67 protein-coding genes and 1 tRNA gene are annotated in these 91,583 nt (G+C 62.1%); 29 read left to right on the forward strand and 39 right to left on the reverse strand.

Annotated elements, in window-relative coordinates:
- The 3 genes from BGC09_RS22540 to BGC09_RS10150 form a co-directional block, all read right to left on the reverse strand.
- A partial coding sequence (locus tag BGC09_RS22540; protein ID WP_069803892.1) for a CHAT domain-containing protein occupies positions 1-2,544 on the reverse strand: 2,544 nt, incomplete at its 3' end.
- A gap of 292 nt (positions 2,545-2,836) precedes the next feature.
- Entirely contained in the window at positions 2,837-3,775 is a 939-nt protein-coding gene (locus BGC09_RS10145; RefSeq protein ID WP_069803893.1) for an anti-sigma factor family protein, read from the reverse strand.
- A 471-nt stretch (positions 3,776-4,246) separates the two neighbouring features.
- Positions 4,247-5,038, reverse strand: coding sequence for an RNA polymerase sigma factor (locus BGC09_RS10150; RefSeq protein ID WP_069803894.1), 792 nt, complete (start codon positions 5,036-5,038; stop codon positions 4,247-4,249).
- A 372-nt stretch (positions 5,039-5,410) separates the two neighbouring features.
- On the opposite strand from BGC09_RS10150, the gene BGC09_RS10155 reads away from it, so the two are divergent.
- The 3 genes from BGC09_RS10155 (at position 5,411) to BGC09_RS10165 (ending at position 8,873) form a co-directional block, all read left to right on the forward strand.
- A complete protein-coding gene (locus tag BGC09_RS10155) occupies positions 5,411-6,235 on the forward strand; it encodes a DUF4388 domain-containing protein (protein WP_084658358.1) in 825 nt (274 codons plus the stop codon).
- A 318-nt stretch (positions 6,236-6,553) separates the two neighbouring features.
- Positions 6,554-8,071 (forward strand): cache domain-containing protein, encoded by a 1,518-nt coding sequence (locus tag BGC09_RS10160; RefSeq protein WP_069803896.1) that lies wholly within the window; start codon positions 6,554-6,556, stop codon positions 8,069-8,071.
- A 130-nt stretch (positions 8,072-8,201) separates the two neighbouring features.
- On the forward strand, positions 8,202-8,873 hold the full coding sequence (locus BGC09_RS10165; protein ID WP_069803897.1) for a hypothetical protein: 672 nt from the start codon (positions 8,202-8,204) through the stop codon (positions 8,871-8,873).
- An 18-nt stretch (positions 8,874-8,891) separates the two neighbouring features.
- On the opposite strand, the gene BGC09_RS10170 is transcribed toward BGC09_RS10165, so the two are convergent.
- From BGC09_RS10170 to BGC09_RS10190, 5 genes are all read right to left on the reverse strand, one after another.
- Positions 8,892-9,653 carry an ABC transporter permease gene (locus BGC09_RS10170; protein WP_069803898.1) on the reverse strand — a complete coding sequence of 254 codons (762 nt, stop codon included), beginning with the start codon at positions 9,651-9,653 and terminating at the stop codon, positions 8,892-8,894.
- 5 nt (positions 9,654-9,658) lie between these two features.
- Positions 9,659-10,678 (reverse strand): ABC transporter ATP-binding protein, encoded by a 1,020-nt coding sequence (locus tag BGC09_RS10175; protein ID WP_069803899.1) that lies wholly within the window; start codon positions 10,676-10,678, stop codon positions 9,659-9,661.
- 68 nt (positions 10,679-10,746) lie between these two features.
- Positions 10,747-11,358 (reverse strand): TetR family transcriptional regulator, encoded by a 612-nt coding sequence (locus BGC09_RS10180; RefSeq protein ID WP_069803900.1) that lies wholly within the window; start codon positions 11,356-11,358, stop codon positions 10,747-10,749.
- Between the two features lie 136 nt (positions 11,359-11,494).
- A complete protein-coding gene (locus BGC09_RS10185; RefSeq protein WP_069803901.1) occupies positions 11,495-13,966 on the reverse strand; it encodes an aldehyde dehydrogenase family protein in 2,472 nt (823 codons plus the stop codon).
- Positions 13,967-14,233: 267 nt separating this feature from the next.
- Complete coding sequence (locus BGC09_RS10190) at positions 14,234-15,760, reverse strand: serine/threonine protein kinase (RefSeq protein WP_069803902.1); 1,527 nt, start codon at positions 15,758-15,760, stop codon at positions 14,234-14,236.
- A gap of 276 nt (positions 15,761-16,036) precedes the next feature.
- Between BGC09_RS10190 and BGC09_RS10195 the strand changes: the two genes are divergently transcribed.
- The 3 genes from BGC09_RS10195 to BGC09_RS10205 all read left to right on the forward strand — a co-directional run bounded on the left by BGC09_RS10195 (position 16,037) and on the right by BGC09_RS10205 (position 19,084).
- On the forward strand, positions 16,037-17,326 hold the full coding sequence (locus tag BGC09_RS10195; protein ID WP_069803903.1) for a pentapeptide repeat-containing protein: 1,290 nt from the start codon (positions 16,037-16,039) through the stop codon (positions 17,324-17,326).
- 185 nt (positions 17,327-17,511) lie between these two features.
- A complete protein-coding gene (locus BGC09_RS10200; protein WP_069803904.1) occupies positions 17,512-18,366 on the forward strand; it encodes a DUF4397 domain-containing protein in 855 nt (284 codons plus the stop codon).
- Between the two features lie 94 nt (positions 18,367-18,460).
- Positions 18,461-19,084 carry a class F sortase gene (locus tag BGC09_RS10205; protein ID WP_069803905.1) on the forward strand — a complete coding sequence of 208 codons (624 nt, stop codon included), beginning with the start codon at positions 18,461-18,463 and terminating at the stop codon, positions 19,082-19,084.
- A 76-nt stretch (positions 19,085-19,160) separates the two neighbouring features.
- Here the strand turns inward: BGC09_RS10205 and deoC are convergent, their stop codons facing one another.
- The 8 genes from deoC to ptsP form a co-directional block, all read right to left on the reverse strand.
- Entirely contained in the window at positions 19,161-20,225 is a 1,065-nt protein-coding gene (deoC, locus tag BGC09_RS10210; protein ID WP_084658363.1) for a deoxyribose-phosphate aldolase, read from the reverse strand.
- A gap of 169 nt (positions 20,226-20,394) precedes the next feature.
- Entirely contained in the window at positions 20,395-22,116 is a 1,722-nt protein-coding gene (locus BGC09_RS10215; protein WP_069803906.1) for a CocE/NonD family hydrolase, read from the reverse strand.
- A 162-nt stretch (positions 22,117-22,278) separates the two neighbouring features.
- Entirely contained in the window at positions 22,279-22,986 is a 708-nt protein-coding gene (locus BGC09_RS10220) for a DUF169 domain-containing protein (RefSeq protein WP_069803907.1), read from the reverse strand.
- Positions 22,987-23,074: 88 nt separating this feature from the next.
- Positions 23,075-23,929, reverse strand: a complete 855-nt coding sequence (locus BGC09_RS10225) for an RNase H family protein (RefSeq protein WP_069803908.1) — start codon at positions 23,927-23,929, stop codon at positions 23,075-23,077.
- Between the two features lie 452 nt (positions 23,930-24,381).
- Positions 24,382-26,247 (reverse strand): transketolase, encoded by a 1,866-nt coding sequence (locus BGC09_RS10230; protein WP_069803909.1) that lies wholly within the window; start codon positions 26,245-26,247, stop codon positions 24,382-24,384.
- A 206-nt stretch (positions 26,248-26,453) separates the two neighbouring features.
- A complete protein-coding gene (locus BGC09_RS10235) occupies positions 26,454-27,494 on the reverse strand; it encodes a zinc-dependent dehydrogenase (protein WP_069803910.1) in 1,041 nt (346 codons plus the stop codon).
- A gap of 23 nt (positions 27,495-27,517) precedes the next feature.
- Positions 27,518-27,898 (reverse strand): cupin domain-containing protein, encoded by a 381-nt coding sequence (locus BGC09_RS10240; RefSeq protein WP_069803911.1) that lies wholly within the window; start codon positions 27,896-27,898, stop codon positions 27,518-27,520.
- Positions 27,899-28,206: 308 nt separating this feature from the next.
- Positions 28,207-30,066: a phosphoenolpyruvate--protein phosphotransferase gene (gene ptsP, locus BGC09_RS10245; RefSeq protein ID WP_176728898.1), complete on the reverse strand. Its 1,860-nt coding sequence runs from the start codon at positions 30,064-30,066 to the stop codon at positions 28,207-28,209.
- Between the two features lie 335 nt (positions 30,067-30,401).
- On the opposite strand from ptsP, the gene BGC09_RS10250 reads away from it, so the two are divergent.
- Together BGC09_RS10250 and BGC09_RS10255 are read left to right on the forward strand one after the other, a co-directional pair.
- Entirely contained in the window at positions 30,402-31,463 is a 1,062-nt protein-coding gene (locus BGC09_RS10250; RefSeq protein ID WP_069803912.1) for a diacylglycerol/lipid kinase family protein, read from the forward strand.
- Between the two features lie 211 nt (positions 31,464-31,674).
- Entirely contained in the window at positions 31,675-32,631 is a 957-nt protein-coding gene (locus tag BGC09_RS10255) for a cobalamin-binding protein (RefSeq protein WP_069803913.1), read from the forward strand.
- 260 nt (positions 32,632-32,891) lie between these two features.
- Here BGC09_RS10255 and BGC09_RS10260 read toward each other — a convergent pair whose 3' ends face one another.
- The 8 genes from BGC09_RS10260 to BGC09_RS10295 form a co-directional block, all read right to left on the reverse strand.
- A complete protein-coding gene (locus BGC09_RS10260) occupies positions 32,892-33,152 on the reverse strand; it encodes a hypothetical protein (protein ID WP_069803914.1) in 261 nt (86 codons plus the stop codon).
- Positions 33,153-33,452: 300 nt separating this feature from the next.
- Entirely contained in the window at positions 33,453-33,656 is a 204-nt protein-coding gene (locus BGC09_RS10265) for a hypothetical protein (RefSeq protein ID WP_069803915.1), read from the reverse strand.
- Positions 33,657-34,211: 555 nt separating this feature from the next.
- Positions 34,212-35,897, reverse strand: a complete 1,686-nt coding sequence (locus BGC09_RS10270; RefSeq protein WP_069803916.1) for a sensor histidine kinase — start codon at positions 35,895-35,897, stop codon at positions 34,212-34,214.
- A complete protein-coding gene (locus BGC09_RS10275; RefSeq protein ID WP_218104012.1) occupies positions 35,894-36,622 on the reverse strand; it encodes a response regulator transcription factor in 729 nt (242 codons plus the stop codon). The genes BGC09_RS10270 and BGC09_RS10275 overlap by 4 nt, the downstream gene beginning before the upstream one ends.
- 7 nt (positions 36,623-36,629) lie before the next feature.
- Positions 36,630-37,211, reverse strand: a complete 582-nt coding sequence (locus BGC09_RS10280; RefSeq protein ID WP_069803918.1) for a DUF4870 domain-containing protein — start codon at positions 37,209-37,211, stop codon at positions 36,630-36,632.
- A 312-nt stretch (positions 37,212-37,523) separates the two neighbouring features.
- Positions 37,524-38,393, reverse strand: coding sequence for an LLM class flavin-dependent oxidoreductase (locus BGC09_RS10285; protein ID WP_069803919.1), 870 nt, complete (start codon positions 38,391-38,393; stop codon positions 37,524-37,526).
- 97 nt (positions 38,394-38,490) lie between these two features.
- Positions 38,491-38,563, reverse strand: a tRNA-His gene (locus BGC09_RS10290).
- A 206-nt stretch (positions 38,564-38,769) separates the two neighbouring features.
- On the reverse strand, positions 38,770-40,239 hold the full coding sequence (locus tag BGC09_RS10295; RefSeq protein ID WP_084658369.1) for an MFS transporter: 1,470 nt from the start codon (positions 40,237-40,239) through the stop codon (positions 38,770-38,772).
- Between the two features lie 664 nt (positions 40,240-40,903).
- Between BGC09_RS10295 and BGC09_RS10300 the strand changes: the two genes are divergently transcribed.
- The 3 genes from BGC09_RS10300 (at position 40,904) to epsC (ending at position 42,555) form a co-directional block, all read left to right on the forward strand.
- A complete protein-coding gene (locus BGC09_RS10300; protein WP_141727727.1) occupies positions 40,904-41,533 on the forward strand; it encodes a hypothetical protein in 630 nt (209 codons plus the stop codon).
- Positions 41,534-41,539: 6 nt separating this feature from the next.
- Positions 41,540-41,749, forward strand: a complete 210-nt coding sequence (locus BGC09_RS10305; protein ID WP_069803921.1) for a hypothetical protein — start codon at positions 41,540-41,542, stop codon at positions 41,747-41,749.
- A gap of 89 nt (positions 41,750-41,838) precedes the next feature.
- The gene (epsC, locus tag BGC09_RS10310) at positions 41,839-42,555 is read left to right on the forward strand and encodes a serine O-acetyltransferase EpsC (RefSeq protein WP_069803922.1); all 717 of its coding nucleotides are present in this window, start codon (positions 41,839-41,841) and stop codon (positions 42,553-42,555) included.
- A gap of 284 nt (positions 42,556-42,839) precedes the next feature.
- On the opposite strand, the gene BGC09_RS10315 is transcribed toward epsC, so the two are convergent.
- Positions 42,840-43,796 (reverse strand): nucleoside hydrolase, encoded by a 957-nt coding sequence (locus BGC09_RS10315; RefSeq protein ID WP_069803923.1) that lies wholly within the window; start codon positions 43,794-43,796, stop codon positions 42,840-42,842.
- Positions 43,797-44,130: 334 nt separating this feature from the next.
- Here BGC09_RS10315 and BGC09_RS10320 point away from each other — a divergent pair, with 334 nt between their 5' ends.
- From BGC09_RS10320 to BGC09_RS10335, 4 genes are read left to right on the forward strand one after another with little or no spacing between them, the layout of a single operon-like run.
- Positions 44,131-45,327, forward strand: a complete 1,197-nt coding sequence (locus BGC09_RS10320; protein ID WP_069803924.1) for a 6-phosphofructokinase — start codon at positions 44,131-44,133, stop codon at positions 45,325-45,327.
- 13 nt (positions 45,328-45,340) lie between these two features.
- Positions 45,341-46,522 carry a phosphopentomutase gene (locus tag BGC09_RS10325; RefSeq protein WP_069803925.1) on the forward strand — a complete coding sequence of 394 codons (1,182 nt, stop codon included), beginning with the start codon at positions 45,341-45,343 and terminating at the stop codon, positions 46,520-46,522.
- Positions 46,519-47,082 (forward strand): GNAT family N-acetyltransferase, encoded by a 564-nt coding sequence (locus tag BGC09_RS10330; protein WP_069803926.1) that lies wholly within the window; start codon positions 46,519-46,521, stop codon positions 47,080-47,082. The genes BGC09_RS10325 and BGC09_RS10330 overlap by 4 nt, the downstream gene beginning before the upstream one ends.
- Complete coding sequence (locus BGC09_RS10335; RefSeq protein WP_069803927.1) at positions 47,079-48,449, forward strand: phosphohexomutase domain-containing protein; 1,371 nt, start codon at positions 47,079-47,081, stop codon at positions 48,447-48,449. Before BGC09_RS10330 ends, BGC09_RS10335 begins: the two co-directional genes overlap by 4 nt.
- A gap of 188 nt (positions 48,450-48,637) precedes the next feature.
- On the opposite strand, the gene BGC09_RS10340 is transcribed toward BGC09_RS10335, so the two are convergent.
- Positions 48,638-49,699 carry a hypothetical protein gene (locus BGC09_RS10340; protein ID WP_069803928.1) on the reverse strand — a complete coding sequence of 354 codons (1,062 nt, stop codon included), beginning with the start codon at positions 49,697-49,699 and terminating at the stop codon, positions 48,638-48,640.
- Between the two features lie 562 nt (positions 49,700-50,261).
- Between BGC09_RS10340 and sucC the strand changes: the two genes are divergently transcribed.
- The 4 genes from sucC (at position 50,262) to BGC09_RS10360 (ending at position 54,700) form a co-directional block, all read left to right on the forward strand.
- Entirely contained in the window at positions 50,262-51,416 is a 1,155-nt protein-coding gene (gene sucC / locus BGC09_RS10345) for an ADP-forming succinate--CoA ligase subunit beta (protein WP_069803929.1), read from the forward strand.
- Entirely contained in the window at positions 51,413-52,288 is an 876-nt protein-coding gene (sucD, locus tag BGC09_RS10350; RefSeq protein ID WP_069803930.1) for a succinate--CoA ligase subunit alpha, read from the forward strand. Before sucC ends, sucD begins: the two co-directional genes overlap by 4 nt.
- A gap of 279 nt (positions 52,289-52,567) precedes the next feature.
- Positions 52,568-53,770 (forward strand): histone deacetylase family protein, encoded by a 1,203-nt coding sequence (locus tag BGC09_RS10355; protein ID WP_069803931.1) that lies wholly within the window; start codon positions 52,568-52,570, stop codon positions 53,768-53,770.
- A 45-nt stretch (positions 53,771-53,815) separates the two neighbouring features.
- A complete protein-coding gene (locus BGC09_RS10360) occupies positions 53,816-54,700 on the forward strand; it encodes a GNAT family N-acetyltransferase (protein WP_069803932.1) in 885 nt (294 codons plus the stop codon).
- A 188-nt stretch (positions 54,701-54,888) separates the two neighbouring features.
- Here BGC09_RS10360 and BGC09_RS10365 read toward each other — a convergent pair whose 3' ends face one another.
- From BGC09_RS10365 to BGC09_RS10390, 6 genes are all read right to left on the reverse strand, one after another.
- Positions 54,889-56,757 (reverse strand): adenylate/guanylate cyclase domain-containing protein, encoded by a 1,869-nt coding sequence (locus tag BGC09_RS10365; protein ID WP_069803933.1) that lies wholly within the window; start codon positions 56,755-56,757, stop codon positions 54,889-54,891.
- Between the two features lie 246 nt (positions 56,758-57,003).
- The gene (locus BGC09_RS10370; RefSeq protein WP_069803934.1) at positions 57,004-57,912 is read right to left on the reverse strand and encodes a complex I NDUFA9 subunit family protein; all 909 of its coding nucleotides are present in this window, start codon (positions 57,910-57,912) and stop codon (positions 57,004-57,006) included.
- A gap of 546 nt (positions 57,913-58,458) precedes the next feature.
- Positions 58,459-58,671: a helix-turn-helix domain-containing protein gene (locus BGC09_RS10375; protein ID WP_069803935.1), complete on the reverse strand. Its 213-nt coding sequence runs from the start codon at positions 58,669-58,671 to the stop codon at positions 58,459-58,461.
- A gap of 341 nt (positions 58,672-59,012) precedes the next feature.
- Positions 59,013-61,412: a sensor histidine kinase gene (locus BGC09_RS10380; RefSeq protein WP_084658373.1), complete on the reverse strand. Its 2,400-nt coding sequence runs from the start codon at positions 61,410-61,412 to the stop codon at positions 59,013-59,015.
- Positions 61,413-61,448: 36 nt separating this feature from the next.
- Positions 61,449-62,237, reverse strand: a complete 789-nt coding sequence (locus BGC09_RS10385) for a response regulator (RefSeq protein ID WP_069803937.1) — start codon at positions 62,235-62,237, stop codon at positions 61,449-61,451.
- A gap of 502 nt (positions 62,238-62,739) precedes the next feature.
- Positions 62,740-63,576 carry an SGNH/GDSL hydrolase family protein gene (locus tag BGC09_RS10390; protein ID WP_069803938.1) on the reverse strand — a complete coding sequence of 279 codons (837 nt, stop codon included), beginning with the start codon at positions 63,574-63,576 and terminating at the stop codon, positions 62,740-62,742.
- A 358-nt stretch (positions 63,577-63,934) separates the two neighbouring features.
- On the opposite strand from BGC09_RS10390, the gene BGC09_RS10395 reads away from it, so the two are divergent.
- The 3 genes from BGC09_RS10395 (at position 63,935) to BGC09_RS10405 (ending at position 66,990) form a co-directional block, all read left to right on the forward strand.
- Positions 63,935-64,735, forward strand: a complete 801-nt coding sequence (locus tag BGC09_RS10395; RefSeq protein ID WP_084658375.1) for a type 1 glutamine amidotransferase — start codon at positions 63,935-63,937, stop codon at positions 64,733-64,735.
- A gap of 443 nt (positions 64,736-65,178) precedes the next feature.
- On the forward strand, positions 65,179-66,108 hold the full coding sequence (locus BGC09_RS10400) for a PP2C family protein-serine/threonine phosphatase (protein WP_069803939.1): 930 nt from the start codon (positions 65,179-65,181) through the stop codon (positions 66,106-66,108).
- Positions 66,109-66,270: 162 nt separating this feature from the next.
- Positions 66,271-66,990 carry a CAP domain-containing protein gene (locus BGC09_RS10405; RefSeq protein WP_069803940.1) on the forward strand — a complete coding sequence of 240 codons (720 nt, stop codon included), beginning with the start codon at positions 66,271-66,273 and terminating at the stop codon, positions 66,988-66,990.
- Positions 66,991-67,189: 199 nt separating this feature from the next.
- On the opposite strand, the gene BGC09_RS10410 is transcribed toward BGC09_RS10405, so the two are convergent.
- Positions 67,190-67,765 (reverse strand): YceI family protein, encoded by a 576-nt coding sequence (locus BGC09_RS10410; protein WP_069803941.1) that lies wholly within the window; start codon positions 67,763-67,765, stop codon positions 67,190-67,192.
- A gap of 292 nt (positions 67,766-68,057) precedes the next feature.
- Between BGC09_RS10410 and BGC09_RS10415 the strand changes: the two genes are divergently transcribed.
- Positions 68,058-70,376: an MGH1-like glycoside hydrolase domain-containing protein gene (locus tag BGC09_RS10415; protein ID WP_069803942.1), complete on the forward strand. Its 2,319-nt coding sequence runs from the start codon at positions 68,058-68,060 to the stop codon at positions 70,374-70,376.
- Between the two features lie 58 nt (positions 70,377-70,434).
- Here the strand turns inward: BGC09_RS10415 and ftsH are convergent, their stop codons facing one another.
- On the reverse strand, positions 70,435-72,783 hold the full coding sequence (gene ftsH / locus BGC09_RS23405) for an ATP-dependent zinc metalloprotease FtsH (RefSeq protein ID WP_141727730.1): 2,349 nt from the start codon (positions 72,781-72,783) through the stop codon (positions 70,435-70,437).
- A 786-nt stretch (positions 72,784-73,569) separates the two neighbouring features.
- On the opposite strand from ftsH, the gene BGC09_RS10425 reads away from it, so the two are divergent.
- Both BGC09_RS10425 and BGC09_RS10430 read left to right on the forward strand, forming a co-directional pair.
- Positions 73,570-74,550, forward strand: a complete 981-nt coding sequence (locus BGC09_RS10425) for a quinone oxidoreductase family protein (protein ID WP_069803944.1) — start codon at positions 73,570-73,572, stop codon at positions 74,548-74,550.
- Between the two features lie 336 nt (positions 74,551-74,886).
- Positions 74,887-77,445, forward strand: coding sequence for an AAA family ATPase (locus BGC09_RS10430; RefSeq protein ID WP_069803945.1), 2,559 nt, complete (start codon positions 74,887-74,889; stop codon positions 77,443-77,445).
- 363 nt (positions 77,446-77,808) lie between these two features.
- On the opposite strand, the gene BGC09_RS10435 is transcribed toward BGC09_RS10430, so the two are convergent.
- Both BGC09_RS10435 and BGC09_RS10440 read right to left on the reverse strand, forming a co-directional pair.
- Entirely contained in the window at positions 77,809-80,118 is a 2,310-nt protein-coding gene (locus BGC09_RS10435; protein WP_069803958.1) for a Tex family protein, read from the reverse strand.
- A gap of 216 nt (positions 80,119-80,334) precedes the next feature.
- Complete coding sequence (locus BGC09_RS10440) at positions 80,335-81,903, reverse strand: serine/threonine protein kinase (protein ID WP_069803946.1); 1,569 nt, start codon at positions 81,901-81,903, stop codon at positions 80,335-80,337.
- Between the two features lie 784 nt (positions 81,904-82,687).
- Between BGC09_RS10440 and BGC09_RS10450 the strand changes: the two genes are divergently transcribed.
- From BGC09_RS10450 to BGC09_RS10465, 3 genes are all read left to right on the forward strand, one after another.
- Entirely contained in the window at positions 82,688-83,635 is a 948-nt protein-coding gene (locus BGC09_RS10450) for a sigma-70 family RNA polymerase sigma factor (RefSeq protein ID WP_218104014.1), read from the forward strand.
- Positions 83,636-84,297: 662 nt separating this feature from the next.
- On the forward strand, positions 84,298-85,581 hold the full coding sequence (locus tag BGC09_RS10460) for a serine/threonine-protein kinase (protein WP_069803950.1): 1,284 nt from the start codon (positions 84,298-84,300) through the stop codon (positions 85,579-85,581).
- A 153-nt stretch (positions 85,582-85,734) separates the two neighbouring features.
- Complete coding sequence (locus BGC09_RS10465; RefSeq protein ID WP_069803951.1) at positions 85,735-86,457, forward strand: cytochrome c biogenesis CcdA family protein; 723 nt, start codon at positions 85,735-85,737, stop codon at positions 86,455-86,457.
- 510 nt (positions 86,458-86,967) lie between these two features.
- On the opposite strand, the gene BGC09_RS10470 is transcribed toward BGC09_RS10465, so the two are convergent.
- Positions 86,968-87,270, reverse strand: coding sequence for an anti-sigma factor family protein (locus BGC09_RS10470; RefSeq protein ID WP_069803952.1), 303 nt, complete (start codon positions 87,268-87,270; stop codon positions 86,968-86,970).
- Positions 87,271-88,021: 751 nt separating this feature from the next.
- Here BGC09_RS10470 and BGC09_RS10475 point away from each other — a divergent pair.
- Positions 88,022-88,816: a sigma-70 family RNA polymerase sigma factor gene (locus tag BGC09_RS10475; RefSeq protein ID WP_084658379.1), complete on the forward strand. Its 795-nt coding sequence runs from the start codon at positions 88,022-88,024 to the stop codon at positions 88,814-88,816.
- On the opposite strand, the gene BGC09_RS10480 is transcribed toward BGC09_RS10475, so the two are convergent.
- Together BGC09_RS10480 and BGC09_RS10485 are read right to left on the reverse strand one after the other, a co-directional pair.
- On the reverse strand, positions 88,797-89,072 hold the full coding sequence (locus BGC09_RS10480; RefSeq protein WP_069803953.1) for a MarR family transcriptional regulator: 276 nt from the start codon (positions 89,070-89,072) through the stop codon (positions 88,797-88,799). The genes BGC09_RS10475 and BGC09_RS10480 overlap by 20 nt on opposite strands.
- Before the next feature lie 191 nt (positions 89,073-89,263).
- The coding region (locus BGC09_RS10485; protein ID WP_245688583.1) for a sensor histidine kinase at positions 89,264-91,583 on the reverse strand (2,320 nt) is incomplete at its 5' end.

Below are 91,583 nucleotides of genomic sequence, written 5' to 3' on the forward strand. Positions count from 1 at the left end.
CGGCGCCAGGGGACCATCCTCCAGCAGGCGCTCACAGGCGGCCTTTTCATCAAGATAGCAGGGAGCGCCCAACAAACGGGCTACGGCCTGAGCCTCGCTCACCGCCCACGGCAGGCGTCCGCGATCGGAGAGGCCCAGCACCAGTGCCTGGCGCAATGCCTGACGGCTGGTCCTCCGGCGCTGACCGCGGCGTCGGCAGACCTCCAGCAGTTCCAGCGACGGCAGATATGAGACCGCCACCCGCTCTACCAGGAACTGCACACCGTCGAAAAGGCAGTGGAACGGCAGATAGTGCAGCAGGCCATAGGGAACCACCAGCAGGCGCTCACAGGAGTAGAGGGCCGGAAGCACCGGATCTAGCAGGAGATGATAGAGCTTTTGCAATAGGCCCAGACAGTTCTCTTGTAGCTCCTCCAGCTCGGGGATCGCCTGCTCAACAGGGCCCGCCGCCGCCTGTCCTGCCAGATCGAGGTTCAGGCGCCAGAGCGCATAGAGGCGCTCTAGCTCAGCCAAGGCTCCGCGCAGGCGGCGCCAGCGCAAGTGGCCCTCCGCCAGCGAAAAGACATAGAGATCCTCCCCAGCCAGATAGTACTCCAGCACCACGGTACGCGGTTCCAGGGCACCTTGCAGCTCCGCCAGGCGCGCCAGCCAACCTTCCTCCGCCTTTTCCGCCGTCCGTGAGGGCCGTGTGCTGCCCACGGCTGGCAGCCCGAGCTGTTCCAGCAAACGCTCGATCTGTCGCTCGCGCCGGCGCATCTCCTGACGAGCGTGCGCCGGGTCCAGCGCGCGCAGGCGCATAATAGCAGTATCGCTCAGATCAATCGCCTGCTCAGTTCCATAGACAAGCGAACTGAACCAGGCCTGCTCTTCACGCAGGCGCGCCAGCTCTTCCAGCAGCGCCTCCACCTCTGGCTGCCCCGACCGCTCGACGTGGACCCGAATCTCAACTGTATTGCGCAGATAGTCGCCGAGCACCCGCGACTTGGCCCGCTCGACGTAGCCCAAAGCCTGGGCCCCCTCTCCACGGCGCAAGGCCAGGCGGACCGCTCTCTCATAAAGCGTTCGCTTATCTTCCAGAAAGCTGGCGCGCGCATCAAAGACCAGGCGCCCCTGAATCTCTTCGATCCCCCGAACCGCCCGCGCATAGGCCCGAGCAGCCTCATCCAGGGCTCCGCGTCGTTCCGCCAGCTGACCGCGTAAATCTTCACAGCGATAGACCAGCTCCAGCAGACCCTGCTCGTCTGCCATCCTCAGCGCCTGAGCGCAGAGGGAATCAGCCAATGCCTCGTCGCCGCGGCTCATGGCAATCTGGGCCTGCAACAAGAGGGCCCGCGCCAACTGGGGCAAGGCCGCCTGTCTGGAGAAGGCCGTCGCTGCCAGGCGCACCGCTGCCAGGCTCTCCTCCAGCCGTCCGCTGGCAAACAAGAGTTCCGCCTGCAAGAGTGCCAGCGAGGCCGCCGGCACCTCCAGGCCACTAGCCTCCAAGAGCGTGCGCGCCTGCGCACAGAGAGTTTCCGCACGCAGCAGCTCCTGCATTGCCAGCGCCGCCTGTGCCTGCCACATCAAAGCCAGCGCCAGGTGATGGCGCCCACGACCGCCAGGAACCGTGCGGAAAAAAACAGCCGCCTTCTCCGCCAGCTCAGCCGCCTCCTGAACCCGATTCAGGCGGAGCAGGCAATAACAGGTCTCGCAGGCCACCTCAGCGGCAGCCAGCTCCAGCCCATGCCGCAGAAAAGTCGCCCGACTGCGCTCAAAGAGGGCAAGCGCGCGACTAAAATGGCCCTGAGCCGCATAGATCTGGGCCATATTCAGCTCCTGACGCGCGACCGCCAGCTCCTGACCGCGATAGGTGGCGAAGACGGCCCGGGCCTGCTCATGCAGCGCCAGGGCCTGGCGGAGCTGCCCCAGAGCGGCCAGCGTCACCGCCTTATTGGCCCAGGCACGAGCCAGAGGCAACTCGACCCCCTCACCGTGACGGCGATAGGCCTCGATGGCCCGTTCAAAAAGACCAAGGGCCTGGTCGTAGTGACCAAGCTCATAGTGGACGATGGCCGCAGTGGCATCCATCTGACCAACTCGCAACCAATTGCCCTGCCGAAGAAAGATCGCTCGCGCCGCCGCTGCGTCCTGCAGGGCCTCCTGGAAGCGGCCCAGCTGGAGACAGACTGCAATCCGTCCACTGCGCGTGCGTGCCCAGCCGAGCTGATCGTTGCAGACCAGAAATTCGGCTCCAGCTGCATCGAAATTCCTCAGCGCCTCCTCATCACGTTCCAGGCGCCGCAGGGCCTCGGCTCGGGTCAGCAAGCCAAGCCCCCGATAGTCGCGCCTCCCCGTGCATTCACCAATCAGCAGCAGATGAGCAGCCAGGCGCAATGAAAGCTGCGGATCATCATGCCAGCGTCGGTCGGCCTCCCGCTTCAGCCACATCACCAGACGACCCAGGGCTTCCGGGTCCAGCGAGGGAAGCCCCTCCCTCAGCAAGCGCTGGCCCTCTTTCTCGTCCGCCCTCAAGAGCAGCTCAGCGAGCAGTTCCCAGTGTGCCATCACAGAACGTCCCATTCTTGGACCAGGCCGATCTCAATCATCAAGGCTCACAGTGAGCAAAACAACAGAAGGAAGAAATGAAAGAAACCCAAGATAGATGAGAGGGGGAAAGGTTAATAGCGAGCCCGAGCCAACGCCCCCCTTTCATCCTCTCCTTCATTCAGTCAGCCAGATTCCAAACGTTTGGAGGGCCAGAAAATCACGCAGCAGGAGCCAGGGGAAGCGAAAGGAGAGAGGTCGCTGAGCAAAGGCCGCCGACAGAAGCAGGTGGTGGAGAGCGAGCACGACCACGCTACTCTGGGGCTGCGAGCTGCAGCGACTCAATGACCACGATGCCTTCTGGGAACTGCAATTCGAGAGTATAGGTCTCCGGGGCCAGAGAGGAGAAGAGGAAATTGCCCAACTCATCGATTCTACCAGAGCGCACAGCTCCCGAAGCGGCGGTCAGGCGCACCGGTGTCCCCTGGAGGGCCTCCAGAGCCATGCCCTTGCGCGTCACAAAGCCGATCAGCTCCAGGCCATCCTGGCGCGAAGAGCCGTGTTCTACATGGAGAGAAATGCTAAAATCCTCAGCGCTATAGCGCCGCGGCCAGAGGGTCCCAGCCTGTTCGGCCTGGGCCAGGTCGCGCTGGTAGGCCAGGCGCGGCTGAGGAGCCAGCAAGGTAGCCACAATGCGGCGCACGCCGGCAGCCATCTGCTCGCCCAGCGATGGGCGGCCCGTGCGAGCGGAGGCCAGGGGATGGGTTTGAGGAGAAGGGCCATCATCCAGGGGCCAGGAAGAAGGCCAGGGCAGCGCCTCCTCCATCTCAGTCTCAGCTGGCGTCTCTTCTTCCTGCTCCAGAGCCAGCGAGGCAGCCAGCTCCAATTCGGCGAGGTCCAGCTCAGAGAGTGGGGAAGCCTCCGCCAGCCGAGTCTCGGAGGCCAGAAAATGGGAGAGGACCGCCAGCTCCGCCGCACAATGCTGGCAAGTGGCCAGATGGAAACGCACCGCCACAGCGACCTCCTTGTTGAGCAGGCCGAGATAATACTCGCCGAGCACCTGAGCCGGGGGACAATCCCAACGATAGAGCGACTGAAGCAAAGTTAACTCAAGGCGGCGATAGCTCTCCACCCGGGTTGCACAGGTGGGGCAAGTAGCCAGGTGCTCCAGCACAGCAGGTCGCACCTCCTCGCCGGCCAGATAGGCAAGCATCTCTTCGTCGCTGATAGCACCCCGTTGACGACATTCCATGAGCGTTTCCTCTGACTGAACTGGATAAGACTGACTGGCAGCGGCATCACCCAGCTCTCCTGACCGAGAGCTCCGCACCTCCACCCAGGCCCTCAGCTCACAGGAGCAGCGAGACCGAAGCAGCCATCCGCTTTCTTTCTTTCTTTCTTTCTTTCCTGCTTCTTCCCTCAATCTGGTTTGAGCAACCAGCACAGAACCGACCGGCGTCAGAAGTTGGGAGGTAGGCCGTCTGCCTGTCTGCTTTCCTGTCTTCACCACCAATAAACGGCTACCCTTGCGATTTTAACGCCTTTGGCAGCTGCCTGCAAGAGCAAGGCAGGGAAGTTGTTCCTCACTCCGCGAGTCCCTCGGGGCCCCGCTGCGCTCACTGTATCTCACCGCGCCTCACCAGGCACCTCGTCGACCTTCGCAGGCACTAGCGTCTGCCTGTGAACGGCAAGAGTGAAGGAAGAGGGGCCAGGCTAACCGGCGCTAACCCTGGCTGCCCTTCATGAGAGCCTGCAAGCGGCGATTGCGACGGAGGCGATCGAGCATATTGCGCTTCAGGCGATAGACATCGTTCACCGAAGGGAAGAGATGCTGAAAGCGCAGACAGATCTCTGAAGGTTTCAAGCCCTGAACATAGGCCAGATAGATCAGCATGCGCTCCTCCTCGCTATGCAACTCTTCCAGGATCACCTGCCAGAGATCCTGAGCCGAGAGCTGAGCCACCACCTCCTCGGCGGGATCGGCGACCGCCGGCTCGTGCTCCAGAGCCTCCAGCGTCTGCTCAAGCTGCTGGAGCTGTTGCGCACGCCCCTCATCGGTCACCACACTGTGCACACACATCTTAAGATACTTCAAGAGAGCGGCCAGGGTCTCGAACTGCTGGACACGGCTCGGAGTCAGTGCCTGGGCAAACTTCGCAAAGACCAGATTCACCAGCGACTGGCCCCCATCATGCACCAGCAAAGGGGAGGCTGCCGGATGCTGATGTACCCAACTCAAGACCAGGGGGGCATACTGCTGATAGAGGCAGGCCCAGGCCTCTTCATCGCGCAGCATCAAGGCCCGACGGAACAGCTCCAGACAGTAGCGATCGTCGGCGCGCTTCTGCTTCAGAAAGCGGCTCGTCTCCTCGGCACAGGCTCGCGCCAGAGCGGGAACCGACCATTGCCCCAAAGGTAACAGGCGCTCATCCGCCTCTGGCCGGGCCGCAGCGCCGCTCGTGACCTCCGGTTGCGAGCCGATCTCGCCATGAGAAGAAGAGCCGGGAGACTCCATAAGCAGACGCTCCTCCCTGAGTGCAGGCCGTAGTGAGCGCTCACCAGCCCCAACCAGCTACCAAGCCTGGCTGGCTGCGTGCAAACGCTCTTGCAGTATAGCATCAGCCGCGGCGGCTGGCAAGCCCGAGCTGCTCCCTCCTGCCCGCCAGTCTGCGGGCATCCGTACTACCCGTACGCCTCTCTACCCCCCCCCAGCGGCCCGCCTCCTGTCCTCTCTTGTCCCTCTTGTTTCTCTATACCAATTCAGTACCTTCAAGACTGACCTGGCCTTCCCCGAAATACCAACCATGCAGATTTTATCACAGCAGGCACCTGGAACAGAAACAGCCCCTGACGTGCTAAGAAAGATATCCCAGAAGATGCGCCGGGGATGGTACATTTACCTTGCCTATGCTATCATAGATTGACGGTTGCTGCCGACATTCGTCTCAACGGGGAGCGGAGAGCGGCCATCATCGGGCAGAGCGAGGCACCCATGCCACAGCAACGACAGACAGTCACTAATCGGCTCGCCGACGTGATCGAGGTCGTTCAGTTAGGACGTAAGACGGGCCTGCTGACGGTCGAGCGTGGGGAAGGCACAGCATTGGAAGAGGGTGCCATCACTTTTGTGCATGGACAGCCTGTGCAGGCACGACTCGGGCCACATAGCGGCGTCGAAGCCCTCAGACGCTTGAAGCTCTGGGGTCCTTGTCGCTTTGCTTTCGTACCTTTCAGCCCTCCTTCATCCCCACTCCCACCTTTGCTCGATGGGCACGCTACTCCCGGCTCACTGCCGGCTCTCCCGCAGCGCCAGGGGACCGATCCGCGCTTGCGCCGGATGCCCGCTTCCCCACCTTCAGGCCCGCTCGGCTCGCTGCCCTTTCCCAAAACGGGCACAGGCCCTGCTACGGGCCCACGGGCAACCCCTCCGCTGCCCCCGCGCCAGACCGAGCCTAGCCCGGACAGGTGGGTGCCCCTGCCCGGCAGCGGGATGTTCTCCCGCGCCCCAAGCCGCGTGCCGCTCTACGGCGACGCCTTGCAGCGCCTGGAACAGCTCGGCTTCTCACGTGCCCATCGCCGGCTCTACTTGCTGATCGATGGCACCCGCACACCCGCCGAGCTGGCCCGCCTGATGGGCCGCAGCGAGGATGAAGTCCTGCGCCTGCTCGCCGATCTGGAGCATGCCGGCTTCGTGGCCCCTTCTTCGTCGTAATTCATTCATTCAAGGATGAATACCTGTTAATAATAAATAATAGGCATCTTTTTCGACAAGAGAGAGGATCTGGCGCCCAACAAGCGCCAACCCTGGCCTCCCTCCCTCGGCCCAGCCTGGCAGCCAGACCTTGCTTCGCCAGTCGCAACGCCAGGGACCTTGTGTAATAGCTCGCCTCCGCCTGGACCGGCGGAGGTCGAGGCCGCGACAGGCCAGGTCTCTTCATCCAGTAGGACGCTGCCAGCATCAGTATGTCAGTGCCAGTAGACCGGGGCGCCGCTGGCCGCCCCCTGGATACCAAAGGACGGGTTTTCTCCCATGCGTGATCAAGCGATATCGTCATATCGCCGGCGGGGCCTCTCCCTGACCGCGCGCGTCTCTTTGCTCCTGGTTTTTGTCGCCATCGTTCCGCTGCTCATCACCATCGTCGTCAGCCAGTTCATCTCTCTTCCTGCGCTGACTACGCAGGCCCGCACCTCTCTGGATACCGATTCCAGCGAGCGCGTGCAGCTGATCAGTAACTACCTGAATGAACGCCTGCTTGATGCCGAGACCCTCGTCCAGGTCCCCTCGGTGATCCAGTTCTTGCTCGCTCCTCCCGCCCAGCGCGAAGATCCGAACTTCAGCGTTCATTCACTCTACGCTCTCCAGGCGGGAATCAATCGCGATAACCGCTATGTGCTTTGGTGTCTCTTTGATGCTCAAGGCCACCTGGTACAGTACTGGCCGACGAACGTCCATCCGCAGAACCGCGGCCAGTCCCTCGTGCCTCTCCCCTACCTGCGGCGCGTCGACGCCAACCAGCTCTTTATCTCCGGCGTCTACTACGACAGCGCCCACAATAAGGCTTCGGTCGATATTTACGCTCCCATCACCTATCAGAAGCATGTGATCGGTTTTCTACGCGCTTCGTTGAATATCGATTTTATCTGGGACACGGTCAACAGTGAGACCGGCGCCAATGGGCCGGGCAGCTATGCTTTCTTGCTCGACGAGCGCGGGGTGCGCATCGCTGATCCCAATCCCGCACGCCGCTTCAAGGCTGTGGCCCCTCTCGCGGCCCAAGAGATGCAGGATATCAAGACTGAGGGCCTCTATGGCCTGCAGGGCGATCAGGACAGCCTGCCGCTGCTGGCCGACAGCACGCTGGCCCAGTCGCTGCATAGTAGCCAGACCTCTTCTTCCTTCGAGGCTACTCCTGCCAGCGAGCACGAGCCGTACGAGATTCTGCGCCACAAGATGACGGTTGTTCCCTGGACCTACTATGTGCTGAGCCCGGTCAGCACGGTGACGGCAGTGGTGAATAACCAGATGGTGAGCACTATTGTGATCGCGGCGGCCATGCTCTTGCTGGCCTCCTTTGTTGGCCTCTGGCTCGGACAGCGCATCACGCAGCCGATTCTGCGCTCGGTTGACCACCTGCGCCGCAGCAGTGAGTCGCTGCAAACGCTGGCGGCCAAGCAGCAGAGTTCGTCGAGCGAACAGCAGTGGGTGATCGATTCCGCCCAGGTGGGTCTGCAATCGGTGCAGTATTATACGGATGCGAGCAATGTGGCCGCACGTCAGTTGACCTCAATGGTGACGGAGCTGCTCCAGCGCTGGCCTCAGCTTGATGCTCGCACGGCCCAGCGAGCCTTGCAGGAGATGGCTACTACGGCGCGCTATATTGAGCAGGCCATCCAGTATCAGGAGACGAGCAACCAGAAGCTGGCAACGGCGATTAAGGTGACAACGCAGGTGAGCGAGCAGCTCGCGGCAGGCGCGACGTCGGCGACGAGCGCCGCCGAGCAGCTGGAGCAGGTGGTGCGCCAGCTCCGCCGCGTGGTTGGCCGCTAGCTGCCCGCGCTTTCTTCTTGGAGTTCGCAGGGCAATAGCTCAACGAGAGAGCAGTGGCAGGACGGTGCCGCGTCCGCGCGCGCATCGTCCTGTCGTTTTGTGAGCGCATGACGATGGAGGGTGTGGAATCATGTCCATCCAGTTTAGAGGAGAGCAGGCCGGCGAGCTGGTGCCGCTTGGTCCTATTGTACGCCTCCAGGTGCAGACGGCTCCGCTGAAGGTCGCCGGGGGCGAGGAAGGGCTGCGCTACGATCCCGCTCCGCTGCGGTCAGTGGCCCAGCTCTGGCTGTCTGTGGATGGCGTTTTCGCCCTACTGCCAGATGGCAGCCGCCTGCTCGATGTCCACCATCGAGCCTATCCGCGTTCACGCAATCGCAGCGGTAAGAATGGCGTGTCACTAGGCTTTACAGCCCATTACCAGGCGATGCGCACCCGCTTCGGGGAGCATGTGACGGACGGCTGCGCCGGCGAGAATATTTTGATCGCTACTGAGCAGCCGCTGCGCCTGGAGCAGATCGAGCATGGACTCCTGATTGTGAGAGCCTCTAGAGCACAGCCAGTCGCGCTGACCCGGCTGCGCGTGGCGACGCCTTGTCTGGAGTTTACGCGCTTTGCTCTGGGTCCAGAGGCCTGGTTTGCCTCTTCGCCGGAGCTGAAGGCGGCCCTGCAGTTTCTGGACCGGGGTCAGCGCGGCTTCTATGCAACCTGCCTTTCAGAGGAGGCGGTGGCTATCTCCTGCGGCGACCAGGTCTTTGCTTTGCCAGCCCCGGGAACGGGACGGGCAGAGGCCGCCGCAGGGTGAATAGAACAGGTCCGCTGCTTAGGCGACCGCCCGCTTGAGAGAGCACAGACCCCAGAAGAGGGCCAGGAGCGCGAAGGCGCCGGCACAAAGGTAGCCCTGCCAGACGGCTACGTCACCTAGCCTACCCAGGAAGAGGGCCCGCGCCCCATCCACAACATAGGCAAAGGGATTGAAGTGGGCTATCGCCCGCAATGGAGGGGGTGCCAGCGTCAGGGGCAGTAAGACGCCCGAGAGCAGCAGAAGCGGGACACTGACCATGTTGAGCAGGGACGAGAGGGCCTCAGCACTGCGCAAGAGAAAGGCCAGGGCATAGGAGCAGGCCGCCAGGCCCAGACCTAGCAGAACAAGCAGCAGGAGCGCCAGTAAGAGGCTACCAGGAGAGACTCGCAGCCCGAGCGGTAGGGCAATGAGACAGATCAGCAGCACCTGGATGAGCAGGGTCATTATGTCGAGCAGCACGCGGCTGAGCAAGAGAGCCGCCCGCGGTATAGGCGTAACAAGCAGACGCTCAATGAAGCCGCCCTGCAGTTCGACCACAAGCCCAAAGCCAACATAGCCTGTCCCAAAGAGGGCCATCATGACCAGGAGTCCAGGAACGTAGAAGGTCATGGCTTCTCCCGCCGCTATGGCCGGGATGCCGCTGAGGTTCTGCAGCAAGGGCGCAAAGAGGAGGAGATAACACAGCGGCTGAAAGAGGCCAAAGATGACCCAGATAGGATGACGCCAGGTCTGCCGGGCCTGGCGCAGCCAGAGATACCATACACTAGAGAAGAGAGACATGCTGCTCACTTTCCTTTCCAGGCGAAGGCAGACCAGGCACCAGGGCTGGCTGCCTCAGCCTGGGCCTTCTTCAGAGAGCGACCGGTATAGCGGTAGAAGACGTCATCCAACGAGGGCCGTTCCAGAACCAGACTGCTGACGGTCAGACCAGCCTCTTCTAACAGACGTAGCACAGCAGGAAGGGCGCTTTCCCCATGCTCAACAGAGAGGCGGAGCTGCTCGCTGTCTTCCTGGTGAACAGCCCGGACAAAGGGGCAGGTGCCCAGAAGATCGCTCGCTTGCTGTCTGACGTTGGCCGATGCAGATGGCGCCAGGGTGAGGATGAGGGTCTCACCTGCGCTCTCTTGCTTGAGCCGGGTAGGACTGCCATCAGCGATGATGCTCCCCTTATCGATGATCGCCACGCGCGTGCAGAGCTGATCAGCCTCGTCAAGATAGTGGGTGGTCAGAACGATGGTGGCCCCCTGCGCTCGCAGACCGCTCAGACAGTCCCAGAGCTGCCGCCGACTGACTGGATCAAGACCAAGGCTCGGTTCATCGAGCAGGAGCAGAGGAGGACGATGCACCAGGCCCAGCGCCAGATCGAGACGCCGACGCTGGCCGCCCGAGAGGGAGCTGACTGGCCTGCCGGCCAGGTCATTCAGCTCCAGCTGCTCTAACACTTCGCTCACCCGCCGCCACGCTGCTTGGCCTCGCAGGCCATACAGATGGACTTGCAAGAGGAGGTCTTGAAAAACTGTTGCCTGGATATCCGTACCTCCTTGTTGACCGATATAGCCGAGAGCACGGCGAACGCGCTCCGGGTGACGCCGCGGATCGGCTCCGGCAATGGTCACGCTTCCCCGGTCCGGCTGGAGCAAGGTGGCCAGTATCCGCAGCAGGGTGGTCTTGCCCGCCCCGTTCGGCCCAAGAAGACCAAAACATTCCCCCTCCGAGACGCTCAGAGAGAGACCCCGCAGGGCTTCAACGCTGCGACCTCGCCAGCGATAGCTTTTCCAGAGGTTGCTGACTCTGATGAGAGACATCGCTGTGCCTTCTCCTTTCGCTTTTATATACATACCGAATGTATGTATACGAGTTAAAAAAAACTGGCTCAGGAACGACGCAGGCCGCGAATGAAGATCTCGACGGCCTCGGTAGCGTAGGCACGCAGAGAAAAGGCGCTGGGATTGAGAAGCCAGAGGCTACTCAGGCCAACAATCAGGCTGTAGGCGGCGGTGGCCGCCTGCTCGGGAACGACCTCGGCGCGAATCTCGCCGGCCTCACGGGCGCGGCGCAGTAGAGCGGCAAAGTGGGCAATGCTGGCCTGAACAGCCTGCACCTTTTCCTCGATGCCGCTCTGCAGCTCGGGTAGCATACCTGTGCGCATAGTAGTTAGCTCCAACATAGCTCGAAAGTCGGCATCCTCTTCAGGGTAGCTGAGCCAGGCCAGCAGGATTGCTCGTAGCGTCTCCAGCGGGGCGCTGTCGCGCCGATAAAGCGGCAGCAGCTTGCGCGCGGCCCGCTCGTACTGCTCGCGCACCAGGGTATTGAACAGATCGGCCTTGCTGCCAAAATGCCACTGGATGGCTCCACGTGTGGTCCCGGCCCGGCGCGCAACTTCCTCTAGAGTAGTGGCCGCATAGCCGTGTTCCAGAAAACAGCTCAGGGCTGCCCGGAGCAGCTGCTCACGTGTCTGGGCCGCCGCTTCCCGCGTTCTCCTCATCGCTCGCTCCCTCTCACCTCTCTAAATACATACATACCACATGTATGTATTCTTGTCAAGGGAAAAGCTAGAGCTGATCAGCAAGCTGCCAGGTGAGACACCGCCGCCGCCGCTCAGCGTGAGCGGCGGCACCACTTTATTCGCCATAGGGTACCCAGATATTTTTGACCTGGGTCGCCTCGCGCAGAAACTCCTCGCCCTCGCCCTGGACGGGGTCGAGCCAATCGCGCGGATGGCCATAGTTGACCCAGGTACGCTTCATATTGCTGGCCGCGGCCAGCTCAACGCGCTTGCAGCCCTCGGCGCTGCCGAAGTACCAGACCGCCTCGACATCCTCGTGTTCGGCCAGGACCTGAACGAGCGGCTCGCGTTCGCCGGTGACGATATTGATGGCCCCGGCAGGCACATCGGAGGTCTCGAAGACCTGGTAGCAGTCGGTGGCGCTCAGTGGAGCCTGTGGCGAAGGGATCACCACCAGTGTATTACCCATCGCCAGCGCGGGGGCCGCCAGCGAGAGGAAGCCCAGCAGCGGAAACTCATCGGGGCAGGCCATGCCGATGACTCCTACTGGCTCACGCACGGCCAGGACCATCCCACGCAACGGTGGGCGGTGAATGCTGCCCTCGAACTTGTCGCACCAGGCGGCATAGCTGAAGAGGCGCGCGATGGCAGCCTGCACTTCTGCTGCGGCATCTGCATAGGGGCGGCCTGTCTGCTGGACCAGACGCAGAGCAAACTCTTGCTCGCGTGCGGCCAGGTTCTCAGCAATGTAGAAGAGGACCTGGGCCCGCTGGTGGGGAGAGGCTCCGCTCCAGGCGCGCGCCTTGTGGGCTGCCTCGACGGCATTGCGGATGTCCTTGCGGTTGCCAGCACCAACCTGGCCGATGATCATGCCCTGGGGATCGCGCACCGGCAGGCTGTAGCCGCTATCGGGGCGGACCTGCCTGCCGCCGATGAAGAGCTTGGGGGTGCGATCGATCGGCGGGATGCGCCCCGCCAGATCAGCAAAGACCTCGCTGCCGGCCAGAGCCACGCCATTGCTACCATGCTCAGCATGGCCGTTACCGCTATGGGCCTTGCTCTCGCCACTCGCCGAGGTCTCGGCCAGCCCACGGCGGCGCCCCGAGCGGGCCGCGGCGCCTTCCCAGCGAGGACGGACATACTCATAGAGGCCCTCCTTGCCACCCTCGCGTCCAAAGCCGCTCTCGCGATAGCCGCCGAAGCCACAGGCTGCGTCGAAGAGGTTGGTGGCGTTGATCCAGACGGTGCCCGCCTCTAAGCGTGCAGCCACCTCGAGGGCCAGGTTGATATTCTCGCTCCAGACGCTGGCCGCCAGACCATAGCGCGTGTTGTTGGCCAGCGTCACCGCTTCCTCCGGTGTACGGAAGGTCATGGCAACAAGCACGGGACCAAAGATCTCAACCTGGGCAATGGTCATGGCCGGAGCCACATTGGTGAAGAGGGTCGGCGGGAAGAAATAGCCCTCGCGTGGGCAGGCTGTCGACGGCTGCCAGAGCTGGGCCCCTTCTTCGACCCCGCGCTCGACCAGGCGGCGGATCTCGCGCAGCTGGGCCTCCGAGACGATCGCTCCGATATCGATGGCCTTATCCAGCGGATCGCCAACGCGCAGCTTTTCCATGCGCGCTCGCACCTTGGCGAGCAGGCGATCGGCGATGCTCTCCTGGACCAACAGGCGCGAGCCAGCGCAGCAGACCTGACCCTGGTTAAACCAGATGGCATCGACGACGCCTTCGACCACGCTGTCCAGGTCAGCGTCCTCAAAGACCACGAAAGGCGATTTGCCGCCCAGCTCTAGCGAGAGGCGCTTGCCAGAGCCGGCGGTCGCCCGGCGAATGGCACGACCTACCTCGGTAGAGCCGGTGAAGGCGATCTTGTTGACGTCGGGATGACGCACCAGAGCCTCGCCAACCTGCCCAGCCTCGCCGGTCACAATGTTGACAACCCCTGGCGGCAGACCAACCTCTTCGACAATCTCGGCGAATTTCATGGCCGTCAGGGGAGTGTAGCGCGCCGGCTTGAGGACGACTGTATTGCCCATTGCCAGGGCTGGCGCTACTTTCCAGGCCAGCATGAGCAGGGGGAAGTTCCAGGGAATGATCTGCCCCACGACCCCTAGCGGCTCGTAGCCAGCCAGCTCGCTCTCCATGAGCTGGGCCCAACCAGCATGATAGTAGAAATGGCGCGCAACCAGCGGAATATCGATGTCGCGCGTCTCGCGAATTGGCTTCCCATTATCCAGCGTCTCCAGAACCGCGAGCAGACGCGCATGCTTCTGTATATGGCGGGCAATGGCATAGAGGTAGCGCGCCCGCACATGGCCGGGGGTCTTGCTCCAGCTCGGGAAAGCCCGCCGCGCCGCGGCTACCGCGGCATCGACATCGGCAGCGTTGCCCGCGGCGACTCGCGCCAGAACTTTGCCCGTGGCCGGATTGATGGTCTCCAGATACTGACCGCTGGCCGGCTTGACCCGGCGATTGTTGATGAACAGGTCAAAGGGCTGGTGCTGGGCCAGCCACTGCAGGGCAGGCTCTGCCGTCTCGGGCGCCGGCCCATACTCCATTGATTCGAACAGCTCTAAGATACTCATAGCAGTGATGCGCCCCCTCCCTCAACGTCTCGCAAGAGAGCCGACGACAGGCCATCGGCACGGGCTATTGTATCCCGCCTCGCACCCCGGCGGCAAGTCCCCAGAAGTCCCCAGCTCACCACACCAGCCCGTCCCCCCACAGCAGGCGCACGGGCAGTCAAACGCGGCTAAGATGACGACGGCAGCCTCGCGCCTCTTCTCTTCAGACCATGTTCACAGAGGGTAGAGAGAGGAGTCTAGAACAGCCCGGGTTCTTACGTGGGTTACTTACTGACTGGGAGGGAAGCCGGGCGAGAGGGACCACAGGCCGCTCTCACCTGTAAAATGGTTGTTTTCATCATGAACTTCGAAGCTCCCAGCCATCTGGCTCCCGACCTTGATCATGCCCTCGAAGACCAGGCTAGCCTTGCCGCCGTAAATAGACACCGTAAAATGGATGACACCTTGCTGATTCAGCGTTCCTGAGCAAGGCCCACTCTGTCCCAGGCCACTGAAAAAGCCCGAGAAGCGACCTTGATGCTGCTGCAGGTGTGAAAGCACCAGCAGAGTGCGTGTGCTGGTCAGCAGATCCTGGGCAGTGCCTACATAATCGGTAAAGAGAGCCGGATAGGGATAGGCATCACCTGCCAGAGGCACCTGTGACGTGGCTTTGGCCGGCGCGCTCCCTGGGGCCGTCGACGACTGGGGCGCTAAGGAGCGCGCGACGAGCGAGTGCAGCGGGCTGCTCAGGCCAATCGCTACCGCTCCTGCTACCAGTGTCAGCACCAGAGCCAGGATGAGTGCGCTCAGCACCAGGCGGCGCCGCCGACGATGTGCCTGCCGGAGATTCTCCTGGGCCTTGCGTTCCGGGAATAACTCGGTCGAGGCTGCCATCGCCTCCAGCGAGGGCGTTGCTTCCCCGGGGGCCGTGGTCGCCTCTGGATCGAGGCGGGCGTGGCTGACGACAGCGCGCCAGAAGTCGCGCACACTGGCAAAGCGCTCCTGGCTGTTCAGCGCCAGGGCGCACTGGAGATCTTCGCTGACGGCACGCGGCAGCCCGGGCACCAGCTCGTGAGCGGGTCGTAGGGGATCACGCTCCGCTCCGTTTTGGAGGAGAAGCACGCGCTCAAAGGCATCGCAGGGAAACTGGCCCGTTAACAGTGTATAGAGCGTCGCCCCCAGTCCATAGACATCGGTGCGCACATCAGTCCTCCCTCGCCCCCCATACTGCTCCGGCGCCGCGTAACCAGGGGTTCCCTGACGAATCGTGGTCGTCATACCATCGGGAATATAGAGCTTGGCCAGGCCGAAATCGACCAGCACGGCCCCACGTCCAGCGGCAGGCACAATGATATTCGATGGCTTGATATCGCGATGGATGACGGGTGGCTGCTGGCTATGCAAATAGTCAAGAGCATCGATGATCGGCTCCAGAGTCGTCAGTAGATGCGCTAACGGGATGCGACGTCCAGGAGCAAGGCGTCGCAGTTCCTCCAGGTTGGCACCACGAATATAATCCATCACTAAATAGCTACGCTGGCTGCGTACGTCTTCGAAAAAGCGGTAGACCCGCGGCAAGGCCGGATGCTGCAAACGCATCAGCAAGCTGGCCTCCAGGGCCAGACTGCGCCGCTCACGCTCGGTGGTTGTGACGACCTCTTTGAGGGCGAAGAGCCTGCCGGAGCCACGTAGTTCCATCACCAGGTAGACCGAACCGAATCCCCCAGTGCCCAGGCAAGCTTCGACACGATAGCGGGCCTGGGCAGGATCTTTAATGATAGACCCTGTTCTTAGCCTGGTCTGTGTCCTCTGCATCGCTGACTCCAGCTTATCGACACGCTTGGGTACAATATCTGTTCCATTATACGAACCGCCCGATAGATAAACAAGGGTTATGCAATGATCTTGCTCTCCAACGCTCACTTGCTATCCTGGCAAAATGTGAGCTTCGTGATCACGAACACGACATTGCAACCGCAGAGATAACAAAGTTGCACCCTCTGCTCTGGTATGCTTTTGCCAGGATGACAGGAGAGAAAACTGGGCTTTTGCAGACAGGCCGTCCACTATCACTGCACGGAGACCGGGCAGATGAGCGATCCAGAGCATTTAGCTATACTCAAGCAGGGTGTGCACGCCTGGAACCATTGGCGTCAGCAGGCGCAGCCCCTGATATTTTGGAGGCCATCCCCTCTCTATGGCCAGGGACCAGACCTTAGCGGCGCCGATCTGCGCGAAGCAGACCTGGCCGGCATTAATCTCGACCATACGAATTTGCGCGGCGCCAATCTGAGCGAGGCCAATCTGAAAGGTGCCAGCCTGCTTCTGGCCGATCTGCGTAACGCTAATCTCCAGCGGGCTAATCTCTGCCGGGCCCGTGTAACTGCCGATCTGCGCAACGCGGATCTACGTGGGGCCCTTCTGGCGGGCGCGGATCTGCGCGGCTCCTGGCTCGATGTGAGTATCAGATTGGAGGGAGTTCTTTTGCAGGACGCTGAGCACGGCAGCACACGGCTTGCTGGCCTTGACTGGTCGCAGGTCAAGCTGGCAGCCATCGATTGGGAGCAGGTCACTATCCTGGGCGATGAAGAGCTGCTCTTTGCTCCATTACAGCCCGGAGACGCGCCGATCGCTCTGAATAAGCGCCTGGAGGAATACGAGCGTCTCTGGCAGTATGAGAGCGCGATCCGCTCCTACGAGTCCCTCAGCCAGGCTTTGCAGGAGCAGGGATTGCCAGCCCTGGCTACACGCTTCCGGGAACGGGCGCGCTTGCTTCGACAGCACCCGGAATATCGAGAACTTCGGCAACACCATCGAAAAGAGCGCAGCCTGAGAGCAGCCCTGGACACGGCCATTGCACTACTGAGGTGGGGAAGCCTTCCAGGCGGCCTGGCCCTGGCTAGCTGGGGCCTGGCTCTGGTTCTCTGGCAGCACTGGCCTGGTCTGGTTCCTTTGCTGCTGGGCATGCTCGTCTTTGCCAGCAGCTTGTTTTCGGAGCTCAGAGAGAGAAAGCCTGCTGTTCCCCGGAGCCTGGTCCTGGCGCAAGTCCTCGCAACGACGGGGCTGGTCGCCAGCATAGCGCTCTTCGTGCTGGGTCCACTCCTGCTCGTTGCTCGGAAGGCGGGAGTCGCCGTGAGCCTCTTGCTCTCCCTCTTCGGAGGAAGCCTCTATCTGGTGAGCATCTTCAGCCTACGCTCTCAGCAAGGCTCCTCCATCTTCGCTCGCTTCTCTGTGATAAGTCTCCTCCCGCTCTGCATCCTCCTGCTTCCTGGCCTGCTATGTATCGTTGGACCATCTTCCTCGCGCCCTGCGATGCTCTTTGAATCGCTGATCTTACTCCTCCTTGCTTCTTCAAAATTCTTGATAGGGAGAGCACAGTGATCTATGCAGAGCAGTATTTTCAGAGCAGATTGCAGCTGTCAGGGGCTACAGAGAGAATGCCTGATGCAAAAATTTCACTTTACTCGTAACCATCATTGTCCGTTCTATCACCAGAAAGCACTTCTGTTTGGGAGCAAGCCCAACCGACCAAAGGGAGGGACAAGTCGATCTCAGGAGGAGAGTTTATGAGAAACAGCCCCCATCGCCATCCCAAGATGGGCAGCCTTCTAGGGCTGCTTGCCGTGCTCTGTTTTGCTGCGCTCGCCTGGGCCCCGGGTCTCGGCTTCGCCCAGAAGGCAGCGGCCTCCCCCTCGGCCTTTGTGCGTATCATGCATGCCTCACCCGATATCGGTGTGGCCGACGTCTTTCTCGATGGGCAGCGGGCCTTGAGCAACTTCCAGTTCGGCACGGTCACCGACTATCTGGCCATCCCACCAGGGCCACACAAGGTGCAGGTGGCGCTGATCGGCAAGGGACCAGATGCAGCGGTGATTACGCAGACCCTGTCAGTTGAGCCAGGCTTCGCTTATACGGTGGCGGCTATTGGTGTCCAGGCGACTGGCTTATCGCTGGTGGTTTTCAAGGAGGATAATAGTCTGGCCACCGGCAAGGCCAAGTTGCGCTTCTATCACCTCTCGCCCGAGGGCGGGCCGGCCACGCTGACCGCCAATGGTGCTCCGCTGATTAAGAATCTGCAGTATCTGCAGGCCAGTGACTACACTCTCCTGGCCCCAGGGCGCTACACCTTCGATGTGGACCTGGCGCAGCAACACATCTCTCAGCAGACAACGCTGGAGGTGGCTGCCAACCAGATTACCAGTATTTTCAGCATCGGGCTACCGCTGGGGACGCCAAAGCTGGAGCTGGTAGCGCGTCAGGTTGCGGGAACGCCCGGCCTGCCAGACACCGGTAGCGACCCCGGAACCTCTGCCAATCCGTCTGCTCAGGTCGGCGTGCCTGTGGCCTTGCCGCTGGTCCTGACACTGCTCTTGCTTTTGATCGGTGGATCGACAACTCTCTTGCTGCGCAGCCGACGCTAAAAGTAGACGGAGGCAGAAGGCGCGGTCACAGGTTCAAGACCGCGGTCGGCGTTGGCAGCCGAGGAGTCTTCTCTCAGGCAGAAGGATACCTGGGTTGCAGTTGCTGCTGAGGGCCTGCTCTCTGTTGTTGGCTGTCTTGCTCTTGCTGACCAGCTGTGGCACGCCCGGAGCGGCCCTTGTTCAAACTCACGTCCGCGATGGTCAACCGCTGGTGGTGGGAGAGGCCAGCCTTCCTGATCACTCGCCGCGCGCACAGAGCGGGCCGCCAGGGCTGCCGACCCATCTGCGCATCCCGACCATCGGCGTGAATGCCACCATCGAGGCGGTCGGGGTAACGGCCAGCGGCGAGCTAGAGGTGCCAGCGCGCCAACCCTGGGATGATGTGGGCTGGTATCGGCTCGGCCCGCGCCCCGGCGAGCGTGGCAGCGCGGTTATCGATGGCCATCTCGATCGTCCCGGGGGAGCGCCAGCTGTCTTTTGGCGCCTGCGCGAGTTGCAGCCGGGCGCCCTTGTTCAGGTGCTCGATAGCCAGGGGCACTGGTGGTCTTTCCGGGTGCGCACGCTGGCCTACTATCCCCCGCAGCAGGCCCCTTTGCAGCAGATTTTCGCCGATACCAGTGGCCACTACCTCAATCTGATCACCTGCGCTGGCGACTGGATCGCCAGCGAGCATCAGACACAGCTTCGCCTTGTCGTCTATACAACACTGGTCACTTGAACGCGGGACAGGCAGGCCCCCGTCCACGTCAGGCCGGCGAGCCGGCTCTTTCGGTCATGACCCTGAGCCTGGATCACTAGACCAGGGGATTATAGTGAGCGGCGGCGTAATGGCCGGTGACGAAGTAGGAGAGCTGGCGCTCGATGTCGGAGAGCAGCCCACTGGCTCCAATGCGGAAGAGGCGACCGCTGAGCCACTCATCGCCTAGCTCTTCTTTCATGAGGATCAGCCAGTCGAGGGCCGTCTTGGCGCTGCGAATGCCGCCAGCAGGCTTCAGGCCAACCCGATAGCCCGTGCGCTCGTAGTACTCGCGGATGGCGCGCGTCATGACCAGGCCCACCGGCAGAGTCGCATTGACGGCTTCCTTGCCGGTAGAGGTCTTAATGAAATCAGCCCCAGCCATCATGCAGACCAGACTGGCCATGCCAACGTTGCGCAGCGTGGCCAGCTCGTGCGTGGCCAGGATGGTCTTCATGTGGGCTTCGCCACAGGCAATGCGGAAGGCTCGCACTTCGTCATAGAGGGCCTGCCAGTTGCCGGTCAGGACGTGGGCACGCGAGATGACCACGTCGATCTCACGAGCACCGGCACGCACCGAAGCCGCGATTTCTGCCAGCTTTTGGTCCAGCGCGATCTGGCCGGCAGGGAAGCCAGTGGAAACGGCGGCCACAGGAATCTGGGTACCGCGCAGGGCCGCCACAGCCACCGGGACCAGGTTGTGATAGACGCAGACTGCCGCTACCTGGACACGCTCCTCGGGGACTCCAAGCGCCTCCAGCAGCTCGCTGCGCACAGGATGGCGCGCTTTGGCACACAGCCGGCGCACCGTGCCGGGCGTGTCGTCCCCAGCCAGGGTGGTGAGGTCCAGACAGGTGATGGCTCGAAGCAGCCAGGCAGCCTGCCATTCGCGCTTGACGGTGCGGCGCGTCGGCAGAGTGGCCGCCCGGCGCTCGACGGCGCTGCGATTGGCGCGCACTTCCCGCAGCCAGCCCAGATCAAGCGGCACACCAGGATTACGTGTATCTCGTGGCTGGCCTTGCTCTTCTTGAGCGGGCGCCGGCTGCTGCTCTGGATGCGCACTTACGCTTTGCTCTTGCGCCTCTGGCTCTCTTTTAATGGTAGTCACTGCTCTTCCCCCCATAACATTGGTGGGCTCCACTTGCAGGCTGGCGCTGCCCCAGACGGGTTCTCACTGGACGCGCCAGCACCAACAGTTGCCCAACCTGAGTCGAAGGCCCGCTTCGCTTCAGCTCCCTTCGCTTCTTTGCCCTCTATCATCTTGCACGAGCCAGGCTTTGTCAAGGTGCCGCTCACTTGCTTGTCTGCCGCAACGGCTCGGACGAGAACGAAGGTGAGGGCGAAGCAGCCGGGGGAATGACCGGCAGGACCAGAGCCGAAGGATGAGCATGATCGTGGTAGATGCGCTGCTCGGCCACCGCCATCTCGCTGGTCAGGCCCAGCGTCGCCCCGGTATTCAGATTGCGGTCGTACTTGGGGAAGGCGCTAGAGCTGAGCTGGAGGCCAATACGATGGCCCGCCTTGAAGAGCTGAGCCGTGTTCCAGCAGTCGATCTCATAGCGATAGATGCGACCTGGCTCGATCAGCGTGGGATGCTCCATGCCTTCGCGGAAGCGAGCGCGGACCATGCCGTCGCAGAGGCGCTGACGAAAGCCGTTCGGCCAGACGTCGAAGAGCATGGCCATAAAGTCGGTATCGGGCGCTGACGAGGAGGCGTACAGCTCAAGGCGCACGGGGCCTGTGACCTCCAGGTCCTCTCGAAGCGGCTCGCTGACATAGACCAGCACGTCATCACGGCGCTGGATAGCGGCGTAATCGTCGGGGCCACCGATCTGCATCGAGGTTGGCTCAGTGATGAAAGGCACGGGCCGCGCAGGATCGTAGCGGTAGCTGTCATACGGCTCATCGGCCTCGGGAGGCCTGGTAGAGAGGTGCCCATCGCCAAAACCGCTGTTGGCAGCCCCGCCGCTGTGCAGGTAGAAGCGTGTCCAGCGCGTACGCGCCAGAGGCCACTCCTGCTCATCGCGCCAGTAATTGGCCCCCATGATGAAAAGGCGCACCGGTGCCGGCGGCGGCTCCAGGCGGCGCCCCTTGAGGAAGCGATCGAACCAGCGTCGTTCTTCGGCATCGAGGTCGATCAGAGCCTGGGGGCCGAAGTCGATCTCTCCAAGCCGCCTGCTCGCGTTCACCTGGTGGCCCCAGGGACCCATGAGCAGGCGCTGATTGGTGCGGGCTGCGGGTGTCGCGGCGCGCGTGGTCATCCCAATGTAATTGAGCGGGGTGCCGATCTGCTCGTCATCGTACCAACCGGAGATATGCAGCACCGGCACAGCCAGCTCTTCAAAGCGGCGCTGGTAGCAAAGGGGCAACCAGTAGTCATCAAGTGCGGCATGAGCGATCTGTTCGCGCCAGTTGGGATTGAAGCGCCCGGCGCGCTCATCCATTGTCAGCAGGGGGAGATGCCAATAGACCTGTTCCCAGTTGACCAGCTCCATTGGCTGATTGACGCGCCCGCTGACGTAGTGCTCCCAGCAGAGGTGCATGGGACTGGGAAGGCCGGTCGGTATCTCGACAAAGGGGTCGGAGGGCGCGACCAGCACCACCATCGCCTTGAGATGAGGCGGCTGCTCCAGAGCTGCGAGCCACTGAATGCGGCCCGCGTAGGAGGCGCCCAGCGTGCCTACATTGCCATCGCACCAGTCCTGAGCAGCACACCATTCGATGGCATCGTAGCCATCAGGTCCCTCATGGCGATAAGGGACGAATTCGCCGTCAGAGTCGCCGCGTCCCCGTACGTCCATCGCCACAAAGGCATAGCCATAGCGCACAAAGGCCAGGGCCCGCTGAGCTACTTGCGCCTGGGCTTTTAGATAGGGCGTGCGCAGGAGAATCGCCGGCCACGGCCCCTTGCCCTGGATCGGCAGATAGACATCGGCGGAGAGCGTGACCCCGTCGCGCAGCGGGACGCGACGGTTGAAGAGCACGCGCGCCTGATTTGGCACCGAGAGAGGCATCACTGTGTGTCCTTCCTCGCCTATTGTGCTGTGGTCTCATAGCAAATATCAGCAGCTATAGCCGCTGGCGCTCCGCAGCGGCAGGCAAGCTTGCGAAGCGCCAGCGAGAAAAGAAAAGAGAAGCAAAGCAGGCATGCTTTCTTCTTCTTCTGTCCCCGTCGCTCAGGCGGGGAAGCTCGCCTTCTGCTGAGCGTGGAAGGGCGCCAGGGCCTCATTGGCCGTGACGCTTCCCTCCAGGCGCGCAACCAGCTGGGCGAAGTGGCTCCCTGGAAAGGCCAGCACCATCTGGGACGGCTCCATGCCCACATAGGTGCGCGCCCCCACACAGCCGAAGCTGAGAGAAGGCTGGCCTGTGCGCAACGTGCGGGGAATGATCCCACAGGTTGGGCGCCCAAAGGCGAGCTGGCCCCCTTCCAGCCAATTGGCCGCACCTTGGGCCTCGGCGACCAGCATGGTCTGCCGGGCATTCAAGAGCGCCAGCACGATATCTGGCTCGACAGGGAAGCGATCGAGACGCCCATAGATAATGGCCGTGTGCTCCTTCTCCACAACCGGCAGACCGCGCAGCTCCTCGGGAGAGAAGTAGCCAACGTTGGCCATTGTCTGCACGAGCGCGCGCGCCCGCTCGTCGAGGGCGTCGGGTGAGAGGAAGCCCATTGTGATCATCCCGATAGGGCACTGCTGATGATCGTCAGCGGTTGCATAGAAGACGCCCTGTTCGGCCAGGCGCCAGAAGGTGCAGGCCGAGGGGACCCCCGTAGTCGTATGCTCAATCCCTGGGGGCACCTCCTCGACAAAGGCCAACCCTACCGGGGGCCTGACCAGCTCTAACAAGGCAGTAAAGCGCTCTACTAAATCCCGATCGATCACACAAAACCATCCTTCCCAGAAACAGAGACCAGAAGCAGAAACGCCTCAGCCGCTCAGCGATCAGTCAGCGGTCCCCATCAGCTTCCTCTCAAAGCATGCGGCGAGCGCGGGCAGAGAGACCCTTGAGCCAATTCCGCTGGCCCGCCGTCGGAGCAAAGTCCGGGTAGCGCAAGCGCTGGGCCATGTTATACAGAAACTGGCGCTCGTTGTCTCTGAGCGCGATGCGCCCGCTCTCCAGCAGCGTCAGCAGCTCCTGGACCTGATCGCGCATGAGGGCCAGCTCAGAGGCCGAGGGTCGCACCTCGTCCGCCGTTTCCCGCCCACTTCTGCGCGGATCAGCTTCGAACCTGGCGCCAGAACGGGCCTCCGGCTGCTGCGAGCGCAGCCACTGCTCGTAAGCGGCGCGATCATCTTGCCAGGCGCCCAGTCCGGCCAGCTCATCGGCGCGCTCATTGAGGGCCTGCCCGGCGTGACCGCGCACCCAGCTAAAGGACAAAGGAGCTGTACGGTGATTGGCCAGCCACCGGAACAGCTGCCAGAGGTCGGGGTTCATACGCGCCTTGTAGTCTCCCGTCGCCACCTTGATCGTGTACTGACTGTCGCTCCAGATCTTGAGCGGGCGATCCGGCGGGGCCAGGCTCAGCGCTGCCAGCAAGGCTGCAATTTCAGCCCGGTTATTAGTCGTTGTGACCGAGGGAGGAATATGTCCGTGGGCCTCGATGCGTTCGGCAGGGAGCTCGGTCAGCGGCAGATCGAGCCGCTCGACCGGCACCAGAATAGCGCTCCAACCAGCGGGACCTCCCGGATTCTTGATGCAGGCTCCATCGGTATAGGCGACGACCGCTGGCCTTCTTCTGAGGGCCGAGCGCACTTCCTCAGCTGAAAAGCCGGCCAGCGCCTCTTTGACCGAACGCCACTCCAGCGATTCTGTCTCCTGACTCACTCACTGCACCATTCAACCTGTTAATCAATCATAGCCGCGCCCACTCGTCCCACCTCACCCACGCGCGCCAGCGCCGAGAGAGGTAAGGGGCAACGGCTGCCATTCGACGATGGCAAACAGTACGGCCCCATGATACGGCCCGGAGGGGCCTGCCGTCAAGCAAGCCGTCTCTGTAGAGAACAAGGGGGCAGCCGGTTCGAGGCAGGTCGCGACCGGGCCAAACGAGATTGTCAGGCACACCCAGCTGAGGAGATAGCATTGCCCTCGTGCGTGCGCAGCGTTGGCGGGCGGCCAGGGCCTCCAGCAGGTCCAGCAGCCCATTGAGGGAGGGGGAAGGGGAGAGAGGGAGAGAGCGCCGGAACGTGACTCAAGGCGCGGGTGGCAGGTCCGTTCTGCCGCCGACAGTACTCGCGCTGGCAGCAGAACGGACCTATCAACGCTAGCGGAGAGAGCTAGTGATGAATCAGCGCCTTGACCGCTTGAGCGATATGGTGGGCATCGATGCCGGCTTCTTCCAGCTGCTCCATAGGCTTGGCCGAGCCAGGCATCTCCTGGACAGCCAGCTTGACCACGCGCGGCAGCGGCCCAGCGCGCTGTGTAAAGGCCTCCAGCACCGCCTCGCCCAGGCCACCCTCCGGCCAGTGATCTTCAACCGTCACAATGCGCTGCTTCGTCTCATCAGCTGCCTGAAACAGCGTCTCCTCATCGATCGGCTTGACCGAATAGGCATCGATCACTCGCACCAGAATGCCCTCGGACTTCAGGTACTCATAGGCCTTGAGGGCCTCGTGGACCGTGATACCAGCCGCCACGATCGTGGCCTGATCATTCTCCGAGCTGCGCAGCACCTTACTCCCACCGATGGGAAACTCCTCATCGGGGCTATAGATCACCGGCGTCTTCTCGCGCGTTGTGCGCAGATAGACGATGCCACCGTGCTCCGCCATCTGAGCCACCAGCTTCGCCGTCTGGTTGGCATCGCAAGGATAGAGCACCGTGCTGCCGAAGACGGCCCGCATCATGGCCAGGTCCTCCAGGCCCATCTGAGAAGGCCCATCCTCACCGATCGAAACACCGGCGTGCGAGCCACAGAGACGGATATTGGCGCGCGAAATGGCCCCCATACGGATAAAGTCATAGGCGCGCGTCAGGAAGGCCGCGAAGGTCGAGGCGAAGGGAATGCGCTGGCGGACGCTCATGGCGATGGCCGTCGCGATCATTTGCTGCTCCGCGATGTACTGCTCAAAGTAGCGCTCGGGGTAGGCTTTGGCGAACTCCTCAGCGTAGGTCGAGTTGCTGACTTCGCCATCGAGGGCCACCACCTCAGGATAGGCCGCCCCCAAAGCCTTGAGTACATCGCCATAGGCCCTGCGCGTAGGCACTTCCTGACCACTAGCGTAGCGCGGCAGTTCCAGAGGCTTGCGCTCGCCCGCAGCAGCCGGCTGCAGATTCTCGGGCTTCTGTACCGTGAAGATCTGGCTGCGCACATGAGGCAGCTCGGTCAGGGCCTTCTCCTCCTGCTCCTTGCTGAGGGCCTTGCCATGCCAGCCCTCGGCATTCTCCAGGAACGAGACCCCTTTGCCTTTGACCGTGCGGGCGATGATCAGCGTGGGGGCCCCTTCCGCCTTCATGGCCTGGGCATAGGCACGATCGATCTCCTCGTAGTTATGCCCATCGATGACCAGCGCCCGCCAGCCGAAAGCCTCAGCTCGCTCAGCGTAGGCTGCTGTATTCCAGCCCAGCATCGTCTCGCCGCGCTGGCCCAGGCGATTGCAGTCGAGAATTCCAATCAGATTATCCAGCTTATAGTGAGCGGCATGCTCGATGGCCTCCCAGACCGAGCCTTCGGCCATCTCGCTATCTCCCAGCAGCACCCAGACGCGATACGGCAGCTTATCCAGATACTTGCCGGCCAGGGCGATCCCCACACCGATCGGCAGACCCTGGCCAAGGGAGCCGGTCGCCACCTCCACCCAGGGCAAGACCGGCGTCGGGTGCCCCTCTAACCGGCTACCGCGCTTGCGCAGGGTCAGGAACTCCTCGTCGGTAACGGCACCCGCCGCCTTGTACATGGCATAGAGCAGCGGCGCCGCATGGCCCTTGGAGAAGATCAGATGGTCGTTGTTCGGATGGTGTGGATTGTCAAAGTCGTAGCGCAGATAGCTGACCAGCAGGACTGCCATCAAATCGGCGGCAGAGAGCGAGGAGGTCGGATGTCCCGAGCCTGCCGCGGTCGTACAGCGAATACTATCTACGCGCAACTGCTGAGCAAGGTTGGTCCATTGCTCAACCTGAGTCTGAGCCTGAGTTGTTGTCATCAGCCAATCCTCTTGCCTTCCTTATGTGTGTGTGTCGTTCTCTTGCTACTCGACGAATACGGTTCTATTGTAGGACAACTGCCCCCCTCGGGCAAGCTGATGCTCGTTCGCTCACACTGCCAGAGTGCTTCCTTGCACCAGGTTACTCCACGCTCTATGCGTGAGTGAGTGAGTGAGTGAGTAAGTGAGACGGGAAGCCGGCCTGATCAGCCGCCGCCAGCCTCGCCAGCCAGAATCACAACCTTGAGCGCCTCGCCTGGTTGGGCCACCAAACGGAAAGCCTGCGCCGCCTCCTGCAGGGGGAAACGGTGAGTGATGACGCTTTCGGCGCGGACCCGTCCCGTGGCCAGCAAGTCAAGGGCCTGGCGCGTCTCATAGGGGCCGGCAGAGTAACTGGTACGCAGCGTAATCTCGCGGAAGAATAGCTCGTTTGGTGTAACGGGAAGCTGCTCCTCCGGCGGCGGCGGCGCAAAGAGCAGCACCGTGCCGCCCGGTCCCACGAGATCCAACCCCTGACGCATGGCCTGGACCTTCGACGGCGTCACAATGACCACATCGGGCTTGCGCCCCTCGTTGGCGGCGAGCACACGCGGCAGCAGCGGCTCCCCTTCTGGATCAAAGGCCAGGTCGGCCCCTGCCTCTAGTGCCCGCTGGCGTCGGTAGGCAATCGGGTCCACAACCATTACACGCACAGCTCCTCGTAGGCGCGCCAGCTGGGCAAGCATGATGCCATTGCTGCCTGCCCCTAGAATGAGGACACGATCGCCGGCCTGGATCATGGCGCGCTCAATACCGCGAATACAACAGGCCAGCGGCTCGATCAACGTGGCCGCCTCGAAAGAGAGCGAGGCGGGTAGCGGCAGAACGTCGCGTTCAACGTTGGGAGCAGGGACCCGAATATATTCGGCCAGGCCCCCGGGATCAAGACGGGTAGCGCGGAAGGTCGGACATTGTGAGAAGGCTCCTCGCTGGCAATAGTGGCAGACCATGCACGGCACATGATGGTGCACAAAGACACGGTCTCCCACCTTGAACTGCTCCACGCCCTCCCCAACAGCCTCGACTACGCCCACCGGCTCGTGACCAGGATAGAGCGGGGCCCGCGGGCGCATATACCACTCCATGACATCGCTGGCGCAGATGCCACAGGCCACCAGTCGCACCAGCAGCTCGCCGGGACCGATGGCCGGCTCCGGCAGCTCCACGACCCGCACGTCCTGGTTGCTGTGATACTCAACGGCACGCATACTGCTCGTTCGCCCCCGCCCGCTCATCTTTTGGCCGGGACGACGCACAGGAAGCCAAAGGCTTCGTCGCCCAGGGCAAAGAATTGATGAATCTCGTTGCCCGGAATATAGATGGCATCGCCTGCGCGCACCTCGTGCTCTTCGTCACCCAGGCGCAGGCGCGCCCGCCCATGCAGCACATAGACGCCGTGATCATGGGCATGCTGGTCCAGCGAGGTATGCCCGCCCGGCTGCACAGCAAAATAGCGCAGATGGAAGTTCTGCGCTCCTTCGTCGTTGCCGATCAGGATCTGGCGCGTTGCATCCTTGGCCCGGCTATTCTCCGGTCCATAGGCCCGCACCGGTACGCCTTCCCAGCGCAGCTCTCCTTGCTCCTGAGACTGGAGACGATGAATCACACCCATGCAAATCTACTCCTCTTGCACAGCTTAACAGCTCATCACCTGGCCAGCTGCTCGCAGCCCTCATACCCCAAGCTACACGGCTCCGTCCCCAATGGGGGGCCAGCTTTCAGCCAGAGAGATCGACAGGCCGACAGGCAGGCCGACAGACAGGTCAACAGAGAAAGAGAACAGGCGGACTGCCTCAACTGGCCCGGGCCTGGCCTCACCACCCTCACCACCGGGCATGAGGCCCCGTCTGTCTGTCTGTCTGTCTGTCGGCCTGCCTGTCTGGTCCGCTCGTCTGCCTTTGTTGCTGCCGTCTGCCCAGCTTACGCTATAGATTCTAGCATATGCTGCAGCTCAGCGGCGCTCTCAGCCTGCAGCAGGCGCTGGGCCTGCTCTCGCCAATAGGCCAGGGGCTGACGCGCGAGCCGCTCCTTGACGGCCAGCAGAGCTGGCGGGTTCATGCTCAGCTCGCGGACCCCGAGGCCGACCAGCAAAGGACCGATCAGGGGATCGCCCGCCAGCTCGCCACAGACGGCGACCAGGCGCCCATGTTGCTGACCGGCCCGCGCCACCTGGGCAATGGCCCGCCAGACCGCTGGCTCCAGGCGCCCAAAGAGCGAGGCTACGCGCCCATTGGTGCGATCGACCGCCATGACGTATTGATAGAGATCATTGGTGCCGATGCTAAAGAAATCGACTGCGCGCGCCAGGACATCGGCCATCAAGGCGGCAGCAGGCGTCTCGACCATGATGCCAACCGCCGGCCTCGGCGTGAGCTGTAGCCCCTGCCCCTCCAGCTCGGCGAGTACCTCCTCAGTGAGAGCACGCAGGCGTCGCACCTCTTCCAGAGTGGCAATCATAGGAAACATAATCTGCAGGGTAATACCCGTAGCGTGAGCGGCGCGCAGCAAAGCCCGCAGCTGCTGGCGAAGCAGCTCTTCATGGCAGAGATGGATACGCGCCCCGCGCAGACCAAGGGCCGGATTGGCTTCCTGCAGCGATCCAATGAGCACTTCCAGCGCTGGAAAGGGCTTGTCAGCCCCTGCGTCGAGCGTGCGGGCAATGATGGTCTTGCCTGCCGGCTGCCCGGCGGCGAAGGCGTGGAAGAGACGTCGATAGGCCGTCTCCTGCTCCTCTTCGTCGGGGAACTGCTCCCGACCACCAAAGAGAAACTCAGTGCGCAGCAAGCCAATCCCCTCGGCCCCCAAGGCGGCAGCCTGCTTTGCTCCCTCCTCATCGCCTACGTTGGCAAAGATGGCAACTGGGGTCCCATCAGCGGTCGCGCCCGGACGCCCGCGCCAACGCTCACGTTGCTGCTGTCGCTCTGCTCGTTCCTGCTGTTGCTGCTGCACCCTTTGCTGCAGTTCACGCTCCTGCTCGGGCGTCAGCTGCAGATAGAGCAGGCCGCGCCCGCCGTCCAGGGCAATACGCTGACCGGGCGTCAGTTGAGCAAAGAGATCGGGAGAGAGGCCGCTGACGGCAGGAATCTCCAGAGAGCGGGCGATAATGGCGGCGTGGGTCGTCGGGCCACCGAACACAGTGCAAATACCGGCCACAAGCTTTGGATCAAGAGTAGCGGTATCGGAAGGTGTCAGATCGTCAGCGACAAGAATCACCGGCTCCCGCACACTGGCGGGCTGGGGCAGCAGAGAAGTAGCAGGGGTTCCCGAAAGCAGGCGCAGGACTCTTCCGGTGGCGTCGCGCACATCGCTGGCGCGCGCCGCCAGCAGTTCATCGTCGAGTGCGGCCAGGACCTGGGCATTCTCCTCGGCAACCTCGCGTAGGGCCTGCTCGGCGGAAAGACTCTGCTGGCTGATGCGCTCAATAGCGGCATCCAGGATTTCAGGGTCCTGCAGAATCAACTGATGAGCCTCAAAAATAGCGGCCTCTTCCTTGCCCACCGTGCGCGCAACCTGGGCGGTCAAAGCCTGCAGCTCGGCCACTGCCTGCTCAACTGCCGCACGCAGGCGCTGCTGCTCCTCGGCGACCTGGTCCGGCGTCAGCTTGCGGCCCTTGCCTGCAGCCGCTGGCTGAGGTTGAGATGGCTGTTGCAGGGCAGGAGAATGGTAGAGCCAGATCGGTCCGACAGCCAGGCCGGGCGAGAGCGGGACGAGGCGAAGCGGAAGCGGGACCGAAGACGGGGAAGGGGTGGGCGCCTGGAATGTCTGTTCATGCTCAGACACAGTGACACAACCTCCTGAGAATCGCAGCCGCGGATGGTGCCAACCCTGCGGCGGGTAGCGATGGGCGCGCCTGGCGCTGCGCGTGGGCATCGGTGCCAAACTGAAATGATGTTCTTATTATCCGGCAAAAATGGTGGGGGTGCAAGAGCGATCGCTTCTCAACCTTTCCAGCAGGCAGGGGGCAGAGCAGGCTCCTGCCCAGGTCGGCCCGGCCTTACCGGTCGCTCCGATGGCGCCTGAAGGAGCGAGGCCTGTTTACAGGACGCTCAGCAACGGTATATACTCCTCAGCGAAGCCACCAGAAGGCGACTTCTTACGAGAGTCGGGAGGAACCAATGCCGGGCAAACGCCATGCTATCGTGATCCACAGTCCCCATTCTGGCCGGGCCCCGCAGCTTGAAGAAGCCCTCAAGTTGCTGCAAGAGGCTGGCATCGAGCTGGTGAGAGTTGAGCCGATTACGAGCCTGAACGAGCTACCCCCGCAGGGGGCTACCTGGCTGGCCCAGGGCATCGATCTGGCCATCGCGGCAGGAGGCGACGGCCTGGTCGGCGGCATGATCAGGCACGTGATCAAAACTGGGCCGCGGCTGGCCATCCTGCCACTGGGCACGGCCAACGACACTGCCCGCTCGCTGGCCATTCCCCAGGACCTGGCCGGTGCTGTCGAGGTAATTGTGGCCGGCCAGGAGGCGGCGGTCGACGTCGGCATGGCCCTTCCGACAGCGGCCTCTTCTTCAGCCTCTGGCCTTAGCGACGAGGAGGAGGCCGGGAGCGACTACTTCTGTCATACCCTCACGATCGGGCTGAATGTCGAATTCGCGCGCCTTGCGACCAGCAGCGAGATGCGCGAGCGTTTCGGCGCCATGACCTACCCAGTGGCGGCGCTGGAAGCTCTGCGTGCACACGAGCCGCTAGAAGTGGTTCTGAAGTTTGAGGGGCTTTCCGGGCCTGCTTCCGCCAGGCAGTCGGAGGACGAGCTGCGCTATCAGGTGCTGCAGGTCGCGGTGATCAATGCCCCTGTCTTTGGCGGCCCGCTGCAGCTCAGCATTCCAGGCGCCAGCGTGACTGACCACTTGCTCGATATTGTCGCGGTCCAGGGACCGGACTGGAAGGAAATCGCGGCGGCCATCGGCCAGCTCTTCGCGGGCAGTGAGGGCACGCAGGGCGAGGCAAGCGCAGGGACGACTCGTCACCCCGCCGAGTTGACAACCTTGCCGGGCTTGCATCACTGGAGAGCTTCCAGTGTCACGATCAGCACGCCCGCCGGACCTTGCGAGGTGACTCTGGATGGCGAGGTCAAGGGGCAAACCCCCATCACTGTCCGTATTGCACCCGAGCCTCTGCAGGTCCTGGTGCCAGCAAGCTGGCAAGCTCAGACCGCTGAGGCTGGCCGGTGAGTGGCTCTGTGATACCAGAAGTAGAGCCAGGCCCTAGACCAAACAACAGAGGCTCAGCCACAGCTGATCAGATGACGGCAATGACCTGTTCTCCTGGCTGTGCCCGACGGCTCCGGCTGCTTCCATCCACGGGCACGACAACCGTCCTGCTCTGACTTGTTCAGGAGCAGGGAGGACGCCGCCGGCAGAAGAACGGAGGGAGGGAGCAACAATGCGCATCGTTTCCTTGCTTGCCAGCGCCACAGAGATGGTGGCCGCCCTTGGATGCACCGAGCAACTGGTGGGGCGCTCGCACGAGTGTGACTATCCACCCGAAGTCCAGCGCCTGCCCGCCCTGAGCCGTCCTGTGATCGATATCAGCACCAGTAGCGCCGGCATCGATGCCCAGATTCGTCAGCTTGCTGACACGCGCCGGGTCGGAGATGAGGCAGCCCTCCAGGCGCTGAGCATTTATCAGATCGACGTCGCCCGCCTCCAGGAGCTGCGGCCAGATGTGATCTTGACCCAGACCCAGTGCGAGGTCTGCGCCGTCAGCGAGCGCGATGTCAGCGAGGCGGTCCGGCAGCTGACGGGCCTGCAGCCCCGCATTGTTTCTCTGGCCCCTTATCGCCTCAGCGATGTCTGGGAGGACCTGCGGCGTGTTGGGGTGGCCCTTGGGCGCGCAGCTGAGGCCGAGGCCCTGATCACCGGCTACCAGCAACGCCTGGAGGAGCTGCGCCAGCGTTGCGCTCGCCTGAGCGCCGGGCGAGGACAGGCTCCCCGCGTGGCCGTTCTGGAATGGCTCGATCCCTTGATGGGAGCCGGCAACTGGACCCCCGAGCTGATCGTCTATGCCGGCGGCGAGCCCGTCTTGAGCGCCAGCGGGCAACACGCCCCCTGGATTAGCTGGGACGAGCTGCGCCAGGCCGATCCAGAGGTGCTGATCCTCTCGCCCTGTGGCTTCGATGTGAAGCGCACGCGGCAAGACGCCGCCCTGCTCCAACAGCATCCCCTCTGGCCGGAGCTGCGCGCCGTGCGCGAGGGGCGCGTTTACCTCATCGATGGAAACCATTATCTGAATCGCTCCGGGCCACGCCTGGTCGAGTCAGCAGAACTGATTGCCCGAGCGTTGTGGGGAGAGGATGCGGGGATAGCGCTGCCGGCAGAGGGCTGGCAGCCTTTGCGTTAAGCGTCGTCGCGCGGAAGCGACCAGTGGAGGGTGAAGAAGACAATCCAGGGCCGCCCTCCAAGGCTTGTCCATTGTCTGAACAAGACGACCTTCCTGAGTCGGGCAACGTCCTCACCAATATGGCCAGGATGAGCCGCCCAGAGCAGCGCAGGAAGGCGGCAAGCACAAGAGGCGGCCCTTTGCGGCTCTCCTCCTGCCTGCCACTGGCACGTGTACCGGCGAGAGGAGCAAGAGCCAGAGCACCAGTCGGCTGGCGCTTGCTACGACTGCTCGCCCTGCCTGGGCGCGGAGGCCCAGAAGATTGCGACGACAAAGAGGGCGAACAGGAGAATCAGGAACCCCATCAGGCCGTCGATGATGGGGGCCAGGCTGAATTGAAAGAGGCCGGCGGCGGCAAAGAGCAAGACGACACAGATCCCCACGACGGGGAAGAGCAAGAGCCAATTGTAGCGCCGCGCTGGATCGGCAGCCCGCCGGCGCCGGCTCGGTAGCGGTGTATAATCAGACTCCAGTGGCTCCATGAAACGCCTTTCTACGGCAGCGAGCGCAGGCCGCGAGGCCGCGCCACCAGGAAGGGACCGGCACCTTCTCTGGCTCACGCCATCGACTTGCACTCGCAGCGGATGATTTCATCTCAGCTCAGTTCCTGGTGAACCAGCGGCGCCAACATGGGCAGCCCCGGGCTGAGGCCTCGTCTCGTTCGGTTCACCGGCCCTTATTATAGTGCTTCCTGAGCGGGAAAGCAACTCTGCTGACAGCCCCGGCTGGCTGCCAGCGAGGGGGTCCGTTGACAGTCAACAGCCTGCCTCCTCCCAACCACGCTACGGCGTGCAGCGCCGACCGGACTCGGGAGAGCAGTGAAGCGAACGCCTGACCGAAATAAAGGGAAGCGGGCGCAAACGGTTGAGATAGCGACGCAGCTCCAGAGCATTGACATGATAGGTGGACCCTTTCACCGTAGCAGGGATTCGGCCTTCAGCAATGGCAGTACAGAGGTCGGCAATGGTCAGGACACGCTCGGGCATGAGGTACCTCCATAAAGACGTGTCGCCGGGGACCCCTGGATGAATCCAGGGGGAAAACGGCTCTCTGCTTGCGCCGTTGACATTTCAGTCTCCCCGTGGGAGAATACTCCTCGTGAGACCAAAGGCACTGACATGCAGTCAGCAATGGCTTCGTCTCACCCGGCAGAGGGGCAGGTCAACCCAGCCACAGTGCTTTCCTGTTCTGCGGGGCAGTGGGCTGCCGTCAACCAGCCTGAAGCCCGGGCCGATGCGGCTGCGGGCAAGCCCCTGGCTTGAGCCGGGGGTCGTTGACGAGGACTGTGCACTCGCAGCCGGCCAGTCTCACCCGCCCACTCCGTGCGCTGCGCACCCTCCCGACAGGCCCTCTTTCCCCCTCTTCTTCGCGCGCGTCGGCGAGCCGGGCACGATCTACTTACTCTCATCTAGCCACACGCACCATTACCGGCGTCGGTTTCAGTGCATTCACTCTATCTATTAAGAAAAACACAGCAAACACACACTTTATTTCCACAACGAGGCGCTATGCTGCAAAGCAGGCTACAAGAAAAGCAGACGCTACTGCTGCTCCTGCCGCCCTTGAAGAACAAGCTGGCTCTCAGGCTCGTCCATGCCCACCCTGCTGAGCCGTGTCCACTGCCGACCAGTTTGAGACGGTTCTGGTTCGTGCGAAGCCGCCGGCCTCTGCTGGGAGATGAGGCCGGAATCGCTGGGGACGGCAGGAAGATAGAGGATAAAGCAACTGCCCTCTGAGAGCACGCTGGTGGCCGCCACTCTGCCCTGCATCGCCTCTACCCACTCCTTGACCAGGGCCAGGCCCAGGCCGCTGCCGCTGCCATCGCGACGCAGCTTGCTGGAAGCCTGATAAAAGCGCTCCCAGATCCGCGGCAACTCCTCGGGGGGGATACCCTCGCCCGTATCGCGCACCTGAATCACCACCTCATGCCCCTCCTGAGAGACTGCCACGGCCACAATGCCCCCCGGCGGCGTATGGCGAATGCCGTTGTGCAGCAGATTCTGCAGGGCCTGAGCGAGACGCTCGGGATCAACCAGAGCCAGGGGACCCACTGGAGGAGTCTCTGCCACCACCTGCACCCGTCCGCTCTGCCAGGCCAGCGGCGCGCGCGCCTCTACCAGGCGGCGTACCAGCTCTCCCACATCGGTCGGCACGCAGCGCAAGGTGAGACGCCCAACCTCAGCGCAGGCCAAGGCAAAGAGGTCTTCCACCAGCCGTTGCAGGCGCAGCACCTCAGCCTCCATCACCTCCAGATCCCGTGGCAGCGATTCCGGCAGCTCGCCGCGGTCCAGGCGCCGCAGGGCCGCCTCCAGATAGCCCCGCACGGTAGCGACGGGTGTGCGCAGCTCATGGGAGACGGCGGCCACCAGCTCGCGCTGGGTCTTGAGCAGTCCAGCCACGGTATCGCGCTCCCGCTTCAGCTCGCGCAGGGCCCGCTCCAGGTCGATGGCCATCGCGTTAAAGTCGGCCTGCAGTTGAGCTACTTCATCCTCGCCTTCGACAGGCACGCGCACCTCATAGTTGCCCTGGCGCAAGGCATGGGCAGCCTCCGCCAGCACGCGCAGACGGGCCGTGGTCCGCCGGACCACCAGGTAGGAAAAGAAAGCCGTCGGGGGAATCACCGCCAGTAAAGCGATGAGCGACATCAGCCCGAGCACCATCGTGATCGAGATGAGCAGGGCCAGATCTCTCACGTTGGAGAGGATCAGCAGATCGAAGAGGAGAATGACCAGCCCCGCTGCTAGCAGGACCATCATGGCGTGAGCGTGAGTCAAGGCCCACAAGAGTTGTTTGCGCCGCAGGCGGCTCCACAGAAAGAGCAGGCACAGGCAGCCACGCCAGACAATATAACCAACCAGGGTGGCCAACGCCATTCCCAACACGAACACAGGGAACATGGGCAGCCTGGGGAAGAAGAGCCTGGTCCCCAGCCGAGACCCCAGACTCAGCAGGAGAAAGGGCAGTCCAGCGAGCAACAAGAGAAGCAGCACCCCCCAGGCCAACTCGCGCGCGCAGCGCCGCCTCCAGGGTGGGGGTCCAAGCTCGGCGCGCAGGGCGAAGTAGCCCATCCCGAAAGGCGCCAATAGCACCAGGCTAAACTCACGTCCCGTCTCCGTAGCAGACACCAGACGGATAAAGCCGCTCAGCAGTGAAGCAAACACGACAGCTTCGAACAGAGCGCGTCTGCGTGTGGCCCCCAACCAGAGCTTCGTCCATCTTTCTTTCATCGCTCTCCTCCCGCCCTTGAGGGGCTATGCGCACGCCAGCGATAGCCTACGCCCCAGACCGTTTCGATGGCTTCCCCCAGCGCTCCCAGCTTCTTGCGCAGGCGCAGCACAGTATTATCCACCGAGCGATCGCCACCGACATAGCTCTCACCCCAGACCGTATCAAGGAGGTAAGCGCGGCTGAAGGCCCGTCCGGGACTGCGCAGGAAGAGATGAAGGAGTTCAAACTCAGTCGGACTGAGATCGAGCGGCTGGCCGTCCAGGGTCACTAAATGGGCCTGGGCGTCGAGGCAGAGCGGTCCATCGATAAGGGGTCGCTCCGCCCGGGCCAGGTCGCGCTGCAGCATCTGCTGAATCAGCTCGGCACGGCGCAGGAGCGCATGCACCCGCGCTAACAGCTCACGCATGCTAAAAGGCTTGGTCAGGTAATCGTCGGCCCCCAGCTCCAGACCTACCACGCGATCGGTCTCCTCACTCCGTGCCGTCAACATGAGCACGGGGGTGGGCGCTTGCTGACGCAGGCGGCGCAGCACCTCCAGACCATCCATGCGCGGAAGCATCCAGTCCAGAATGACGAGCGCAGGGCGTTGCTCCTCATGCAGGCGTAACGCTTCGACGCCATCGGGAGCATAGAGGACCTCGTAGCCGTCCGCTTTCAGTTCGCGAATAATGAGCTGCGCCAGATCCTGCGCATCCTCAACAAGCAAGAGCTTCTTCATGGCCATTCTTCAATCACTTCAGTATGATCTCCCGCTTCTGGCCAACCAGGGCCAGAGCCAGGCGGCCTACCACTGGCATCAGGTAGAAGCGCCGGCGTGCTCCCTGAATCATGCCAATGAGCCAGCCCGTCACGGCCGCCGCCTGCAGTATGACAGACAGTAGCAGCCAGGACCAGATGGCCAGAGTGTGCAGGGAAGACGAGTACCACCAGAAGTAGTGGCGGCCCACATAGATGAGTGCCATCAGCATGGATACATCAATGAGAGTGATCAGTCCAAAAAAGAACAACGATTGCAGGGCATGAAAACGCACCAGACGGCTCCGGCTACCAAAGAGCAGAACCAACAGACCCGAGAGCCAGCCACCCAGGTAACTCAGCATGCCCAAGACGGCTTCAGCACTCTCTGAGGGCGGCGACTCGTCTACAGCCTCTGCAGTCCCTGACCGGTGGTTTGTGAAGGGGAACTGGTCAGCAACGGCGGCGTCCATGAGCAGCTCCTGCTGCTGAAAGCTTTCCTTTTCTCCATACAGGCCCTCGAAAGGAGACCTGGTCTGCCAAACAGTGGCCTGATCCTTTCTTCCGTCATCCAACACGAGAACGATGCTCCTTTCTTCTCCTGGCATCATAGCTGCGCGGTCCAGGTTTGAATCCGCTACTCTCACGCCTCCAGGCGACGAGCACACGCAGGCAGCCATCTCTGTCAGGAAAGGAGTCTAGTCCTGAGTTGTCATGGCCGTATCGAATTTTTGTCGCAATTCTGTCGCAGCCGCCTGCCTGGTGGAAGCAGGGCAGAGGAGCAATAAGACACAGCGGAGAGGGCTGGGGGTCGGAGCCAGCCGGCGGGAGCAGACCAGGGAGGCACAGCGAGCGCGGGCGGCCCGACGGAGCAGGCAAGAAGAGAGGCCCTAGCACGGCGGCCCCTGGCGAATCCTCCGGCGCATGGCCTCCAGCGGCCATTGCTGCCAGGTACCCCAGCGCTCTGGCACAATATTCTCGACCCACCAGGTAACCCCGACGCGGGCGTAGGCCGCCACCAGCGCTCGATCAGCCTCGGGGTCCTCCCCGGAGCTGACCCCGAAATGCACCACTTCAAACGGTCCCGGCTGCGAGCGCAACTGCTGTAGGGCCGCCACAATCTCGGCCATCGTCTCGGACGAGAGCATCTCGGTCAGGGCCAGATCACGCCCAATGGGAATGAAGCCATCCCAGCGGACCGCGCGGCGCAGCGGAGCGCGATTGGGCCACATGCCGGCCACCCAGATCGGAATACGCGGCTGTTGAAGAGGTGGCGGCAAAAAGTGCGCTTCCAGAATATGGTAGTAGCGCCCCTCAAAATGGAAGGGCTGGCCACTCCACAGACCACTGAGGATAGCCAGGCCCTCATCGAGCATGGCCCCCAGGACCTTCAGATCCGAAGGCTCCCCCAGGGCTGCAAAATCAAAGTAGCCACCACCCAGTCCCACGCCCAAGACCAGGCGCCCGCCCGAAAGATGATCGAGGGTCACCGCCTGACGGGCCAGCTCCCAGGGACGGCGCCGCGGCAGCGGCGTCACCAGTGGGCCGAAACGCAGACGCTGCGTTTGCAGCGCGATGGCCGTCAAGGTCACCCAAACCTCCGCCAGCGGATCGCTGGTCGGCGCCAGGGTCGTGCGCGCAATCTGATCCCAGAGAAAGAAGCCATCCCAGCCGGCAGCCTCTGCCTCCTGGGCCAGATCACACAGCAAACGCACATCGGCGAAGGGGCCAAAATTGGGGAGATGCAGACCGTAGAGCATCGTTCATCACGCAGAAGGGCTAGCAGGACCGGGTAGAGCCGGTCTGCGACCTTTGTCGGTCGCAGGCACCGGCCAACGTAAGGCAAATAAAAAAAGGGGTGACCGATGGGGCTCGAACCCACAACCGCTGGAGCCACAATCCAGAGCTCTACCGATTGAGCTACGGCCACCGTGTCGCTTCTGCGATTACACGCACAGCCAGTATAGCGGAGAGTTTGTCGGCTGTCAATAGTCAATAGGGCAGGGACCAGAATCCAGCGCTGGCCTGGCCTGCCAATCTCCAATCTCCAGGCCAGCACTGCATCTGCCCCGTCAGCCAGTCGGGGGCTGAACAAGCCAGGAAGGAGAGAAGAGGAGCGTGACCCGGCCCCTCCCATCAAGGGGAGACCTCATCGAGGCGACGCAGGCGCGTGGCCGTGCCGAACTGAGCGATCACCGCCGCGACTATCAGACAGCCAGCGATGATCAGGAAGATACTGAGCGGACCCAGTGTCGGAATCAAAGGCGGAATGACCAGCAGGCCCACGCTGCCCCCGAGATGGCCAACGCCATCGACCAGCGCGAAGCCCGTGGCACGCGCTCGCGTTGGATAGTGCTCGGTTGACCAGGTGTAGGTCATTGGCACCCAGAGATTGAAGCCGAAAAAGAGCACGATCGAGCCGAGGACCGCCACGACGAAATTGCCAGCTCCGCCCAGAGCAATCAGCAGACAACCAATGAGGGTCAGCAGCGCCGCCACTGGCAGCCAGTATTTGCGTTCCAGCAGCTCGCCGAAGGCATAGTCAAAGATAGCCACCAGCACGAAGCCCAGCGAGCCAATGGCCACGATCAAACCGGCCTCCGGCGGAGGGAATTTCAGAGCCGCCAGCAGGGAAGTCAGACCCGCGGCAATTGCATAGACTGTAATATACCCGATGAACCAGACAACAAAGAGGAAGAGCGTGCGGAGCAGATAGAGGCGATTACCAAAGATCTCGACATAGGGTATCCGGCCCGGCTGCGTCTCGACCGGAATCTCGGAAGGCGCGGGTAGCTCGCCAATGCGAGCCAGGGCCTGTGCCTCCATTTGCGCGACCACGCCTGCCGCCGCCTCGACCCGCCCTTGCGAGATCAGCCAGCGCGGCGACTCATGGAGCTGGAAGCGCATGAGGATGCCGATCAGCGCCAGTAAGGCCCCGATGCCGTACATCAGGCGCCAGCCGAAGGTAAAGCCAGGCCCAGCCAGGGCGAAGGGCAGCCCCAAAGGAAACGCCTCGGGCTGCGTGGTGAGCAGCAGCCCCAGCCAGACCCCTAGAAAGGCACCCAGCGAGGACATGATAAAGATCAGCGAGGTATAGCGCGCTCGTCCCCCGCTCGGCGCCACCTCGTTAATATAGGTGTTCACAAGAGCCAGGTCCGCCCCAACGCCAATACCCGTGATGGTGCGCGCAACGATAAAGTTCACATAATCACCAACCAGGGCATTGTAGAGCGAGCCCAGCCCGGTGATGACCATCGTGACCAGCAGCATATCGCGCCGCCCAAGGCGGTCCGCCAGCGGACTCAGGATGAGAGTGCCAATCACATAGCCCACCAGGTTGAGCAGCACCGGCAGACCCAGGTAGTTGGCCGCCGATTCAGGGGTGCAGCCTGGGACGATCTGGATACAGGTCTGGATGAAGGAGACGTTGATGTCGAAAATGTCGAAGAAGGTGAAGAGGAAGCCAGCCCCGATAATGCCAATGTAGAGATAGGGTAAGGCCCAAATAGGGATACGGTCAAGACGCGCTACCACCGCAGCGGCTGTGCTGCTCGGGCCACTCGCCCCACCCACGGAGCGCGAGGGATTGCCTGCTTCGGAAGCCATACTTGCCTCCTTCTCTGGCGCAGACGCGGCTGTCATTGCCAGCCAGCCAGAATATATGAACAACGCTGCTACAATCCGTTCGTTCTGGCCCGATGAGGCATGTCCGCTGGCCCGATACTCTCTCTATAAGCAAGCAACCTGTTGTATAACATTGTACCTGTGCTGCTCATGTGTGTCAAGGGAGGAAGCAGCAGGACAGGAAGCGAAAGGCAGGATCGTCAGCCATTCCCTGGGCGCGGATGCCACAGGCAACAGGAGAAGACTTGACATCGGCCCGGTCCTGCCATACACTCTATGGAGCCAACAGTACTTTATCGCCACCTTCGATGACGAGGAGACGTGCAAGGTCCGTGAGCTGACCGATCGTGACGCATCAAGGAGGTGCTGCCGATCTTCGAGGAGGCTCGGGAGGATCAGCCGCCGGCTGGCGGATGCTGGTAGGCTGGCAGGCAGACAGACCCGGGTCTCCTGGACAGCGGGGTATCTGAGCGGGCTGATCCCCGGTCCGCCTTCCCTCGCTCTGGCCGCAGCAATGGCAATGGTAGAGGCTGCATCACTGGCACCTGCCCGGGCGGCGCGGCGCAGAGGCAGCCCACCAGCCGGAGCGCCTCCTCCCGGGGTCCAGCCCCTCCTTCGTCCAGCAGAGCAGACTGGAAGAAGGCAGATGCCAGGTATAGCCAGCGAGAAGGAGCGTATCGTCATGGTGCAGGTGCGGCGCACGATCCCGATCCTGCAGCCTCCGGGCGACAACCTGCGTCGGACCCTGATTGTCTTCCAGACAGACGAGCGGCAGCCCTCGGCCCTCTGCATCAGCGGCGGCAATCGCCTCCGAGCCGTGGCCTCGCATCAGGTCTGCCGCCTTGAGGTCAAGGGCCAGCTCACTGCCCCGATGACCTGTCCGGCCACCCACTCGATTGACATCGCCTGCCAGAGCGCCCGGCGCAACCGTTACCCCCCACGGCTCCCGTTTCAGTCTCGCCGGGGGGAGGCGTTGCTTCTGATCAGGTTGTGGAAACGCGAGGCCAGCCTGCAACCCTCCAGCTCCCTCCCGCCCTGGACCAGTACCGCGCCGGGTCCAAGCGACGCAGGCGCTGACCATCGACAGCCTTACAAGGCCAGAGCCAGAGGAGCACGCGGTACGACTGCTGGGGCGGCTCGCCATCACCTCGGAAGGACCAGACCCGCAGTCCCCTCTCGCTTCCAGACCGGACCAGGGAACAGAAGCCTGCAGGGTAGAGTAGAGGAGGGAATTGCTCTCACTGAGTCAAATGCGCTGGTGGCAGTCGATGGATAGGAGTGGATGGTGCTCCTTGCGAGTGGGGAAGGCTGCACAGGCGCGCAATTGGCGCCTGGCAAAAACATGGAGCAGGAGCAGGAACAGGAGCAGGCAGATATTAATGCTGCTCGGAGTATTCGAGCGCGCTTTACTCAGTTGCAGCTATGTGGGCTGCCGTCAACCAGCCCCAAGCCCGAGCCGCTGAGGTTGCGGGCCAACCGCCTGCTTAAGTAAGTGGGCGAGTGGGCGGCGGACGGTTTGACAGAAAGGCGCTAGTAGAGCAAACAGGCCGGTTCTTTGTAGCAGAAAGGGCACGTGGCTACATGGTTCACCATACGTCAGAGGAGATCAAGAGCAATCAGGCCAGGGAAGGAGAAACCGATCTCTCTCAGTTACCGGAAGTTCCTCCCGGCATGCTGATTCCGGCGCCCAGCAGCACGCCGCGCAAGCGCACGCGCTGGCCGGATGCCATCGATGTGATCTTTGAGAAAGATCCTGCCTGTAACAATATCTTTGAGGCGTTGCTCTACCAGGGGCTGTGGGCCATTTTCTTCCACCGCATCGCACATTTTCTCTATAATTTGCATATCCCTGTCATTCCTCGCCTGATCTCGCAGTTCGCGCGCCTCGTCACCGGAGGCATTGAGATTCACCCGGGCGCCAAGATCGGGAAGCGCTTCTTTATCGACCACGGCGCAGGTGTGGTGATCGGCGAGACTGCCGAGATTGGCAACAATGTCATGCTCTACCACCAGGTGACGCTCGGCGCCACTGGCTGGTGGCGGCCAGGTCCTGGGCGCAAGCAGAAGCGCCATCCAACCATCGAGGATGATGTCACCATCGGCGTGGGGGCCGCTATTCTTGGGCCAATTACGATCGGGCGCGGCAGCAAGATCGGCGCAATGGCCCTGGTCCTCGAATCGGTGCCGCCCAACTCCGTAGTGGCAGCCAAGCCTGCTGAGCTGTTGGTGAAGAGCGGTGAGCCCCTGGCCAAGCATGAGGAACTCACACAAGGGTGGGAGATGGATTATCAGATTTAAGTCCGACCGTGAGCAGCGCGCCTGGTCAGGTCTGGTCTGCCGCCTTCCCGACAAACCGGCTGACCATGACCGTCCTGGCTCATTGGGCTACTCCAGCCAGAGCGCTTCTCGGCGCAGACAGACTCTCTCTCCCTGATGACGCGGGCGGGCCCTGGCCTGGCACCCGCCGCCTGCCCGCGTCTTTGCTTTCTTCCTGCCTCGGCCTCTGCATCGGCGACCCTGCTGCCCCCTGCTGCTGTCGCCAGGCGCGACGTCGACCGACCGAAGCGACCAGCTCCCTGGCTTCACTCCTCGCCGGGGTGCTCCTCCTCATAGCCTGCCAGGGTCTCAATCAGCAACTCCCAGAAGCGAGGCGCGTCGAGGCCATAACCAACCCAGGCGTTGGCCCGCCGGCCCAGCACCCCATAGACATCGCAGACAGTTCGCCCGAGCGTGTACTCGCCGCGCGTCTCAACAGCCACGTACATGCTATGCCTGCTGACAAGGGTCGGATCGATCAGGGCCGCTACCGCGCAGGGATCATGCACCGGTGGCGCCGCGAAGCCAAAGACCCGACGATAAGTGGCTCCGAAAAATTCGAGCAACTGGCAGACGAAGGAGGGCACCGGGCGTCCAAGGTTGCGCAGGCGCTCAAGGATGGACGGCGTGGCCAACGCCTGGTGAGTCACCTCCAGCGGAATCATCGTGATTGGGCAACCGCTGTTAAAGACGATGGCCGCAGCCTCGGGATCGAAGTAGATGTTGAATTCGGCAGCGGGGGTAACATTCCCCAGGCCAATGGCGCCGCCCATCAGATAGAGGCCCTTGAGGCGCGAGAGGATCGCCGGCTCGCGCGTGATGGCGCTGGCCACGTTGGTGAGCGGCCCTGTGGCAACCAACACCACGTCATCCGTGCTACGCACCAGATCGATGATGAGATCGACAGCATGCTCGGGGACAGGTTCGCGCTCAGGTTGCGGTAAGGCCGGCCCGTCAAGACCCGACTCGCCGTGAATATCTGCGGCATGACGCGCCTCTCTCACCAGCGGCTGCGCCATGCCTCTGGCCACTGGCACATCGCGGATGCGCGCCAGAGCGCAGACGCTGAGGGCGTTGCGCGTGGTCTTTTCCACTGTCTGATTGCCAGCCACAGTGGTAATGGCCAGCAGCTCTAGCTTCGGGTGACGCGCCGCCAGCAGCAAGGCGATCGCATCGTCGTGCCCTGGGTCGCAGTCGAGAATGATCTTCTGCTTCTTCTCCATTGCAGTTCCTCTCTCTGTCCTATGGCAAGGGCGCACTCTTCTCCATTGACCGGCAGCGGGAGCGGGGAAGAATCCGGCCCGCCCAGCCAGCCCCCTTCCGCCCAGGGAGACCAGGCGCTGAGCGGCAGCCGCTCCCTCGCTCCTGCTGCGGCGGACAGAACGATTGTACCACCCGCTACAACAAAGGAGCGGCGTGAGAGAGAAGGAGGCCAGGCCGGGCTGAATTGGTCTGCCTTCCTGCTTGTGGCCCCCGCCGCTCGGAGAGTATCTTTCGCGCGCTCCTCTTGCTATAATGGCCGCAGAACAACTCGTTTTGGGGGTTTGTTTGACAAAGATGGCCCGCGCCAACCTGCTCATCGGCCAGTCAGGAGGCGCCACCGCTGTGATCAACGCCAGCCTGGTCGGAGCCGTAGAGGCCGCGCTGGCGAGTGAGCGAGTGGCCAATGTCTACGGCATGCTCCACGGCATCGAAGGCTTCCTCAAAGAGGAGCTGATCGACCTGGGCCGCCAACCGGCGGAGCTGTGGCCGCGCCTGCGCGAGACGCCTTCCGCCGCCCTGGGAACCTGCCGCTATCGCCTGCGCGACGAGGACCTGGAGCGCGCCTTAGCGCTGCTGCGCCGCTACGAGATCCGCTATCTGCTCTACATTGGCGGCAACGACTCAGCGGATACGCTCCACCGCCTGGCTCTCGCCGCCCAAGACAGCGGCTACGAGCTGCAGGCGATCAGCATTCCCAAAACCATCGACAACGATTTGCCGCTGACCGACCACTGTCCCGGCTACGGCAGCGCCGCCCGCTTCATCGCTCTGACGACACTCGATTCGAGCCTCAATACGTCCTCTATTCCCTGGCACTACCCCGTCAAGGTGATCGAGACGATGGGACGCGACGCGGGTTGGCTGGCCGCGGCCTCGGCGCTGCTCAAGGAGGACGAAAGCGAGCCACCGCACCTGATCCTGGTGCCCGAGCGTCCTTTTCGCCGGAACGAGTTTCTGGCCCGTGTCGAAGCCATTCAGCGCCGCCTGGGCTACGTCGTGGTCGTGGTAGCCGAAACGGTCCGCGACGAGAGCGGGCGCCCGCTGGGCAGCCTGGGCGCCCTGGGAGTCGACGCCTTCGGCCATCCCCTGCTCAGCGGCGCTGCCCAATATCTGGTAGAATCAGTCAGAAGCCAGCTCGGCCTGCGGGCACGCTTCGATAAGCCCGGCGATTTGCAGCGGATGGCCAGCGCCTACGTCTCGCCAGTCGATCGCGCGGAGGCGCTGCTGGTGGGACGCCAGGCTGTCCTGGCCGCGCTTGCAGGGGAGAGTGACCAGATGGTAACCTTGCAACGCGAGGAGGGACCAGTCTATGGCTGCACAACCGGCCTGGCTCCGCTGGCGGCGATTGCCAATGAGAAGCGCTGTCTGCCAGCCGAGTATCTGGACGAAAATGGGATGATGATCACAGAGGCCTTTCGACGCTATGCGCTGCCATTGCTGGGTGAGCTTCCACCGCGCTATGCGCAGCTTGCGCCCATAAAGGTCAGGTGAAAGAAGAAAGACAATGGGGTCATTGAAACGCGCAATTCTGGTTGTACTGGATGGCGTTGGGGCTGGAGCTAATCCTGATGCGGCGGCCTACGGCGATGAGGGCGCCAGCTCGCTGGAGCACTGCGCCCAGGCCGTCGGCGGGCTGGAGCTGCCCAACCTGGGCCGCGCCGGCTTCGGCAACATCACGCCGATCCTGGGTACGCCTCCGAGGGCTGACGCCGACGGCTCGTGGGGCCGCATGAGCGAGCAGGGAGCCGGCAAGGACAGCACAACCGGCCACTGGGAGATCACCGGGCTGATCCTGCGCCAACCCTTCCCAACCTACCCACATGGCTTCCCGTCCGAACTGATCGCCCGCTTCGAGGCAGCCATCGGACGCAAGGTCCTGGGCAACAAGCCTGCCTCGGGCACCGAGATCATCAAAGAGCTGGGCGAGGAGCATCTGCGCACCGGCTACCCAATCGTCTATACCTCAGCCGACAGCGTCTTCCAGATCGCCGCTCACCAGGATGTGATTCCCCTGGAGGAGCTGTATCGCATCTGCCAGATCGCACGCTCGCTGCTGGTCGGCGAGCACGCCGTGGGGCGCGTCATCGCTCGCCCCTTCACCGGTACACCCGGCCACTTCGTGCGCACCGAGCACCGGCGTGACTACTCGCTGCCGCCCACCGGCCCTACCCTCCTCGACCATCTGCAGGCCCGTGGCTACTCCGTCATCGGCCTCGGCAAGATCGAGGATCTCTTTGCCGGGCGGGGCCTGACTGCCAGCGAGCACACTGAGACCAATCGCGCTGGCATGGAGGCCGCCCTGCGCTGGCTAGAGCGCGATTTTACTGGCCTGCTCTTTGTCAATCTGGTGGAATTTGACCAGCTGTGGGGCCACCGGCGCGATAGCCACGGCTACGCTCAGGCTCTGCGCGCGGTCGACCACTGGTTCGGCCTCGTACGCCAGCGCCTCCAGCCGGGCGACGCCCTCTTCTTCACCGGCGACCACGGCGTTGATCCAACCTACCGCGGTACCGACCATACGCGCGAACAGGTACCGCTGCTGGCCTACGGACCAGCCGTGCACCCCGGCCTCGATCTGGGAGTGCGCGCCACCTTCGCCGATCTGGGACAGACTATCGCTCAGGCCTTCAACGTCGAGCCGCTGGCCGCCGGCACCAGCTTTGCACAGGAACTGGGACTGCTATGACCGATCGACAACTGCGGAACGATGCTTACCCGCTCCTGCATGGGGAGCGCGTCTATCTGCGCCGCCCCCAGCAGAGCGACGCGCCCCTGGTCTTCGCCTGGGAGCGCGATGACGAGGTGTGGCGCTACGATCCCCACCGGCCCTACTCGGAGACCCTGGAGGAGTTCTTGCCGATCTTCGAGCGCAATTATGTGATAGGCAATGGACGCCAGTTCTGGTTTATCATAGAGGACGAACATCACGTTCCTATCGGGACCATCACTTACTTCAACCTGGATTACCGCCTGCGCCAGGCCGAGATCGGCCTCGGCCTCGGCGAGAAGAGCCGCTGGGGTCAGGGCTACGGCCCGGAGGCCATCCGCACGCTGGTTCGCTACCTCTTCGAGACGCTCGGCCTGGTGCGCGTCTATGCCGAAACCGCTCAGGCCAATCAACCGGCCAGACGAGCCTTTGCCAAGGCCGGCTTTACTGAGGTCGGCCAGATCTTCGATCCGCGCAGCACCGGGGCCCCCTGGATGCTGCTGGAAATCGTCAAAACAGAGGAAACTGGAGCCTCATGAGCACAACACCGTCTTCTCAGATACCGATAGATCCGAGCATCTTTAAAGCCTACGACGTGCGCGGGATCTATGGCCGCGACCTGACCGACGAGGCAGCTTATATCATCGGGCGGGCCGCCGCCCTCTACCTGGGTGTGCCCGAGATCGCCGTGGGACGCGATATGCGCCTCTCGTCACCAGCGCTGGCCACGGCCCTGATCCGCGGGATCACCGACCAGGGCGTCAACGCGATCGAGCTGGGCCTGACCACCACCGATGAACTCTACTTCGCCGTCGGGAAGTTCAATTATCCAGCAGGTGTGATGATCACGGCCTCTCATAACCCCGGCGAGTACAACGGCATGAAGTTCTGCCGGGCCCAGGCGGCTCCGATCAGCTTGGATAGCGGCCTAGCCGAGATCCGCGATCTGGCGCTGCGCGGTCAGTTCCCTGAGCCAGCGCACAAAGGTCAGGTCATCCAGCGCGATGTGACCGACGACTACGTGGCGCACGCCCTCTCATTCATCGATGTCAGCAAGGTCAGGCCACTCAAGGTGGTCATCGACGCCGGCAACGGCATGGCCGGCCTGATCATGCCGCGCGTCTTCCAGCATCTGCCCTGCGAGTTGATCCCTCTCTACTTCGAGCTGGATGGCCACTTCCCGAATCACCCGGCCAGCCCGATCGAACCAGAGAATATGGTCGATGTGCAGCGCAAGGTCCGCGAAGTGGGGGCCGATTTGGGCGCCGCCTTCGATGGCGATGCCGATCGCATGTTCCCCGTCGATGAGCAGGGCAACGTCATCGATGGATCAATGGTGACCGCTCTGGTAGCCCAGAGTCTCTTGCGCAAGCATCCGGGGTCGACCATCCTTTACAACCTGATCGTCTCGCGTAGCGTGCCCGAGCTGATCGAGCGCCTGGGGGGGAAGGCCGTGCGCACGCGCGTGGGGCACTCCTATATCAAGGCCCAGATGCGCGAGCTGAACGCCATCTTCGGCGGCGAGCACTCTGGCCATTTCTACTTCCGCGATAACTGGTACGCCGATTCTGGCTTGATCGCCTTCCTGCTGCTGCTCGAACTGGTCTCTATCGAGAATAAGCCGCTCTCGGAGCTGATCAAGCCGCTCAATACGCGCGTGCGCAGCGGCGAGATCAATAGCCGCGTCAGCGATGTTCAGGGAAAGCTAGAGGCCCTGGTCGAACGCTACGGTCCCCAGGCGCGTTCGGTCGATCGGCTCGATGGCATCACGCTCGATTTCGGCGACTGGTGGTTCAATGTGCGTCCCTCGAATACGGAGCCGCTCCTGCGCTTGAATGTGGAGGCCAATACGCGCGAGCTGATGGAGGCCAAGCGCGACGAGCTGCTGGCCTTTATCCGCTCCTGAGCACTTCGGCTGCGCTTCTGACGGGCGGAGGCCACTACCGATAAAGATGGCGCTCTTCCGTTCAGAAAAGAACTCAGACAGGCGCGGGCAAGCTGCCCCCGTTTCGCCAGGGGAGCGGCTTGCCCGCGGGCGGCGAACCCGGGCCAGGCGGCTGACGGCCCTCATCGCCCTTCGTTGCGAGACGCCACTCAAAGCTGCACAGTGTAATCGTTGCCGCCCTGACCATACTGGTAGAGGAAGCGTAAGGTGAGACTATGCAGGCCCGCCGGGGCACTGAACATCACACGGCCCTTTACCTGATGCGCACCCGGCTGGAAGCTGGTGGGCAGGGTGCTATCAAGCGGAGCCCGCACATTACCATCGAGGACCAGGCGCAAGTAGTCGAAGCCTGGCCCGGGATTGATGGCCACCCCATTGGGGTTGTCAACGCGAAAGTTGAAGATGTAGTACTGCTGACCAGCTTTGACTTGGCCCCAGCCACTATAAGCAAACTGGCGCTCCACACTGACCAGGTGATAGGTCAGATAGAGACCCGGTTGCGCATTATAGGTGTAGGAGATGGAGAGGTTCTGAGGATAGACTTTGCCGCTATAGCTGGCCGCATCAAAGGGACCGCTGAAAGGGATGACGACCAGCGACTCGTTGAGCGTGGTTGAGCCAAGCTGGAGCTTGAGTTGCTCCAGCCGGGTTCCCCGGGGAACGGGGAAATCTAGCCAGCCATCGGCGCTCTTGCCGGGCGCCAGGGCTACCGCCAGACCAACATTGCTCGGCGCGATCGGCTTCTGGCCTGGGACCAGAAGACGAGCAGCATCATAGTAGATGACCGAGATTTGGGTACTTCCCTCATTCACTACGTGGAGATGGAGACGCACCTGGGCCGGCCCGGGCCGGATCAGGTCGTCGCCAAAGGCACTGGCATATTGGGCATCAACCACCTGGAAAGTTAGGCCGGCATAGGGCGCCGCCCGGGCTACGCGCAGAGTGGTAATGGCCGGGGCCGGCGTTGTGGTCTCCGGGGCAAGTTCGAGGCTGTGCAGCCAGCCCCAGACGAAGAGCCCCGTGCCCCCCAGGGCGAGCAGAGCCACAATTAAGACCAACGCCAGCCAGAGACGCTGCCACGACGGTTTTTCCTCACCAGGACCCGGACGCCGTTTGCTGCCCGGACCAGCCTCCGGGCGTGGAGGACGCTCCGGCGCTGGCCACGGGCCAGAGTGCCCAGTTGGAGAAGCCAGAGAATGGAGATCAGACATACGAACCGTTTTGCCCCCTCTTTTGCTCGCTTTAGAGAACGTTCTTCCTCGCTTTTTTGGCCCCTGGGAGAGCCGTTCAGGTATTTCTACTATAGAAAAGAACCGAACCACTGCCATTGTAGCAGGTTTCCTCAGCGTTGACAGCTTTTTCGGGCAGTGATAGCATTGGAGTTGCTCCTCTCCTCACTGCCATGCCAGACAGCCCACAGTGAAGAGAGCGAGCCAAGCGCACCGCGCGCAAGAGAGGCTGGCCTTCTGTCACGTCAAGACATCCTCGAGCGCGGTGCCCAGCCATCTATCTGATCCGATCTGCCGGCGCGCTCCGTCCGCGCCGCGCGGCTTCCGCACGCATCTGCCCCCAGCCTGGCAGCCGCTCGCCGGCTGGGGTCCGGGCAGGGTTCGAGCCAGGTCGGGCGCGGCTGGCCAGCACGCACGGTCGTTGCGACCCCCGCGCAGCGCACTCATCACTTAGAGCGCCCGCTCAGAACAGGAAAAGAGAGCAGGAAGGCAGAGGGACACCGCGCGCACGACGCAAAGGACAGACAGACAAAGGAGTACGTATTTGAAGATCCACGAGTATCAGGCCAAAGAGATCCTGGCGCGCTACGGCATCCCCATCCAGCCGGGGCGCGTAGCCTATACGCCAGAAGAAGCGGAAGCGATCGCCCGCGACCTTGGCGGACCAGTGGTCATCAAGGCTCAGGTCTATGTCGGCGGACGCGGCAAGGCAGGAGGCATTCAGTTTGGCAACACGCCCGAAGAGGCGCGCGCCGCCGCCGCCCGGGTCCTGGGCATGAACATCAAGGGGCTGACGGTTCAGAAAGTGCTGGTGGTCTCCAAGCTAGAGATCCAAGAGGAGTACTATCTTGGCATCGTCCTGGACCGCAAGACCCAGGCCCCGGTCGTGATGGTCTCGACCGCCGGCGGCGTCGACATCGAGGAGGTCGCCGCCACCACGCCCGAGAAGATTATCAAGCACCCCATCGACCTGCGCTGGGGGCTGCGCCCCTTTGAGGCGCGCTATATCCTGGCGCGTGCCGGTTTCCCCTCGGCGGTCATTGCCCGCGGGGGGTCGATCTTGACCGCGCTGGCCCGGGCCTTCATCGAGAGTGATGCCAACCTGGCCGAAATCAATCCGCTGGTTCTGACCCGCGATGGCCAGGTGCAGGCCGCCGACGCCAAGATTGTGCTCGACGATAATGCCCTCTACCGTCACCGCGAATACGCTGCCTGGGAGGAGCCAGAGGAGGCCAACCCACTGGAATTCGAGGCCCACAAGGAGGGCCTGACCTATGTCAAGCTCAATGGCAATGTGGGCATCATCGGCAATGGGGCGGGCCTGGTTATGACCACGCTGGACATGGTCGCCGCCTGCGGTGGCAAGCCCGCCAACTTCCTCGATATCGGCGGCGGGGCCCGCGCCGAGGTGATGGCTAAGGCCCTGACCTTCGTCGCCCGCGACCCCGATGTCAAAGGCATCCTGGTCAATATCTTCGGCGGCATCACGCGCGGCGAGGAGGTCGCCAGGGGCGTCATTATGGCTCAGCAGCAGTTGCCCTCCGGTCTGCCGATTGTGGTACGCCTGTCGGGCACTGGCGCCGAGGAGGGCCGCGCCATGCTCAAGGATGCGGGCCTCGATTGGGGCAAGGATATGCGCGATGCGGCGCAGAAGATCGTCGCCGCCATCCAGGCAAAGGAGAAGGGACAGCAGGCATGAGCATTCTACTCGATGAGCATACCCGTGTCATTGTCCAGGGTATTACCGGACGCGAGGGGAGCTATCACACGACTCGCATGCTGGAGGCCGGCACGAAGGTGGTGGCCGGCGTGACACCCGGGAAGGGCGGCCAGAGCGCCTGCGGCCTGCCAGTCTTCGATACGGTGGCCGAGGCCAAGGCGGCCACCGACGCCAACGCCAGCTGTATCTTCGTCCCACCCGCCGGGGCCGCCGATGCCATCATGGAGGCCGCCAGCGCCGGCATTAAGCTGATCGTCTGCATTACTGAGTTCATTCCCGTGCTGGATACGGCCCGCGCCATGCTGGTGGTGCGCGAGCATGGGGCTACCCTGATCGGCCCGAACTGCCCCGGCCTCTGCACCCCCGGCCAGGGGAAAATCGGGATCATGCCCTACCAGATCTTTACTCCCGGCCCCGTCGGCTTCATCTCCCGCTCAGGAACACTGACCTACGAGGTCGTGGCCCTGCTCACCGAGGCCGGCATCGGCCAGTCAACCTGCATCGGCATCGGCGGCGACCCGATCATCGGCTCAACCTTTGTCGACCACCTGAAGCTGTTCGAGCAGGACCCGCAAACGCAGGCCGTGGTCTTCTGCGGCGAGATCGGTGGCAGCGATGAGGAGGACGCCGCCGAGTTCATCAAGACGATGAAGAAGCCGGTGGTGGCCTTTATCTCAGGTCGTACCGCTCCTCCAGGCAAACGCATGGGCCACGCAGGCGCCATTATCTCGGGCAATACGGGCACAGCTCAGGGAAAGGTGGCAGCCCTGCAGGCCGCCGGTGTGCCAGTCGCAGAGACCATCTTCGATATTCCCGAGCTGGTCAAGACAGCCCTGGCCAGGCAGGTGTAGCCTCGGCTGAGCTACGCCCTGGACAGCCTCCACGAGGAGCACTGGATGGGCCGGACCTGATCAGGCCGGCCCGCACCCAATCAGCCCAGGGTCCGTTACACTACTACTCTTATTCCTGCGCGTGGGTCGCAGCCCTGGTCTCGCTCTAGCGATTCACGAGCAGCCAAGCGCAGCTACAAAGACGCTGATGCGAGGAGTGGCCCCTGGCCTCCGGCCCCCACCCCGGACAATCCCACTAGCTGGGAGCTGGGGCCAGTCCCCGCCTGGCGAAGAGGAGAGATGACAACAGCACTCGTCTACGACCCGATCTTCTTAGAGCATATTACGCCGCGCCGGCACCCCGAGCGCCCCGAACGTCTGCAGCGAGCAATGGCAGTGCTGGAGGCCCTCGGCTGGCTCCAGCGGGAAGGACTGGTCCTACTCCCACCACGCGAGGCCAGCGAGGATGAGCTGGCTCTGGCCCACGATCGCCTCTACATCCGCGCAGTGCGCGCCGCGGCAGAGCGCGCCGCCCGCGAAGCCGCCGCTGGCGGACGGGTCTCCCATTTCTTTGCGCCAGAGACCTTCGTCTCCGGTCGCTCCTATGAGGCCGCGGCTAAGGCCGCCGGCGCCGGCCTCACCGCCATCGACGCCCTCTTCAAAGGCGAGATCGATAATGCCTACTGCCTGGTCCGCCCGCCCGGCCACCACGCCGAGTACGACGAGGCCCTGGGCTTCTGCCTCTTCAATAACGTTGCTATCGCCGCCCGCTACGCCATCGAGCACTATGGCCTCGAACGAGTGATGATCATCGATTTCGATGTTCATCACGGCAATGGGACCCAGAACATCTTTTATCGTGATCCGCGCGTCCTCTACTTCTCAACCCATCAGGCCCCGTTCTATCCAGGCACAGGACGCTCGGACGAGCGCGGCGAGGGGGAGGGCCTGGGCACGACCATCAACGTGCCATTGCCGGCCACGACCGGCTTTGAGATCTATGAGCCGGTCTTTCGTCAGGTGATGGCACCCGCCGCCGACCGCTTTCAGCCACAGCTGATCCTGGTATCGGCAGGCTTCGACGCCCACTGGAAAGATCCCCTGGCTAACATGTATCTGTCGACCGCTGGCTTCGCTCAGCTGATGATGATCATCATCGAACTGGCGAAATATCTCTGCGATGGCCGGCTGATCATGATCCAGGAGGGCGGCTACGATCTGCAGGCAAACGCGGCCTGCGTCGCTACCAGCATTAACTTGCTGCTGGGCGACGACGCCGCTGTCGATAGCCTTGGGCCGGCCCCGGAGAAGCCTTTCCGCATCAATACGGATGTGCTCATTGCTGAGCTGCGGCGCATCCACAAGCTGACTGGCTACCGCATGCGCAATGCACCGCGGCCAGACATCGCCAGGCTACGACGCGAGGTCAAAGGACCAGAGGCGGAGATCCCCGCCAGCGATCCCGCCAGCAGCAACGGCAAGGGAACGGATGGCAATCCCTGACTGAGCGAGCCAGGGCAATGATGCCACTATGACCAAGGAGGCCCCATGCAGACAGGTTCGCAGCACGTGCGTCCTCTGACCTCCTGCGATCTCGCCCACGTTCAGAAGCTCCTGCTGTTCTCAGACTACGTCTACCAGCGCTTCACAGCCCCGGAGCTACCGCTCCTCCTGGAGCACTACCCCGCCTGCGGTCTCTTCCACGACGAGCAGCTGGAGAGCTTCCTGCTCTTGCAGGCTGTGAATCCGCCCGTGGCCTGGATCGGCGGCTTCGGCGTGAGCTGGAGCGAACATCGGCGCGCCTTCGAACACCTTGACCGCTTGCTGGCCTATCTGCAACCCGGCCTGCAGGCGCGCGGCGTCACGCAGCTCTATTATTCGGGCAACGACCTGGATCAAGATTGGCTGCGCACACCGCTGCTGAGGCGTGGCTTTGAGCTGCATGCTCTTCTCTACGCCTACGATAAATTCGACTATCGCGTCCCCACCTCCGGCAACCAGGAGATTACCGTGCGCAGCGTGCGCAGCAGCGACTTCGAGGCTCTTTGCGAGATCGAGCGGCTCTGCTTCGCCCCGCTCTGGCGCTACGATGCTCCGGCCTTCGCCGACATCGCCGCTACTCATCCCTACTTCGTCGTGGCGGAGCTGGCGGGGCAGATCGTCGGCTACCAGTTCAATACCGTCGATGAGGGCTATGGCTACCTGATCCGCATCGCCGTCCATCCGGCCTTCAACGGACAGGGCATCGGCGCCCGCCTGATGGCCGAGGCGATCAGCTTCTTTGCCGGCGCGCACGTCCGTCGTATCATGCTCAATACCCAGGAGGATAACCAGCGGGCCCACCGCCTCTACGAGTGGTTCGGCTTCGTGCGGATGCCTCAGCGCGGCTTCATTCTGCGCAAAGAGTTGCCCGCCATGAACACCTCCTGCTGAGACGATACCTCGCCTTACCCCTGGATGACGTAGGAGAGGAGCAGCAGCGAGCCGAAGAATGGAGAGAGGGAGCCTGGGGCGGCCTGCTGGTCGTGTCTGAGGCAGGACACGACCCAGGCCACTCGCCACCTCTCTTGCCCGGCTGGCGCGCAAGGAATGGTCCCAAGGCTGACCAGTCTCCTGATCAGTTAGAGGCTATAGACCCCCGTCAGGCGCATGACCTCCAACGGCTCGGAGCGATTCTTGACGGAGACCGTCCCAACATGATCGATCTGCACATGCTGGCGCACACGATGGAAGGTCGGCGCATTCAAGTAAATATTATTATCGTCGGCCCTGGACTGGAGGCGGGCCGCTACGTTGACGGTATCGCCGATGGCCGTATAGTTCTGAATGCGACCGCGCGAGCCTATATTGCCCACGATCGCCAGGCCCGTATTGACCCCAATGCCGAACTTCACAGGCACCTCGTTGGGATGACGACGCGCATAGTCAAGAATCGCCTGACGCATCTTCCAGGCCGCGCGCACCGCCCGCAGGGGATGATCGTCCTGTTCCAGCGGGGCATTGAAAATAGCCATCAGCTCATCGCCCCAGAAGGCCGTCAGCGTCCCCCCTTCATCCCAGATGGCTTCTACCATCAGATCCAGGTAGTTATTGAGGAGATTCATCATCTGCTCCGGCGGGAGCCGCTCGGCCAGACTGGTATATCCCCGGAGATCAGCGGAGACCACCGAGATCTCGCGGGTCTCCCCACCAAGCTTGAGCGAACGCGGGTCCTCGATCAGACGCTTCACCACGCTGGGATGGACATAGCGCCCAAAGAGCGACTTGATCTCACGCGCCTCGGCCTGCGCACGCTTCAGATCGGTGCGGTCGTCAATGACAAGGGCGGTGCCAATATGCTGGCCATGCTCATCGCGCAGGGCAGTCACATAGAAATTCATATTAACCCAGCCCAGCCCCGCAACCTCTCCCTCGAAAGCCACCGGCACGCGCGTCCCATGCTCATGGTGCAGCAACGCCTCCTGTAGCAGCTCAACCAGGCCCAGCTCCGGGAGCGCCCCGAGCACCTCGCGGTAATGCTTACCCAGCACCGCCCGCTGGTCCAACTTCAGAATCGCGCCCGCTGCCCGGTTGAAGGTCGTGATGATCCCCTGGGGGTCGGTGGTGATCACGCCGTTGGCAATCGAGGCAAAGATGTTGTCCATGTACTGCTTATCTTCGTTGACCTGACGCAGGGTGCGCTGCAGGTCAGCGAAGAGGCGGGCATTGTCGATGGCAATGGCCGCCTGATGGCAGAAGGCAAAGAGCAGGTCGCGCTGCTGTGGGCCAAAAAGGTTGGCACTGATGCGGCTATCGACATAGACAGCTCCAATACAGCGGTCGCGTACTACCAGCGGCGCGCACATAATGGAGCGAATGCGGTTTTCAATGATACTGCGCTGATCCTTGAGATCCTGGTCTTCCTGAGCATCGCTCGTCAGGATCGGCTGGCGCGTCTGGACGACGCGATTGACCGTGCTCTGGCTGATGCCCAAGTTGAAGGCATCGCGCTCCAGGCTGCGGGCGTCCTTAGTACGTGCGATCTTAAACTCCAGCTCGCCCCGGGCATTGAGCAAGGCCAGGAAGCCCCGTTCAGCCCTCACAAAGCTGATCACCTGATCCATGACCAGGCGCAGCACCTCGTCGAACTCCAGCGTCGAGTTCAAGGTACGCGCGATTTCATAGAGCGTTTCCAACTCATGGCGCTCGCGCTTGAGGGCCGTAATACTGCTGCGCAGCTGCTCCTGCTCACGCTCTAGCGCTGCTGTCTCGTGGTGTTCCAGCCGTCGCTGGAGACTCAGCATGAGCTGGCTCAGGCGCGACAGCTCCAGATCAGCGCGGCGACTGACCATCAGGGTCTTACTAAGAAGCTGGACACGTGGATCGCTCAGATGACTGGCATAGGTTCCCTCAACAGCGCGCTCCAGCTCGTGTGTGTGCTCATGTAACTGGCCAGAAATACGCTTCAGGGTCTCGCTGAGCGAGTGCAGCTCCCCCAGGTCCGTCAACACTGTGCGTCCCTCCCTCCGAAGCAGCCAGAAGATGATGAAGATGAAGATGCCTCTCTTCGCAACGCAGCCTTATTATAGCACAGGGGCAGAGCAGACAAAGAGTGACTATCAACCTGCTCCATGAGAGATACAGGGGAGACGGGATAGACCAGCCAGAGCGAGGCCCAGGGCTCTAGCGCCGCCGCGCCTCGCTCCAGACCCAGAGGCATTCTGCGCTCGGTCGCTTGATGGCACAATCAATCTTGACTAGAGGCCGTCCTTGCCTTTCTGAGCCAGGTAGCTGCGCAGCGAGAGGGGCCGGAAACCAAACTGGCGCTCGACAGCATCGAGGGCCGTGATATTGTCGAAGGTAAAGAGGGTCAGGGCAGCCCGCGTAATTGGGGGCTTGGGCAGCACCAACTCCATAGCCGTGGCCCCAATGCGAGCCATGAAGAGCGGTAAAGGCAAGGTGGGACGTCGTACCTGCAGCGTCTCCATCAACAGGTTGATGATTTGGGCAAACGTATAATACTCGGGTCCCCCGACGACAAAGGTCCGCTTGCGGCTGCCCGCCGGATCGTCTAGCAGGTGCAGAATGACGCTGACGACATCTTCGACATAGATCGGCTGGAAGCGCAGCGAGCCGCCGCCGATCAGGGGCACGACTGGCGCGCTGTGGATCAGATCCGCCAGCCCTTTGAAGAAGGGCGCGCCTTTCCCAAAGAGGACGGAGGGCTGCACGATGCTCCATTCGAGGGCACTCTTTTTGAGGACCTCCTCGGCCAGGTAGCGCCCTTGCATGTAGCTGCCGGGCCGGTCTGGCCTGGTCCCCAGGCCGCTGAGTTCGATCATGCGCCGCACTCCAGCGGCCAGCGCGGCATTGACCAGGTTGGTGGTACCAGCGACGTTGGTTCCTTCATAGGTATTGCCCGCCGACTGCTTGCGATCGGCAGTCATAAAGGCCGCATGGATGACAGTGTCAACACCACGCAGGGCCGGCTCCAGCGAGGCCGGATACGTGGTCGCTCCTTCCACCAGCTCGATATGCTCCACTGGCAGGAGCTGAGCCGCGCGGCGACGATTGCGTACCAGACAGCGCGGTCGCTCGCCGCGCTCGACAAGCCGCTGCACCAGGTGCCTTCCAATAAAGCCAGTTGCACCGGTAATCAGGATCATAGCTTCTCTCCTCACTGCTGCCACCTCTGCGCTCTTGCAGCCGCTCTCCACTGGCTGCTAGCTGGCGCTGTGTGACAGACATGCTTTCTTCGCCAGCGATGGCGAGATCCCTTCAGAAAAGAAGACGTCACAGGAGCCTTCAACAGAGACCACCTCCTTCGAGGAGAGCGGAGCCAGGCTTGCCGACGACTACTTCCCCAGAGCAGACAGGCCGCCGTATGACGCTGAACCCGGCAGACAAGCCAGCAGGAGCAATCAGAAGCCAGCCAGATCAGCCAAAACAAGCCTCGCCTGCCGCTGGCTGGCAGGCGAGACGAAATAGCTCACCCGTTCATCGGTCGCCTGGCCTGCCCCGGCTCGCGCGAATTACAGATTCGCCAGGGCAGCAGCATCCGATCAGGGAGAAGAGTCAGCAGCAGCCTTCTCCTTCCCTAACCCGGCCCTCGCCAGCCAGGTCCCGAGAACGACAATCTCTCACTAGCTAACGCTCCCCAGGATCGCCACCAGTAGAGCATCATCGACACCGCTCCTTGGACAAGCCTGCCGCTATTTCGTGATATTGAGACCGTCCACATGTTCGACCTCAATACGCCGGCCTAGATGGCGCTCCAGCACCTTGAGAATTTTATTGACGGTGACACGTGTTGTCGGGCCACCGTGGCTAATGCGGGTGATCGTTGCTGGTGCAATACCCGTCTCGCGGGCCAGCTCTGTCTTTCGGAGGGCTGCTTCAGCGATCAGGTCGTCCAGTGTTGGCATCTCACTCTCTCCTTCTCTCTCTTTATAGAGCAACATTATAATTATAGTATATAACACGAATAACACATTTTCTTAAGAAAGTCAATAAAGAGAAGCAGAGAGGGTTTTCATTATGGATATCTTTTGGCAGCAAAAGGGAAGCATGTCTTTACACTATATAGAACCGCCTGGCTTGAAGATTTAGGGGAAGGCAGAAGAGGAAATCCCAGGTGAATAGGAACAATGCCGTTGAACATAAGCACAGCAGTAACCAGGAGGGCTGGAGCGGGTTCGCGGGCAAGAGCGGTTCCCAGAGGTGGCCAGACGGGCCTGGGTAGAGGGAGAGCAGACCTGGACCTCCCTCAGAGCAGGGTTTCGGCGGGCAGGTGGATACGCACCGCCACGCCCTCATCTGGGCCGCTCTTAATCGTCAGACTGCCGCCGGCAATAGCCAGGAGAGCGCTATGGGTCAGCAGGCCGCCGCCGGTACCGCTGGTAGTCGCGTCGGCGGCAGCGATCCCCACGCCATCATCAGCCACTATCACCTCCAGATCGGGATCACAGCGAGCCTGCAGCGTCAGGCGCAGGCGGCGATGGACATCGCTGCCGCGAGCATGGCGAGCGGCATTGCGCAGCGCCTCCTGCACAGCGGCAAAGATCAGCTCCGCAATGGCGGGCGGTGTTACCTCATCGATGTGTGTCGCTGTCTCTTCATCCACCTGCCAGCAGACCTCATCGAAGGCATCATGAAAATCCTGCTCCAGCATCGTCCGAATAGCCTGGACCAGCCCCTCGCGCTCCAGGCGATAAGGTGCACCGGGCGTCGTCGCGCGCATCAGGGCCGCCAACTGACGATGGGCGCTACTCACCAGCCCAACCGCCTCCTCGAGTGCCGCACGGGCCGCCTCCTGACCATCCTGGCGCGTCCCCATACGCAGCGTCTCCAGATGCAGGAGCGCCAGATGCATCTGAGGCAGAATCTCATCATGCAAAATTCGCCGCTGCTGAGCGCCCAGCAGCTTCACATCGACAATGCGCCGGCGTAGCAAAGCCGCGACGGCCTGCATCGCCTCATGATCGCCAATTGTATCGAGAATGCGCTGCCCACAGGCCTGGGCCAGATTCATATCCTCCTTAGTGAAGGTCCCACCATCCTCGCGCGGCCCCAAAAAGAGGGTCGCCACCAGCCCGCGCTCATCGTAGAGAGGCATCACCCAGCAGACCAACGGCTCGCCGCTCACCAGGCGCAGGCGTAAGCGATAAGCCAGCGGCGTCCCGGCTCCACGCCCACCCGGGGGACGGCGCGGCACCAGCTTCACCAGGGCATCCGTCTCAGCGGAGGCCGTTCCTTCGCCGCGGCGCGGCAGCTCCGTTCCATTGAAGCGGGCATCAGCCGGCCAGCGATAGCTAAAGGTGCGGCGCATTGGGCCAGCCAGAATCACCAGGCGCGCGCAGCGCACCGCCAGGACACTCTGGCAGAGTGAGAAAAAGAGGTTCTCCAGCTCGTGCTCACTCTTCTCCGCGCTCGTATTCAGCCAGTGGCGCAGGCTCGTACTACTCAAAAAGCGGCCCAGCAAGGCAATATAGCGATCATGAGCCTGGTAGCTGCTCCAGGTAAAGAGAGCGTAGGCCACTGTCGCCAGGCAGGTAATGCAGAGCAGCCCACCCAGACTACTATGCGTCAGCGAAACCAAAAGGGCGATGAAGAGCGCCACCGCCGTCGCCACAATGACGATGCCGCGCCACTGCTCAAAGAAGCCTCGTCGCGCCAGTGGGCGCTCAATCAAGATACCATGACGGACAATCGAGTAGCCGATGACCAAAATGATCAAAGCCACCACCAGGTTGGCGACCAGATCAAGCACGAGCAGGCCCGGGGGAATGGACCGTAAAGGTGGCACAGCCAGCAGCGGCGCCCCACGCCCCAGCCAGCGCAGCATTGACCACAGCCCGGCCAGGCCCAGGCCAATAGTCAGGGCCACCATCAGTAAAGCCGCCAGCAGCAAGGCCGGGCGCGCCAGGTGCCAGGAGAGCTGCGGCTCCTCTAACAATTCTACCTCCGTAGGATCATCCCAGAAGGCTTCTAACAGGGCCCGCCGCAACGCAGGCCGGGCCCCCCCCCTCCTGCGCGCCCGCAAGCTCAGCCCCACAGCCCGCCCGCCGGCCACCACCACCTGCTGAATACGACTGGAAGTAAACCAGGGGCCGATGGCGCAGAAGGCGACATAGACCAGAAACAGGAGCGGCAGCAGGAAGAGCGGCGAAATCCAGGCCCGCCCCACACTGGGAGGCGGCGCGCTATAGGCCAACAGCTGCAATGTTTCCACAAAGGTAAAGGTCCGGCGATTGAGCAACAATAGTAAGAGCAGCGCCGTCCCGAGAACGGCCCCTAGAGCCAGCAACCAGGGAATGCGCCGTCGCCAGCCAGCGTTGATCAGCGAGGCATAGTGCAGGCCGATAGCGAACCAGATATAGGGCACCCAGAGCGCCGGAAACCAGGCGGCCTGCCAGAGCAGATTGAGTAGAGGGCGCAGAGCCGGCTGATCCAGCGGCAGCGTAATCAGCAGGGCATGCACGAAGAAAAAGAGGGCACTCAGCGCCAGACCCACCACTCCCCAGAGCGTGATACGCGCCCGATGATCACCGTTCAGCCAGACCGTACTCGCCAGCCAGAGGAAGGTCACCAGATTAAAGATCGAGACCGCCAGCGTCAGCGTGCGCAGCAAGGTGACCGGAGCAAGCAGTGTCTCAAGAGCCATCATTTCCCTCACAACAGGCAGATCGACTGAGCGGCCCGGCTAAGAAGAGGCCTCCTCTCCCTCGCTGGCATAGAAAGGCACCCACTCGCCCTTGCGATTCTGCACGTAGGCCACTCCCTGCTCATCCCAGATGATCATGCGATTGAGCGTGTAGATCAGCGTCGCGCGCGCGCGCGCCACCTTCTCATCAACCGCTGACTCGCTCAAGCCCCAGGCGGCATAAATGCGTCCATTGGTGCGGCTCACCGCACGCTTATCGTGCAGATTCAGACGGGCCGCAATCTGCTCATTGGTCATGCCCTGGGCCAGCAGCTCGGCAACACGCAACTCGTTCGGCTCCAACAAGGCGCGCGGCGACTGCTCATCCAGACTGCGCACCTCCTGCACACGGTCCTCGATCTCGGGATCAACGAAGCTGCGACCACTGATAGCATCACGCAGCAGCGGCACCAGCATGCTCGGCAGCAGATAATTGCTTTTACGAACGTAAGCGTAGTGCGTTAGAATACCAGAAGCGCGAAACTCGCGATAATACTCATCGTCATCCTGAATCGAATAAAAGACCACCGGCATGCGGGGGCGCTCACGGCGAATAGCGACCGCCGCCGCCACGCCGCTCATCGCCTTGCGCCCCAGGGCAGGATCACGCAGCTGCACGTCCATGAGGATCACATCCATATCCAGCTCGCAGGCGCGCGCCACGGCCTCACGTCCCGTGGCGGCCTCACCAACCACCTGGACAGCCCCCGTCGCCTCAAGGCCCTCACGCAGGGCCTTGCGCAAGGGGCCGTGATCATCGACCAGCAGCAGCTTCATCGGAGCATCCATAGCCGGAACGGAAACAGCCCTCCTTTTGGTCCGTTGGGAGCACCAGAGCACAGAGCAACAGCACCTTGCCGCTCGGATCAGGCACCATGCCAGGCCAAGGCCACACCTTTCCCTATCTTCCTGCAGACTAGAACGTTCCAGCCCGACGCCAGGGAACAGTGCGCGCCCTTATTATACACCGCTGCCGTCCTGAGAGAGCAGAACCTCCCAGAAGGCAGGTTAGATGAGGAAAGAAGCGGGCGCAGGAGGGCCAGAAAGCGGGCGGGCCGACAGCCGGGGGGTGCCCCTTCCTCGCAGGGAAATGCAACAGGCTGTCGGCCCACCTGCCAGCAGATGAGGCGTGGAGAGCGCACCCGCCACCACCACCCTGTCTAGCTTCTCCTCAGCAGCTCAACAGAGGAGAAGCCAACGGAGCCAGAGGGGCAGAAGCTGAACGGACGTGGCAGCATCGCGTCAGCAACTGCCGCCCTTGATTGATCTGAGCGACCAATGTTCTCCAGTCCTAGTAGCCGGCGGTCTGCTCAAAAGCCTGGGCAATCACCTGGTAGCCCTTGTCCGTTGCATGGATGTCGTGGAAGACACTGCACATCCAGGTATAGCTACAAATGTTGTTATTGGGGACAGCGGCCCCTCCAAAGGCAGAAAAGACATCGACGAGCACCCCAAAGCCCTGGACATCGCTCGCCAGATGCTCATTGAGCTGCTGAGTATAGGGCACCGTGTTGGGGCAGATGTTCTGATAGGGATTGTAATAGTTCATCACGAGCACATCGCCCGTCACCTGCCCGTTCACCGTAAGAGCCGCCCGCAGCTGGGGCAGAATCACCTGGCGCAGATTATAGTCCAGCGTCTGCAAGGCACTGGTGCTGCCAGTGGTATCGATCGCACAGGTCTGCGAGTTCAGATAGGGCAGGACATCATTGGCCCCGATATCCAGGGTCACAGGGCTGACCTGGCCCGGATGGGCTCGCAGGAAATTGAGGGCGGCATTCAGCTGAGAACCAACGTAGGGATACTTGCGCAGGAGGGGAAAAGGACATTTGCCGTTGAGGAAGGTGACGCTGGTCTCGCCCGGACAGGCCAGGTTGACCATGTTGGTTGTGCCATGCGCCTTCAGATCCTGGAAAAAGTAGTTGCTGTAGCCGTGCGTGAAGTCAAGGTCAGGCTGGAAGCCGAAAGCGAGGGAGTTTCCCAGGACAAGGTAGTACTTCTTTGGGCCGACCAGCTTCAAGCCCTGGGCATGAGCTGCACGCACATCAGGGGTAAGAATAAAGAGGAGTAGCACGGTCAGGACGAAGGGTAGCACCAGGCGGCAGCAGGAAGGTATGCGTTTACCCATACATGACCCCCTTTGGTGTCAGGGCTAACATTGCAGCAAGCAGTGAGGAAAAGCACACACCCCTGTTACATAGTATACAATCTGAAACAAAATAATACAAGACATTACATAGCAAAACAACCGTTTGTCCCCTGGCAGGCAGCGACAGCGTCAGCCGAGAGGAAGGCCGGGACGGCTCTCGGCGCAGCGGGTTCGACCAGGCCTTGACCCAGGCCGCCTTCTCAGCTATAGTCTTCAGAGAAAGCAAGCGGCAGGTCTCGGCGAGGCCAGACCGGGCAGGCGCAAGAGGCCGGGTCGCGCTCTTTTTCTTCCCCGGTCGATCGGGAGCGCTTGAGGCAATGAGACAGGTAATGCGGGTATGGAGCAGACGCAGCAGACGGGACAGATAGAACAAATGAGGCAACAGAGCCGCTCGCAGCGCGTTTTAGCTATTCAACAGATCTGGGATGATCCTCCCGGCTACCTTGGCGAGATCCTCGCTGAGCACGGCATCGCCTGCGATACTGTGCACGCCGAGCGGGGCCCGCTGCCGGATCATCCGGGTGACTACGGCGCCCTCCTCGTGCTGGGCGGTCCCCAGCATGTGGGCGAGGATGAGCGCTACCCCTATCTCCGCCAGGAGCAGGCCCTGATTCGCCAGGCTGTTGAGCAGGACATTCCTTTCCTTGGCATTTGCCTGGGAGGACAATTGCTTGCGAATGTGTTGGGAGCGGAGGTCAAACGGCACGATTTTGTGGAGCTGGGCTTCTACCAGGTGCAATTGACCGAGGCCGGGCAGCGCGACCCGCTTTTTGAGGGACTGCCGGGCTATCAGCAGGTGATCCACTGGCATGAGGACGTCTTCGGCCTGCCTGCAGGCGCCGTTCTGCTGGCCACCAGCCCGAGCGCGCCTCATCAGGCTTTCCGCTATGGGCGCTGCGCTTATGGATTGCAATACCACATCGAGCTGACGCCCGCGATGCTGGACCTGTGGCTCTATACCCCTGACTACCGCGAGGAAATTATCTCGCTCTTGGGGCCTGACGCTATCGAGCGCCTGGAGCAGGAACGCGCCCGCTTCTATCCGCTCTATCGCCAGCATACGCGCCTGGTTTTCGAAAACTTCCTGCGCCTGGCCGGGCTTCTGCCAGCACCTTCTGGCCATGAGCCAGGCAGGTAAACAGGCAGGCCAGAAGGCGGGGAACTGGCCAGCCCGCCCTGCTGGCCTCCTTGTGCTCATGCCTGCCTGCTGTGAGCGAGCAGGACGGGTAGTCGGCGCGTTTCGGTCTCGTATTTGCGTAAGCAGTTGACCAGACAGGGATAGCATACTATAATTAGCGTAAGCGCGATCAAGGGACAATTTCCCTCGCTATTCCTCGCCTGGCGAGGTCTGATGCTTTCCTCGCCCACTGCGAGGGATCGGTCGCCGTCCATCGGCATGGCCAGGCCCCCAGCAGGGCTAGCCCGTCGTACGGCGCTCCAGGTCCAGAGCCCGTGCCAGGAGGCGACTCAGGCGCACGGCCAAGCACGCTACCATATCTGCACCAGACATGCCTTGTCCTGGTCTGTACTGCTATGTCACGACCAAGCCGTGGAGTGGAGCTGAAGGAGTCATTGATTACAATGCCGCATGCAAGAGGCCGCCGGCGCCAGGCCAGCGTCGCCTCTGAGCCGTCTCGCTTTGTGTTTTCTGCCTGTAGTATCCCCTGTGAAAGGCACCCAGAGCACAACGAGGACAGTTTTATCTCTGATGCCTCAACTGGCCTGGCCGCTGTTTTCGATGGCGTCGGTGGCAGCGCCGCCGGCGAAATCGCCGCTCGTATCGCGGCCCGCTGCACGCATCAGGGCTGGAAAACTGTGATGCGCCGCCTGCAACAGCGTTACCCCAGCGGCCTCTTGCTGGATCAGCCGGGAGAGCACCATCAAGAGCTTGGCCGCTACTTGCGCGAGGTGCTGGAAGAGGCCGACGAGCTGATCCGCACGGAAGGCGCGCAGCTGGCCGGAACCGACGACCTGGCGACAACGGTCGCCCTCGGCGTCTTTTGCCCCCTCTCTAATGCCCCCGGAGCCTTGCTCTTCTATGCCCATGTCGGCGATAGCCGCATCTATTTACTCCGACCCGGCGAGCCGCTCCGCCGTCTGACCACCGACGATGGCTTGCTGGGAAAGTTGGTGGAAAATAAGGTGCTCAGAGATAGCGATGCCCTGCGCATCGATCAGGCGATGCGCTTCGAAGATCTCTCGGATCTGGAGCTGAACTACTTCCGCTGGCGCGGCGGCATTACTCAGGCCCTCGGCGGCCCCCTACCCCCCACTATTCACGTGGACCAGACGACGATCGCTCCAGGCGACCGCGTGCTCTTCTGCACCGACGGCATCCACGATAATTTGACCGATGAGGAGATCGCGGCTTTGCTCAAGGCTGGCCCCCGCTCTTCGGTGGCTCGCCTCCTGGTCGAACGCTCGCTACAACGCTCGCGCGAGGAGCGCCATCTGACCATTCGAGCAAAACCCGATGATATCACTGCTGTTGTTGTGACCTGCCGCTTCTAGATCTCCTCTTGGAAGCATGGCCCTCTCTTCTCTCGCTGTACATGAGCAGTCTCCCCCCAAAAGTACCAGGCACATGTGTCGATGTGCCTATCGATCGTGACAGTATGCTACACTGTTCCCTGCTTCAAGGCTTTCCAGTAAGATAGAGAGCTGCTGCTCAGCATGAGAAGAGATCGGCTGACGTTCAAGGTGATCAGTCTCTTTGTGCTCCTGTTGTTGTTGCCCGCCTGCGCGAGCGGCGGGAACAGCAGCAGTCGCTCTCAACCCGCACGCGATGCGGCCCACGCCCCCCTCGGCAGCGGAGCCTTTACCAATTTGGAGCGGCTGGCAACGCCAACACCTACGGTTCTGATCCCCAGTCAGCATCTCACCCCCACGCCTCCCCCCACCACTACGAAGACAAGCGGCTCTCAGGCAACTCCCCTGGCCAGCGCTTCCGCTCCCTATGGCCCTCCTCCCCCGCTTACAGCTTTGGAGCAATACCTGACTCAAAAGCTCTTCGAGCAGATCAATAGTGATCGGGCGGCCCAGGGCCTCTATCCCTACGTGTGGAACGCGACGTTAGCTGCTGGCGCTCGCTTGCATAGTTGGAATATGTACCACTGTGGCTTTAGCCATACCTGCCCCGATGGCCTGCCGCAGTGTACACGTATCGCTAACGAAGGTTTCAGCTTCAGCGATTGCGGCGAGAATATCGGTCTGGCCGGCCCCTCAAATCCTGCCTGGACCAATGTCTATCAGGTCCAGGAAAGCATGGCGAATGAGCCGGCAACGGGCTGGCACCACATCCATCTCTTTAGCACGACATTGCACCGCGTGGGCATCGGGGTCTATGTCGATCCTTCGGGCTGGGTCTGGTTTACGGAGGACTTCATTAGTTAGGGCTGGCTCGGACCTGTCTTGCGGGGCCTGGGTCCAGCGTCCAGCAGGCCAGAGCCAGAGGTGGGCCGCTCTCCGTCCCACCCCCGCTTGTGCTGCTCTTCGCGACTGCGGCTGAGCAGAGCAGGCAGAGGAGTGACCTCTTGCCGGTTGCTGCCTTCCTGCGTGACCCGGCTCTCTCTACCTGCTCCCAGCCTCGCTTCTATCCTTGCGTGCCGCCAGCAGCCTGGGCCTGGCTTTCCTGGCTGGCCGCGCGCTCCTCTTCGATGAGCTGGGCCTCAATTCGGATGTCAATGCGGTCACTGACAAGCCAGCCGCCAGCTTCCAGGGCCACATTCCAGTTGAGCCCCCAGTCTTTGCGGTTGAGCGAGGAGGTGGCCGTGAAGCCCAGGCGCCTCTTGCCTTGCCAGTCACGCGAGCGGCCTTCCAGGGTGACGTCGAGAACAATGGGCCGGGCGACGCCCCGAATGGTGAGGTCACCGTAGAGCTTGCCGGTGGTGTCGCTGAGGGGTTCTACGCGCGTGCTGGTGAAGGTGATGGTGGGGTACTGCTCAATATCAAGGAAGTCGGCAGATTTGAGATGGGCGTCGCGTTGCGGCTGGTTACTATCAAGGCTGGCTGCGTCGATTTCGACGGTGACCCGCGTCGCTTCGGGGTGAGCCTCGTCGAACTCAATGGTTCCCGCCCATTGCTTGAAGCGACCTCGCACGGTGGTGATCATCATGTGCTTGGCACTGAATTCGATGCTGGTGTGCGCCGGGTCGATGCGCCAGGGCATGGCTGGCCTCCTCTTCTCAAAGAAGAATAGCAAACAACTTAAAAATAGTTACTAATGTTAGTATAGCAACCATAAAAAGTATAGATGAAGGCGGGGTCTTTGTCAAGTCAAGATGGAGTGTGGGGGGACCAGGCCAGGCGGATGGTGCGGCTGGTGGGAAGAGGCAGGAGCATGGAGGTCTTTGGCAGGGACTTGCCGGGCGACAGTCGGCGGGCTATCATGGGGAGCAGAAGAGAGAGAGCAGGCTGAGGGCTTCAGCCGGCAAGCATGAGAAGGAAAGGGCCGGGTGCCGATGATTCCGCGCGATGATTTTACGCCGCATGGCTATCTAGACAATCCTTTCCACAGTTGGAAGCTGAATCCGAGCGGTGTGCTTCGCAGCCGCCCGCCGCTTGGCATGGGCTGGCACGTCCCTAATCTGGGCAGCTATGTGCGCAACCAGTTTCAATACAGCGCTCATCTGAATATTGGGCTGCGCCTCGGCGATGATCTCTTGCTGATTACGCCGGAAGATTTCCAGCGCCAGGGCTGCGCTCTCAATAGCCCTCTCCATACCAGGAATCGCTTCGCCTACAATTGTATTGTCCCCTCACACAATCTGCTGGTGCACGCTGTGTATTTCCTGGTTGAGGAGCATGTGCTTGGCTGTCTGCTCTCGTTGACGGCCACGGGCGAGTCGAGGCTGCGGGTGACCTGTTATGTTCAGCACGAGCACACCCACAATCCCTTTACGAGTCGCCTGTGGGAGCACGGTCTCTATGGGCGTGCCCTGCCTGGGGGCAATCTGGCCATGTTAGGCATAGCCAGCGAGGGTGACGTCTTCATCCACGGCTGGCTAGCTGTCGACGACGGTCCTGCGCCCCAGCCAGGAGAGCCGATCTATACTGTCTCTCAGGCCGAACTGGGCGCCCGACTACGTGGGGCCGCGGTGGCCCCACCAACGGTGACGCAGGCAGACCCCGAGACAGGCTGGCAGGTGCGCACGCTGACGCTGCCTTGCACCGTGGAGCTGATGGCGGATGGCGAGGAGCGCCGCCTGCTGCTCTTGCTGGCGCGTGGGGTCTCGCTTGATCAGAGCTACCGCCGCTGGCGTGAGGCTCAGGCAGGCTTCCAGGCGGCCTTGAGGGAGCGAGAGCAAGAGGACGAGGCTTTCTGGACACGGGCGCCCCAGCTGTCGGGCGACTGGCCAGCGACCTGGCGCCGCGGCTTCGTCTATGATCAGGAAACCTTGCGCATGGTGATTCGCCCTCCTTGCGGTCTGCTTAAGGGAGCCTGGGACGGCATGCAGATCCAGGCTCCGCGCCTGGTGCTGGCTGAGGCCGCCCTGGATGCCCTGGCTCTCAGCTATGCGGCGCCCGAGTTGGCTGAGGAGGTGCTCTTGACCCACTTTACGGAGGCACCCCACTCCAATCTTCCCTGTATGCGTGAGGATGGCAGCTACAATATGGTGGCCGACGATGGGCAGATCTGCGGGACCGCTCCGGAGTGGGGCTATCCCCTCTATTGCTGCGATCTGCTCTTCCGGCGCAGCGGTAACCGGGCCTGGCTCCGGCGCCTCTATCCCGCTGCCGCCGCTTATCTGCGCTGGTGGCTGGAGCATCGCCGCGATGCCGACGGTTGGCTGGTCTACGCCTGCTCCTGGGAGAGCGGTCAGGATGTGTCGAGTCGCTTTGGACCGCAGCAAACCGGGGGGACGCTTATTCAGCATGTGCGTCCGGTGGATCTGCAGGCCAGCATGGCCCAGGGAGCAGCCATTGTGACACGCTGGGCCACGATTCTGGCGCAAGAGGAGGTGGATGGCTCAGAGCGAGCCTCCTCTGCCGGCCCGCTTCTCAGCCGCGAGGAGTGGCAGGCTGAGGCCGCCTGGTGGCAACGTATCGCCGATGAATTCACGGTCAAGACGCGGCGTATGTGGCAGCATGGCTGGTTCCGAGACTACGATTCCCAACGCCAACAATGGTCGAGCGAACGGGATGCCATGCACCTGGCCCCCGTCTTTTGTGGCGCGGCTGGCTGGGGTCAGAGCGAGCAGCTGCAGGAAGCGCTGCGCCATCCCCCGACTCACAGTGGAGGCTGGGCCCCACTCTGCTGGCCCCCAGTGGCGTTGACCGTCATCGGAGCCGCCGACGCTGCCGGCCTGCCCGAGGTGGCCGCTGAACTCGCCGCCCAGTTCATCGCCGATGGCTATCGCCATCTCGACCGACGCTCCTTCAGCGCCGAAGAAGGTTTACCCGGGGTGACCCGCGAATATCGCCAGGCCCGCTGGCAGGGCACCATGCTGGAGTACGTCACCGCCGGTATTGAAGGCTATGGCTGGGGCGCCTTGGGCCTGCATCTCTTGCTACGCTACCTGCTCGGTCTGCGCGAAGAAGAGGCGGGCCAGCTTACAGTGCAACCCATGCTGCCCCGCGCTCTGCGCCGACCCGGCAGCCGCTACCACGCGGGTCCGATCCAGTGGGGTCCCTTTGCTCTGCAGGCCACCTGCTCTGTGGGCGATGGCGACCACTACCACTTTAACCTGACGGCAAGCGAGCGCAGTGGTAGCGCTGCGCACTGGGAGTGGGAAGGACGCTGGGGAGAGAGTCGCCTCATCCAGCTCAGCTCTTCCTGACTCCCTTGTTCTCTGGCCCGGTCAAGGCCCCCGCGCGGGCAGTCGCCTGGTGCTGCCACTAGACCTCCGCCTCCTGTAGCAGGGCCTCAAACTCTGCACGATTGAGATGCTCCCGCTCTAGCAGCGCCCCGGCCAGCCGATGCAGCTGATCACAATGCGTGCTCAAGATCGAGCGAGCCAGCTCGCGGCCCTCGCTCAGAATGCGCTGCACCTCGGCATCGATGAGAGCAGCCAGCGAGGTGCTGATCGCGCCGAAGCCACGCCCCAGGCCGGTCCCTGCGGCCTGCATGCGCGCCAGGGTCGCTGTTGTAGCATGAGCCGGCAGCAGATGAGCACTGGCCGAAGTCGATCCTAACGGGGAGACCTCCAGGGCCAGCGCCGCCCCCGTCGCTCGTGCGGAGACCGCCGACAGGGCGGGACTGACCTCCTCGGCGCCGTAATCGGCGAAGATCACTCCTACCTGCTCGCTCATCCCCCAGCGGGTGACCATGCGGCGCGCCAGATCAGTCACCACCTGCAGGTCGTTCTCAGCGCCCGTCGTCACATGATCGGAACCAAAGATCAGCTCCTCAGCGACCCGCCCTCCCAGACCAACGGCGATGCGCGCCATCAGCCGCTCACGGCTATAGTTATAGCGATCCTCTTCGGAGACGAACTGAGTTACGCCCAGGCTCTGACCCCGCGGCAGAATCGTTACGCAATTTACGCGGTCCGCCTCCGGCAAGTGGTAGGCGACCAGGGCATGGCCCCCTTCATGATAGGCGATCACGCGCCGCTCCCGCTCGCTCATCACTAGCGGACGCAGAATGCCGAGCTGGACGCGGGCCAGCGCTTCTTCAAAACAGGTCTGCGTCACTGTCTCCAGGTCGCGGCGCGCCGCAATCAGGGCCGCTTCATTGACCAGATTGGCCAGATCAGCCCCACTCATACCTGTCGTCAGACGCGCCAGGCGTTCCAGATCGACATCTTCATGCAGCGGCGTTCGACGGGTATGGACCGCCAGAATGGCCTGCCGCCCGGCTCGATCGGGGAGGGAGACCGTAATGGTGCGGTCGAAACGCCCCGGGCGCAGCAAGGCGCGATCCAGGATATCGACCCGGTTGGTGGCCGCCAGCACGATCACCGCTTCACGCTCGTTAAAACCATCCAGCTCAACCAGCAACTGGTTGAGGGTCTGATCGCGCTCCTCATTGCTGAAGACACGCGCCCCTCGCTTGCGCCCTACAGCATCAATCTCATCAATAAAGATGACACACGGAGCCGACTTGCGGGCCTCGGCAAAGAGATCGCGCACCCGACTGGCACCGACGCCAACAAACATCTCCACAAATTCCGAGGCACTGATGCTGAAGAAAGGCACACCGGCCTCGCCCGCGACCGCTTTTGCAAGCAGGGTTTTGCCCGTCCCCGGTGGCCCAACCAGGAGGGCGCCCCGCGGGATGCGAGCCCCCAGGCGCTTGAAACGCTCCGGCGCGCGTAGGAACTCGACAATCTCTTCTAGCTCAGAACGTACCTCATCGATGCCAGCGACATCGGCAAAGGTTACCGGGGGAGCCGTTTTCACACGCGCCTGCCCCATGCGCCCCGCCAGGCCATTGCTTCCTCCACCGCTGACCTCGGCCAGCGAACCGCCATTGCTCCCCCGGTCCTGGCCTTCCGTCTTGCGCTCCGCCGGGCCCGGCTGCTTCTCGAAGCGGCGCGCCCGGCTCCGACTCATACGCGCGATGCGCTCGTCTAGAGCACGCAGCGGACGCGGATTGCGCAGCGAGAAAGTCATCAGGGTGAGAACCAGGCCAATGACCACAATGGGCAGCAGGCGCCAGAGCAGCTGCAACCACAAAGGATTAGAGGTCGGGGACAATATCGTCACGAAAACATGTTTTTCATACAGAAGAGGCATGAGCTGTGGATCTCCCTCGGCAGGCAGGCGCGTATAGAGCTGCCGGGCCGGATTGAAGGTCTGCGCCTGTGTCTGGGCACTGGCCCACCCCGAATAATTGGCGCTGGCGCTGATCGAGCGGCTCCAGGCCCTCATCTCGGTAGCCAGGGCTTGCGAGGAAGGCGGCTGCCCGGCAGGCGTCGAAGTAGAGGCCAGCAAGCCATACATCGAGCGGTCCTGCAGCACCACCGCCAGCACCTTGCCCGCCTTGACCTGGTTCACAAAAGCGCTATAGCTCAGCACTGTCACGCCGCTCGGCGCCGTGCTGGTCAGCGGCGGCTGGAGCTGGCTGGCCAAGCCAAAGAGCAGCAGGACTAAAGCCAGCACAAGGGCCCCCGTCAACAGCCCGCTGCGCCGCGCCTGTATCCATGACAGCCATTTCAGCCGATTGCTTCTCCTACTCCTCACACCATTGCGCCGCCATGCCCGTTGCCACCAGCGCGCATGGCGACCACCCTTTTCTTCCATTCCTTCACCTCACCTGAGAAAGGCCCGCAAGCAATCAAATGAGGGTCGTTTGCAGAAGATGCTCGCAGCCTTCCGTGTCCTTCATAGTTCATTTCATGTCTGTCAATGTTTCAATCGCTATGTTACGCCTTTTTCTTTCCTGCCATGAGCACAATGCAGGGAAGAGGCCAACCCGTCCAGGAGATGAAGACCGTATGAGTGCTCTCGCCCTATGTCGGACACGTGAAGATTGTACTGCTTCCCCCCGCCTTCCTCAGAGAGGTGGTGGATCTTTAGTACTTTCTTCTTAGTGAATATTATAGCAAATCGTTTCTCTCATTGCTATTACGTATCAAGATATCTCTTTGCTCTCTCTTACCGTGGCGTTGCTCCTTTGGAGGCGCTTGGACCCCGCCTTGGGGACCAGCCTATTCGCTTCCTTCCTGCCTCAGCCAGAGAGAGCAGGCTATGTGCTCTCCGGCTCTCCCTCTCTTTTTCGTTATAAACGAGCCAGCCAGGGACCTCTGGTATGCGGGGAATTTCTCCTTGGGTCCATCAGGGGGAGGATAGTCCCCTTGCCAACCATGCTGCCCTATCTATTCCTGACGCAACATCTCATCGCATGGGATAGAATCAGAAGCGCCGCTCCCTTGTGCGTAGGCAGGCTGGCCAAAGGTTGCCAGAGTGAGCAATGTGCAGGTGCGAAAGTGAGCAGCACAAGTGAGCAGCACAAGTGAGCAGGCTCCCTGGCTGGTTATGCCAGGAATCACTCTGATAGGCCAGGAAATAGAAGGAGACATCGGGACCATGAAAGCAATCCGCATCTACGAAACTGGCGGACCAGAGGTCTTGCGTTTAGAGGAGATCGAGACGCCGCAGCCGCGGCAGGGCGAAGTGTTGATCAAGGTGGCAGCTGCCGGGGTGAATTATGCCGATCTGGCTCAGCGTCAGGGTACCTATCTGACGCGCACACGCACACCGACCACGCTCGGCGTCGAGGTTGCTGGCACAGTGGTGGCCCTGGGCGAGGGCGTCACCGCTCCCTCCCCGGGCACGCGCGTGGCGGCCTTTGCCACCGGCGGCTACGCTGAATATGCCACTGCCAGGGCAGAGACGGTCTTTCCGATCCCGGAGACCCTCGATTTTGTGCGGGCCGCTGCCCTGCCCGTCCAGGGGGTGACCGCTTATCAGCTTCTGCACGACTCAGCTCGCCTGCAAGCGGGTGAAAGCGTGCTGGTGCATGCCGCTGCGGGAGGCGTAGGCACGTTTGCCGTGCAGCTTGCCCATCTGCTAGGAGCAGGCCAGGTCATTGGCACGGCGAGCAGCGAGGCCAAACTGGAGTATATTCGGCGCCTGGGAGCCGATCAGGCCATCAACTACAGCCAGGAGAACTGGACGGAGCAGGTCAAGCAGGCCACTGGCGGGCGCGGCGTCGATGTGCTGCTTGAGATGGTCGGTGGCTCGATTGCGGAGCAGAACCTGCGTTGTCTGGCCCCTTTCGGTCGAATGGTTGTCTATGGGGCTGCCAGCGGACAGATCGTTCAGTTCAGCGGTATCCAGCTGATGTATAAAAACCAGGCGATCATCGGCTACTGGCTGAGTGCCTGGCTCAGCCGTCCGCAGCAGGTGGCTTTCGCGATGCAGGAGCTGACTCGCTACCTGGCCGCTGGTCAGCTGACAATCTCTGTCGGGCAGACCTTCCCCCTTGAAGAAGCAGCTAACGCCCACCGGGCCATTGCGGAGCGACGTACTACTGGGAAAGTCGTCCTGACAGTAGAACCTCTGTAACTCTTCTACGAATCCTTCCTACGGAGGAACGCTTTCTACTTGACGAACAGCGGTCCTGGCTTTGGAGATCTTCCTTCCGGCCCGCCGCCAGGGCCGCTTGGGCCAGTCTTTGCAACACTGGAGCCTGCCAGGCGTTTCTACTAATGATGGCCTCAGCCGCTCGCGCTGAGCGCTGGCTCTCGTCCAGCAACCAGGCGAGCAACAATCTTGCCCCGGCTGCTACTAAGGGGGACCTGGCCAGTACAGCGTCCCTTCCGGGCGATGGTGGCAGCCGGAGAGCCTCACCAGGCTGGCCTTTCACTTCATCACTGGGAAGCAGGAACAGAGGTCTAGAGGATGGACGCCTTCCAGTTCGGTCAATGGTTTAGCAAACGACGGCGCCTCTGCGGCTGGTACAGCCAGCGTGCCTTGATCGAGACGATCCGCAAGGACCCGGCGCTGCGCACCCTCGGCATCTCTGAGGATTTTCTGGCGCGGCTGGAGGCCGGCCATCTCCACTATCCTTTCCGCGGGAAGACCAGGCAGCGCGTTCTTGCCCTGGCCACCCTGCTCTGCCGGACGCCGCGCGATGTGCAGCTCTATCAGCGGGCCGCCGGCCTGCACGATCTCAGTCCCCAGGAAACGGAGCTGCTTGCCACCCTCACCGAGCAGTTGGGCGAACCTTCCTCACCGGGCCTCGTGTTGCTTCCTCCCCGCCCTACCCATCTGATTGGCCGCCAGCGCGAGCTGCAGCAGCTTCTCCATGCTCTCCGCGATGAGGGGCCAGGCATCTATATCATCAGCGGTATGCCCGGCGTCGGTAAGAGTGCCCTCGCCGCCGAGCTGGCCCATTTACTGGCCACCGATGCCAATCGCTACCGGCGCTGCTTCCCCGATGGCATTGTGGCCCTGAGCGCGCGGGGTTGCCAGGGCTTGCCCGGCCTGCGCACCCTGCTGCAGCGCCTGCTCGCTCTCCTCAGCATGGGTCAGCGCCAGCCAGAGCAGGCCAGCGGGGCGCTCGCACTTCCCCCAGAACTGACGCCGGCTCAGACCAACTGTTCCGAGGCCGAAATGACCGCTCTGCTCGACCAGGTGCGCACACGACTCGCAGGGAAACGCGCTTTGCTCTTGCTGGATGATTTGGACTCGCCTTTCCCATTGCGGCAGGCCGCCGAGGTCCTGCTGACCTGCAGTAGCCATCAGGGGGAGCGCCTGAGCGCGAGCTGCGAGTATCTCACCGGCAGCAGCATGTTGGTCATCAGCCGTATCGTGCCGTCCGCTACTGCTTTGCCCACCCATCACTACCATCTGGAGCCGCTGGCTCCGGCGGATGCCCTTTCCCTCTTCTTGACCCTCCTGGGTCGCAGAACCTCGGCCTTAAGTGCCAGCGAGCTGCAGGCTGCAGAGCAGATTTGCGAGGCTGTCGGCGGCCTCCCCCGCGCCATCGAACTGGCCGCTACGGCGGTCGGCGCCGGGGTCTCCTGCGAGCTACTGGCGGAGCGCCTCTCACTCCATCCGCTTGACGCCCTGCTGGATAGCGAGGGTGAGCTACGTCGCCTGCTCGCCGAGGCGCTGGACACGTTGCCCCAGGAGACGAGAGAGCTGCTGCTGCAGCTTGTTCCGCTGATGGCCAGACCCTTTAGTCTAGCTGAGGCAGCTGACTGGCAACAGCGCTGTACTGGCACGAGTCCGGGTGTGGGCGGTGAGTCCCCGCCTGGTCAGACGTTCATCGCCGAGCCTGCCAGTTCACTCCAACGCACACTGGCCAGCACTGCCGCCCACCTGGCGCGTCTGGTGCGCAGCTCGCTGCTCGACCTCCATCTAGAGATGGAGAGCAGAGCAGGCGGCAGCGACGGAGTCCAAGAACAACGCTATCGCGTCCATCCCCTGCTGCGCGCCTATGTCCAGGAAGAGCAGCAGCGTCAGCAGGCCGCCTTGCTGACCTTCGCCACTGAGCAGCAACACAACATCCCGGCCCTGAAGAGACGCCAGGCCGAGCTGCTTCTGACCCTTTCTCAGGTGTACCAGAGTGGTCAGGATAGGATCTTTCTCCAGCTGCTGCAGGCTCTGCTTGGTCTGCTCGCGCATGTTCCCCTGAGCGAGAGCGAGCCGCTCCTGCTGCGCGGCCTGGAGATCAGCCAGCGCTCAGGAGACCTGTTCTCGCTCGCCAGCTTCCTCCAACGTCTGGGCGCTCTCCACTTCTATCGCGGCCATTTGCAGCAGGCCCATCAGCGCTTCGAAGAGAGCCTCCAGGTGGCCCAGCAAGCGCTACAGCCGGGGCAGCCACTGCCCGCCTTCAAGCAGGGCAGCCATCCCCGGAGCTATCTGGCCCGTTCCCGCTTTTATCAGGCCGCCCTGGCCAGCAGCGAAGGAGATCTGGCACTTGCACAGCGTTATATTAATATTTTTCTCCGCATCTGCCAGGAGTGCGGCGACGTGCGCGGCACGATTGAAGCACTGAAGCTGCAGGGACGCTATGCCTATCGTCAGAGCCGTCAGCAAGAGGCCAGGCAGGCGCTGCGCCACGCCAGGCATCTCTCGATCTCTCAGGAGCAGCAACTCACCCTTCCCTATGATCGGGCACTGCGCCTGGAGATCCAGCTTCTGCTCTGCCACACGCAAGGCGACCAGAGCGGGGCGCGGACCACACTTGAGCAGCTGATTGCCCTGGCCAGCGATTACCTTGACCCCTACTTTGTTCCGGCGCTGGTCCTCGATGAGGCCGACTTTGCCTGGCGACAGGGGGCCTGGGAGCAGGCGCATCTCTATGCTCTGCGTGCCATCCAGGAGGCTGACCGCCTCGGGGCTAGCTTTCTCTACCAGAAGGGCCTGACCCTGCTCCAACGTCTTACCGGCGACGAAACACGGCTGGGGCTGGCCACCAGACCGACGCGCCCGCTTCAACAGGGCGATTAAGACCAGGATGGGGAACCCAGGCAGGCAGGCAGGCAGGCAGACAGGCAGGCAGACAGGTAGGTAGCATACGTAACGTGAGGGAAAGACCCAAAACGCAGGCGGCTGCTAAGGAGCCTGGCCCTCGCTGGTGCCTGCGAAGGGTTGCGCTCCTCAGCAGCCGACTCCAAGTTTTACTATAGGCGATGCGAGCGCGGCCTGCAGCAGAAATGCCGCTCGCAAACGCGGAAAGAGCGCGTAATTCTGCCATCCCGCTGGCCGCTTCCACCAGCTTCCCAGGCCCGTCGATGAAGATGAGCCACAGTGCGGAAGATGTCTATCCTTCGAGCCAGGCCGGGACTCATCAGTGGCGCGGCAGAGGACCAGCTAGCGCCCGCTGCCGCCCAGACCGCGCATGCTGAGCTGGATCTGCTCGCGCTGCAGATCGACGGCCAGGACACGCACCTGCACCACCTGCCCGACGGCCACTACGGCCAGAGGATCACGCACATAGCGATCTGCCAGCTCTGAAATATGGACCAGGCCATCGCGCTTGACCCCAATGTCCACAAAAGCGCCGAAGTCGACTACATTGCGCACGGTGCCTTGAAGGACCATGCCCGGCTTGAGATCCTCCAGCTTCAGGACGTCGTGGCGCAGAATGGGAGGAGGGAGTTCATCGCGTGGATCAAGGCCCGGCTTCTCTAGATTCTCTAAGATATCTAGTAGCGTCGGCAGCCCTACGCCGATCTTGCGCGCAATGTCGGCCCAGGCAGCCTGTTCGCCATCCAGCTCCCCATCCTGGCCATGTCGTCGCCGACTGCGGCCCAATGTGCTTTGGAGCTTGACCAGGCGGCGGAATTGGGCGACACGCTCCGCCGGCTTGAGTCCTCCATCAGAGCCTTCGGGCAGCATCGCCAGCAAGGCACGGGCCGCCGAATAGCTCTCAGGATGAATAAAGGTATTGTCAAGCATTTCAACGCCGTTAGCGATTTTGAGGAATCCAGCGGCCTGGGTAAAGGTGGCCGGTCCCAGACCAGGAACCTTGAGCAGCTCGTCGCGCGAGCGGAACGGACCGTGCTCCTCGCGGTATTTGACAATTGCAGTGGCGACGCGGCTGTTAATGCCAGCGACATGCTTGAGGAGGGCCGCCGAGGCCGAATTGAGGTCGACGCCGGCGAAGTTGACGCAGGAGACCACGACCCGCTCCAGCATCTCGGCCAGAGCCTTCTGGTCAACGTCATGCTGATAGAGACCAACGCCCAACGCGCGTGGATCGATCTTGACCAGCTCCGCCAGCGGGTCCTGGAGGCGGCGCGCGATTGAAATGGTACCGCGCTGAGTCGCGTCCAGCGTGGGGAACTCCTGGCGCGCGATCTCGGAAGCCGAATAGACCGAGGCGCCGGCCTCGTTCACGATCACATAGCCGATCTCACCACGGCGGCCTGTCTCTTCTTCTAGCTGGCGAATCAAGCCCGCTACCAGCTGCTCTGTCTCGCGTGAGGCTGTGCCATTGCCTATGGCAATGACCTTCAGCTCGTACTCTGCGATCAGGCGGCGCAGCGTCTGTCTGGCTTTCTCCTCCTGATGAAGATAGATCGTATCCGAGGTCAGGTATTTGCCGGTCTCGTCGACCACGGCCAGCTTGCAGCCAGTGCGATAGCCAGGGTCAATACCCAGTACCCTGTAACCACGCAGTGGCGGCTGCAGCAGCAGATGGCGCAGGTTGGCTGCGAAGATCCCGATGGCATGCTCTTCGGCCTTGCGCGTCAGCTCAACGCGCACCTCGCGCTCCATCGCGGGAGCCAGCAGGCGTTTGTAGCCATCTTCGATGGCCTGAGCGAGCTGAGCAGCAAAGGGCGAGGTCTCCTTGATGGGATAGTGGGTCGTGATAGCGGGCCGCGCCTGCTCGTAGTCGAGTGTCACGCTGACGCGCAGCACCTCCTCGCGCTCAGCACGATTGAGGGCGAGGACGCGATGCGGAACCATCCGCTCGACCCCTTCGTGAAAGTCATAATAGATACGGTAGGTTCCCTTGGGATCTTTCTCGGCCAGTGCCTCGGGATCAACGGGGCGAGCGCTGACTGTGGCCTGCTGGAAGAAGAGAGCGCGAACAGCGCCGCGCACGTTGGCATCTTCGGCGACGATTTCAGCCACAATATCGCGTGCCCCGGCATAGGCTTCCAGGGCCGTCTCGACGCCCTTCTCGGGATCGATGACGGGGCGCGCCTGCTCCTCCAGCACCGTGGCTGGATCGCCCGCTAGCTCTGGTTGCTGCAGAATCAGCTCTGCCAGCGGCAGCAGCCCCTTCTCGCGCGCCACACTGGCCCGGGTTTTGCGCTTCGGTCGGTAAGGGAGATAGAGGTCCTCCACTTCCTGCAGGGTGCGAGCCGCCATGATGGCCGCTTCCAGCTCTGGCGTGAGCTTCCCCTGGGCTGCGATCAAACGGCGCACATCGGCCTTGCGCTCAAAGAGGGCGCGCAGGGCCGCCGCGCGATCGGCAATAGCCTGGATCTGGACCTCGTCGAGGCTTCCCGTGACCTCCTTACGATAGCGGGCGATGAAGGGAATGGTGTTGCCTTCGTCCAGCAAGGTGAGGGTGCGCGCAATCTGCTCGCTGGATAGCTGCAGCTCGGTGCTCAGCAGGCGCGCCAACTCGGAAACGGGGAGAATCTCCTCGTCCGCGCTCTGTGTCATGCTTGCATCATTCACATTCACCAGAATACGTGCCACCTTCTGTCTGTGCTCGTGTTGCTTGGTCTACTCCAGAATGGGTTGAGCCGGCTCAGGCAGGAGCAACCCGCGCCTATGATACCATAGCCCCGGCGCCAGGCCAGCCTCTCCAGGCCCTTTGTCCACCCTCCCCAGCTCATCCACCAGCGTCCACCAGTGCACCAGTGGGCCAGGCAACCGCTAGGGACTCCCGCCCGTCCAGCGGCTACCGAGGAAAACGCGCCTTCCGAGCAGGCCCCCCACCCAGCCGAGCACCATCGCCAGCAGCAGGCCCCCGCCAAGATAGAGGAGAGGGCCAGGAACATTGGAACTGTTCCCCACTGCAGGAAGCGAGAAGAGCCAGGGCGCCACCTGGTGGACAATGCGCGTCAGCTCGCGCCCTATCTGGAGAGGCAACCCCGGCTGATTGGCATGCTGCAGCTCGCTCTGAAGACGCTGGACGACGATGATCAGCAAGCCACAACCGAAGACGAGCCAGAACATTACCGTACTGCAGATCCCTGCCCAGAAACCAGCCCGGCCCCCCCGCAGCGAACTGCCACCGCGACGTGTGCTCATAAAGCCAGCCAGCAGATAGCACAACCAGCCCACAACCAATGACAACAACAGGGCCTCTTGCGTACGCAGGAGCAGCACCAAAAGCGCCGAGCCAACCCCCTGCAACAGGCCCCAGAGGCAGCCCTGTCCCAAGGGGCTGGGCAACGGGCGCAGCGACTGCGGAGGCATCATGATCACCTGCGCCCCCTGACCAGCAGATGGGCGCCCCGGTCCAGGAGGAGAAGCCGGTGAGACCGGATAAGACAACGGTCGCGGCCCTGGTGACCCCTTAACTACCACCGCCGGAGCCGCACCTGCTCCCGGTCGCACTCCCGGCCCAGGACTGGCCAGCGGTCCCCCCATCACGCGCACCGTCGGCTCAGCATGTCCCATAAAGACGCTCCTGCCTTGAAGCGCCTCAGCGAACTCGCGCATCGAACGAAAACGCCCCTCTGGATTGAGGGCCAGACCCTTCAGCAGGGCCCGCTCGACATGCGGTGAGATCTGTGGATTCAGCAGGCGGGGCGGCTGCAGCGTTTCTCGCAAACTGCGACTGATCGCCGAAGGAGGCTTGGTCGCCGTCAACAGATAATACATTGTCGCTGCCAGCGCATAGATATCAGACTGAGGCGTCGTCGTGCCCGTGTACTGCTCTAGCGGGCTGAACCCCTCGGTCACCGCCTTGATCATGGTCTGGCTGGCGCTGGCAGGGTCGTAGAGCTTGGTGACGCCGAAATCGACCAGAACAGCATAGCCCTCAACCGTCAGAATAATATTGGCCGGCTTGATATCGCGATGGACCACCGCCGGCGTCCGGCTGTGGAGCTCCTGCAGCACCTGCATAATGGGCAGGAACCAGACGAGCACCTCCTGCTCACGGCAGGGAGCACCGCGCGCCTGCATTAGCTGGAGCAGGTTCTGGCCCTCGATCAGCTGCATCACCAGGTAGAAGCGCCCCCCCTCCTCGAAGGCATCATAGACCTGCGGGAGATGCTTGCTCTTAATCGTAAAAAGAATGCCCGCCTCCATCAGCGCCTGACGCCGCGCCGCCGGGGTGACATCATAGGTCTCTTTGATCGCACAAGGACGATCGCCTTCACTGGTATCAATACCGCGGTAGACCGAACCAAAGCCGCCACGGTTAACCAGGCCATCGATAATATAGTGGCCTCCCACGACCGTCCCAGATTTCAAAGGCAGGGGAAAAGTCATCTCGCGGTCCTTCTCCCGGGCAACACTCGGCAGCAGACGTTCGACAGGATCAGCTCAGGCAGCGGGCCAGCTTCCCGTTCTCTTCCGTTCCGTTGCGTGCTGCCCCACCCAGCGCCAGTAGCAGCCCAGAAGAGCCACACTGGCTAGCCAGTAACTTCAGATTCCCCATTTTATTGTACACCAGCAGCCACAGCGCAAGGGCTACGCCTAGAGGAAAGCAGGAACTCCGGGCGACGACACGCCACGCCATCGACAGCCAGCCACCTGTCCGTCCGCCGGCCCACCCACCGGCAACAGAGCAGAAGAGAGCAAAGCCCTCCTTGCTGATTGCCTCTGCAAGACGGCATTTCATCCGCGCAGCCCTCGTGCTATACTGGAGAGAATAACGCTCCACGGAGCGATGTTATAAATAAACAGAGGTTGCAAGCAAGGGTCCGGCTTGCAATCGTGTGCCAGTATGGTACAATGAGGCCATGCTCAACCGATCTGGCAGGAAAGGGAGCCTGTTCCGAGGCCGGGCAGAGGAGCCAGGAGAGCCAGGGCATGAATTCAGCAGCGTGAGGACAAGGCGGCGGTAGCATGGGAAGATGGCCGGAGCAGGCAAGCAGTTCACCAGATGCGGTGAGTGCTCGTACAATAAGAACAGAGTAGATAGAGTTGCAGCACGTTTACTTCCTTTCCTGGAGGAAGGGACTGTCTGTCACTCTTGCGGCGATCCAGCAGGCCGACCACAAGAGAGGATTATACCGCTCCCTGCCCCGGGTAGGGAGACAAGAGCAGGTACTTGGAACGAAAAGTGATGTTCGACGCCGATAAGCCGACCGAGCCAGAACGCGAACTCATACCAGTGCCGGAGCCGGAGCCGGAGCCAGAGCAGGATGAGGATGCGGACCTGACCTCGCTAGCGCAGAGCGATAGCCTGCGCCTCTACCTCCGTGAGATCTCTCGCATCCCCCTGCTGACCCCCGCGCGTGAGGCCGAACTGGCCGAGCGTGCTGAACAGGGAGATAGCGATGCGCGCAACCAGCTCATCATGGCCAACCTTCGCCTGGTGGTCAGCATCGCTAAGAAGTATGTAGGCCAAGGGCTCTCCCTGGAGGATCTGATTGGCGAGGGCAATATCGGCCTTATTCGCGCTGTCACAAAGTTCGACTACAAGAAGGGTTTCCGTTTCTCCACGTACGCCACCTGGTGGATTAAGCAGGCGATTACGCGAGCAATTCTGGAGGGGACGCGCGTGGTCCGCCTTCCGGTCTACATCATGGAGGAGGTCATGCGCGTCAAGCGCATCATGCGCCAGCTCTACCAGGAGATGGGAAGGGAGCCTTCGCCCGAGAGCATCGGTGAGCGGCTCGGCATGAGTCCAGAGCGCGTCAACGAGCTTCTGATCTGGGCAGAAAAGGTCTTCTCGCTGGATGCGCCTCTCTCCGATGAGGAGGAGAATACGCTGGGCGATATCATCGAGGATGCCCGCGAGCGGGGGCCGATGGAGGTCACCAATCAGCAACTGCTGCGTGAAGAGATTCGGAAGGTACTGAACCAGCTCACGACCCGCGAGCGCCAGGTGATCGAACTCCGCTTCGGCCTCATCGACGACCATGACCACACGCTTGAAGAGGTGGGTCGCAAGTTGAAAGTCACTCGTGAGAGAGTTCGCCAGATTGAGGAGCGAGCGATCCGCAAACTGCGCCATCCCCAGGCCAGTCGGTACTTGAAGGACTACCTTGACTGAGCACTGCAGCCCTGGCTGGATCGCGACAGGCTCCAGGTCAGAATGAGGCTCACCTCGGGGCCGGCCCCTCCGGCAGACAGACAGGCCGACCGTGAGCGGCCCGCCTTGCCCCTCTTCTCCCCACGAAGCGAATGGCGAGCAGAAACAGGGCAGGACAAAGAGCACCCACGCGGTATAAGCATGTTCACCGCCTGTCCTGCCCTCGCTCTCTCGCCACTCCGTTGCCGGGCCTCCCTCTGCGACAAGAAGAAAGATAGGTGAATAGCAACAATTCTGTTGTTACACAACCAAACAGCGAGGACATGACTTTTGGGGCACATCCTCGCCGCTCTGTAGATGCTCTCCCGTTGAAGAACGTAAATAATTACGTCGGTACCGTCACCATGTTATCATGGAGAAAGCGGGGAAGAGCACCCGGCTGATCAGTTTGCCAGCGAGCGCTCTTCCCTTGCTGGGCTGGTGAGACAGGCCCTTTCTCTCCTGACAGACCAGCTGGCGGCCTGGCAGCAGGCCGGGCCGGGCCAGGTCGTGCAAGCCGTGGTCACCAGGCTGGCGCTCAGCGAGAAGACGAGGGGCCATTGCAGGAACGCAGAAATGGAGGGGGCACTGGCCTCTCCGCCTTATAGGGAGTCGCACGGGAGGGGGCCAGTGCGTTCACGCACATGAATGAATTGGCAGGACAGAGTCTGGGTGGCTACCTGTTGGAAGAAGAAATAGGGCGTGGTTCGATGGGGATGGTGTACCGCGGCAAGCAATTCGCACTTGGCCGTGATGTCGCCATTAAGATTCTGCCTCATGCCCTGGCCAAAGACACATCGTACGTCGCGCGCTTTATCCGCGAGGCCCGCATCATTGCCGGGCTGAATCACCCCAACATCGTACAGATCTACGATGCCGGTGAGCAAAAGGGCGTCCTCTACTTTGTGATGGAATATGTCCAGGGGCCAACGCTGGGTAGCCTGCTGCGCCTGGATGGCCAAATCCCGCAGCATCTGGCCGCTGAGTATGCGGCGCAGATCGCCGATGCGCTCGATTGCGCCTACAGCGAGCGCAATGTGATTCACCGCGACATCAAGCCAGAAAACTTGATGCTGGACCGCTGGGGGAAAATCAAGGTGATGGATTTCGGGCTGGCGCGCGCGCCGGGGCTGCAGCGCATTACGGTGGCCCGGACGCTGGTCGGCAGTATCTACTACGCCTCCCCAGAGCAGATCTGGGGCCAGCCGCTCGACAACCGCAGCGATATCTATGCCCTCGGCGTGGTGCTCTATGAGATGGTGACCGGGCAGCGCCCTTTCAACGGGCGCACGTTGCCGGAGGTAACTCAAGCCATCACGAGTGGCCAGCTGCGCCCACCGTCCTGGCTGAACCCTCAGCTCGCCCCGGGCCTGGAACAGATTATCCTGAAGGCCCTGGCCCGCGATCGAACGCTGCGCTACGAGCAGGCACGGCAGATGGCCCAGGAGCTGCGCGCCTTGAATCTGAGAGCCGAGGAGCCTCCTGTCTCTACAAGCGGGGGGCCACTCTCCCCCTTACCGCCGACCAATCCGCGGGCCTTCGTCGTGCAGCCGCCGCGCCGACCGCGCCTGGCCGAGCAGCGACCATCGTTCAGCGAGTGGCGGGCCCAGCGCTCAGTAACGCCGCTTCCCCCCGAGCCATCTCACGCTCGGCCAGGATCAGGGGAGCCAGGCGGGACGGGAGAATGGCCCAGTAGTCCTGGCTATGCCTCTTGGCTAGAGCAGCCTCCCCATGCTCCAGGCTCCGTCGGTCCGGGGCCAGCATCAGGCCGGGGAGCAAGCGAGAGCGAGCTGCTGCCGTCCGACGACCAGTCGGAAAAAGCTGGACTCTGGCAGCACCTCCAGCGTTTTCTCGGGCGCTCCAGCAGAGGAGAACAGGAGCCTGGTCCTGCTATGCCTTCCGGCGATGGCTATGCCCAAAGCGGCTAGCTGGACTGCCTTCGCCAGCTTAGGCGGAGGTCACCTTGCTTGCAGGGCTGGCCCATCTTCGCTATACTACGAGCCGAGCGATCGTCAAACGATCGCCATCGGACCCTGTCCGTCCGAACCCAGTGCTTCGTCGCTTGAGGAGAAGACGCTTCTATGGGATCGCAAGTGAGCATTGGCGTCGCTTTTCTGGCGGGACTCGCATCCTTTCTCTCGCCTTGCGTCCTGCCCCTGGTTCCAATCTATCTGGCGCAGCTCGTGGGCGAGAGCGTCTATCAATCGACCCGCGAAGGCAGCAGCCTGACAGTACGTTTGACAACCTTCCTGCATGCTGCGCTCTTCGTGCTGGGCTTCACCTGTGCCTTTGTCGCTCTGGGAGCTACAGCGAGCGCGCTCGGCTCCTTCTTGCGAGCTAATCAGCTCCTGCTGCGCGAGATCGGCGGTGTTCTACTCGTCATTATCGGTCTTCATCTTACGGGTCTGTTTCAACTTCCGCTGCTCTCGCGACAGAAACGCTTTGAGTTCCGCCCGGCACGCCCCGGCCCACTGGCGTCGTTCGTGATCGGGCTGGTCTTCGCCATTGGCTGGACTCCCTGCGTCGGGCTGATTTTGGGCAGCATTCTCGGCCTGGCAGCCAATGCCGCGACGCTGCGCGAGGGCGTTCTGCTGCTGCTCAGCTACTCATTGGGCCTGGGTCTGCCCTTTCTCCTGCTGGGGTTGGGTCTCAACCAGGTCAGCGCAGCCCTCAAGCTCCTCAAGCCGCACCTGGGGAAGATCGAGGTGGCCACAGGGATCATTATGGCCCTGGCCGGGCTGGCGATCTTTTTCAACGTGCTGCCCGCGCTCAACCACTACTTTAGCTGGGGCCTGAGCCTCTGAGCTTTGCCTGGGGACAACCTGGCATGGGAGTGGAGACCAGACCTCCCATGCCCCTCGGGCGGCCCGCCCCCTTCCTCCTGGCCTGCCCCAAAACAGGCAGCCGGCAGGGGCCGCTGACTCTACCTGGGGCAACTTCTCTAGTGCGGGGAGGGCAGAAGCAGGCTGGTTCGCTACCTGCCCTCGCCAAGGCTGAGAAAGAGGCGAAGTCGGCGAGGAGACAACTGCAGCCCTCCTTCTGGGCACTCAGGAGGGAGGCCGCAGATCTCTCCACACCGGCTTGCTTTCCCGCACCAGGGCCAGGCTCTCTGTCAGACACGCTGGCCACAAACGAAGAGTCCATCCAAGACGGGATCAATGCCAACAGGCAAACAGGCAGGCAGGCAGACAGGCAGACAGGCAAAGAGTCAGCAGGAAAGACAGGGGAACAGGGCACCGACACTGCCGCTGTCTGCGGGGATCATGGCCTGGCTCGCCTGTGCGCCAGCGATTCGCATGAACGAGCCAGCCTGCTCACTCGCCAGGCTCTTCCAGAGCGATATCCGCTTTTAGCTCCATCTCAAGCTCTGGATCAAGCTCCAGTGGCTCACCGGGGGGCGTCTGAGCAATACGCATCACTGCCTCACGTAAATGGGCAGGAGCACGCTCAATCGTACAGCGTTCATGAATCAGTCTTCTAAGACGTTCATCAAAGCGAAAACGGCTCTCACACTGCGAGCAGCAAGCCAGATGCTGCTGGACCGTGATAACCTCCTCGGCGCTGAGTTCCCGGTCGATATACAGATGGAGACGAGCTATCGCTTCAACACAATTCATGGTTGCTCACTCGCTCTCTCTCCTCAAGTATCGAGGCTGGTTTTCTTATCTGTTCATTTTAACAGAGGGCAAGGGCGTTTTCATTCCCCAGGGAATTGCTTCCTTGTCGTTCCGCCAGCAGCTCCCGCTTGAGCGCAACCAGCGGCAGAAGCTCCCCTCAAACGGTTGACCGGGCCGTCCTTTTCTGGTATGTTGTCCCCAGGACAGAGAGAAAAATGCTGGGTTGAGGCCAGGGAACTGGCTGCTATCCTACTACTCCCCAGCCGCAGAACAAGCGAGAGGTCAGACCCAGACAGGTCAGGGAACGAAAAGAGGGCTTGACCCGTGTGTTGAGTGAGGGAAACCAATAGCCTGCGCTAGCTATGAGCCGACCCGCTGTGTACCTGCCGCCTTGCTCCATCCAAGAGGGACTGGTTTGAGCGGCGATTTATCAGCTATACTAGAAACAGCCTACTGTCTGGTGAGGTACCGTATGCTACGGTTCCGTGCAGGAAGATATACTCGAAAGGTAGGTTCTGCTGGCAAAAAAGAGCCTTCGCAGAGTGAGACCGCCATGAATGTATCCACCAGTTATGTGCCCTACCACTGCACGGAGCACCTTCCTAGACTCCTAGGAGACAGCCCCTGCAGCGGTCTGCCCTGCTTGTTAGCAGGGGACGATCCTGCGCCTGTCCCTGTTGCAGACTCCATTGCAGCCGCGAGACAACGCAACTGTGGTCGTCCGGTTGAGAGAGGATAGAGGGAGATTTGCATGTCTGAACAGCCTATCACTTCTGTCAATACTCCAGTGACTACCGGAAGCGATGCAGCTGGGAAGAGGCCAGCACTCCCACGAGAGGACTTCACGGCAGGGGTCCTGGCCCAGCTTGACAGCCTCTATCGCACGGCGCTACGGATGACCAACAATCCCCAGGAGGCCGAGGATCTGGTCCAGGAGACCATGCTGAAAGCCTTCCGCTTTGCTCACACCTACCATCCTGGTACCAATCTGCGGGCCTGGCTGTTTCGCATCCTGAACACCACGGCCATCAACCACTATCGCCGCCAGTCAACCCATCCGGCGACCACCGCGCTGCCCGAGGGAGAAGAGTTTTATCTGTACAACCGCATCAAGGATCTGGCTGGCAACGAAGTCACTGCCGGAGCCGAAGAAGAGGTACTTCAGCACTATCTCGACGAAGATGTCTATAATGCGCTGATGGAGCTGCCTCCGAACTTTCGGATGCCGGTCATTCTGGCGGATATTGAGGGACTCTCTTACAAGGAAATCGCCGAGGCGCTGCAGATCCCTATCGGAACAGTGATGAGCCGCATCTCACGGGCACGCCGCCAGCTCCAGAAATCGCTCTGGCGCTATGCTCAGGAGCGCGGCTATCTCAAAGAGGCCAGGACAACCACCGCTGCAGAGGGCGCCAGCTCCTCGAACAGGGCCAGCAGCGCCAACCCCGCGGATACTGCTACGTCCGCCTCCGCCCCAGAGTCAGCTCCCCAAGCAACTCCAGAGTCAGCCCTGGCAGATCATCAGGCTACGGATTTTCATCCGTAGCCTCTGCCTGCAATAAGGCGAGAGCCGCGCGGGTGACAGTGATGTCTGCACAGCGCCGGTCGAGAGCACTCGAGGCACGTCTGATCAAGCCCTTGCGCTCCAGACGGGTCAAGACCTTGGTGGCCGCCGCCGAGCTGACCCCCAACAGGGCAGCCACCTCGCTGACCGACCAGTGATCCCGCTGAGCCAGATAGGTCAGCACCTCGCGCTGACGCGCTGTGACGGTACCAGCAGCTGCTCGACGTAGTGCATTCATGAGGATAGCGCTCCCTCTACCAGATAGAAGCACGATTCCACAGTAAGGCAACAGGCGAGTGGGCAATATCCACACGCTTTTTCCTCATAAGAGACGCTGCGGCGGAGCTATTCAGGTACAGTTTTCTGGAAGCACACCGCCTTTGGGGCTACCCCTCCTCCCCTGAGCTGAGCTGAGCGGATCACTGCCACTCAACAGGCCATCTCGCGACGCACGCTGCGCGGGGCCTCGCTCCTGGGTCGAGGGGCAGTGACCTGCTGCAAGGTGAAAGAAAAGGTACTGCCTTCGCCCGGCACACCGCTGCTCTCCACCCAAATCTTCCCACCCATCGCCTGCACCAGTTGCTCGCTGATGTAGAGTCCCAGCCCAGCACCACGTACCGGACTGTTCATATCGCGATCAAGTCGCACGAAGCGCTCAAAAAGATGCTTCTGCGCCTCACGCGGCACCCCCAGGCCATAGTCGCGCACTGAAATGGTCACCCAACGGTCCTTGACCCGACAAAAGATATCGACATCTGTGCCAGGCGGAGAATACTTGAGGGCATTGCTGAGCAGATTGAGAAGGACCTGACGCAGGCGCAGCTCATCGGCCAGCACATAGATCCCTACAGGGACATGAATGCGTAAGCTATGCCGCTCGCGCTTGCTCAGAGCATCTAGAATATCAACTACATGTTCAACAGACTTACGCAACTCAACAGCCTCTAGCTTCAGACGCTCCGCATCCATATGCACCCGGCTCGCATCCATAATGTTGCTGACCAGCAGCACCAGCTCATCACAGCCACGATGAGCACGAGCGATAAAGTCGTCTCGCACCTCTGGCGAAAGATGCATGTGGTACTCTTTCAGCAATTCTATATAACCGAGGACAGCCGTCAGAGGAGTGCGCAGTTCATGAGAGGCCGTCATAATGAACTGGTCTTTGAGGCGATCGAGTTCCTTCTGTTGCTCATAGGCGGCGCGCAGCTCCAGAGTGATTTTCGCATTTTCCAGCATAGTGGCGCACTGCGAAGAGAACATCTCCAGCATATGTTTCTCCTCGCAGGAGAAGAGATGAGCGCGGGCATAGGTCAATACCAGGACGCCGAGGCGATGATGAGCACGTCTGAGAGGGAGCCAGGCGAAAGGGAAGGCCGGAGTCTGAGGCAAGCAGGGAGGAATGTGAGGAGAGAGCGCGTGGTCGCGGCCTGGCCCTGGCCCCATATCATTCCCCTCATAGAACCAGGGACGCCAGTCCTCCTCTTGCAGCGAGCTAAGCTCTTGGGCAGGCGAGAGCGGAGGCCCGCCAGGCAGATAAGCAACGCGCCGCAGGCAAGCCTCTTGCTCATCGTAGAGCCAGACCTCTGCTCCAGCCGAGCCAGCGCGCGCGGCCACTTCTGCATAGTTGACCGCCACATCCTCGATCGTCTCGATGGCGCTCACAGGCAAGGCGGTGACACTATAGAGCGCATTGAGCAGCGCGGCATGGCGGTTGGCCCGCGCCGAGAGACGGGCCGTTTCCAGCAGCGGGGTAAAGCGAGCCAGCATCAGCTCAATGGCTTCGAAATCGGGGCCGGCATAGGGCTGATGATCACCGCGTTCTCCCAACACCAGGACGCCGATCAGGCGCCCCTGGGCTCGCACCGGGACCAGCAACGGGTCCAGTTCTTGATGACGAGTAGCAGTGACCTGGAGGTAGCGGGCCAGGCCGATAGGGCTGCGTCTAAAGGACTGCTGCAGCTCGCTGAGCTGCAGTGGGAAACGGGCATGCATTAAACGCTCGACCAGCAGAGGGGTCAGGGTCAGCCAGCCATCATCGCCGAGAGCTTCTTCTGGCTCCATCGGTAGCAGCCAGCGGAGCAGGCGCAGGCGCGCCTCATCGCCTGGCTCAGCGTAGGAAAGAGTCGGGCAGAGGCGATAGTAGCCACTCTCATCGTCGAGCACAAAGAGACAGACCTCACGGGTCTCAAAGACACTGACTGCCGCCGCACTCATCAACTGGGCCACCTCATCGAGGGTCGCGCCTTCGCTCTCCAAAGGGTGAGGAGTTTCCAACAAGCGACGGTAATGGCACAACTCGCTAAAGAAGAGACGCTCCGTCAGAATGTGGGCCAGCCACCAGGTAAGCGGAGCCAGAGCAGCCATCAGCGCCACCGTCAACAGGGTGCGCGCCGGCAGGTCCGGCAAGGGCAGGATCAAGGCCAAAACCGCCACAGCATAAGCCAGCATCACCAGGCAAACCAGGCCCACAATCCAGGCCACGACACGACGGATATAACGGTCCAGCACCAGGATCTGGTAGCGCAAGATCGAATAGCCCAGCAGCGGTGGCAGGAGCGCCAGCGGGAGGGTGCTAAAGCGAGGATCAACGCGGAGAGGAATATGCAGCCACCAGGGCAGCACATTCAAGAGCAGAAAGGGGGCAAACGCCAGAATCACAGCCCCCATAAAGAGACGGCGCTGCTGCTGCTCGCGCAGCGTGGCTGTGCGCCGATAGAGATTGGCGATCGAGGTCAGAATACCGGTC

Source organism: Thermogemmatispora onikobensis (assembly GCF_001748285.1).
GTDB lineage: Bacteria > Chloroflexota > Ktedonobacteria > Ktedonobacterales > Ktedonobacteraceae > Thermogemmatispora > Thermogemmatispora onikobensis.

Bases quoted from the DNA above. Each gene is read 5' to 3' on its own strand.
- BGC09_RS10145 (WP_069803893.1), bottom strand. From the start codon at position 3,775: ATGGAATGTCGTCAACGGGGTGCTATCAGCGACGAAGAGATGCTTGCC.
- BGC09_RS10150 (WP_069803894.1), bottom strand. From the start codon at position 5,038: ATGGAGTCTCCCGGCTCTTCTTCTCATGGCGAGATCGGCTCGCAACCG.
- BGC09_RS10155 (WP_084658358.1), top strand. From the start codon at position 5,411: ATGGTACATTTACCTTGCCTATGCTATCATAGATTGACGGTTGCTGCC.
- BGC09_RS10160 (WP_069803896.1), top strand. From the start codon at position 6,554: ATGCGTGATCAAGCGATATCGTCATATCGCCGGCGGGGCCTCTCCCTG.
- BGC09_RS10165 (WP_069803897.1), top strand. From the start codon at position 8,202: ATGTCCATCCAGTTTAGAGGAGAGCAGGCCGGCGAGCTGGTGCCGCTT.
- BGC09_RS10170 (WP_069803898.1), bottom strand. From the start codon at position 9,653: ATGTCTCTCTTCTCTAGTGTATGGTATCTCTGGCTGCGCCAGGCCCGG.
- BGC09_RS10175 (WP_069803899.1), bottom strand. From the start codon at position 10,678: ATGTCTCTCATCAGAGTCAGCAACCTCTGGAAAAGCTATCGCTGGCGA.
- BGC09_RS10180 (WP_069803900.1), bottom strand. From the start codon at position 11,358: ATGAGGAGAACGCGGGAAGCGGCGGCCCAGACACGTGAGCAGCTGCTC.
- BGC09_RS10185 (WP_069803901.1), bottom strand. From the start codon at position 13,966: ATGAGTATCTTAGAGCTGTTCGAATCAATGGAGTATGGGCCGGCGCCC.
- BGC09_RS10190 (WP_069803902.1), bottom strand. From the start codon at position 15,760: ATGCAGAGGACACAGACCAGGCTAAGAACAGGGTCTATCATTAAAGAT.
- BGC09_RS10195 (WP_069803903.1), top strand. From the start codon at position 16,037: ATGAGCGATCCAGAGCATTTAGCTATACTCAAGCAGGGTGTGCACGCC.
- BGC09_RS10200 (WP_069803904.1), top strand. From the start codon at position 17,512: ATGAGAAACAGCCCCCATCGCCATCCCAAGATGGGCAGCCTTCTAGGG.
- deoC (WP_084658363.1), bottom strand. From the start codon at position 20,225: ATGGGGGGAAGAGCAGTGACTACCATTAAAAGAGAGCCAGAGGCGCAA.
- BGC09_RS10215 (WP_069803906.1), bottom strand. From the start codon at position 22,116: ATGCCTCTCTCGGTGCCAAATCAGGCGCGCGTGCTCTTCAACCGTCGC.
- BGC09_RS10230 (WP_069803909.1), bottom strand. From the start codon at position 26,247: ATGACAACAACTCAGGCTCAGACTCAGGTTGAGCAATGGACCAACCTT.
- BGC09_RS10235 (WP_069803910.1), bottom strand. From the start codon at position 27,494: ATGCGTGCCGTTGAGTATCACAGCAACCAGGACGTGCGGGTCGTGGAG.
- BGC09_RS10240 (WP_069803911.1), bottom strand. From the start codon at position 27,898: ATGGGTGTGATTCATCGTCTCCAGTCTCAGGAGCAAGGAGAGCTGCGC.
- BGC09_RS10250 (WP_069803912.1), top strand. From the start codon at position 30,402: ATGCCGGGCAAACGCCATGCTATCGTGATCCACAGTCCCCATTCTGGC.
- BGC09_RS10255 (WP_069803913.1), top strand. From the start codon at position 31,675: ATGCGCATCGTTTCCTTGCTTGCCAGCGCCACAGAGATGGTGGCCGCC.
- BGC09_RS10260 (WP_069803914.1), bottom strand. From the start codon at position 33,152: ATGGAGCCACTGGAGTCTGATTATACACCGCTACCGAGCCGGCGCCGG.
- BGC09_RS10265 (WP_069803915.1), bottom strand. From the start codon at position 33,656: ATGCCCGAGCGTGTCCTGACCATTGCCGACCTCTGTACTGCCATTGCT.
- BGC09_RS10270 (WP_069803916.1), bottom strand. From the start codon at position 35,897: ATGAAAGAAAGATGGACGAAGCTCTGGTTGGGGGCCACACGCAGACGC.
- BGC09_RS10275 (WP_218104012.1), bottom strand. From the start codon at position 36,622: ATGGCCATGAAGAAGCTCTTGCTTGTTGAGGATGCGCAGGATCTGGCG.
- BGC09_RS10285 (WP_069803919.1), bottom strand. From the start codon at position 38,393: ATGCTCTACGGTCTGCATCTCCCCAATTTTGGCCCCTTCGCCGATGTG.
- BGC09_RS10295 (WP_084658369.1), bottom strand. From the start codon at position 40,239: ATGGCTTCCGAAGCAGGCAATCCCTCGCGCTCCGTGGGTGGGGCGAGT.
- BGC09_RS10300 (WP_141727727.1), top strand. From the start codon at position 40,904: ATGCCAGGTATAGCCAGCGAGAAGGAGCGTATCGTCATGGTGCAGGTG.
- BGC09_RS10305 (WP_069803921.1), top strand. From the start codon at position 41,540: ATGGTGCTCCTTGCGAGTGGGGAAGGCTGCACAGGCGCGCAATTGGCG.
- epsC (WP_069803922.1), top strand. From the start codon at position 41,839: ATGGTTCACCATACGTCAGAGGAGATCAAGAGCAATCAGGCCAGGGAA.
- BGC09_RS10315 (WP_069803923.1), bottom strand. From the start codon at position 43,796: ATGGAGAAGAAGCAGAAGATCATTCTCGACTGCGACCCAGGGCACGAC.
- BGC09_RS10320 (WP_069803924.1), top strand. From the start codon at position 44,131: ATGGCCCGCGCCAACCTGCTCATCGGCCAGTCAGGAGGCGCCACCGCT.
- BGC09_RS10325 (WP_069803925.1), top strand. From the start codon at position 45,341: ATGGGGTCATTGAAACGCGCAATTCTGGTTGTACTGGATGGCGTTGGG.
- BGC09_RS10330 (WP_069803926.1), top strand. From the start codon at position 46,519: ATGACCGATCGACAACTGCGGAACGATGCTTACCCGCTCCTGCATGGG.
- BGC09_RS10335 (WP_069803927.1), top strand. From the start codon at position 47,079: ATGAGCACAACACCGTCTTCTCAGATACCGATAGATCCGAGCATCTTT.
- BGC09_RS10340 (WP_069803928.1), bottom strand. From the start codon at position 49,699: ATGTCTGATCTCCATTCTCTGGCTTCTCCAACTGGGCACTCTGGCCCG.
- sucD (WP_069803930.1), top strand. From the start codon at position 51,413: ATGAGCATTCTACTCGATGAGCATACCCGTGTCATTGTCCAGGGTATT.
- BGC09_RS10355 (WP_069803931.1), top strand. From the start codon at position 52,568: ATGACAACAGCACTCGTCTACGACCCGATCTTCTTAGAGCATATTACG.
- BGC09_RS10360 (WP_069803932.1), top strand. From the start codon at position 53,816: ATGCAGACAGGTTCGCAGCACGTGCGTCCTCTGACCTCCTGCGATCTC.
- BGC09_RS10370 (WP_069803934.1), bottom strand. From the start codon at position 57,912: ATGATCCTGATTACCGGTGCAACTGGCTTTATTGGAAGGCACCTGGTG.
- BGC09_RS10375 (WP_069803935.1), bottom strand. From the start codon at position 58,671: ATGCCAACACTGGACGACCTGATCGCTGAAGCAGCCCTCCGAAAGACA.
- BGC09_RS10380 (WP_084658373.1), bottom strand. From the start codon at position 61,412: ATGATGGCTCTTGAGACACTGCTTGCTCCGGTCACCTTGCTGCGCACG.
- BGC09_RS10385 (WP_069803937.1), bottom strand. From the start codon at position 62,237: ATGGATGCTCCGATGAAGCTGCTGCTGGTCGATGATCACGGCCCCTTG.
- BGC09_RS10390 (WP_069803938.1), bottom strand. From the start codon at position 63,576: ATGGGTAAACGCATACCTTCCTGCTGCCGCCTGGTGCTACCCTTCGTC.
- BGC09_RS10395 (WP_084658375.1), top strand. From the start codon at position 63,935: ATGGAGCAGACGCAGCAGACGGGACAGATAGAACAAATGAGGCAACAG.
- BGC09_RS10400 (WP_069803939.1), top strand. From the start codon at position 65,179: ATGCCGCATGCAAGAGGCCGCCGGCGCCAGGCCAGCGTCGCCTCTGAG.
- BGC09_RS10405 (WP_069803940.1), top strand. From the start codon at position 66,271: ATGAGAAGAGATCGGCTGACGTTCAAGGTGATCAGTCTCTTTGTGCTC.
- BGC09_RS10410 (WP_069803941.1), bottom strand. From the start codon at position 67,765: ATGCCCTGGCGCATCGACCCGGCGCACACCAGCATCGAATTCAGTGCC.
- BGC09_RS10415 (WP_069803942.1), top strand. From the start codon at position 68,058: ATGATTCCGCGCGATGATTTTACGCCGCATGGCTATCTAGACAATCCT.
- ftsH (WP_141727730.1), bottom strand. From the start codon at position 72,783: ATGGAAGAAAAGGGTGGTCGCCATGCGCGCTGGTGGCAACGGGCATGG.
- BGC09_RS10425 (WP_069803944.1), top strand. From the start codon at position 73,570: ATGAAAGCAATCCGCATCTACGAAACTGGCGGACCAGAGGTCTTGCGT.
- BGC09_RS10430 (WP_069803945.1), top strand. From the start codon at position 74,887: ATGGACGCCTTCCAGTTCGGTCAATGGTTTAGCAAACGACGGCGCCTC.
- BGC09_RS10435 (WP_069803958.1), bottom strand. From the start codon at position 80,118: ATGACACAGAGCGCGGACGAGGAGATTCTCCCCGTTTCCGAGTTGGCG.
- BGC09_RS10440 (WP_069803946.1), bottom strand. From the start codon at position 81,903: ATGACTTTTCCCCTGCCTTTGAAATCTGGGACGGTCGTGGGAGGCCAC.
- BGC09_RS10460 (WP_069803950.1), top strand. From the start codon at position 84,298: ATGAATGAATTGGCAGGACAGAGTCTGGGTGGCTACCTGTTGGAAGAA.
- BGC09_RS10465 (WP_069803951.1), top strand. From the start codon at position 85,735: ATGGGATCGCAAGTGAGCATTGGCGTCGCTTTTCTGGCGGGACTCGCA.
- BGC09_RS10470 (WP_069803952.1), bottom strand. From the start codon at position 87,270: ATGAATTGTGTTGAAGCGATAGCTCGTCTCCATCTGTATATCGACCGG.
- BGC09_RS10475 (WP_084658379.1), top strand. From the start codon at position 88,022: ATGTCTGAACAGCCTATCACTTCTGTCAATACTCCAGTGACTACCGGA.
- BGC09_RS10480 (WP_069803953.1), bottom strand. From the start codon at position 89,072: ATGAATGCACTACGTCGAGCAGCTGCTGGTACCGTCACAGCGCGTCAG.